This is a genomic window from Bifidobacterium pullorum DSM 20433 (assembly GCF_000771405.1).
GTDB classification, from domain to species: domain Bacteria; phylum Actinomycetota; class Actinomycetes; order Actinomycetales; family Bifidobacteriaceae; genus Bifidobacterium; species Bifidobacterium pullorum.
The window spans coordinates 230686-329202 of the sequence record NZ_JDUI01000001.1 but is presented as its reverse complement, the minus strand read 5'-3'; the positions used below and the strand labels follow the sequence as shown (position 1 = coordinate 329202).

Below are 98517 nucleotides of genomic sequence, written 5' to 3'. Positions count from 1 at the left end.
AGGATGTGGGAGAGTAGCACGCCGCCGCATTACACTTACAGAACGGGGATCCCCACCGGGGGTCCCCGTTTTTCATACCCGGCAAACCTCCGTCCTACGTATGGACGCAACCGGAACAACATGGATATCAACCCAGGTCCTGCCAGACACTCTCGTCGGAGGCGTCGAGCTGAATCCGGTTGTTTGCCGCGTAGCAGGCCTGGACCTGAGGCTGCGATTCATCGAACGAATACTCCTCCGACGATGATTCGTGCTGGAACTGGCTCGCGGTGTAGTCCTTCGGCACCAATCCATGCCGCTGCAGACAATCCACGATTCCGACGTTCGGACTGGAATACAGGTTCGGATTATCTATCTGGGCGGCGTAGATGGTCTGCAGCGCCAGCACCTCGCTGTACTCGCATTCATCGGTGGCCTGCAGGAACGCATCCCGTTGCTCCTGCGTGCCTCCGCTGACCCCCGCTTTGGTATATAAGCCATTGGCATAATGAATCAGCTTCGGCTGGGGTTGCCCCCTGTCCACCACACATCGCCGATAGTTCGACCATGCCTTCTCATAGTTCGACAATGAAACGGAACCTTCCGACTGAGCCTGTTCCAATAAGGCAATGAGCTCTTTCGACGGTGCATAGGGGCCACCGGTCTCCAAATCCTTGCGTTTCTGTTCGAGCAGAGTATCGATGAGGCTCTGCAAGGAATCCGCCAGACGGGTGTTATCAGTTGGTTCAGCAGTCGTCTCGCCGCCGGACCGCCCCTCCGCGGATTGCGGCCCGGCGTCAACGGACGAACACCCGGAGAACGACAACGCTGTCGCACATAACAGCGCGAGCAATGGCGTCAGGTAACACCGTAATCCCGATGATCTGCTGTTCACAATTGCCTGCTTTCACTATGGGTGGCTGTCGGATACGACATCATTCAACCGTGTCCCAATCTGTCTATTCGTCGAGTATCTGGTGCTCATCGCGTGCGGTATCAAGGATGATACGCCCGTTGGCGGCATTGCATGACCTCACCTCGGGTTTGATCGTGTTCCTGTCGAATGCCCCGGTTCCCGCGCCACGTTCCTCCAGTAACTGGTCGATCGTGTATGACATGGGAACGGCCCCTGCCTTCTTCATACAGTCCACAATCGCCACATTCGTATCCGCATACAGTTCCGTGTTCCCTAATTGCACGCGATACGCCTGGTTCACAAAGGTGACATGGCGCGTTTCGCATTCCGTCTGCGCCGAGAAAAACTCATTCATGGCCTTATCTGATCCCTTCACCAGGGCCTGTACATATATGCCGTTTTCGTAGCGGGTTAGTATCGGTTCCGGTTGTCCTTTGGAAATCATGCATTGCTTGTAGTCCGACCAGGATTGTTCGTAATCGGACATTGGAATCGTTCCCGCATCCACCCCGCGTTGCAGGATATCGATTTGTTGCGGCGACACGGCATCCCCAGCCTCCGTCGCGTTATCGAGTTGTTGCTGGAAGTAGGACTGCATCGAATCCGCCAGACGGGCTTGAGACGTATCCGTATCGTTGCCCTGTTCCGGCGGATTCGATGCGCTAACGGAGGAGGAACCACCGGCACAGGCGGCGAGAGAACAAGCCAACGTGATCGTGAACACCGCTGAAAGCACCCTTTTCATCATCGTACCTATGCACAAGATGTCCCTCCTCGCAAGCGTCGGTGCTTCGATGGTCTTCATCATAGAAACCAGCGCAGGAATGCGCATCTCGGACGATGCGCGTTTTGTGTATATTCTCCGCTGCGGAGATGTCGCGCCTGCTGAGCGTCTTCATCCGTGACGTTATTGCGCGGGGCTGTCGGGAACGGGGATCATGGCATAGAAGGTCCAATCCCCGTTCTCCGGACGTGTGATGAGCCTGCCACCCGCATGTTCGATACGTTTGCGCAGACCGGCCAACCCATGTCCCGAGTGTGGCATGCCGTTGCCCGCATCCTGTCCTGACAGCGGATTGAACTGGGTGATCTGCACGGCATCCGAGTCCAATAGCACTGATAATTCATAGCCGGACCCGCTCGAAACATCACGGAGGATATTCGCGTACACCTCATGGAGCACATCGAGGATGAGCTGCTGGTGTTGTGGCGAGGGCCGGCAGTCGCCGATGACATGGACGACCGCCTGGCCGTGGATGTTCACGGCGTGTGTGGACTGGTCTCCTCGCTGGAGGGTCAATCGTATGCGGTTGACGAAATCGTCATGCGCGGGTTCTTGACGGTTCCGTTGTTCGGTTCGATCCAGTGTGTCGATGACCTGTTTGACCTGTTGCAGCGCCTTGCGGGCCGAATCATTCACCTGGCGCCATTCGGCCGTATCGGAGGAACGGAGCTGCTGCTGCGCCAGCCTGGCAATGAATGACAGCTCTCCCGTCACCGAATCATGGATGCGCTGCGCCAAACGGGCATTGCGCTGCAGCAGGATATTGTGCTGGCGGATACGCTGTTCCCCCAATCGTAAGGCGAACAGTTCCTCACGCCACCTCAGCGAGCAACCGAGCAGCGTGCTCAAGGCGTACATCGCGATGAACGAGGGCATATTGCGCAATAGCGATCCGTGAAGCGCTGGCAGCACGGCGGTGAGAAGCTGTACCGCGATGGATCCCGACAGCACGCCGATGGCGGTACGTGTGCTGTACCTGTACGCGATCAGTCCCAAGGCGAACAAGAGGGAAAAGTGCGTGGAAGGCAGTCCCTCGAATATGGGCGGGCATAAGGCGGAGGCGATGCTGAGCACTTGAAAGGACAACCAGGCCAAGCGTGGCAGGAAGGCGGTGGCGATGACCGGCATCAGCACAATGACGGTTGCCGCAACGGTGATGGTGTCGGAGGGCCTGATGATCGCGGCTTCCCAGAGATAGAGCATCACGGTGAGCACGTCAATGGCCAGTGCGATGGGATGCTTGACGACAGTGCGTATGCCTCGGACCGCCGTGAATGCTCGCATCAGATGCCGCCGCTGGTCAGCCATAGCGAAATCGCCTGCCGGGTGTTTTTGACATTGAGTTTTTCTATGACGTGCTGCAGATGCTTGCGCACAGTGGCTTCGGAGATATGGAGCCGCTCCGCGATCTCCCCGTTGAGCATGCCCTCGTAGGCGCAGAGGTTGATGATTTCCACTTCCCGGTCGGTCAAGGCGTCGAATCGTTGCACGGTTCGACTGATTCGCACATATGCGAGGCGCGGGGTATCAAACCCTTCGAGCGCCTGTCCGGAACGGACGAGGCGCATGGCGTGGAGTAGGGCGGCGTCGTCGCTTTTATCGACCAGGCCTTGCGCCCCGGCCTCGATCGCCGCGTGCAGGTAGTGATTAAGGGAATAGCAGGTCATCGCCAGAATGGGCGTGCTGGCATCGGTTCTGCGAATGCGGCGGCAGACATCGGCCCCTTGCGGTCCCTCCAGATGCATATCGATAAGGAACAGTCCAGGGACATTCGCCGGATTCTCGCATTGACGTAATGCCGAAACCCCGCTGGTGGCGGTCCAGAGCACGGTGAACCCGTCGGGTGAATAGGCGAACAAATCCACAAGCGAACGTATGACGCGCTCATCATTGTCGATGATGGCGACGCTGTTGTCTGATTCCCGCGAATCGTTTGGGTGTTTTGCACGCAACGCGAGAATCTGCAGGGATTCCATATCTGATCTGATTCGTCAGAGATACCGGCCGATCACAAACGGTCGCAGAGCCATTGAATGATGACCGGGCATTCGATGTAGCGTGCACTGGCCGGTGACGGCTGTACGTCGTCCCCGGTTACGGTGACAGCCGCCGTGGGCGCGCATACCATGACCAGTACGGCAATTGCTGCGACAAGATGCTTCATGATGGGGCTCCCTCCTCTTCACGTCTTCTCCATTGTAGAACGGGAACGGTGAGATACAGCAATCCTGGATACACAAAACGCGTACACCTGCATGGGGCCGTTGATGTCTGTGCCGAGCCGTCATACGCAGACTGATGATGCAACGCAGCGGCGGACACAGCCGTCATGCTGCCTATGGCATCATGAGAACGGATGCTCGACGGGAGTGTTCGGATCTGAGACGTCGAAGCGGATCCGCTTGTTGGCCACCTCGCAGGACCGGATGCCCGGATTGTTGATGTCGATGGAATATTGCTGGTCGGAGCGTTCCTGCCGATACCGTTCAACCGTGTAGTCCTTCGGCACGAGATCCGATCGGTGGAAGCAGTCGACAATGGCGACGTCCTGATCGGCGTACAGGTTCGGATTGCCCTGCTGCAGCCCGAACACCGTGTCGATGACGGACACGTACTCGGCGGCGCACTGCTGCATGTCCAGATTGTATTGTTGAATTTGGGATTCGGTTCCTCCCTCGATGGGGGCTTCCACGTACATGCCATTGGAGAATTTCACAAGATTGATTTCGGAATAACCGTGCGCATACATGCAGTTCCGATATTCGTCCCACGCCCGTTCATAGTCGGACACCGCGATATGTCCGGACTCGGCCGATGATTCCAATATGGTTCGCTGATACTCCGACAGCGATGAATCAGCGATGCGTGCATTCATGTATTCGGTGAGATTGGATGCGAGACGGGAACCGGCTGCCGGCTCGCCTCCGGCATGCTCCGTTTCCGATGAGCATGACGCCAGCACGATGCACGCCATAATGCCCATACATGCGGCAAAGCGCCGCGCGACCGCCACGGCGCCCTGCTGTGCATTACCGGTGCGCTGGGTCATGGTTATTCGTCCTCCGTCCCATGGCACATCCTCGTCGCTGTGCTGTATGCGGCGTCAAAACAGTGAGCGAATCGACACCCAGCACGGCATTTGGTGCCTTCTATTTTGGAATAGTGTTGTCGGCAGGGATGACAACACGCGCTTTGCAGATGCACAAAATGCGTAGTGTGTCGGCGGGGATCGGTCGCCGGTTGCCGACGGTAAGATACAGCTAACATCCCACATTGTCGACAGACAGAATACACAGTGCGGAAGTACCGGGCTTGGGGCGGTGATTATGGCGAAGATGACACGGAAACCGAGGATGGGGCGTAGCCAGACACGACGGCACGACCGCCGCCGCGTATCGGTCACCTGGCTGCTGCTGGCCGTGGTGACGGTGGCGGCGCTCGCGGTGGGGGCGTGCGCGCTGTTCCTGCCGGACAGGCCTCCGGAATTGCTGTCACCGGCCAAACAGGTGACCGGCGCTCCGGTCAACACGCAGGAGTACACCGGCTCGCAGCAGGTCACCGTCGTACCGATCGTCTCGGCCTCGCGCCAGCTGCTCGGCAACGCCACCGGCACGGTGACCGCCGACTGGTCCGGAACCGGGTTGGTTTCCGGTCGCGCCGCCTATCAGGTCAACGGTCGTGCGGTGGTGGCGTTGAACACCGCCATCCCGCTGTACCGCGACATCAGGCCGGGCGATGTGGGGCAGGATGCGCTCGCCGTCAACAACGAACTCAACCGGTTGGGCTACTCGTCCTCCCCGGATTCCACCACGTTCACCTGGTACACCCAACTGGGCTGGCAGCAGCTGATGATCGACCATGGCAACGACTCGGATGGCACGCTGCTGCTCGCGGATACGCTGTGGATCCCGTCCCCATCGGTCACTGCGGCAAACTGGTCGGGCACCGTCGGCACGATGGTCGCGGCCGGTTCCCCGATCGGCGAGATCCCGGGAACCATCACCAGGCTCGACATCAAGAACGGCCAGCCCTCCGCCCAGGACCGCACGCTGACCATGTACGGGCAGAGCATCACGCTGCCGGCCAACGCCACCGGCGTGGACGACGCCGCATTCTGCGCGCAGATTACCGCCACACCCGAATTCCAGCAGATGCTGCAGGGCAGCGCCAACGGCACCATCGACCTGTCCGCGGGATTGGACGCGTCGCTGACGCTGGTCACCCCGATCACCGCGCTGCGTGTACCGGCCGCGGCCGTCGTCGGCGCCGATGACGGCGTCAACGGGTGCATCGTCGCGGAGGATGGGCGGATCGTCCCCGTCGCCATCGTGGGGGCGGAATTGGGCGCCAGCCTTGTTCAGCCGAGCGACGGCACCGACGCCGCGTCGATCGATACGGTGAGGATCGGGCCGGCGATCGCGGGGGCGTCATGTTCGTGAGCGCGCACGGTCTGGCGCATCGGTTCCCCGGCACCGACACCCTGTTCGAACACCTCGACTTCACGATCGAACCGGGGCATACGGTTGCGATCTGCGGACCATCCGGCTGCGGCAAATCCACGTTGTTGTCCATCCTGGCCGGATGGGAGCGGCCGGCCGAAGGCAGCGTGGAACGCGACGGCATCAACCGGATTGGCTGGGTGTTCCAGAACCCGTACGGCGTGCCGGAACGCAGCGCCCTCGATCATGTGGTCTTCCCGTTGCTGGCCAAAAGGGAGCGGCGGCGCGACGCAGAACCGGAGGCGATGGCCGCCATGGAATTGTTCGACCTGGGATATGCGGCCGAACGCCGGTTCTCGGACCTGTCCGGAGGGGAGGCGCAGCGGCTGATGCTGGCCCGTGCCGTCTGCTCGAAACCCGACCTGCTGCTCGTCGACGAGCCGACCGCCCAGCTGGACACCCGCACCGCCCACTCGGTCAGCCATGTGCTCGGCAATCTGGCGGGGCAGGGCATGATCGTGGTCGTCGCCACCCATGATCCGGATACCCGCGACGCCTGCGAACGCGTCATCGATCTGGCCGACTACGCGCCGGAGGACAAGCGCCCGCCATCATCCGACGTTGCTGCCGGTGCCGCATCCGGCGACGGCTCAGCGGCGAGTGTTGCGGCCAAAATCGATATGGCTGCGGCGGAAACCCCGGAACGGGAGGGAACGCGATGAGGTTGGGGTCGGTGTTGTCGGAGGCGATGCGCAACATCGCCGCGGGCACGTCTCGTGCGTTCCTGCTGTTTCTGGTCGTGCTGCTGGCAGGCGGGCTGCTGGCCGGGTATGAGGCGATGACCGTCATGGCGTTGGAGCAGGAGGCCGCGGCTCGCATCCATGCGGACGCCGATGTGAAAAGCGTGGTCGGCGGCCAGGTGGACGGGGCGACCTGCGACCGTCTGACGGAGGTGGACGGCGGTCCCTCCGCATCCGGTGCCATGCGCATCGGACCGCAGATCGTGCCGAAATCCACACCCGGACGTGATATCGCCTCCTACGAGGTGACGTCGGGCATGCTGGCGCTGGTCATCGCGGGGGAGGACGACCCTGCGCTTGCCGCGGACGCGAACGGCGTATGGGTGTCCAACGTGGTGGCCGATGATTTCGGCCTGACCGTCGGCAGCCGGTTCGAGACCGACCACGGCGCCACCACGGTGGCCGGTGTGTTCGACTGGCCGAACGACGGGCGCGATACGCGCTTCGCCTACGCGGTGCTCACCCCGGTCTCCGCCGACGACGGGCGCGCGTTCGAGGAATGCTGGGCCAAGCAGTGGCCTGCCAGCGACGAGACCGATGGCCTGTTGTACTCCACCGTCATCGTCACCGAGCGGGGCGCGCAATCCACCAGCGTGGGGGTGACCCAGGTCAACAAGGGCTTCGATTCCCGGTATGACGCGACCAGCGGGTACCTGACGCGTATGACCCGGTGGATGCCGTTGATCGCGCTGGCGGTCGGACTGCTGCTGGGGGCGATGTCGGTGCGCCGGCGGCGGTTGGAATACGCGGGCGCGTTGCACAGCGGCCAAAGCAAAGGCGCGCAGTTGTTCGGCATCGCGGTGGAGACCACGGTGTGGGCGGGACTGGCCACGGCCGCATCCTGCAGTCTGCTGGCCGCGGCATGTGTGCGCCTGGCCGCGTCGGATCCACTGACGGTGCTGGGCGCGGCCATCCGCACGCCGCTGGCGTTGCTCGCGGGTACGGTATGCGCCGCGCTGGTGTCGGGGCTGCTGATTCGAGAATCGCAGCTGTTCCGATACTTCAAGAACCGCTGACACGGTCATGGCCGGGCCATGCGCACGGAACCCTTGGCTGTCCGCCCCCGACACCCCCGGACTGTGCGGACTCTGATGCATCGTGACTCTGATGCATCTCAAGAATCGTTGCAATATCAAGGTTGTGAACTTGCATCACGGTCACAAAAGTGTCAGAGTCCGTACAAGCCGGGCGTGTTGAATCGCTGCCATGGGCAGGGCTCCCTGTTCGGCTATGCTGGGTACGGAACATTCGTGACGAACAAGGAGCAACGATGAGCGAATCGCGTACGGCATGGGGCTGGGGTCTGGCCAGCGTGGACGAGGCCGGCAACACCCTGGATGTCTGGTATCCGAAGCTGACCATCGGCGAGGCGCCGGCCGAGGGGAGCCGTCCGAACCATAACTTCGACATGATGGTGCATATGGAGGCCGACGCCCGCGGCGTGCGCCGCCTGCCCGTGTTCACCGTCAGCCAGCTGGACGAGCCGATCGCGGATGCGGCCGACGCCTACCTGCGTCTGCATCTGATGAGCATGCGCCTGGCCAAGCCGAACACACTGAACCTGGATGGCATCTTCGCCAAGCTCGCCACCGTGGTGTGGACCAACTACGGTCCGTTCGCCGCCGAGACCTTCGCGCTGCGCAAGATGGATGTGGAGGCCGAACGCATGCGTACCACGCCGGGCATGCCGCATGCCGGCGTGACCGTGATCTCGCTGGACAAGATCCCGCGCATGCTGGATTATGTGATCCCCTCCGGCGTGCGTGTGGCCGACGGCGGCCGCGCTCGCCTGGGCGCCTACCTGAGCGAAGGCACCACCGTCATGCACGCCGGCTTCGTGAACTTCAACGCGGGCACCCTCGGCACCTCGATGGTCGAAGGCCGCATCTCGCAGGGCGTGGTGGTCGGCAATGGCTCCGACATCGGCGGTGGCGCCTCGATCATGGGCACGCTGTCCGGCGGCGGCAAGCACCGCGTCTCGATCGGCGAGCACAGCCTGCTGGGCGCGAACGCCGGCATCGGCATCTCGCTGGGCGACAACTGCGTGGTGGAGGCCGGCCTGTATGTGACGGCCGGCACCAAGATCACCGTGGTCGACAAGGCCAAGCAGGCCGCCGGCGAACCGCTGGATGTGGTCAAGGGCGCCGAGCTGAGCGGCAAGGACAACATCCTGTTCATCCGCAATTCGCTGACCGGTGCCATCGAGGCCCGGTATCGCAAGACCGGCATCGAGCTGAACAGCGAGCTGCACCAGCACAACTGAGCGTCATCCGCTGCACGTCGGCCCTTTCCAGGATTCGGAAAGGGCCGTTTTGCGCTGTGGGCGCACATCCGCAGGACAAGGGGTCGGAGTACCATGGCGGGGACATCCCGAAGGTCGGCGGGCATCGGTTTCCAAGGATTTTCACAATTAGAACTGTATGGTGGTTAACGATGGCAGAATTTGATTTTTCACAGGCGATCGGCGAGGCGCGAGCCAAATACGAGTCGATCGCGAAGGCATTGGACGTGGATCGTCTCAAGACGCAGATCCAGGACCTTGAGGTCCAGGCATCAGCGCCGGGTCTGTGGGACGACCCGGAGAACGCGCAGAAGGTGACCAGCCGTCTGTCCGCGGCGCAGTCGCAGCTCAAGCGTCTGGACTCCGCCAGCCAGCGCATCGACGATGTGGAGACGCTGGTCGAACTCGGTCGTGAGGAGGACGACGCGGACACGCTCGCCGAGGCGCAGTCCGAGATCGGCAACATCCGTCAGGATCTGGACGACATGGAGATCCAGACGCTGCTGGACGGCGAGTACGACGAGCGTTCCGCCGTGGTGACGATCCGTTCCGGCGCCGGCGGCGTGGACGCGGCCGACTTCGCCCAGATGCTGCTGCGCATGTACCTGCGCTGGGCCGAGCGTAACGGGTTCAAGGCCAAGATGATGGACACCTCGTACGCCGAGGAGGCGGGCATCAAGTCCGCCACGTTCCAGGTGGACGCCCCGTATGCCTACGGACGCCTGTCCGTGGAGGGCGGCACGCACCGTCTGGTCCGCATCTCGCCGTTCGACAACCAGGGCCGACGCCAGACCAGCTTCGCCGCTGTGGAAGTGGTCCCGCTCGTCGAGGCGACCGACCACATCGACATCCCGGACACCGATATCCGCGTCGACACATACTGCTCGTCCGGTCCCGGCGGTCAGGGCGTGAACACCACGTACTCGGCCGTGCGCATCACCCACCTGCCCACCGGCATCGTGGTCACGATGCAGGACGAACGTTCGCAAATCCAGAACCGCGCCGCCGCCATGGCCGTGCTCCAGTCCCGACTGCTCGTGCTGCGCCATGAGGAGGAGGCCAAGAAGAAGAAGGAGCTCGCCGGCGACATCAAGGCCAGCTGGGGCGACCAGATGCGTTCCTACGTGCTGCACCCGTACCAGATGGTCAAGGACCTGCGCACGGGCTACGAGACCTCGCAGACCCAGGCCGTGTTCGACGGCGACATCAACGCGTTTATCGAGGCGGGTATCCGCTGGCGCCACGAGCAGCGCCGCGCCGCCGCGGAGGAATCCGAAGCGTAACCCCCAAGAACAGTAAGGATTGGATATGGCGCTTATCTCGCTGGACCACGTCAGCAAGGTCTATCCGAAGGGCACCCGTCCCGCGTTGGACGACATCACCTTGCATGTCGAGCGCGGCGACTTCGTGTTCCTGGTCGGTGCGTCCGGCTCCGGAAAAACCACGCTGCTGAGCCTGCTGCTGCGTGAGGAGGAGGCGACCGAAGGCGAGATCCGCGTGGCCGGCAACGACCTGCGGCGGCTGACGAACCGTCAGGTGCCGCAGTACCGTCGTTCCATCGGCTTTGTGTTCCAGGACTACAAGCTGCTCAACAACAAGACGGTTTGGCAGAACGTGGCGTTCGCGTTGGAGGTGATCGGCACGAGCCGTGCCACCATCCGCTCCCTGGTGCCGAAGGTGCTGGAGACGGTCGGCCTGACCGGCAAGGAGCGCAACTATCCGCACGAGCTGTCCGGCGGCGAGCAGCAGCGCGTGGCGATCGCCCGCGCCTACGTGAACCATCCGCAGATCCTGCTGGCCGACGAGCCCACGGGCAATCTGGACCCGACCACGTCGCTGGGCATCATGGAGGTGCTGGACGCCATCAACCGCACCGGCACCACAATCGTGATGGCGACTCACAACGAGGAGATCGTCAACTCGATGCGCAAGCGCGTCGTCGAGCTGCACAACGGCAAGATCGTGCGTGACGAGGCGCAGGGATCCTACGATTCCGCCCTGTATTTCCCCGACGCCGAAGTGGAATCCAAGGCGCAGCTGTCGATCGAGGCCGCCGACGCCGATGGCGATTCCGGTGCGGGTGATGCCTCTGCCGAGGATACGGTTCCGACGGCGTTGGACGATACCGCCGATCGTCGTGAACTCGCCGCCCAAGTGGTCGATGCCGTATCGCAGGCCGTGTCTTCGGGCACCGGGAACGAGGGCATCGCCCGTCTGGCGCAATCCGTGCATTCGGGCCGTACCGGACGGTACGGCGAGGCGTTCGCCCCGGTGGAGGATACGCTGACCTGGGGGCGGGGCCTGAATCTTGAGGAGTACGCCCAGGCCGAACGGGAGCGGTCGTCCGACGATGCGGAGGATGGCGAGAACGCCGAGCCCGAGACGGTCCCGGAACCGCCGGCCGATCCCACCGTGGAGCAGCCGTCGGCAGAACCGGCCGAGCCCCCGGCGCCTCCGGCACCGCCCGCGCCACCCGCGCCTCCGGCACCGCCGGCGGCGGATGAAGGCGGCCATGACACCGTTCAGACCGGGGAGGAGTCCTGATGCGAGTACGGTTCATCCTGTCGGAAACGTGGACCAGCCTGCGCCGCAATGTCTCGATGATTCTGTCGGTGATGCTGGTCACGTTCATCTCGTTCCTGTTCATCGGCGCCTCGGTGCTGCTGCAGGCTCAGATCTCCCGTGCGAAGGGCGACTGGTACAACCAGGTGGAGGTGGTGGTGTGGCTGTGTCCGGATGGCACCAGCCAGGCGGCCTCCTGCGCGGCGGGCGTGGCGCCGACCGACACTGAGATCGTGGATCTGCAGGACCTGATCCGGCGCGAGCTGGGCGACGACGTATCGCAGATCACCTATGTGAGCCGCGAGGATTTCTATAACGACACGTTCCTGAAGCAGTATCCCGACGGCATGTATCAGGGGCGCACGCTGACCGCCGCCGACATGCAGGATTCGCTGCGGCTGAAGCTGACGGACCCGACGAAGTACCAGATGGTCTCCGAGGTGCTGTCCGGCAGGGAGGGCGTTGAGGATGTGGTGGATCAGCGGCAGATCTTCGACCCAATCTTCGCGGTGTTGAACCGGGCCACGGTGGTCACCGTGGTGTTGGCCGCGGTTATGGTGGTCGTCGCCATCCTGCTGACCGGAACCACCATTAGGCTGAGCGCCGCCTCACGACGCAACGAGACGGAGATCATGCGTCTGGTCGGCGCCTCGAACTGGACGATTCGGTTGCCGTTCGTGCTGGAGGGCGTCGTCGCCTCGTTCCTGGGTTCCATGCTGGCCTGCGGTGCGTTGAGCGTGCTGGTGAAGGTGTTCATCACCGACTGGCTGGCGCAGAACGTGCAGTGGATGCCGTTCATCACGCAACGGACGGTCTGGCTGTCGGCCCCGTTGCTGGTGCTGGGCGCGATGCTGCTTTCGGTGGTGGCTTCGACGATTTCGCTGCGGCGGTATCTGAAGACCTGATCGCCTGGCGTTTTCAGTTTGATTCATTACAATGGCTGCACTATGGACGTGACGGCACGGAAAGGGGCTTCGATGAAAGCGGTGAAGCGGACCAAGGCCATGCTGGGGGTGGCGTCATGCGCGGCGATGCTGGTATCGCTTGGCGTGGCGAACCTGGCGGCGGTGCCGGAGGCCGAGGCCGTGCCGAGCATGAACGAATACCGTCAGGCCGTGGCGGACCATGCGGACCTGAAGGCGCAGCTGGCTGGGGTGAACGAGGACCTGGCCAATACGATCCTGGAACTTGACGATCTGACCGAGAACCAGATTCCCGTCGCCGTGGCCGCCGCCGAAGAGGCCCAGCAGACGTCCGAACAGGCCCAGAGCCTGGCGGACGCCACCGCCGAACGTCTGGAGGCCGCCCGTCAGGACAGGGAGGATCTCGAGCGGAAGATCGAACAGACCGGCGCGGACTATGACGACGCCAAGGACGCGGTGGCGCAGCTGGCCAGGGAGAGCTTCCACGGCTCCACGGCATCGGACCTGATGAGCGTGGTGACGAATTCGACCACCACGGATGAATTCGTGGACCGGATGCAGTCGCAGGCGGCCGTGGCCCGTTCCGAGGCGAACGCCGCTTCCGACGCGGCGGGGGAGCTGGGCGTCTCGATGAACCGCAAGGAACGCCTGGCCGCCATCGAGGACGAGGTGGCGCAGCTCAAGACGCAGGCGGACCAGCAGGCGGCCTCCGCGGCGAAGGCCGCGCAGGAGGCGCAATCCAAGCAGGAGGATCTGCAGGCCCTGCGCGAACGGAGCGAGGCCGCGCGTCAGAAACTCGAGGAGCAGTCCGATCAGCTGACCACGCAGGAGGCGCAGGAGGCCGCGGAGATTGTGTCGATGAAATCGGAGATCGACTCGTGGGCCGCCCAGCAGGAGCAGATACAGGCCGCGAAACCGGATCCGAGCACCGGAGGCCAGCAACAGGTCGGCGGCAACACGGGTGGCGGCTCCAATAGCGGCGGCAATAGCGGCTCGTCCGGCGGTGCCAGCTCAGGGGGCTCGTCCGGCGGCTCCAGCTCCGGTGGTTCCGGCTCCGGCGGCAGTTCCGGGGGATCCTCCGGAGGCTCATCGGGAGGCAGCACCGGTGGCGGCGGCACCGGTGGCTCGTCCGGCGGGAACACCGGCGGCGGCACCGCGAACGGCATGAACTACTCCGTTCCCGGCAGCTGCCCCTCGGGATCGGGATATTGTTATGGACATTCCACCGGCAATACGGTGGGCGGCTCGGCATACCCGGCGCGTCAGTGCACCCTGTGGGCGTATCTGCGTCGCTCCGAACTGGGGCTGCCCGTGGGCTCGTTCATGGGCAACGGCGAGCAGTGGGACAACACCGCCCGCAGCTTGGGCTACCTGGTGAACAACACGCCGCATTACGGCGCGGTCATGGTGTTCGAGCGAGGCCAGTACGTCAACGGCTGGTACGCCGACCCCTACTACGGCCATGTGGCGGTCGTGGAGCGCGTGAACGCCGACGGTTCCGTGCTCATCTCCGAAGGCGGCACCGGCTTCGCCACGTTCCCCGCCTGGGAGACCGTCTACAACGCCTACAACTACACGTACATCCATTACTGATCGAAAGGAATCCGTCCCAGTGTCCAAGCAACAGCAAGGGACATCGCTGATCGTGCAGAACCGCAGGGCACGGCACGACTACACCATCGAAGACCGATACGAGGCCGGCATCGCACTGTCCGGCACCGAAGTCAAATCGTTGCGGGAGGGGCGCGCATCCCTGGCCGAATCGTTCGTGTCGATCGACCGGCGCGGCGAGATCTGGCTGGAGGGGGCGAACATCCCCGAATACCTGAACGGCACCTGGAACAACCATGCGCCCAAACGCAAGCGCAAGCTGCTGCTGCACGCCGCGGAAATCGCCAAGCTCAGCCGCGGCATCGAAGCCAAGGGCTACACGATCGTGCCGCTGAGCCTGTACTTCAAGGATGGCCGGGTCAAGGCGGAGATCGCGCTGGCCCGGGGCAAGAAGGAATACGACAAGCGCCAGGCGCTGCGTGAGGAGCAGGACAAGCGCGAGGCGCTGCGCATCATGCGGTACGCCAATATGCGCAACCGCTGACGGGCAGGGCGTGCGACGGCATCCCACCCACGCGGGTATCGTCCGGCGCATGCGGCCGATGGAGTTACACATCGCACGGTAAAGTGAGGAACTATGTGTGGAATCGTTGGATATGTCGGTTCGTCGACCGCCTGCGGCAAGCCGTTGGAGGTGTGTCTGCAGGGACTGAAGCGTTTGGAATACCGCGGCTATGACTCGGCCGGCGTGGCGCTTGCCGCCCCGGGCATGGATCATGTGGCCGTGCGCAAGAAGGCGGGGCGTCTCGCCAATCTGGAGGCCGATCTCGCCAAGCGTGCGCTTCCGGACGCCACGGTGGGCATCGGCCACACCCGTTGGGCCACCAACGGCGCGCCGAGCGACAACAATGCCCACCCGCATCTGAGCGCGGACGGCAACCTCGCCATCATCCACAACGGCATCATCGAGAACGCCAACGCGCTGAAGGGCGAGCTGCTGGCGGAGGGCTACTCCTTCGCCTCCAGCACCGACAGCGAGGTGGCCGCCAAACTGCTGGGCAAGGAGGCCGAGCAAGTCATCGCGGAGACGGGGCATCCCGACCTGTTCGAGGCGTTGCGCCGCGTGGCGCGCCAGCTGACCGGCGCGTTCACGATTCTGGCGGTCGACCGTCGCCAGCCGGATATCGTGGTCGGCGCCCGTCATGATTCCCCGCTGGTCGTCGGTCTCGGCCAGGGCGAGAACTTCCTCGGCTCCGACGTGGCCGCGTTCGTGGCCTACACCAAGGAGGCGATGGAGCTCGGCCAGGACGAGGCCGTGTGCATCACCGCAGATTCGGTGACCGTCACCGATTTCGACGGCAACGTGGTGGATGCGCCGAACCGGTTCACCGTGAATTGGGACGCCTCCGCCGCCGAGAAGGGCGGCTGGCCGTCGTTCATGGACAAGGAGATCCATGAGGATCCCGACGCCGTGGCGAACACGCTGCTGGGCAGGTTCGACGACAAGGGCGACATCGTGCTCGATGAGGTGCGCATCGAACCCGACGTGTTCCGGTCCATCGACAAGATCATCGTGGTGGCATGCGGCACCGCGTCCTATGCGGGCCTGGTCGCCAAGTACGCGATCGAACATTGGGTGCGCATCCCGGTCGAGGTCGAGCTGGCGCATGAGTTCCGCTACCGCGACCCGATTCTGACCTCCCGCACGCTGGTCGTGGCCATCTCCCAGTCGGGCGAGACGATGGATACGCTGATGGCGCTGCGCCACGCGCGCGAACAGGGATCGCGCGTGCTGGCCATCTGCAATACGCAGGGAGCCACCATCCCACGCGAATCCGACGCCGTGCTCTACACCCATGCCGGCCCGGAGATCGCCGTGGCCTCCACCAAGGCGTTCGTGGCGCAGGTCACCGCCGCCTACCTGCTCGGCCTGTACCTGGCGCAGGTCAAGGGCACGATGTTCCGTGACGAGATTCGCCAGATCCTCGACAACCTCAAGGAGATGCCGGGCAAGATCCAGTGGGTGCTGGACACCCAGCAGGCCGCCATCGAGCGTGCCGCCGAACGTATGGTGAACGCGCACTCGTTCCTGTTCCTCGGCCGCCACGTCGGTTATCCGGTGGCCATGGAAGGCGCGCTGAAGCTCAAGGAGATTGCCTATACGTTCACCGAAGGCTTCGCCGCCGGCGAGCTCAAGCACGGCCCGATTGCGCTGGTGGACGAGGGCGAGCCCGTCGTGGTGATCGTGCCGTCCGCCCGCGGACGCGATACGCTGCACAACAAGGTGATCTCCGGCATCGAGGAGGTCAAGGCTCGCGGCGCGTACACGATCGCGGTGGCCGAGGAGGGCGACCCCGACGCCGAACGGTACGCCGACATCGTGTTCTGGCGCCCGCCGTGCCCGACGTTGCTCAGCCCGCTGGTGGATGTGATCCCGCTGCAGCTGTTCGCCATGGACATGGCCAATCTCAAGGGCTACGACGTGGACAAGCCGCGCAATCTGGCCAAGTCGGTGACCGTCGAGTAGATGAAGCCGCACCGCTGGGTGTATGACGAGCCGGAGATCCCGTTCGAGCTGGACGTGCTGTACGAGGACTCCGGCATCATCGTCGTCGACAAACCGCATTTCCTGGCGACCATGCCCCGTGGCATGTGGTATCGGCAGACCGCGTTGATCCGTCTGCGGGAACGGTACGGGGAACCCGACATCACGCCGGCGCACCGGTTGGACCGGATGACCGCCGGCGTGCTGGTGTTCGTCCGCGATCCCGAGTTGCGCCGCGCGTACCAGATGCTGTTCCAGAACCGGCAAGCCAGCAAGGTTTATGAATGCCTGGCGCCCTGCGTTCCGGTGATCCGGCCGAGGACCGGAACGTTGACGCGGCTGGAGCCGCCACGGCCGTTCCCGTTGCTGCGGCGTTCGCATATCGTCAAGGACCGCGGACGATTGCAGGCCTATGAAATCCCGGGTGTGGCGAACGCCCAGACCTTCATCGAACGCCATGCCTGGTCCTCGGCGGATGCGTCGGGACGGCGGCGCCTCGCGCGATACGTGCTGCGGCCGCATACCGGCAAAACCCATCAGCTGCGCGTGCACATGGCATCATTGGGCATGCCGATCGTCGGAGACGACCTGTATCCAGCGATCACGACGCGGACCTACGATGATTTCAGCCGGCCGCTGGAACTGGTGGCGCGCAGTCTGGAATTCGACGATCCCGTCACGGGCGAGCATCGAGAATTCGTTTCCCGGATGCCGCTGGGATGCCGATCCCGGACGGAGCCCGACGTCAGTCGTTGATCTCGCGTACCGAACCGCGTTCGATCAGCTCGGTGGGGATGACGGTTTTGACGCCGACCGGCACATGCTCGCCGTCGCATATCCTGCGGACCATCAGATACGCCTCGCGGCCCAGCTGTTCGAATTTCATGCGCATCGTGGTCAGGTTCAGCCGCGGCACCGTCTCGGCCAGCGAATCGTCCACGCCGATGATGCTGACGTCCTCGGGTACACGCTTGCCTGCCGCCTGCAGTCCCAGAATCGCGCCGTACGCCATCTGGTCGTTGGCCGCGTACACCGCGGTGCACCCCGGTTCGTGGGCCAGCGCCAAACCCGCCTGATACCCGCTGTCCGCGCCCCAGTCGCCGACATAGGTCGGGGGGATGGGCACTCCGAACTGCTCCAGCGCCTCGCGCCAGCCTCGGGCGCGGCTGCACGCGGCCAGCGAGGTCGAGGGGCCTGCGATGTGGTATACGGTGCGGTGTCCTTTGCTGAGCAGGTAATCCACGGCGGCGGTGGAACAGCCGTACTGGTCGGCGTCGATGGTAGGGCAGTGGTTGGCCGCGCTCTCGTTGATGAGCACGAAAGGCAGTTCCTTGGGCGGTACGAAATCGTCGAAATCGGCGATGCGGTCCTGCATGGCGATGATGACGCCGTCCACCGGCAGCTGTTTCATCCGTTCGGCGATGGCCTGCAACGTCTTGACGTGGCCGTGACCGATGGTGACCAGCGTGGTAGCGTAACCATCGTCTTCGGCGGCTTCGACGATGCCGTTCAGGATGCGGGCGTTGCCGAAGGTGGTCATGTTGAACAGCACGACGCCGATGTTCTTGAACTGGCCGTGCTTCAGCGCGCGTGCCGCGTAGTTGGGGCGGTATCCGAGCTTTTCCATGGCGGCCTCGACGCGTTGCCTGGTTTCGGGGCGTACCGCATTGCTGCCGTTGGCCACGCGGGAGACGGTCTGGGGCGATACCCCTGCCTCTCTGGCCACGTCCTGCATGGACGCCGATGAACGTTCCATGATGCCCCCATTGTGTGAGAACTACATTGTTTTCGTCACCATTGTACCGCATGTTCCCGCAGGGGAGGGGCGACACGAAGTGGACAATGGCGCGGATGGTGGTATTATGATAACGCAAACATTTTTCAGGCCGAGGAGGTTTCCGGGAAGAACCGGAGTCGTCCGCGGCATTTCCTTCGAAGGAGAGGGTGAGGATATGACAGCGGCAAGCCCATCCGCATCGTCCGGCACGGTGCGGGTGAATAAGCATAAGCCTGATTGGCGTGGTTGGAAGTTCATGTGGCCGTTCGCGGTGGTGTTCGTTCTGGTGTTCATCATCCCGATCTTCTATGCGATCTATATCTCGTTCTATGAGAAGCGTATGGTGGGCGGCACGGTGTTCGTCGGGATCGACAACTACCTGCGTTTGTTCGGGGATGATCAGTTCTGGGCGTCGTGCGGCCGGGTGGCGTTGTTCACGATCGTGCAGGTGCCGATCATGTTGTTCTTCTCGGCGGTGATGGCTTTGTGCATCGACAGCATGAAGCTGCATGGGGCGAAGTTCTTCCGGATCTCGACGTTCCTGCCGTATGGCGTGCCGGCGGTGGTCTCGACGATGATCTGGGGGTTCATGTACGGGTCGAAGTACGGTCTGGTCGGGTCGCTGAACGACCTTTTGGGCACGAACATCGACGTGCTGAGCCCGGACGTGCTGCTGGCGAGCATCGGGAACATCGTGACGTGGGAGTTCGTGGGCTACAACATGCTGATCTTCTATTCGAGCCTGTCGACGATCCCGCACAGCCTGTACGAGGCGGCGTCGATCGACGGGGCGTCGGAGTGGCAGATCGTCAAGAGCATCAAGCTGCCGGAGCTTCGGGGTTCGTTGGCGATCACGGTGATCTTCTCGATCATCGGTTCGTTCCAGTTGTTCAACGAGCCGAACATCCTGCAGAACATGGTGCCGGGCAACGCGATCACGACGTATTACACGCCGAACATGTACGCGTACAACCTGAGCTTCAGCGGTAACCAGAGCAACTACGCGGCGGCGATGGCGATCGTGATGGCGGTGATCACGATGGCGATCGCGTACGCGGTGCAGCTCAACAGCATGAAGGAGCAGATGAAATGACGAACGCGACGAGTGATGCGATGGACCGCCGCGCGACGGCGCGCGCGCTCCGCGAGCAGGAGAGGGCCGCCAGGAAGGCGGAGAGGGAAAGGCAGAGGCGGGTCGCGCGCGACGAGGCCGCGGAACGCAAGAGGGCCGCCAGGTCCGGGTTCGCGAACGTGGCCAACCCGCGCCGTTCGACCCTGATGACCGTGTTGTGCTCGTTGTTCGCGATCTACTGCCTGTTCCCGTTCGTGTACCTGGTGATCAACGCGACGAAGTCGCAGGCGGATTTCACCAGCACGTTCGGCCTGTGGTTCGGCGGCGAGTTCAGCCTGTGGGACAACATCAGGACGGTGTTCACCTACCAGGACGGGATCTTCGCCCGCTGGTTCCTGAACACGATCCTGTACGTGGTCGTGGGCGCGGGCGGGGCGACCCTGCTGGCGATCATGGGCGGCTACGCGCTGGCGAAGTTCCGCTTCCCGGGCCGCAAGGCCGTGTTCGCCGTGATCATCGGCTCGATCAGCGTGCCGGGCACGGCGTTGGCGGTCCCGCAGTTCCTCCTGTTCGCCCAGCTGGGGTTGACGAACACGCCGTGGGCGATGATCATCCCGAGCCTGATCTCGCCGTTCGGTTTGTACCTGATGTGGATCTTCAGCGAGCAGGCCGTGCCGACCGAGCTGCTGGAGGCCGCCCGGGTGGATGGTGCGGGCGAGTTCCGCACGTTCTTCCAGGTCAGCCTGCCCCTGCTGGCGCCGGGCATCGTGACCACGAGCCTGTTCACGATCGTGGCGACGTGGAACAACTACTTCCTGCCGTTGATCATGCTCAAGGACGCGGACTGGTACCCGTTGACGATCGGTCTGAACCAGTGGAAAGACCAGGCCAACACCGCGGGCGGCACCGCGATCCAGAACCTCGTGATCACCGGTTCGCTGATCACGATCATCCCCCTGGTCATCGCGTTCCTGCTCCTGCAGAAGTACTGGCAATCCGGCCTCGCCGCCGGCGCCGTCAAGGAGTAGGCCCGACGACATAGCCAATCACACAGGGCGCGGGCGAATGGTCCGCGCCCATTGTGTACCGTATGGCCGTAGCAGAGAAAGGAGGCCCATGCAACCATTCCGACTGCTGCTCATCATCCAGGCGCCGCCGGATGCCGCGCATGCTTCCGCAACGCAGTACAAGACAACGACCATATGAATACCGGGAGAACACGTTTATCATGATGAAGAACACACATCGAGCATTCCGCTGGCCGCAGCCCCTGGAGGGGCAGCAGGCCCGCATCTGGTACGGCGGCGACTACAACCCCGACCAGTGGCCCGAGGAGGTCTGGGACGAGGACATCCGCCTGATGACCAAGGCCGGCGTCAACGTCGTGTCCGTCGCCATCTTCTCGTGGGCCAAGATCGAGCCGCAGGAGGGCGTATACGACTTCGACTGGCTGGACCGCGTCATCGACAAGCTCGGCAAGGCCGGCATCGCCGTCGACCTGGCCTCCGCCACCGCGTCGCCGCCGATGTGGCTCACCCAGAAGTACCCGGAGGTGCTCTGGCGCGACGAATACGGCCACGTATGCTGGCCGGGCGCGCGCGAGCACTGGCGTCCCACCAGCCCGATCTTCCGCGAGTACGCGCTCAACCTGTGCCGCAAGATGGCCGAACACTACAAGGACAACCCCTATGTGATCGCCTGGCATGTGAGCAACGAATACGGCTGCCACAACCGCTTCGACTACTCCGACGACGCGATGCACGCGTTCCAGCGCTGGTGCGAGGAGCGCTACGGCACGATCGACGCGGTGAACGAGGCCTGGGGCACCGCATTCTGGGCGCAGCGCATGAATGATTTCTCGGAGATCATCCCGCCGCGCTTCATCGGCGAGGGCAACTTCATGAACCCGGGCAAGCTGCTGGACTTCAAGCGGTTCAGCTCGGACGCGCTCAAGGCCTTCTACGTGGACGAGCGCGACGTGCTCGCCGAGATCACCCCGGATCGTCCGTTGACCACCAATTTCATGGTGTCCGCGGGCGGCACCGGTCTGGACTATGACGACTGGGGCTACGAGGTCGACTTCGTGTCCAACGACCACTACTTCACGCCCGGCGAATCCCACTTCGACGAGCTGGCCTACTCGGCGTCGCTGGTCGACGGCATCGCCCGCAAGAACCCGTGGTGGCTGATGGAGCACTCCACCGGCGCCGTGAACTGGCGTCCGATCAACTACCGCAAGGAGCCGGGCCAGCTGGTGCGCGACTCGCTCGCCCACCTGGCGATGGGCGCGGACGCGATCTGCTACTTCCAGTGGCGGCAGTCCAAGGCCGGCGCCGAGAAGTACCACACCGCGATGGTGCCGCACGCCGGCGAGGACAGCCAGGACTTCCGCGACGTGTGCGAGCTGGGCGCCGACCTGGCGCTGCTCGGCGAGCAGGGACTGCTCGGCACGCGTCTGGCGCAGTCCCGCGTGGCGGTCGTGTTCGACTATGAGAGCCAGTGGGCCACCGAGCACACGGCGACCCCGACGCAGCAGGTCCGCCACTGGACCGAGCCGCTCGCCTGGTTCCGCGCCTTCGCCGACAACGGCGTGACCGCCGACGTGGTGCCGATCCGCGGTGACTGGGACTCGTACGAGGCTGCGGTGCTGCCCAGCGTGTATCTGCTGGACGAGGCCAACTCGCAGCGCGTCCGCGACTACGTGGCCAAGGGCGGCAAGCTGTTCGCCACGTACTACACGGGCATCTCGGATGAGCGCGACCACATCTGGCTGGGCGGATATCCCGGATCCATCCGTGACGTGGTCGGCGTGCGCATCGAGGAGTTCGCTCCGATGGGCGACGACTTCCCGGGTGCGCTGGACCACCTCGACCTCGACAACGGCACCGTGGCCCATGACTTCGCCGACGTCATCACCTCCACGGCGGACAGCGCGACCGTGCTGTCCCGCTTCAAGGCCGAGCCGTGGACCGGCATGGACGGCGCCCCCGCCATCGTGGCGAACCGCTACGGAGAGGGTGCGACCGTATACGTCGGATGCCGTCTGGGCCGCGACGGCCTGGCCTCGGCTCTGCCGGCGATGTGCGGGTCGATTGGATTCGACCTGCCGCAGGGCGACGGCCGGATCATGCGCATCGAGCGCGTGTCCGACGATGCCGGCTTCGAGTTCCTGTTCAACCGTTCTCGCGAGCGGGTGACGGTCGAGGTGGACGGTGAGCCGCTGGTCGCGTCGCTGGGGCGCGTCGAGGACGGCCGTGCCGTGCTCGACCCGAACGGCGTCGTCGTCATCAAGCGCTGACGTAGCCGAAGCGTCGAAACCATAGTGGGGAGGTCTCCCGAACGGGAAACCTCCCCACTGCCGTATCCGGGGCTCGCCGTGTTGGGGGAGCCCCGTGCCGATTACGCGGTGAACCGCACCGCGGCCCAGCTGATCGCCGGCATCGCGAACGACAGCCGTCCATCGTCGGCGGTGACGTCGAACGGCTGCGGCACGACCGCATCCGGCTGCTCGGCCGTGTTCTGGCGATGCGGGTCGTCGTCGTGCAGCATCATCGTATGGGTGACGGCCGGCGCGTCCGCCCCGGCTCCGGGCAGCGTGGACAGGTCGACGTGCAGCGTGTGCGCGGACGCGATGTCACGGTTGACCACCAGCAGCAGTCCCTCGCGCGTCTCCTCGTCCCAGGTCACGACCGCCTCGACGGCGTCCACGTCGCCGTAGGCCTCGGTGTGCACGGCGGGCGCGTCGACCTCGGGCGCGAAGACGGCGCCCTTGGCGTGGTGCGCGGCCTCGGCGAACGGATAGAACACGGTCTGCCGCCATGCCGGGCCGTGCTCCTCGGCCATGATCGGCGCGATCACGTTGACCAGCTGGGCGCGGGAGGCGGAACGGACACGGTCGCAGTGCTTGAGCAGCGTGATCATCAGCGACCCCTCGACCACGGCGTCCGCGGCCGAGTAGATATCCTCCAGCAGGTGCGGGGCCTTCGGCCACGGCTCCGGGTGCAGCCCCTCGCTGGCGGCGGCCTTCCACTCGGCCTCCTGCTGGTTCCACACGTCCGAATACCACACGCCCCACTCATCGAAGCTCAGGGCGATGTCATGGTCGCCGTTGTGGGCGGCCTTGGCCTCGTCGGCGCAGGCGGCCACCGTGGCGATGAATCCGGCCATGTCCTCGGAGGAGGCCAGATAATCCTGCAGGCTCTTCGCGCCGCGCTCATAGTAGTAGGCGTGGCAGGAGACGAAGTCCAGATTGTCGTAGGCCTTGGTGAGCACCGTGCGCTCCCATTCGCCGAAGGTCGGCATGTGCGCGCTCGACGATCCGCAGGCCACGAGTTCCAGACCGGATTCGGCGAGCTTCATGGCATGCGCCACCTTGTCGACCGCCAGCGCATATTCCTCGGGGGTCATGTGGCCGACCTGCCAGGGGCCGTCCATCTCGTTGCCGATGCACCACATGCGCACGCCCATCGGTTCGGGGATGCCGTTGGCCACGCGGCGGTCCGCCCAGGCGGTGCCGGGGGCGCCGTTGACGTATTCGAGCTCGTCGAGCGCGGCCTTGAGTCCTCGGGTGCCCATGTTGACGGCGAGCATGATCTCGGTGCCGGCGCGCTGGCTCCACCGGTAGAAGTCATCGATGCCCATCTCGTTGGTTTCGGTGCAGTGCCAGGCCAGGTCGCGGCGGACCGGACGCTGGTCGCGCGGGCCGGTGCCATCCTCCCAGTTGTAGTTCGAGACGAAGTTGCCGCCGGGGTAGCGCACGCAGGTCACGCCGAGCTCGCGGACCAGATCGAGCACGTCCGAGCGGAAGCCCTGGTCGTCCGCGGTGGGGTGGTCCGGCTCGTAGATGCCGCCGTAGACGCAGCGGCCGAGATGCTCGACGAAGGATCCGAACATGCGGGCCGGCACGTCGGCCACCGCGCGGGCGCCGCCCAAGGTGACGGACACGTCGGCATGAGTGGTTGCGGTCATAGGGAAACTCCTTTGTTTGCGTTGCCTAAATAGGGTGACGCCTTTCATTATAACCGGATTGCGGTAATCGTTGTTTTGTTGAATTCACTAGGGTTTGTGAGGTGTGTCGCGCGTTGTGTTTGCGTAAACATTTTTGATGTGGTATCGTCATACGTGACGACAGGGCCCAGCTGTTCGGGCCCGCGGTCGATACCTCTAAAGGAAGGAAGAACGATGAAGTTCAATAAGCGCATCATCGCCCTGCTCGGCGCCGCGGCCATGGTCCTCCCGTTCGCGGCCTGCGGCGGCAACGACACCGCCGGCGGCAACGAGGGCGGCGACACCAGTGGCAGCGACGAGCAGATCGAGCTGACCGTCTGGTCGTGGGACTCCACGCTGCCTCGCACCGTCGAAGGATTCGAGGCCGAGAACCCGAACATCAAGGTCACCATCACCAACGCCGGCACCAACACCACCGAGTACCAGGCGCTGAACAACGCGATGGAGGCCGGCTCCGGCGCCCCGGACATCGCCCAGATCGAGTACTACGCGCTGCCGGAGTACGTGATCCGCGGCTATGTGCAGGATATGTCCGAGTACGGCGCCGACGAGTTCTCCGACTTCTTCACCCCGGGCACCTGGGCCTCCGTGGCCATCCAGGGCGGCGTCTACGCCCTGCCGATGGATTCCGGCCCGATGGCCTGGTTCTACAACAAGGACGTCATGGACGAGGCCGGCGTGAACCCGGACGAGGTCCGCACCTGGGACGACTTCTATGAGGCCGCCAAGAAGGTCCGCGCCACCGGCTCCTACATCACCTCCGACTCCGGCGACGCCGGCTTCTTCGACTCGATGACCTGGCTGGCCGGCGCCACCCCGTTCGAGACCGGCGAGGACGGCACCTCCGTCAAGATCAACCTGACTGGCGATGAGAACGTCCAGGCCTTCATCGACTTCTGGCAGAAGCTCATCGACGAGGACCTCATCGACACCAAGACCGCCGGCTGGACCGACGAGTGGAACCGCGGCCTGAACGACGGCTCCATCGCCTCCCTGCTGACCGGCGCCTGGATGCCGTACAACCTGCTCTCCGGCGCCCCGGACGGCGACGGCAAGTGGCGCATCGCCCAGATGCCGACGCTCGACGGCTCCGAGACCAACGCCGAGAACGGCGGTTCCTCGCTCGCCATCCTGGCCACCGATGACACGGCCAAGGCCGAGGCCGCGTACAAGTTCGTCGAGTACGCCTGCCACAACTCCGACGGCGTCGCCGTGCGCGTCGAAGGTGGTGCCTTCCCGGCCGACAACGAGACCCTCGCCTCCGAGGACTTCCTCAACATGACCGCCCTGACCGACTCCGACGGCAACGAGCACGAGTACTTCGGCGGCCAGAAGTTCAACGAGGCCCTGGCCACCGCGGCGGCCAACGTCTCCACCGGCTACAAGTTCCTGCCGTTCGAGGTGAACGCCCGCAACGTCTACGCCGACCACGCCGGCGGCGCCTTCACCGACAAGTCCATCACGCTCGAGGAGGGCATCGCCTCCTGGGAGACTGCGCTCAAGGAGTACGGCGAGCAGCAGGGCTACACGGTCGAGTGAACCGGCCAAGCCGGTAACGGGACACCATAACTGAACATCGGAAGCGGTCCGCGGCATGCGTTGCCCCGGGCCGCTTCGTCGTATTCCCCCTCGCCGCCGGCTTCTTCGACGGTTCAGGGCCGTGATCCTCCCACGCCACTGCGGGGGTGGTCGAACGACGGCGGGCCGGGAGCGCGGCGACCCGCACTCAGACGGATGCCGTACACTGTCCGTACACGACATGATGGAACGGGTCCACACACGGCGGAAGGAGCGGCCATGGCACAAGGCGGCGGAATCCGGAAAACGGCGCGCCGAATCGCGGCGTGGGCCGCCGGCACCGCGTTGCTGGCGTGCGCATCCGGCTGCGGGTCGGCCGTCGACACGCGCACCGCCATCACCGTGTGGTCGTGGGAACCCAGCATGCAGGCGGTCGTCAGCGATTTCGAGGCCGCGAACCCGGATATCCGCGTCGAGGTGGATACCATCAGCGGATACGACAATCTCAACCACGCCATCCAGGATGGCTACAATCTGCCCGACGTGGTCCAGCTCGAGTACTTCGCGCTCGGCCAGTACGCGGTTAGCGGGCAGCTGCTCGACATCACCGAGCGCGTCTCGTCATACGCCGAGCAGTACACGCCCGGCACATGGTCCTCGGTGCAGATGAACGGCACCATCTATGCCCTGCCGATGGATTCCGGGCCGATGGCGTTCTTCTACAACGAGGATGTGTTCCGGCAGGCCGGGGTCGACGCCGCATCCATCCGCACGTGGGAAGACTATTACGAGGCGGCCAAGAAGCTCAAGGAGATCGGCGTATACATCACCGCCGACGCGGGCGACGCGAGCTTCTTCAACGCCATGGTCTGGCTCGCCGGAGGCAGACCCTTCCTCACGTCGGACGACGGCAAGACCGTGACGGTCTGTCTGAACACGGACGACGGCGTCTCGCGGTTCGCCGCGTTCTGGCAGCGCATGATCGACGAAGGACTGGTCGACACCCGGCTGACGACATGGTCGGACGAATGGAAGGCGGCGCTCGGCTCGGGGCAGGTGGCCTCGCTGTTCTCCGGCGCCTGGATGCCGTCGCTGCTGCTGGCGGACGTGCCGGGAGGGTCGGGGTTGTGGCGGGTGGCCACCATGCCGACCGAGGACGGGAGCGCGACCAACGCGGAGAACGGCGGGTCGGCGATGGGCGTGCTGCGCTCCAGCCGCAAGCCGGAGGCGGCGTTCCGGTTCGTCGACTACGTCTGCCACGACGCCGAAGGCATCGCCACGCGTGTGGCCGGCGGCGCATTCCCGGCGGACAACGACACCCTCAGCGATGAGGCGTTCCTGAACAAGACCACCATCACCGATTCCCGTGGCATCGACATCCCCTATTTCGGCGGGCAGCAGTTCAACAAGGTGCTCGCCCAGGCCGCGCGGGAGGTTTCGGTCGGATACCAGTACCTGCCGTTCGAGGTGTACGCCCGCGACGATTTCCGCGACACGGTCGGCACCGCATACCAGTGGTCCACCACGGCGCTGGAGTACGCCCTCGCCGAGGAGCGCAGCGAGGAGAGTGGGCGGCAATCCGACGGAGACGAACCGCCCGAGGAACCCGGTACGCGCGTCAGCATCATGGACGGCATCGCCCTGTGGCAGCGCGATCTGCTGGAATACGGCACCAATCAGGGCTTCACGATGGGCAGCGCCTCGTAGCCGGGCTCCGTTCAGACGTTGCGGGCGTGGATCTTCGCCATGCCCTTGAAAATCAGGTCGGGGTCGTAGATATCGATGAGGTCGGTGTCGTCCATGAACACGCGGCCCAGACCGCCGGTGGCGACCACCTGGAAATCCTCCCGGATCTCCGCGCGGAACTGCTCGATCGTGCGCTCGATGCCGCCCAGGAAGTTGTAGTACAACCCCGCCTGCATCGCGGTTTTCGTTCCGGTGGCCAGAATCGAATCCGGGCGGGTGATCTCCACCTCGGGCAGTTGCGCGGTGCCGGTCCACAACGCGGCGGCCGCCGTGCGCAGGCCGGGCGAGATCAACCCGCAGGTGATCGTGCCGCGCGCGTCGACGTAGTTGAACGTGGTCGCCGTGCCGAAATCGGCCACCAGCACCGGGCCGCCGTACACGTAGTAGGCGCCGGCGCAGTCGGCCAGGCAGTCGGCGCCCAGCGACCTCGGATCATCGATGCGGATGTTCATGCCCGACTTGACCCCCGGGCCCACCACCATCGGATCGATGCCCAGGAACTTGACGATGCTGGCGCGGAACGAATGCATGACCTTCGGCACCACGGAGGCCACGATCACATCGTCCACATCCTGCGGCGCGTATCCGCTCATCCGCAGAAACTCGGTGATCATCAGACCGTACTCGTCGGAGGTGTGGTCGGCCTTCGTCGTCATCCGGTACGTGCCCACAATCCGTTCCCCCTCGAGGAAGCCGAGCACGATATTCGTATTGCCAATATCCACTGCAACTAGCATGACTCCATCATACGGCCCATCCCGATTCCTCCCGTGGCCTCGCCCGTGCTCCATTTCGTGACTCTGATGCATCGTGACTCTGATCCATTCCTGCAAAAGCCCGGAATTCCAACGAAACGTGAAATGGCCAGTGGACGGGAATGTGTCACGGTCCGGCACTCGCGTCGGACAGGGGCGGGTCTACAATGGTGCACGGTGGACGACCCGGACGGGCGGCCAACCATACAACCTCAACAATCGCATCATCAAGCACCACGATTAAGGATCGTCATGGCTGAAAACCCAGGTGCGCACGGCCAGGCCGGCGCAACCACACCGATATCCGCATCCCCCTCCGAAACGGCGAGCACCGACGACTCGCTCAACGCCCGCGTCAAAACGCCGCGGAAGCGTCCGTGGACATGGATCGTCATCGCCGCCATCGCGGCGGCGGCCATCATCATCGGCATCGTCGCAATCGTCAACTGGCCCGCATCGCAGCCCGCGGGACAACGCGACAGCATCACCATCGGACTGAAACTGGCCCCCACCAACCTCGACATCCGCAACCAGTCGGGGTCGGCGCTCGACCAGATCCTCATCGGCAACGTGTACGAGGGACTCGTCGCACGCGACGAGAACAACCAGGTCGTCCCCGCGCTGGCAGCCAGCTGGAAGGAAAGCGCGGACGGACTGACCTACACGTTCCACCTCAACGAAGGCATGACCTTCTCCAACGGGGACGAGCTCAACGCCGACGACGTGGTCTGGTCCATCCAGGAACTGGTGGACAAGCAATACCATGATGCCGATTCGCTGGCCAACTTCGAGTCGATCACGGCCGTTGACCCGCATACCGTGGAACTGCGGCTGACCAAGCCGAACTCCAACCTGCTGTGGACGCTCGCCGGACGCTGCGGACTGGTCTTCGACAAGGACGCCGAATACGACGCGAAAACCGAGGCCATCGGCTCCGGACCGTATCTGGTGACCGATTTCCGCGCCAACGATTCGATCACCCTCAAAGCCAACCCCGACTACTGGGGCGACCATGCGGCGAAGACCCAGACGGTCGTCATCCGGTATTTCACCGACGACAACGCGGCCGTCAACGCCCTGGCGTCCGGGGACGTGCAGGTGCTCGCGCCGGTCAGCGAGAACCTGGCCGGGCAATTCGCCGACGACACCGAACACTACACGGTCCAGGCCGGCGACGGCACCGACAAGTACGTGCTCGCCTTCAACGGGGCGGGGGAGCACACCTCGGATTCCCGCATCCGGCAGGCGATCCGATATGCCATCGACCACGAGGAGCTCATCGCCTCGCGCGGCGGGGCCGACGCGCCCCTCGGCGGGCCGATCCCTTCGCTCGACCCCGGATACGAGGACCTGACCGACCTGTACCCGCACGATGTGGACAAGGCGCTCGCGCTGATGGAGGAAGCCGGCTACGGGCCGGACAACCCGCTGACGCTGCGGCTGGAATACGCGAACACCTACGGCACCGACCTGGGCGACCAGCTGCGTTCGCAACTGGCGGAAATCGGCATCGACCTGAAAGTGGAGGTGGTGGAATTCTCCACCTGGCTGCAGGACGTGTACACGAACAAGGACTACGACCTGTCGCTCGTGGACCACAACGAGAGCCACGACTTCTACCAGTGGGCCGACCCCGAGTACTACTACAACTACGACAACCCCGAGGTGCAGGACCTGTACGCGCAGGCGCTCGCCGCCACGGATGACGCGGATCGGGACGAACTGCTGCGGCGGGCGGCGCGCATCGTGTCCGAGGACGCGCCGGCCGACTGGCTGTTCAACTACCGCATCACCACAGCGTGGGCGAACGGCGTGGAAGGCTTCCCCGTGAACCTCAACCAGACCCAGCTGCCCCTGTGGAACCTGTCCTATGAGGGGTAAGCGGCTGTGATCGAGTGAGGATACGACGTCAGGAAGAGGCATCGAGAGGCATCATGAGGTTCGTACTCCGACGACTGCTGCTGTTTGTGGTGGCGTTGCTGGCCATTTCGGTGGCGGTGTTCGCCATGTTGCGCATTTTGCCGGGCGATGTGGCCGCCGTGATGGCCGGCGTGAATTCGCCGCCCGAACGCGTGGCGCAGCTGCGCGCCGAACTGGGGCTGGACCGGCCGCTGCCCGTGCAGTATCTGGACTGGTGCGGTGCGCTGGTCCGCGGTGATTTCGGCACGTCCATGCTCACCGGCCGCTCCATCACCACGCAGGTGGGGGCGCGTGCGGCGGTCACGTTCCCGCTGATCATACTGGGGCTGGTGATCGCCATGCTGATCGGCATCCCGCTGGGATGCGCGGCGGCGTTGGCCCGCGGGCGTCGCTCCCGTGCCATCTACCGGCTGGTTTCCATCATCGGTGGCGCCATTCCGGCGTTGTGGGGCGGCATGCTGCTGATTCTGCTGTTCGGCCGCGGCGTGGGACTGTTGGGCGTGCTGCCCTCGCAGGGGTTCCCGACCTCGGGCTGGGGCACGCCCGGGGCGGCGTTGGCCTCGTTGGCGTTGCCGGCCCTGAGCGTGGGCGTTATCGTAGGGGCGAGCCTGATGCGGTATACGCGGTCGGCGTTGGGGGAGTTCGTCGCCTCCGGGTATATCGAGATGGCGATGTCCTGCGGCATGACCCGCACCCAGGCCGTGCTGCATGTCGGGCTGCGGCTGGCCATGCCGCAGATGGTGTCGGTGGTGGGGCTGACCTTCGCCGAGATGATCACCGGCGTGATGGTCATCGAGAACCTGTTCGCGCTTCCCGGATTGGGCACGGGGCTGGTCACCGACGTGGGCAACCGCGACCTGATCGCCGTGCAGGGCGAGCTGTTCATGCTCGCCGCGTTCTTCCTGCTCATCGGTTTGGTCGTCGATCTGGCGCATCGGGCCCTGGATCCGCGGCTCAAGGCGTCCGCTGACGGAAACGAGGTGTCCGCATGAATGATGCGAACGGTTACGCGGCCGTGGTGCTGCGTTCGATGTGGCGGCGCGCCAGCGGCAGGTTCCCGCTGATGGTGATCGGCCTGTGGGTGCTGGTGTCGGTGGTTTCGCTGTTCTGGACGCCTCGGCCGCTGATGCAGACCGATGGCTACCACACCTGGCAGGCCCCGTCCGCGGAGCATTGGCTGGGCACGGACGGCACCGGGGCCGATGTCTTCAGCTGGCTGATGGCCGGTTCCCGGACGAATCTGATCATCGTGATCCTGACGGTGCTGGTCGCCGCCGCGCTCGGTCTGCTGTTCGTGGCCGCCATGGTCTCGCGGCATACGGTGTTGGCCGGCGCTTCGGTGGTGGTGGTCGACGCGTTGATCTCGATCCCCACCGTGCTGATCGCCCTGGTGCTGGCGGTGCCGCTGGGGGCGTCGGTGGCGGTCATCGTCATCGCCTGCGGATTCGGATACGGGTTGAACCTGGCCCGCGTGGCGCGGCCGCAAGCCCTGCTGGTCGCACGGTCCGCCTACGTGGAATCCGCGATGGCGGACGGGGCTTCGGGCGCATATGTGCTGTTCCGACATATCGTGCCGAATATCCTGCCGGTCATGCTGGTGCAGCTGTCCCTGTCGGCCGGCACCGCGGTGCTTGCCGAATCGGGGTTGACCTATCTTGGGGTGGGCGTGCCGTCGGGCACACCCAGCTGGGGGCATTCCCTGGCCACCACCGTGCGGTTCATCAGCGTGTACCCGTTGACCGTGCTGTGGCCGGGTTTGGTGGTGACCGTGGTGGTTGTGGCATTGAACCTGTTCGGCGACGCCCTGCGCGATGCGATCGACCCGGTGACGAATCCCGCATTGCGCCAGGGGACGGGCGTATCTGGCAAGGAGGACGGGCATGGGCGTTGACATCCGCGGGTTGCGCATCGCCATCGGTGGGCAGGAGATCGTCCACGGGGTCGACCTGACGGTTGGCGACGGGGAGCGTGTGGGCCTTATCGGTTCCTCCGGGTCGGGCAAGTCGATGATCGCCCGCGCCATGCTGGGGCTGTTGCCGCCGGACGTCGCCGTATCCGGGTCGATTTCGCTTGGCGGCACCGAGGTCGTTGGCGCCTCGGACCGGACGCTCGCCGGTCTGCGCGGCCGGTATACGGGCATGGTCTTCCAGAATCCGGGCGCATCGCTGAACCCCGTGCTGAGCGTGGGCAAACAGATCGAACTGCCGCTGAGGCTGCATTACGATCTGGCCCGCGCCGAACGCGTCGACCGCGTGCGCGCCATGCTGGACAAGGTCGGGCTGCCGCCAGACGTGGAGGGCAAACATCCGCACGAGCTTTCCGGCGGGCAGCTCCAACGTGTCGGCATCGCCACCGCGCTGATCACCTCGCCGCGGCTGATTGTGGCCGACGAACCGACCACGGCGCTCGACTCGATCACCCAGCGTCAGATCGTGGACCTGCTGGTATCGCTGGTCGACGGCGCAGGCGCTTCGATGCTGTTCATCACCCATGACTTCTCGGTGTTGGCCCGCGCCACCACACGCTGCGTGGTGTTGGACGAGGGGTCGGTCGTGGAGACCGGCGAGACGGCCGCGTTGCTTGCCGGTCCTCAGGACGAGCGGACCGAACGGCTGGTGCGCGCAGCCCGCGCGCTGACCTTGCACACGGCATGGCCGGATGCCACGCGGGATGCCTCCGCTGCGGCATCCGCACAGGTTTCGGCCCGGGAATGCGATGAAGCGGAGGTGCGGGCATGACGAACAGTGCGGTATCGCCGCAGGCGACGCGGACGGATGGGCTTGCGGACGAGCGGGACGTGGACGTGGCACATGACGTGGTGCTGCGTGGGTGCCACATCGACAAATGGTTCGGCAGCCGTTCGGAACGCCGGCAGGTGCTGTTCGACGTATCGGTTGACATTCGGGCCGGGGAATGCCTGGCCGTGATCGGTGGATCCGGGTCGGGCAAATCCACGCTGACCCGCATCCTGTTGGGCCTGGAAGCCGCCGACGCCGGCACGGTGGCCTATGCCGGACGGGACGTGGCGTCGCAGGACGGCCGCCAGGCGTTGCGCAGCGAATCGGGGCTGGTGTACCAGGACCCGTTCTCTTCGCTGAATCCACGGTGGACGGTGGCCAGGTCGGTGGGGGAGCCGTTGCGGTTGCGATACCGCGGCATGTCCTCCGCCGAGGTGGTGGCCCGGTGCGGGGCGGCGTTGGAGACGGTCGGGCTTGAGCCGGCGGCGTTCCTGAACCGGTATCCGGTGGAATTGTCCGGCGGTCAGGCGCAACGCGTGGCCATCGCGCGTGCCATCGTCAACCATCCCAAGGTGCTGTTGGCCGATGAGCCGATGAGTGCCATTGACGTGGCCGCCCGCATCCAGATCCTTGAGGCGTTCGCCGCCATCCGCGAGCGAACGCCGGACATGGCGCTGATCGTGGTCTCCCATGATTTGGGCGTGGTGCAGCATCTGGCCGATCGGATCGTGGTCCTGCACGACGGGCGTATCGAGGAGGAAGGCGCTACGAATCGGATGCTCGCCGCTCCGCGGAGCACCTATACCCGGGCGCTTATCGAGGCCGCGTCATAGAGGTTCGCACTACTTCGGCTTTGAGGAAACGGATTGGCGGAATTCCGCCAATCCGTTTCCTGAACATTGAGGTAGTGCGAACCTGCCTTCAGAGCAGGACCACCGTGTCGCACCATTCGGCGGCCAACTCCTCGTCATGGGTCACCACGAGCACGGCCTTGCCCCGGTCCGCCAGGTCGCGCAGCAACGCGCCGACCTGGCGCATATGGCACAGGTCCAGGCCGCTGGTCGGCTCGTCCAGCACAATCAGCTCCTTATCACACATCAACGCGGAGGCAATGGCCGTGCGCTGCTTCTGCCCGCCGGACAGACTCATCGGATGCCTGTCCGCCAGCCCCGCCAGATCCAGATCGGCCAGGATGCGGTCGGCGGTCTGCAGGATATCCTCAGGCGCGTCGAACTCGTTGCGGTACGGCGTGGACAGCAGCAGCTCACCGCGCACCGAATCGGCGAACAGCTGATAGTTCACATCCTGCATGACCAGGAACCCGTGTCGTGTCAGTTCGGCGGACGATGCCGTCTCGCCGTGCCTGAGCACGTTGCCGGCCAACGGTTTGGCCAAGCCGACCAGGGTGCGCACCAATGTGGTTTTGCCGACACCGTTATGCCCCATCAGCCCCACGATCCGACCGGCATACAGCGACAGATCGGGAATCGTCCGACTGAAACGCTCGTGTCCGGGATTGGGGCGGCGCAGCCGGCCGAACGGGCGGGCATCACGGTAGCCGACGGTCAGTCCGCGGGTGGCGATGACCGGAGACGTTGCGTCCGGCCGAAGCTGGGGGCCGATGGTCGTCGCCGCGGCCGTGATGCCGTTGCGCGGCTGCGGCGCGGCCGTGACGCGTTGCCGCACAGCAGCGTGAGACGCGGACAGGTCCAAGGCGCGCAACCCCCATTGCTCGCGCTGATGCTCCGGCATGCTCCGGAACCGGTCGGAGGGGCAGTCGAGCATGATATGGCCGGATTCGAAGAGCACGTAGCGGTCGGCCAGGTCGGCGCACCAGGCCAGCCGGTGTTCGGCCACCACAATCGTGACGTTGGAAGCTTTGATATGGGAGAGCATGGCATTGAGGTCCGCCATGGCTTGCCGGTCCAGATTGCTGGTCGGCTCGTCGAGCACCAGCAACCGCGGGCGCAGCATGCAGGCGGCGGCCACGGCGATGCGTTGCTTCTGACCGCCGGAGAGCTGGAAGATGCTCCGATCCAGCAGATGCGCGATGCCGAACGATTCCGCAACCTCCCGCACGCGCTCGCGGATCGCGGACGGCTCCCATCCGGCGTTCTCGCAGGGGAAGGCCAGCTCGTCAGCCACGAGCGCGTTGAAATACTGCGTCTTCGGATTCTGGAAGACACTGCCCACCACGGCGGCGTATTCCTCGATGGCGGCCTGGCCGGATCGCAGTCCGTACACCGTGCACGAGCCGGTCAGGTCGCCGGTGTGGAATGCGGGCGTCAGACCGTTGAGCAGCCGGGTGAACGTGGTCTTGCCGCAGCCGCTCTGGCCGCACAGCACCACGAATTCGCCGTTGCGGACAGTGAGCGTGACGTCGTCCAGCGCGGCGGGCACGTTGGCCGATGCGCCGGACGACGCGTTGGCCAACGTGCCCGTAGCGGGGGACGCGGCGGTGGCGGCGCGACCGGTCGTTTCCGTTTCGGCCGATGGTCCGGTGCGGTAGCGGAATCCGATATGCTGCGCGTCGATGATGATACGGCCCGTGCCGTTTCGTGAATCCGGGGCGTTGCTCATAGCGACCCCGCCAGGAAAAGGATCAGCGGCAGCGCGCACAGCGCCATGACGGCCCAGTCGAGCAAACCGATGCGGATATCGGTCATGCTGGTATGGCGGCCCGGATTGCCCAGCCCCTTGGTCAGCGCCGCCACGGACAGATCCTGCGCCACGGTGGTGGCGTTCATCAGCAACGGCACGATGATGTACTCCAAGGATTGCGCCGGATGGCGCAGCAGTGACCTGCCGCCGGAGGGGATGCCGCGCAGGGCCATGGCATTGCGGATATGCCGGTAGTCCTCGCGCAGCGTGGGGAAGAAGCGGATGACCACAATGCAGGGGATGATCACCGCTTCGGGGATGCGCATGCGCCGGAGTGCGGCGGTGAACTCACCGGGAGTGGTGGTGGTGAACGCGAATGCGCCGGTGATCAGGCAGGGCAGCAGCATGCGGATGCCGACGGCCAGCATCGGGAAGATGGCCAGCCATGCGCCGGTGCCGTGCGTCGGCGGTTCGATGAGGCTCAGCGCCAGCAGCACGGCGTAGATCAGTGCGAACCGCACACCCGCGCGGATTCTGCCGGACAGGAACAGCAACAGTAGGAAGAACCCGGTCAGCAGCGCCTCGGTCCGCGTGTCCACATGGCAGAACAGCAGCAGATTCGCTTCCAGCAGCAGGAACAGTTTGGTGCGCGGGTCCAGCCGGAGCCGGCGTGCGCGTGCACCCGCCGTTCCTGCGGTTGTGGCGGTCTCGATGGTTCCGACGGCTGCGACGCCTCCGGAGGATGCGGCGCCGCCGGTTGCGGTGGTTGCGGGCGTGCCGGCGGTGCCTCGTGTGGTGATGATGCCGGTCACGGCGGCTCCTGCGTGCGGTGCCGTCTCTATCGTGCCGGTCAAATGATGCCCGCCTTGGCGAAATGCTTGGCGCACATCCGCTGACCGAACCAGCCGCCGATCAGCGCGCACACGAGGATGGCCGCCATGGCCAGCCAGAACGATCCGGCGTTCACCTGCGCGAATACGCCGTCGATATAGGAGGCGTCCTTGCCTTTGGCTTCCAACGCCGCCACATAGGCGTCCTTCATGAACCACAACGGCAGGATCGGGCCCGTCAGGCCGTAGGAGAACACCACGTAGCTGGCCAGAATGCCGGCTTTGCTGCGGTATTTGCCCGCGGCGGCGATGAGGTCGGCGGCCAGCGCGCACACGATGTTCGCCAGGAACGCCAGGATGAAATGCCCGGAGACCAGGAAGAACAGCCCCATCACCAGTCCCATGACGGTGATGCCGCCGAATCTGCCCAATCGGGCGACCAGCAGCATGTACACGCAGCCGGCAGCCAGCGCGCACAGGGCCGGCAGCAGGATGGAGCCGAATCCGGCGAAGACGATGGCCGAGGCGAACGTGCAGACGGCCACAAGCACGAAGTAGATGGCGGTGAACACGCCGATGGTGACCAGGTCGGGGACGCTGAGCGCCTTGAATCCGCGGGGGAGCGTCCGGGCGGCGTCGGGCGTTGCGACGGGGGCGGTGCCATGGTGCGCTGTGGCGAACTCGGCGGTGCCGGCAGCGGCGTCGGGTGTCGTGATGCCGGACGTGGAGGTGAATGGTGCGGCGTCGATGGGGGATTCGGGCGTTGCGTGCTCGGTCATGGTGCGTCCTTTGTGTTGTGCCGGGCTGCGGCTTGGATGCCGCGGTGGATGCCGGGTGGCGATGCTGGTTTCAACCTATCGGGCGAAATGGCGGAAAACAAGACTTTTCTTTTGCGTGCGAATGTGGGATAATGCCGCGCCTGCTTTGCGCGCAGTCGCCATATGGGATTTGACGGGCGTTGAGGTAGACGTTGTACCAAAGAGCTCCTATTATGTAAGATGACAAAACTAAAGCGGAGGAGGCGTCGCTGCCTGCTCCGTACCGGCAATGAAGCGAATGGGGAAACCAGCCATGCGAATCTACGTGGACATCAATGCGGAACGCGACGGCGACGGCAGCGAATCGCGTCCGTTCCGGCACATCGACGACGCGGCTCGCGTCGCCATGCCCGGCGACGAGGTGCTCGTCGCCCCCGGCATCTACCGCGAATACGTGAACCCCCGCCACGCGGGCACCGAGGACGCGCGCATCACCTACCGCAGCGTCGAACCGCTGGGCGCGGTGATCACCGGTGCTGAACAGGTGCGCGACTGGGAACCGTATCAGGGTGACGTGTGGGTCGCCCGCATTGACAACACGGTGTTCGGCACCTACAACCCGTACACCACCTACGTGTACGGCGACTGGTACTTCGCCGGACGCAGCAAGCACACGGGCGCGGTCTACCTCAACGACAAGATGATGTACGAGGCCGCGAGCGTGGAGGATTGCCTCAAGGCCGAACCCTCCGAAACCTCATGGGAGCCGGAGGCCTCCGTTTACCAGTGGTACGCGGAGCAGGACGGCGACCGGACCGTGATCTACGCGAACTTCCAGGGGCGCAACCCCAACGAGGAGAACGTCGAGATCAACGTGCGCCGCGAATGCTTCATGCCGTCGGAAACCGGCGTCGGCTACATCACGGTCAGCGGATTCGTCGTCACCAAGGCCGCGACCACCTGGGCGCCACCGGCCGCCTACCAGGACGGCATGATCGGCCCGCACTGGTCCAAGGGATGGATCATCGAGGACTGCGAGATCAGCAACAGCAAGTGCGCCGGCATCTCGCTGGGCAAGTACTACGATCCGGACAACGATCACTACTTCACCACCCGGCACGTCAAGAGCCCGACCCAGATGGAGCGTGACGCCGTCTGCCGCGGCCAATACCACGGCTGGCTCAAGGAGAAGGTCGGCGGCCATATCATCCGCCGCTGCAACATCCACGACTGCCAGCAGGGCGGCATCATCGGACGCATGGGCGGCGTGTTCTCGCTGATCGAGGACAACCACATCCATCACATCAACAACATGATGGAGCTGGGCGGCGCCGAAATCGCCGGCATCAAGATGCACGCGGCCATCGACGTGACGATGCGCCGCAACTGGATCCACCACTGCACGATGGGCATCTGGTGCGACTGGGAGGCGCAAGGCACGCGCATCAGCCAGAACCTGCTGCACGACAACCAGCGTCCGGCGTTCGCCAAGCAGCTCAAGGGCGGCATGTGCAGCCAGGACCTGTTCGTGGAGGTCAGTCACGGCCCCACGCTCATCGACAACAACATCCTGCTGTCCGATGCCGCACTGCGATTCGCCACCCAAGGCGTGGCCATGGTCCACAACCTCATCTGCGGTGCGCTGACCTGTGTGGGCGGCGGCACGACCTGGCGCTACACTCCGTACCATATGCCGCACCGCACCGAGGTCATGGGCTTCATGACGATCCTGCATGGCGATGACCGGTTCTACAACAACATCTTCGTACAGAAGTGGCCGGCCGAGCCGTTCGTCACCCTGCATGACAATGATGACGGTTTCGACGAGGAGAACCGCGAGGTCGGCACGCATGTGATGGACGAGTATCCGACCTACGACGAGTGGATCGCGATGTTCGACATGGACACCGACACCCCCGACATGGGCAAGCTCGAGCCCGGACATTTCCACAGCCTGCCGGTCTGGTGCCGCGGCAATGCGTACCTGAACGGCGCGAAGGCGTGGAAGCATGAGACCGACTGTCTGGTCGACGCCGAGCATCCGGTGAGCGTGGATGTGGTGGTCGGCGAGGACGGTCGACCGCGCCTGAGGACCAACCTGTATGACGTGCTGGGCGAGTTCCGCGCCGGCATGGTCGACAGCGACGTGCTGGGGTGCGCATTCGAACCGGAGCAGCGCTTCGAGAATCCGGATGGCACGGCCATCGTCTTCGACCGCGACTATTTCGGCGGCCACCGCGGTGTGGCCGTGGTGCCGGGGCCGCTGGCGCAGTCCGACGGGGCCGAGCAGCCGTTGTGGTGAACACGGGGTTCGCACTACTTCAAGGTTTCCCATCCGGACTCGCCATTTTCCGCCGGTCCGGATGGGAAAACCCGAAGTAGTGCGAACCTCAGTTCGCGGCCCCGGGCACGCGGGCCGTCTTCTCCGGTGTGATCGTCATGCTTTGGAAGCGGTGCTGCATGTATGCGTTGTCGAAATGCTTGGCGTAGAACACCTCGACCGGCGAGTTCGGCTGCAGTCCGGACTCGCGGTCATACCAGCACTCCAGCGACTGCAGGGTCATCACGCCGTTGACCAGCATGAGCAGCGCGCACACCGTGGTGACCGCGTACCGCCATTGCCAGGGGATGCGGTTGATCAGCCGCAGCAACCATGGCAGGCAGAATTTGATCCACACGAACCCGAGCGCGCCCCACATGCACATGAACAGCGTGCTGGTGCGTCCGCCGGTCAGCTCGGCGATCGGGTCGGGGAACAGGCCGAAGATCGTGAACCCGGAATAATCCCAAGCCACCGCGCCGAACGACACCTCCATGAACCAGCTGGTCGCCGCCTCGAACGCGCCGCCGATCACGGCCGACACCAGGAAGATGATGAGCGGATTGGCTTTGTAGAACCGGTTGAGTGCGATGGTCATCAACGTGGCGCCAAATCCGTAGATCGGCGAGAACGGGCCGAACAGCATGCCCGCGCGGTCCTGATAGTGGCCGGGATCGACGATCACCATGTGGTAGATCGTCTCGATGATCAGGCCGATCACGCAACAGACCGTGAACACCCAGAACAGGTTGAAGAAGTTCAACTCGATGAACCCGCGGCCGTCCTTGGCGCGCCCGAGCGTGCCGGCGGCGGCCTCCTGCGCGAGCTCCTTGTCGCGCCGTTGGCGTGCCAGCTCGCGCTCGCGGTTGAGCGACGGATCCACGGTGGCGGCGATGACCAGAAGGATCGCGATGCGGATCAGCGGATCGGCCACATGGCCTTTGAAGCCCAACAACATGATGGTGATGAGACCGATCACGATGTTCAGCAGCACCAGCAGATAGGCGTAGAGCGCCGCATGCCGGCGCCGGTTGCGCAGCAGCGAGATGCCGAACGCTATGGCGGAGATGCAGTGGACGAACACCAGCACGAGTTGGATGACGGTCAACGTCACCGTCAGCGTGACGTGGTATGAGTGCCCGACGGCATCGGCGCCGCCGTTGGCCAGCGACCAGATGATCAGCGCACCGCCCACCAGCACGGTCGCGCCGCTGACCAGCGAGATGACGCCGTAGATCTTCATCAGCAGCGGAATCTTGCTGTTCGCCCGGGCGGACGGCTCCGCGGACGCCGGGGCGGATGGTGTGGCGGAAGGTATGGATGCGGCAGCCGACATGGGAACTCCTTCATAATCAGACACGCGACACGGCGCTGGGCGTGACATTTCCATCGTAGCCGTGGCGGCTGCGGGCCGCCCCCTCTACGGGGGTGGGCGACACGCCGATGCGTGGCAAACCTACCCCTGAAGTTTGCCGACTTTCGCGGAAAACCAACAATCCCGGCAAACTTCCGGGGTAGGTTTGCCACCACTTCCGCGTGTCGCCCCGCGGCTACGATGAGAGGGAAGGCGAAAGGAGCGCGTGATGCCGAAGGCGATCAAGGTTACGGGGGTCCGGGTCAACAACCTCAGGAACATCGACGTGAGCATCCCCCTGGATGCGTTGGTGGGCATCGCCGGCGTCTCCGGTTCGGGCAAGTCGTCGCTGGCGCTCGACGTGCTGTACGCCGAGGGCTCGCGCCGGTATCTGGATGCGCTGTCCACCTACACGCGCCGGCGCATGACCCAGGCCCGGCGTCCGCAGGTCGACGAGATAAGCTATCTGCCGCCGGCGCTGGCCCTGCGGCAGCGTCCGGGTGCGGGCGGCATGCGCTCGACCTTCGGCACGATGACCGAACTGCTCAACGTCCTGCGGCTCATGTTCTCCCGTCTGGCCAGCCACCGTTGCCCGAACGGGCATTACGCGCCGCCTTCGCTGGACGTGGCCACCGGGGCCGACACCGTATGCCCCGAGTGCGGCGTGTCCTTCATGGGGCCGGGCGCCGAGGACCTGGCGTTCAATTCGACCGGCGCCTGCCTGCGTTGCCAAGGCACCGGCATCGTGCGCGAGGTGGACGACGCCACGCTGGTTCCCGACGAGTCGCTGACGATCGACGAGGGGGCGGTGGTGCCTTGGCGCACGTTCGGGTTCAACGTGCAACCGGATATCGTCCGTGAATTCGGCGTGCGCACGAACGTGCCGTTCCGCAGTCTGACCGACGCCGAGCGCGAGATCGTGTTCAACGGTCCCGAGGAGAAGAAGCATATCGTCGTCACGTCGATGAAGGGCGTACATGATCTGGACTTCACCTTCCGCAACGCGCGACTGACCGTGCTGAAGGAGCTGGAACGCGCCACCGATGAGAAGCGGTTCGCCAAGGTGGCCAAGTTCCTGGTGGAACGCACCTGCCCGGATTGCGGCGGCACGCGTCTGAGTGAGGCGGCGCGCGCCCCGCGAATCGGCGGATACGGATTGGCCGAGGTGACGGCGATGCCGCTGCGTGACGTGCTGGCATGGGCGAAGGGCGTGCCGGATGGACTGCCCGCCGAGATGCGGGACATGGCGGCAACGCTGGTCGCCACGCTGCGGGAGATGGGCGGCCGTCTGATGCAGTTGGGCTTGGGGTACCTGACGCTGGACCGTTCGTCGGCGTCGCTGTCGACCGGCGAACGCCAGCGTGCGCAACTGTCGCGCGCGGTGCGCAACGAGACCACGGGCGTACTGTACGTGCTGGATGAGCCGAGCACAGGCCTGCATCCGGCGAACATCGAGGGGTTGATCGGCGTGATGCATGACCTGCTCGACGCCGGCAATTCGGTGGTGTTCGTCGACCATGACGTGCGTGTGCTGCGCGCCGCCGACCATTTCATCGAGATGGGGCCCGGCGCCGGACGGGAAGGCGGGCGGATTCTCGCGCAGGGCACGCCTGAACAGATTGCCGTGAACCCCGAATCCCGCATCGCCGGATTCCTGACCGGCCGGGAGCCGTCGGTCATTCGTGAGCGAGCGGCAATTCCGTCGTTGCCGGCGGATTGGACGGGCCCGTTGCCGACTGATTGGGCAGGGCAGTCGCCCGCTATCTCCGGCGCGTCCGCGGCGGGAGTTGCGTCGTTCCGGGATATCGAGGAGGAAGACGTGGCGGTGGCGGAGTCTGACGTGGATGCGGAGCAGTCTGCGGTTAGTTGCGAATCCGCAACTAACCGCAGATGGCTGCGCATGGCCACCGCGCCGGTCCACACCGTGCGCGCTTTGGATGTCGCAATCCCGCGCGGGCGGCTCACCGCGGTCACCGGCGTTTCCGGTTCCGGCAAGACCACGATGATTCTGGAATCGCTGGTGCCGGCAATCGAAGCGTGTGCGGAGGACCGTCTGCTGCCGGCGCACGTTACGTCGATCGATCCGGCGGGCATCGACCGTGTCCGCATCGTCGACTCGACGCCGATCGGCATCAACGTGCGCTCCACGCTCGCCACCTATTCGGGCGTGATGGACATGCTGCGGCGCGCCTTCGCCGGCACGGACGCGGCCAGGGGGAAGGGCTACAAGGTCGCCGATTTCTCCTACAACACCGGTTCGCTGCGTTGCCCGCAGTGCGACGGCACCGGGCGGGTGGACCTGGACATCCAGTTCCTGCCTGACGTGACGATTCCCTGCCCGAGCTGCGAAGGCCGACGGTTCCGCGCCGAGGCTGATACGGTGCGTCTGGCGACGCCGACCCGCCCGCAAGGACTGACGATGCCGGAGGTGCTGGCGCTGAGCGTGGATGAGGCCTTGTCGGTGTTCGACCCGAAGAGGGCGGTGAAATGCGAGGCGCGCGATGCCGGACCGGCTGCGTCGAACGGGTCGGTTGCCGGGGGCGACAACGCCGTGCGGGCCGCCGACGCCGTGCGGGCCGGCGATGCCTCGCAGGTCGGTGCGGGTGACCGTATTGCCCCGACGCTGTGCCGGCGCATCCATACGGCGTTGGAGACGCTGTCGTCGTTGGGATTGGGGTATCTGACGCTCGGCGAGGACACGCCGTCGCTGTCCGGCGGCGAGGCGCAACGGCTGAAGCTGTCGAATGAGCTGGGCAAGAAGCAGCACACGTCGATGTTCGTGCTCGACGAGCCGACCACCGGCCTGCACCCGCTGGACGTGCGCACGCTGATCGCCGTATTGCAGCGCCTGCTCGACGGTGGTGCCACGATCGTCGTGATCGAACACGATCTGGACATGATCGCCAACGCCGACTTCGTCATCGACATGGGCCCCGGCGGCGGCGAGGATGGCGGCCGCATCGTGGCGGTCGGCACGCCCGAGGATATCGCCGCGAACCCCGACTCAGTCACCGGGCGGTACCTCAAGTCCGTGTTGTAGGACCGGCTTTTCGAACAGATTCGGTGACGGACTGTGCGCGCTGCTGGTCCGGCGTCGCGAGATTCCCCGACTGCAGATGCTGCCGGTGCTGTGGTAGGACGCGTCTGCATGGTGGACATGGGGTGCCGGTTCCATATCCGGCTTGCTATGCTCGCAGCATGATCATTCGCTGCTGTTGTTGTCGCTGAATCGGGCCGCACCCGCGGTCGCATCGTCCGTTCCTCCGACTTCGATTCCGCAACCGTCAACAACTCGCAGAAGGCAGCATCATGACCATCCATACCCGTATCACCGATCTGATCGGCAACACCCCGCTCATCCGTCTCAACAGTGTCGCCACCGGCGTGCGCGCCACCATCGCGGTCAAGGTCGAGTATCTCAATCCCGGCGGTTCGTCCAAGGACCGCATCGCCGAACGCATCATCGACGCGGCGGAACGCTCCGGCGAGTTGAAGCCCGGCGGCGTGATCGTCGAACCGACCAGCGGCAACACCGGTGTCGGTCTGGCCCTGCTCGCCCAGCAGCGCGGCTACCGGATGATCGCCGTCATGCAGGACAAGGTCTCGCAGGACAAGCGCGACGTGCTCCGGGCCTACGGCGCCGAGGTCGTCGTGACCCCGAGCGGTCTGGAACCGGATGATCCGGGCTCGTATTATTCGGTTGCGCGACGGTTGGCGTCAACGATTCCCGGCGGCTACATGCCGAACCAATATGCGAACCCGAACGGTCCGGACAGCCACTACCGGACCACCGGCCCGGAGATCTGGCGGGATACCGATGGACTGGTCACCCATTTTGTCGCCGGCATCGGTACCGGCGGCACCATCACTGGCGCCGGGCGGTATCTCAAGGAGATCTCCGGCGGTGCGATCACCGTCATCGGCGCGGATCCGGACGGTTCGGTGTTCTCATCCGGGGAGGGGCGTACCCACCCGTTCCTGGTGGAGGGTGCCGGCAAGGAGGAGGTGCCCGAGGTCTACGATCCGTCCGTCATCGACGGGATCGTGCCGGTGCCGGACGCCGACTCGTTCGAGATGACGCGGCGGCTCGCCCGCGAGGAGGGACTGCTGGTCGGCGGGTCGTCCGGCATGGCCGTGGCTGCGGCGATCCGGTACGCGCGTGAGCATGATCTGGACGAGAACCAGCTGATGGTGGTGCTGCTGCCGGATTCCGGCCGTGGCTACATGTCGAAGATCTTCAACGATGACTGGATGCGCGCCCACGGTTTTGCCGACGTGGTCGAACGCACGTCCGCTCCCGCGCTGGTCGAACGGTATCTGTAGATATCTACCGTCATCCATGGCGCTCGGCTAGACTTGGACGGTATGGTTGGCGATGCGGATATGACGGATATCACAGGAGACGCGGGTCTCCCGAGCGGCTCGGATAACGCGGATGCCGTGGATGGCGTCGCGGCGCGGGCGCTGGCCGCGCTCAAACGGTACTTCGGCTACGATTCGTTCCGGCCCGGACAGGAGGGGCTGGTCGAAACGATCATGGCCGGCAGGGATGTGCTCGGCGTCATGCCGACCGGTGCCGGCAAATCCGTGTGCTATCAGATCCCCGCCGCATTGTTGCCGGGCGTCACCATCGTCGTCTCGCCGCTGATCTCGCTGATGCGTGACCAGGTGGATGGGTTGAATGACGCGGGTCTGAACGCCGCGTACATCAACACCACGCAGGATCCGGACGAACAGGGCATGGTGCTGGCCCAGGCCGCCGCAGGACAGGTCAGGCTGCTGTACGTGGCCCCCGAACGGCTGGAAACCGAACGGTTCCAACGGTTCGCGGCACAGGTGCCGATCGCGCTCGTCGCCGTTGACGAGGCGCATTGCGTATCCCAGTGGGGTCAGGATTTCCGCTCCGCATATCTCGGCATCGGCGAGTTCATTGCCTCGCTGCCGCAGCGGCCCACCGTCGCCGCGTTCACCGCCACCGCCACCGAACGCGTGAGGCGCGACATCGTCACGCTGCTGGGCCTGCGCGACCCGCTGGTGACCGTCACCGGATTCGACCGGCCGAACCTGTACTTCGACGTCATCCGCCTGGAGACCAAGCACAAGGCCGCATGGGTGGCGCAGTACATCGCCGCGCACCCGCAGGATTCGGGCATCGTGTACTGCTCCACGCGCAAGGAGACCGAGGCACTCGCCGAAACGATCAACCAGATCGTGCCGCAGCTGCGAGCGGCGGCCGGAACGGCGTCTGGATCGGCCGCCGGTGCCGGAGTCTTCGGCGCAGGTGACGGCGGGCGCGGCGTCGTCGTCGATACAGCCGAAAACGGCGGCGCTGCGGGGCCCTCCGCGGCGGGCGCGGAGACTTTCGGCGGCGATGGGGGAGCGTCGATTGCGGTCGCCTACCACGGCGGCATGCTGGCCGACCAACGTGGGCGGGCGCAACGCGACTTCGTCACCGACCGGGTGCCAGTGGTCGTGGCCACCAACGCCTTCGGCATGGGCATCGACAAATCGAATGTGCGGTTCGTCATCCACCACAACATGCCCGAAAGCATCGAGGCCTACTATCAGGAGGCGGGGCGCGCCGGGCGCGACGGCGAACCCAGCCGGTGCACGCTGCTGTGGAACGAGGGCGACATCGTGACCCGCCGGCGGCTGCTCGACACCGACAACGAGAACGAACGGCTGACCCCCGAGGAGCGCGAGATCGTGCGTATGAGCCGGCGTCGGCTGCTGGACGGCATGATCGGCTACTGCCGGACCACCGACTGCCTGCACCGGTACATGACCCGCTACTTCGGCGAGTCGGATGACGGACGTGACGCGCATTGCGGCAACTGCTCGAACTGTGAGAGCACGTTCGAGACCATCGACGTGACCGACATCGCGCGGGCGATCAGCCGATGCGTGCATGACGTGAACCAGTCGTTCGGCTCCGGCAAGATCGTGGCCGTGCTGCGCGGCTCGCAGGCGCAGGACGTGGTCTCCCGAGGACTGGACCGATGCCCCAGCTACGGTGTGCTGCGCGATGTGCCCGAAGCGCGGGTGCGGGATGTGCTCAGTCAGATGGCCACCGACGGGTTCCTGTTCATCTCCGAGGGGCGGCTGCCGATCGTGCGTTTCGGCCCGCGGGCGGCGGAAACCGTGACCCCCGAGTTCCGGTATGCGATCAAACGTGTGGAACGCAGGGAGGGTGCCGCCTCGGGGCGGGGCGCCGCGCCCCGGCATGTGGGCGGAACATACGGCACCGGGGGCTCCCCGGCCGTGGCCGCGCAGGATGCCGCCGAACTCACCGACGCCGACGAGATGCTGTTCGAGCGGCTGCGGGCGTTGCGCCGGGATATCGCGCAGGAGATCGGCAAGCCGCCGTACATCGTGTTCTCGGACAAGACCCTGCGCGACATGTGCGCCAAACGGCCGCGTACGCCCGCGGAATTCCTGGAGGTCCACGGCGTGGGCGAGAACAAGCTGAATCTGTACGGCGAACGGTTCCTCGCCACCATCGCCGAGTCCGCCTAGGCCGCACCTCCTCCAGCGCCACATGGCGGCGTGCCGTGCCGGCTCATATGCACGAATCCCCCGATTCTTGCGTTGGCAACGCAACTATGCGACCCATTCCGAACGAATCCCCCGATTCGGACAGATCGCGGGACGTCCATATGCGTGGCGTGTAACCCGGCAGGCGGATAATGGACGGTACCTGACTGCAACCGACACCATAAGGAGACAGGGATGAGCGAAGACAGCAAGCCGGTGGTGGAAAGCTTCCAACTCGACCACACCAAGGTCAAGGCGCCGTATGTGCGCTACATCGACACGCAGACCGGACCGAACGGCGACGTGATCTCCAACTACGACCTGCGGCTGGTCCAACCCAACGAGAACGCCATCCCGACCGGCGGCCTGCACACCATCGAACACACGATCGCGGTCCTGCTGCGCGAACGCATCCCCGGATACATCGACTGCTCGCCGTTCGGCTGCCGCACCGGATTCCATCTGCTGACCTGGGGCGAGCATTCCACCGAGGACGTGGCCCGCGCCCTCAAGGAATCCCTGGAGTTCATCGCGGAAGAGGCCACCTGGGAGGACGTGCCCGCCACCACCATCGAAAGCTGCGGCAACTACCGCGACCACAGCCTGTTCACGGCCAAGCAGTGGTGCCGCGACATCCTGGCCCAGGGCATCAGCTCCGACCCGTTCGAGCGCAGGGTGGTCTGAGAGTCCGTCGTGCGGCCGGCGCAACGGTGCCGCCCGGCCGCGGCCGTGATGGCGCGGGACTTCACCACGTGGACGTGCGCACGCGTAAGACGATACGCCGTGCTAGCTTTATCGGTCAGTTGACGATGAGGAAGATGAGGACCAATTGACCGACACCATGCCCGCGCGGCGGTTCCGTCACGCCACAATGCGGGATTTCCCGCAGATGCAGAAAATCTACGCGCACGCCCGCGAACTCATGGCGCGCAGCGGCAACCCCACGCAATGGGGCACCACATTCCCCAAGGAGGAGGTCGTCCTCGACGACATCGCCAACCATCGCACGATGCTGCTCGTGGACCGCGTGGACGGCAGGGAACGCATCCTGGCCCAGTTCGCGCTCTGCCCCGGGGAGGATCCGACCTACAGACATATCGACGGCGCCTGGCTCGACAACGACGCCTACGTGACCATCCACCGCATCGCCTCGGCGGGACTGGTCCGCCACGCCGCGCGCGACTGCATCACCTGGGCGCTCAAGCACTACGGCAACGTGCGCGCCGACACCCATCCGAACAACAAGGCCATGCAGCATGTGCTCGAAACCTGCGGGTTCGCCCGCTGCGGCCTGATCCAGCTGCTCGACCGACCCACCGACACCACCCGCATCGCCTACCAGCGCCACGAATGGTGACAGGCATGTCACACGCCGGTGCCGAAAATGCCGGGATGAGAAGCGCCGCACGCACAGATGGCCTGGCATACGCCGAAAAGTGACAAAACACTGAAAAAGTAACGGAAGACCACCGTATTCGTCACCGCAAGGGGACACAATGGAGACCATGACATTGAGTGCAGCACCGCAATGGCGGTTTTCCAGCGAGCAGGGTAAGGCGAACTACGAACGGGCGCTCCGGGAATACCCGGCGCAGGCGATTGTGGACCTCGCCGCATTGCGCGACAACATGCGGCATCTGGTCGAGGTGTGCGGCGGACCCGAATCCGGCACTGCCGTCATGGGCGTGGTCAAGGCCGACGCCTACGGGCATGGGCTGATCCCGTCCGCGCTCGCCGCGCTCGCCGGCGGCGCCACCTGGCTGGGCACCGCGCAGGCCCGTGAGGCGCTGCTGCTGCGCAAGGCCGGCATCGGACTGGACCGTTGCCGAATCCTGACCTGGATGTACAGCGGCCCCACCGCGCCGCTGGACGAGCTGATCGCCAACGACATCGACGTGTCGGTCGGCTCCCTCGACGGCATCGAGCTGGTCGCCGACGCGGCGCGCGCCACCGGCCGCACCGCGTTCATCCATGTCAAGGTCGATTCCGGATTCGGCCGCAACGGCTTCACCGAGATGAACTTCCCCGACGCGGTGGCGCGGCTCGCGCCGTTGGCCAAGGAGGGACTGGTGCGCGTGGTGGGCCAGTGGAGCCACCTGGCCGTGGCCGATGCCCCCGATGTACCGGAGTTCGTGGCCGCCACCGACCAGCAGATCGAGAACTTCAACGCGTTCACCGAGCTGATGAAACAGGCCGGCATCGCGCCGCAGATCCGGCATCTGGCCAACACCGCCGCCACGCTCGACCGCCCGGAGATCCGCTTCGAGCTGACCCGCCCCGGTATCGGCCTGTACGGCTACGAGCCTGACCCGGCCATGGGCACGCCGGCCAAGTACCGGCTCAAACCGGCCATGACCCTGCAGGCGCAGCTTGGCACGGTCAAGGACGTCCAGGCCGGGCACGGCATCTCCTACGGACGCACCTACCTGACCGGCGAACGCACCAGCACCGCGATCGTGCCGATCGGGTACGCGGACGGCATCCACCGCTCCGCCTCCGGCTTCGACGTGGAGGGCGCGCAGCACGTGGACAAGCCCGGCGGCCCGGTGCGCGTGATGACCGTGGAAGGGCCGCGCGTGCTGCACGTCTCCGGACGCGTGTGCATGGACCAGTTCGTACTCGATCTGTGCGGCTCGGCCTCCGAATTGGGCGTGCACGAGGGAGACACGGTCATGCTGTTCGGCCCGGGGCGCGGCGAGGCCTACGGCGAGCCGACCGCCGACGATTGGGCGCGCGCCGCCGGTACGATCAGCTATGAGGTGTTCACCTGCCTGCGCGGGCGCATCCCGCGCCTGTACCTGAACGCGCGCGAGGTGCTGTCCGAGGACGACCTCAGGCTGCTCGACCCCGCCAGCATCCTGTAGGACCGGCAGGGAGACGATGATGGAGCCGATGGTCGGTTCGGGGGAGCGGTTGCCCGACAGCGAGGGCTACACCGCGTTCGACGAGGAGCGTTGGGCGGCGGAGCCTCCGAAATCACGCAACCGCACCTCCTTCGAACGCGACCGCGCCCGGCTCATCCATTCCTCCGCGTTGCGTCGGCTCGGTGCGAAAAGCCAGGTGCTGGTCGCCGGCACCGACGATTTCGCGCGCACCCGGCTGACGCACACGTTGGAGGTCGCCCAGATCGGACGGCAGATCGCCGCGATGCTCGGCTGCGACCCCGACGTGGTCGACTGCGCCTGCCTGGCGCACGATCTGGGTCATCCGCCGTTCGGACACAACGGCGAGAAGGCGTTGGCGACCATCGCCACCGGCATCGGCGGGTTCGAGGGCAACGCGCAGACGCTGCGCCTGCTGACCCGGCTGGAACCCAAGATATTCCATGACGACGGCCGCTCGGCCGGCGTGAACCTGACCCGCGCCTCGCTGGACGCGGCGGTCAAATACCCGTGGACCTACGCCGAGGCCGTGGCGCGCGGCGGCAATGGCCGCAGCGTGAAATTCTGCGTGTACCCGGATGACGTGGACGTGTTCCGCTGGCTCAAGCAGGGCGCGCCGGCCGGCGCCAAGCCGATGGAGTGCCAGGTGATGGACCTGTCCGACGACATCGCCTACTCGGTGCATGACGTGGAGGACGCCATCGCCACCGGGGCGTTCAATCCGATCGTCCTGGCCGACTCCCGCATCGTGGACCGCATCGTGGAGATCACGCGCGAGTGGTACGGCGAGCGGTGGGACCCCGACCTGCTGGTCACCGCCCTGGAGCGGCTGAGGCACGAGCATATGTTCCCGGCGCATTTCAACGGCTCCAGGCAGGCGCTGGCGCAGCTGAAGAACATCACCAGCACACTGATCGGCCGATTCGCCTGGTCGGTGGAGCGCGAGACCCGCGCCACCTACGGCGGCGGCCCGCTGACCCGATACTCGGCCAACCTGGCGATCCCCGAACAGACCAGCTATGAGATCCTGGCGCTCAAGGGCATCGCCGTGTACTTCGTCATGGCGCCGCGCGAACGCGAGCCGTTCCATCAGGAGGAGCTCGGCATCGTGGAGGATCTGGTGGACGTGCTCATGGCCGACTCGCCGCGCCCGAGCGACGCGCTCGAATCGGTGTTCCTGCAGGACTGGAACGAGGCCACCAACGACGACGAACGGCTGCGCGTGGTCATCGACCAGGTGGCCAGCCTGACCGACAACTCCGCGCTCGCCCTGCATTCCATCCTGTGCTGACCCGGTCGGCGCATCCCGCGTGTCCGTAGGGACCGCGGCGTAATCCGTTCCCACGCGGTACTCTGGAAGCTATGCCCGGAATGATCAAGAAGGAAGACGTTGAGAAGGTGCGTGCCGCCGCGGACCTGTACGACATCGTGTCCGCCTCCGTCACCCTGAAGCCTTCCGGCACCGGCACCTACGTCGGCCTCTGCCCGTTCCACGACGAGAAGACCCCCAGTTTCTCGGTCCGTCCCGCGCTCGGCGTCTGGCACTGTTTCGGCTGCGGCCTGGGCGGCGACGTGTTCGGCTACGTCGAACAGCAGGAGAACATCGACTTCCGTGAGGCGGTGGAGCTGCTGGCCGACCGCTACCACATCGAACTGCATTACGAATCCGGTTCCGGCCGCAACGAACATGTCGGGTCGAAGCGCACGCGCCTGCTGGAGGCCAACGAGGAGGCGCAACGGTTCTTCGTCTCCCAGATCATGAGCAAGGAGGCGCTCGCCGCCCGCAAGTTGCTGGGCGGGCGCAACTTCAGCCAGGCCGACTGCGAGCGGTTCGGATGCGGATACGCGCCGCAAGGATGGGACAACCTGGTCCGTCACCTGGCGGGCAAGGGATTCACCCAGCAGGAGATGCTCGACGCCGGTCTGGCCCGACGCGGGCAGCGCGGCGTCTACGACTACTTCCGCGGCCGTGTGACCTGGCCGATTCGCGACTCGACCGGGCGCACGCTCGGATTCGGTGCGCGCAAGCTGTATGACGACGATGCGATCGCCGCCAAATACATCAACACCCCGGACACGCAGCTGTATCGCAAGAACCAGGTGCTGTACGGCATCGACCTGGCCAAGGCCGCCATCGTCAAGAAGCGTCAGGTGGTCATCGTGGAGGGCTACACCGACGTGATGGCCTGCCACCTGGCCGGCGTGGATACGGCCATCGCCACCTGCGGCACGGCATTCGGGGCGGAGCACGCCAAAATCGTCCGTCGGCTCATCGCCGACGACTCCCTGGGCGCCATCCAGCTCATCGGGCCGCTGAAGGTCGAGGGGCAGGCGCTGAGTTCGCGCATCGTGTTCACCTTCGACGGCGACGCGGCCGGGCAGAAGGCCGCGCTGCACGCCTTCGGCCTGGACGCGGCGTTCCTGAGCCAGACCTTCGTGGCCGTGGCCGACGACAACCTCGACCCCTGCGACCTGCGCATCGAACGCGGCAACGAGGCGGTGCGCTCGCTGATCGAGCGGGCCAAACCGCTGTACGACTTCGTCATCGACGCGGCGATCGGACGGTTCGACACCACCTTCACCACCGGCCAGATGGGCGCGGTCAAAGCCGTGGCGCCACTAATCGCGCAGATCCGCGACCGGTCGCTGCACGACCTGTACACCCGCAAGGCCGCACGGCGCGTCGGCGTGGACTTGGACGTCCTGCAACGCGAGGTCGCGAACGAACGACGGCGACTCAACGTGCGCGACGAGGACGCCTACGCGCCGAAACGGCGGTATGGCGCGGGCGGCGCCGCACCCCGCGAATCACGTATGGAACCGGGGCAGAACCCGTATGCGAACCCGGCCGTGCGCAAGGCGTTGGAACGGCGCGATGCGAACGAACAGACGTATTACCGGATCGACGACGCCGTGTTCATCTGCGAGCAGCAGTTCATGGCCACGCTGATCCAGGTGCCGCGTGCCATCGATCGTGGCGCGTTCGGACAGCTGACGCTTTCGAATTTCATGACGCCGGTGTTCCGCTCCCTGTTCCAGGCCATCGCCGCGGCCGGTGGCTTGCCAAGCGACGATACGCCTCAAGGGCTGTGGATGCACAACCTGACCAAGGCGGGCGGGACGCTGCTGGAGCCGGTGATCAACGAACTGGCGGTTATGCCGCTGCCGTTGCCCGCGTCGGAACACGGCGCCGATGACGCGGAGGGCCCCTCGTCGATGGGTGGCGGCGTTGGCGGGGCTGCCGCCGTGCAGCTGCGTCCACCCACCCCGGCGGAGCGGCAGTATGCCTCCGAGCTGCTGGCTCGTCTGCTGGACATGGGATTCATGCGGCGTATCGGCGCGGCCAAGCGCAAGATGGCCATGCTGCCGGATGGCGAGGAGAAGATCGCCTTGCTGGGGCAGATCACGCAGATGGAGACCGCCCGCAAGGAACTGCAAGCACAGGTCTACGGCAACAACGTCGGCTGACCGCCGCCGTCGCCGGACTCCCGCTTCACGGTCGCGATGTATCAGAGTCCGGAAACAGAAACTTGGATGCCGAGGGGTGGGGATGGGTGGAGACGGTAGTGAGTCATCCCAAGGGAGAGACAGTGTATATGTCGCAAAACGATATATATTTATCGACAAACATTAATTTTAGGGATATTATGGAGATGTAGGACATGACAATGGGTGCAGCAAGGAGGTTGCATCATGAAACAGGCAATTGGTGCAAGGTGGGGCGGGGTCAACGGCGTCGCATCGGTGATTGCCAGAATCATAGAGATCGTGCTCTGGCTGGGTGTGGCATGGCTGGTCGTGGGGGCCGTGCTGTTGTACATGAACCGTTCGGCAATCGTGGTGGATGCCGATGCAAATCGCGTGTATGCGGACTCGATCTCGGTGTCCGGCTCGTTCCTGGACGTGGACGTGTATCTAGGGCGTGGGCGCATGCGTGACGAGGTGTATTATCCGCTGGTAGCGTTGGTGCTGGTGGCCCAACTCGCCATACTGGTATGCATGGCGTTGGTCTTTCACGAAATCGCCGATGTATGTCTGCGGCTGAAGGAGTGGGAGCATTCCCGTGGCGGATTGGAAGGGCCGTTCGGCGAACGTATGGTGCGGTCGTTCCGTTTCGTGGGATCCTGTCTGATCGCGCTGCCGGTCGTCTCCTGGGTGATGGCGGCGGTATGCGGCCTGCTGGGGGCTTCGGTCTCCGTGGGGCTGGGTTCGGTGGTGTTCGTCATGCTCGGGTTGCTCTGCTGGTCGTTGGCGCACGTCTTCGAGAGCGGTGCGGCCATGCAGCATGAGATGGATGGACTGGTGTAGCGGTCTTGAATGGCAGCGATAAATGGAGGTGATGCGGCGTGGGCCGGATCGTCCTGCGATTGGACCGGATGATGGTCGAACGCGGTCGGAGTCTGAACTGGCTGGCCGACCGCGTCGGCATCACCAACGTGAATCTGTCGAAGATTAAGAACAACCACGTCACCGCGATCCGTTTCTCCACCCTCGCCGCGATCTGCGAGGCCTTGGACTGCCAACCCGGCGATATCCTCGACTACGTGGAAGACGACACTCCCGAGTGCTCCGGACTCTGATGCAACGTGACTCTGAACTAACTTCAAAACCGTTGGAATTTCAACGGTTTGCGACATGTATCACGGTCACGATGCATCAGAGTCCGGAGAGGCCGGGAGTGTCGGGTGGAATGGGTCTTGTGGTCAGGCCTCGTGGATGGGCCTTGTGGGTGACCGAAGGATGTCGCCGAATCCACCGGTGTGGCCCTGTTCAGATGCGGTAATCGCGCAGGTCCTCCGGAATGGCCTCGTCGGGGAGGTCCCGCACGGCGTCCTCGGTGCCGGCTGCGGCTGCGGTGTCGTAGTACCAGCACTTGTAGCGCAGCATGTTGCGGGTGCGTTCGAGCTCGGCGATCTGTGACTCGACCTCGGCGAGCCTGCGGTGGAACATCGCGCGGCGTTTGCCGATGGATGAATCACCCTCCTGGCACCAACCGAGGAACTCCTTGATGTCTCTGATCGACATGCCCGAGGATTTCAGGCATTCGATGACCTTGAGCGTGGCCAGCTCCGTGTCGGAGAACACGCGGATGCCGCCGGAGGAACGTTCCATCGCGGGGAACATGCCCTCGCGGTCGTAATAGCGGAGCGTGGACGCCGCAATGCCGGTGACGTCCGATACCTCGCCGATCGAATAGTGCATGGTGTCCTCCTTCGCGGCGACACGCCACGATGCTTGACCTTAAGTTAACTTCAACTTCTACGATCATACTGCGATCCGAGACGAGCCGGAACAGCGGTTTCCCACAGTCCGGAAGAGGTCGGACGGATTCGGTCGCGACGATCATCGCAAGGAAAGGACAACGAATCATGGCGGATACCACAACCCTGACCCTCACCGAGGAATGGGACAAGACATTCCCGAAAAGCGAGCAGGTGAACCATCGCAAGGTCACCTTCCGCAACCGGTACGGCATTACGTTGGCGGCCGACCTGTACGAGCCGAAGAACGCCGCCGGACGCCTGGCCGCAATCGCGGTGTGCGGTCCGTTCGGCGCGGTCAAGGAGCAGGCCGCGGGCCTGTACGCGCAGACGATGGCGGAACGCGGATTCCTGACCATCGCCTTCGACCCCTCCTTCACCGGCGAAAGCGGCGGCGAACCCCGCTACATGGCCTCACCGGACATCAACACCGAGGACTTCCAGGCAGCCGTCGACTTCCTGTCCGTGCAGGAGAACGTGGATTCTGAACGCATCGGCACCATCGGCATCTGCGGTTGGGGCGGCATGGCGCTGAACGCGGCCGCACTGGACACCCGCATCAAGGCGACCGTGGCATCCACGATGTACGACATGACCCGCGTCAATGCCAAGGGTTACTTCGACGCGGAGGATTCCGCCGACGCCCGTTACGAGAAGAAGCGGGCGCTGAACGCGCAGCGGACCGCGGACTACCGCAGCGGCGCATACGCGCTGGCCGGCGGCGTGGTCGATCCGCTCCCGGACGACGCCCCGTTCTTCGTCAAGGACTACTACGACTACTACAAGACCCCGCGCGGCTACCATCCCCGTTCCCTGAACTCCAACGGCGGATGGAGCGTCATCGGCTGCATGTCCTTCCTGAACCAGCCGATCCTGCAGTACGTCAATGAGATCCGCAGCGCGGTGCTGGTGATGCACGGTGAGAAGGCCCATTCCTGCTATTTCAGCCGCGACGCCTACGCCGCCATGGTCAAGGACAACCCGTACGCGGACAACAAGGAACTGCTGATCATCCCGGATGCCGTGCACACCGACCTGTATGACGGCGGCGGCAAGGACGCGATCCCCTTCGGCAAACTGGAGACGTTCTTCAACGAACACCTGCGCTGATCCGGCGGAGGATACGCAAATGCCGTGTTGTCGCACGGACGCGACAACACGGCATGCTGGTCTCGTCTTCGGGCGCGTGTTGTCGCACGGATGCGACAACACGGCGCTGTGCATGCGGGTTGGAAGGCGTGTTGTCGCGTGGAGATGACAACACGCACCCGAAGACGGTTCTCACGAGCTGTGGCTTGGAACAGCAGGCTGAGGCTGAGATCGTACGCCTTGAGAACCGTGCCTCTGCGGCATATGCCGGGGTGATGGATGCGTTCAGCCCAGCAGCAGGGCGGGCAGCTCGGCCATCGTGTCGATGACCGCGTCGGCACCGGCGGCCAGGAACGCCTCGCGCGCCATCAGGCGCTCGCGGTCCCGCTCGGCGGGGGAGAGGACCTCGAACTCGGCCTGCGTGAGGCCCATCTGCGAGCTGCCCTCGGTCACACCGATGGTGAATGTGCCGGCGTTCTTGCCTTCCTTGATGTCGGAGACCGTGTCGCCGACCTTGGCCACGCGTCGCACATCCATTAGCTGCATCACCTGCATGTTGTGGAAGATCATGTACGGGTAGGGGCGGCCGAAGCCCTGCGTGCCGTCGGCGCTGACCCAATGGTCGGGGGCGTAGCCGAGCTCGGCGGCCTTCGGCACGACGATCTCCATCATCGCGTCGGTGTAGCCGGTGGTCGAGCCGATCTTCAATCCGGCCTCGCGCAGCGCGGCCACGGCGTCGATCACCCCCGGCTTCGGGTCGGCGAACCGGTCGAGGATGCTCAGCAGCTTGGGCTCGAAGTGGCTGTAGACGGCGTCCACATCCGCATCGGTGGGGGCGGCGCCATGCGCGTCCTCCCATGCGCGGGCGATGCGGTCCATGCCCATCATCGTCCTGATGTGGTCATGCTTGAGCATGCCCATCGGCTGACGGGTCTCATCCATCGTCGGCTCCACGCCGAACTCGCGGAACGCCTCCACGAACGCCTGCACGGGGGCGAAGCAGCCATAGTCCACGGTGGTGCCGGCCCAGTCGAAGATCACGGCGTCGAAACGGTTGGTCATCAGATACATCCTTTGCTATGCGGTTATCGGGTTGTCACAGAGCGGCCGACGCCTCGTCCATCGCCTCGATGGCGGCGGCGATGTCGGCGGTGCCGGCGCAGGCCTCGAGCAGGCCGCGCTCGGCCATGTACATGGCGAACAGTTCGGTCACGCGGCGGATGTCGTCGGGGTAGATCTCGCCGATGTTGCCCAGACGGAACGTCTCCTCGTCGGTCAGTTTGCCCGGGTAGATCGCGTAGCCGCGCTCCTTGATGAACGCGTACATGTCCGCGAAGTCGAAGCCCGCGCCCTCCGGGTAGGTGAAGGTGGTGATGATCGGGCCCTGATGGTCCTCGAGGAACGTGCCGAACCCGAGCGCCTTCATCCGGGCGATCAGCATGCGGTTGTTGGTGGCGTAGCGGGCCGAACGCGCGGGGATGCCGCCCTCGGCCTTCATCTCGTCGAGCGCCCTGTTGAACGCGAGCACCACGTGGGTGGGGGAGGTGTAGCGCCACTTGCCGCCGTCCTTCTCCAGCGTGTTCCACTGGTCCCACAGGTCCAGCGACAGGCTGCGCGCCTTGCCGCGCGACGCCTTCAGCCGGGCCGTGTTGCAGATGATGAAGCTGAAGCCGGGCACGCCCTGGATGCATTTGTTGGCGGAGCTGACCAGGAAGTCGATGCCCCAGTCGGACACCGGAATGTCCACGCCGCCGAACGAGCTCATCGCGTCCACGATGAACGTGCAGCCGTGCGCCTTGGCCACGCGGGCCACCGACTCGATGTCGTTGAGCAAGCCGGAGGTGGTCTCCGAGTGGATCATCGAGACGTGGGTGATCGACGGGTCGATGTCGAGGATCTCGGCCACACGCGCGGCGTCCGGGATCCGGTCGTACGGCTCGGCGTACTGCACGTAGTCGATGCCGGCGTGCTCGCAGATCTTGACCTGACGGTCGCCGTACGCGCCGTTGGTGCACAGCAGCACCTTCTCGTCGGCGCCGATGACGCTGGTCAGCACGCTCTCCACACCGAAGGTGCCGGAGCCCTGCATCAGCACGGTGGTGTACTCGGCGGGGTTGCAGTGGGCGAGTTCAAGCAGGTCGGCGCGGATCTTCTGGGTGATGGCCTTGTAGTCGTCGTCCCAGGTGCAGTGGTCGAAGAGCATCTCCTCCTTGACCGTGCGGGTGGTGGTCAGCGGGCCGGGGGTCAGCAGCTTGTAGTCGCGGTTCATGATGGTGCGTGTGCCTTTCTGTATGGTTCTGTGGTTGCGGTGTGCAGATGTGAGGTGGTCTGCATGCACGAATCGGAGGATTCTTGCGGAATCGGCCATATGGTTGCGATGCCAACGTAAGAATCGGCCGATTCGCGCAAAAGGGGAGGGCGTGCACCCCGGGCGCGCCCCCGGGGCTGAGCTACTTGCCCTGCGCCTCGCGCTTGCAGGCTTCGGAGAAGTCCTGGTGCTCCTGCAGCAGGTCCACGGTCAGCGCCTCGGGGAAGACCTGCGGGTTCGCTGAACCGTTGTCCGGCGCCTGTTCGCCCACGTACAGCGGGTTCGGATATGTCCGGAGCAGTTCGGGGCGGCCCTCGTCGATGATGACGGCGGCCATCCGCTGGGCCAACGGGTTCGTCCGGTCGCCCTTGTCGAGCACGGCCACCGACTCGGTCAGCGAGTAGTTGCCCTCTTCGGGGTCCACGTAGTCGATCGGCAGTCCCTCGTTCTTGTCGGCCACGGCCTGGTGGCGCAGGCCGAAGCCGATCGCCACCTCGCCCGAACGCACCGAGTTGAGCGGTCCGGAGCCGGACATCTGCAGGTGCGGGCCGGCGTTGCGGTAGATGCCGGTCAGGATCTCGCGGCCTTCCTCGCCGGTGCCGTAGGCGTCGGCGATGGCCTGGACCATGAGCCAGCCGGTGGAGGAGCCCTCCATGTCGGTCACCGAGATCTGGCCCGCGTAGATCGGGTCGGCCAGGTCGGCCAGCGACTGCGGCACGGGCAGCCCCTCGTCGCGCAGCACGGTGGTGTTGTAGAAGATCGCACCCTCCTGCACGGTGGTCGGCCGGCGGTACGCCGGGGCGGTGGAGTTGCCGCTGTCCTGGAGCAGCTGGGACTTCACTTCGGTCAGGTCGGCGAACATGTGGTTGCGTTCCTGCGCCGAATCCACGTAGTACGAGCTCATCGTGATCAGGTCGGCCTCCAGCGCCTTGCCTTCGGCGAGCAGCTTGCCGCCGAGCTCGGAGGTGCCGAAGCTCTGGATGACGTACTGGTTCTCGAACCCGTTGGCGTTGAGCGCGTTCTGGAATGCGGTGACGGCCTCGTCGTCGGCGTTCGTGTAGATGACGACCTGGCCGTCGGCCGCGGCGGTTCCGGAGAACGCGCCGAATCCGAAGGCGACGAGCAGCACCGTCAGGATGCCGGAGAGGGTGCCGGTGAAGATGGTGCGGCCGCGACGGTTGCCGGTGGTAGGCAGCGGGAAGTCGGGCGATCCGGAGCGGGAGGCCTGCTCGGCGGCCACGAGCCGGGAGTCGCGGCGGACCGTCATTGCCGCGGTGGCGACCTGCACGACCCGTTCGCGAACCGTGGCCTTGCCGCGTTCGCGGGTGGCCAATGCCACCACGCCCTTGACGATCAGGTTGGTGGCCAAGATCAGGATCGACAGCGCGAAGATCTGGTCGAACTCGGCCAGATGCTGCAGTGCGGAGATTTCGGTGGTGATGACCTGCGTGCGGGCGCCGGTCAGGAACACGACCGCGGAGATCGTGACCATCGCGTTGACGAAGTAGTAGCCGAACACCTGCAGGATCGTCGGCCACGCGTTCGGCGTGACCACGCGCATGATCGTCTTGAACCAGTTGTCGCCCATGAGCTTGGCCGTGGTCTCCCACGAGCCGTTCATCTTGGACAGCGAATCCTTGATCATCTGGTACGGCGTGGCGAAGTAGTGCACGATGTTCGCGATGATGAGGATCCAGAACGTGTTCTGCAACGAGCTGCCGGAGAACGCGAACAGGAACGCGATGCCGAGCACCATGCCGGGCACGGTGTTGATGACCGAGCTCATCGCGTCCACCGCGCGCTTGGCCCAGTTGGGCAGCTTGGAGCGCGAGGTCACCAGGCCCGCGGCGTAGGCGAACAGGCAGCCGATAAGGGCGGTCATCACGGCCACGTACAGCGAGTTCGTGTACACCGAACTCAGTTCGGATTCGGTGAACAGCGCGGTGATGTGCGCGAGGGTGAACGAGGTGTCGAACGGCCATTCGTTCACGAACGGGATGACCAGGATCACCGCGAACAGCGAGAGCACGCACACCAGCGTGAACACCGAGCCGATGCCGCACAGCCAGTCGCGCACCGGACCCTTGGGCAGCTCGACCTGCGAGACCTTGGAGTAGCGGATCGAATAGCGTTCCAGAACCGTCATCAGGATGATCGACAGGATCGAGGGGATCAGCATGAACACGGCGATCACGGCACCGCGGTTGAAGTTCGGGATCGAACCGAGCATCTGGTTGTACAGGGTCATGGCCAGCACGTCATAGGTGCCGCCGACCGAGGTCGGGATGCCGTAGTCGGTGAACGCCAGGAAGAACGCCTGGATGAACGCCACGGCCAACGTGCCGACCAGCGGGCGCAGCACGGTGTTGAGGAATGTGGTCCACGGCTTGTCGCCCATGATGTGGGAGACGATGATGAACTTCTTGTCCACGAACTGGAAGCTGTTGTTGATCAGCAGGAAGCAGGTGGGCAGCGTGTAGATCACGTAGCCGATCATCAGTCCAGTGAAGCCGTAGATGTCGAACAGCTGGGTGCCGAACAGGCGGGTGATCAGGCCCTGGTTGCCGAAACTGTAGATGATCGCGAAGCCGTAGGTGATGGTCGGCAGCAGCATCGGCACCTGGGTGAGCAGGGAGACGGCCTTCTTGAGCCCGACCGGGACGTTCGTGCAGTTGACCGTGTAGGCCAGCAGGAACGCGAGCAGCACCGAGACCAGCGCGGAGGCGCCCGCCACCTTGAGCGAGTTGAGCACCGAGGTCAGGAACTCCGGCTGGGCGATGATCGCGCCGTAGTTGCTCAGCGTGGCCGCGCCGTCGCCGGTCTGGAACGATTTGATGACGACCAGCGCCATCGGCACGATCAGGAACGCGCAGAACGCGACCGCCACAACCGCCAGCAGCACCCACAGCTCGGTCTGCTTCGGCTTGGAGGGGCGGCGCTCATGGTTGAGGATCTCCGGGGCGATGTTGGGCAGCTGCTTGCCCGCTTGGATGGATTCGACGGACATCGTGGATCACTCCTCTCCAATGCCGGCGAGCGCCGGTTCGCGGCGATTGCCGGCGGCATGGTCCTCGGAGAACAGCGAATAGATGTTGTTGCGCTTGACCTCCAGCTGGTGCAGGATGAAATCGCGCACGAAGTCGCTGGCCGGGTGCTCGATGATGTTCTCCGGGGTGTCGTACTGCGCGATCCTGCCCTGGTTGAGGATCAGCACGCGGTCGGACATCGTGCAGGCCTCCTCCGGGTCGTGGGTGACCATGATGGTGGTCAGATGGTACTGGTCCACGATCTGCTTGATCTTGGCCTTGATGGACTCCTTGATCACGCCGTCGAGCGCGGACAGCGGCTCGTCGAGCAGCAGGAGCTTCGGCTTCATGACCAGCGTGCGGGCCAGCGCCACGCGCTGCTTCTGTCCGCCGGACAGTTCGTCGATCGATTTGGTCAGGTGTTCCTCGAGGCCGAGCAGCGAAATCATCTCCCGGATCTCCTGTTCGCTGGAGACCCCGGGGTTGTTGCGCAGGCCGTAGGTGATGTTCTCGAAGGCGTTGAGGTTCGGGAACAGGGCGTAGTCCTGGAACACGATGTTGAAGCCGCGCTTCTCCATCGGCACCCGGGTCAGGTCCTCCCCGTCGAAGAGGATCTGACCGCCGGTGGCGTCGGTGATGCCCAGGATGATGTTCAGCAGCGTGGTCTTGCCGCCGCCGGAGGGGCCGAGGATCGACATGATCTGCCCCTTGTCGAGGGTCAGGCTGATGCCGTTGAGCACGTGGGCATCGCCGAACGACTTGGTGATGTTCTTCAGTTCAAGCATGGTGCATTGTTGCCTTTCGCGGACGGGGAGCGGTTGTGGCCGTCCGCCTGTGGTGCCGGCCCGGTCGCCGGCTGGGTTCGATGTTCGGTTATGTCTGCGGTCTGGTTCGCCCGCATTTCCATCGTCGGTCCCGGGCGGGCGCGTATGGGCCATGGCGGGAGAAAGGTGGTGGAAAGAAATGCGAACTCCGCGTAAAACTACAACGGTTTGACGTAGTTGTGTAGGTCGAGGTTGTCCGTGCGGGCCGGCCGCGATGCGCATCGGGATGCGTGCATGGACGCGTTTCGGAAGCGGGGTGGCGGCGTGCGCGGTTCAGACGGCGGCGCCACGGTCCTGGATGTAGCGTCCCGAGCGGTCGAGTTCGGTGGAGAACCGTCCGTAGTCGCTGAGGATGACGCTCATGTACAGGATGTCGACCATGGCGATATGCGCGGTGCGGGAGAAGATGGCGTTGCCGTAGATCGTTCGCTCGCCGCGTCCGGCCAGCAGCCTGACGTCGGCCCAGTTGCCGATGGGTGCGTCGGGGGAGTCGGTGACGACGATAGTGCGTACGCCGCGGGACTTGGCCAGACGCAGCGCCTTGATGGTGTCGATGGACCTGCCGGAATGGGAGAAGGCCACCGCCACGTCGTTCTCGCTCAGATGCCCCGCGCCGATCTGCTGCATGTAGGCGTCGGTGTTGAGCCGGCAGTTGAGCCCCAGATAGCTGAGTTTGGTGAACAGGTCGGTGGCGGGCACCAGGGAGTTCTCCACGCCGACGATGTCGATGAGCCGCGCGTTGGCGATCAGCGAAACGGCCTTGTGCAGCTCCTTGCGGTCGAGCGAGGCAAGCAGGTCGTCCAGCAGGCTCTTGGTGGCGTTCACGGCCTTGCCGGGGACATCGTCGAGCTTGTCCCACGGGTTGAGGTCGAAACCCTCCAGCGGGTCGAACGTGGTCCGGCGCTCCGCCTGCGGATGCCGGAGCACGTAGCGGAGTTCACGGTAGCCGCCGAACCCGAGCTTGCGGGAGAACCTGATCACGGTAGGCTCGCTGACGTGGGCGACCTCGGCCAGCTGGCCGACGGTCAGCTCGGACGCCTCGGCGAGATGATCGCGTACATACTGCGCGACGGCACGCTCCGCCGGACGCAACGAGGGGTACACATGGTCGATGCGTTCCCTGATTCCCGTGGAAGTCTGCACGTCGTTCTCCTATGGATGCAAGCCGTCGCGTTCGGCGGACGGGGCCAGAGTACCGTTGCGGAATGAGCCGTCGGGGTCTCGTGGATAACGCGGAGATGAACAGCCGATGAATTGTACGAAAGGGTATGGCGCGGCCGGCCCGTCCGCGCCTTTCGGTGGTGTCCCCGAGGGGCGTGGCGGATAATGAAACCATGGTGACGGTAACGGTGGGCATGCCGACGCATCAGGTAAGCGATCGGCTGTACGGGGTGTTCTTCGAGGACATCAACCTGGGAGCCGACGGCGGGCTGAACGCCAACATGGTGAACAACTACAGCTTCGACGGCGTGTACCTGGACCATCATGGCCTGCGCGTGCGCGGCTCGCAGCGTTGGCGGGCCCAGTCCGACCCGCTGCGATTCTGGAGCTTCGAGGGGTTGTCGGCGGTGAGCTGCGGCATGGAACGCCGCGACGGGCACGGCCGGCCCACGCCCACGGATTGTCCCGAACCTCCGGTTCATCCGCACAGCCGGTATGCGCGGCTCTCGGTGCATGACGGGCACGGCGTGGATTCGGCGCCGGCGCGGCTGGAGAACCTGGGATACAACGGTGGCGGTGCGAACGTCCATGCCTGCGCGATGTCGGTGGCCGTCGGACATGAGTATGAGTTTTCGGCATACCTGCGGCCGGTGGCGGGTGCCTGCGAGATGCGGGTGTCGGTGGTGGACCGGTATGGGCTGCCGCTGACCGACGCCGTATCGTTCCGTTGCGCCGCGCGGCCGGAGGACGATGCGGTGACGCCCGGGGAGGCGGACGGCCGGGTTCGCCGGGAGTCGGACGGCTGGTTTGCGCTCGCCGCGGTGCTGCAGGGGCGTGGCAATGAGTACGGCAAGCTGCGCATCGATCTGATTCGCCGTGATGCCGGACCCATCGTGTGCGATCTGGACTGTGTGACGTTGATGGATGCCGACCATTGGGGCAAAGGCGACCCCAAATGGCGGTTCGGCAAGCTGCGCCGCGACCTGGTCGAGACGATCGCCGCGCTGCGTCCCGCCTTCATCCGGTTCCCGGGCGGCTGCATCGTGGAAGGGGTGACGCCGGGCAACGAATATCAGTGGAAGGACACGATCGGCACCCTGCCGGCGCGGCGACAGCAGTACAGCATGTGGGGGTTCCGCACGCCGGACGGGTCAAGCTATTCGCAAAGCTACCAGATCGGCTTCTACGAGTATTTCTGCCTGTGCGAGGACCTCAACGCCAAACCGCTGCCGACGCTGTTCGCCGGCATCACCTGCCAGTCGCCGTATCGTGACCCCAAGCACATCGGCATCGACTCGCCGTATTTCCAGGACGTCGTCGTGCAGGACTGTCTCGACCTCATCGACTTCGCCAACGGTGACCCCGAGACCAACGAATGGGCGCGGATCCGCGCCGAGATGGGGCACCCCGAACCGTTCGGGCTGGATATGATCGGCATCGGCAATGAGAACTACGGTGCCGACTACGTGGCCAAATACGACGCGATCGCGCGCGCCGTCCACGCCAAGGACCCCTCCATCCTGTGCGTGATGAGCGCGGGCCTGTTCCCGTTCGCGCTGCCGATGCGCCGGACCTGGGAGCATGCCCGCAGCGTGGCCCGCGTCGCCTCCGCCATCGGCGGGTCGCGGAGCGGGAGCGCCGGCGATGCCGCACCCGCCGCGGACGGGGACGGCGGCGCACTCGGGGACAAGCCGGAAACCATCGTCGCGGCAGTCGGGTCGGCCACCGGCGACGCCATCATCGTGGACGAGCACTCCTACCATTCGCCCGACTGGTTCATCGCGCAGGCCCATCGCTTCGACGACTACCCGCGTTGCGGGGCGGGCGTCTACTTCGGCGAATACTCGGCCAACGGCTACTTCGCCGGACAGCCGCAACGCTACGACACGGCCTGCCGATGGCGGTCCGCGCTCGCCGAAGCCGCGTTCCTGACCGGTTGCGAACGCAACAGCGACGTGGTGCGTATGACCTCGTACGCGCCGCTGCTCGCCCATATCCCCGGCAAGGGCTGGGAGCAGAACCTCATCGAATTCAATCCGGCGCACGTCAACCCGACCGTGAACTATGAGGTGCAGCGGTTGTTCGCGACCAACGTCGGTTCGATGGCCTATGAGTGTTCGGTCAGTCCGGAAGCGCCCCGGCAGCTGTTCGTCTCGGCCACGGGGGACGAGGGTTCGCGGCGGTATGTGAAACTGGTGAACGTCGGTGGGTCATCGGTGCAGGTCGCGCTGGACGTATCGCTGGGCTTGCGGGCGTTGGGCGCCGCGGACGGCAAGCCGCCGGTGATGCGCATCGAAACGCTTCATGGTCGTCCGGAGGACAAGCGGTCGTTGGCGTATACGGGAACCGCGCAGGGCGGTATCCGTCACGAGACCAGCGAATACCGGTTGTCGTCGTCGGCGGCGCACGTGGCCTTGGCCGTCAAGCCGTACAGCGTCACCGTGGTCACCATGGGGTGAGGCGCAGTCCGCTCCGGCGGGTGCGCCGCGGTCGGATCGTGCGGCCGGGATGACGGGATCGGCGCGGTCGGGCGCGTGGTCCGGCGGAATCGTGCGGTGACGTCAGGCGAGACGATAGCGGGTGGCGCGCGACCGCCCCTGGCGGATGACCTTGCCCTGGTGTTCCAGGTTGCGCAGGATGCGGGTGCTGCGGTTCTTGTCCAGTTGCAGCGTGGTTTCGATCTCGGTGCGGGACAACGGCATTCCCGTGGCTGCCAGCAGCTGCAGCGTCATGGCCTCCATCGAGGCGGCGGGCAGTGCGCGGGGCGGCATGGCGGCGCCCAGTCGGACAATGCTCGGCCCGGCCGCGTCCAGGGGCGCATTCGCGCCGTCCGCGAACGGTATGGCGGGGAACGTGTACCGTTTGGCGGTGGTCTGGGATGCGTCGTCATCATCGTCGCCGGACAGTGTGGAGCGCAGCGGGTCCATCGGCGCGGGCAGGACGATGGCGACCGAGCCTGGACCGATGCGCAGCTGCGGGCAGACGGGCTCCTCGGCGTAGGCGTCCATGATGCGCTGGATGCCGGTGCCGCAGTTCTCGCTCCACCCCAGTCGGGAGATGATGTCGGCGAGCACGGGGTTGCGCGGCTGGCAGACGCCGTTGAGCAGATCGTCGTTGCCGAGTCCCGTGACCAGGCCGCCGAGCGAGATGATTTCGGCGCGCGAGGCGAACCGGTTGATGATCGTCGGGCCGTAATGGTCGTAATCCCGGTGGGTCAGCGCGTTCGTCACCGCCTCCCGGACCACGGCGTGCGTCAGCGCCCCGTCCTGGGTCAGGAACGTTTCGGCCTCGCGGATCTGGCGGAGCAGGGAACCGCGGATGGTGGTCTTGCTGATAATCGTGTTCTTCGTGTTGTCCTCGAAGCGGATGCAGCGGGTGATGAACGGGCACTGGTCGGACAGGAGCAGGGCGGCGTTCGTATACGCGCCTTCGTCGGTGTGCAGGCCGAGGTCCCACAGGTTCTCGTCGTTCAGCGGGATTCCGGCGTCCTCGAACAGTGGACGGCACTCGGTAAACGTCAGATTCGATTCGCTGCAGGGGCGTCGGTCGAACGTGAGCGGAGCGTGGCATTCGCGGCTGTTCGGCATCCGGTCATCGTTTTCGGCCCCCTGCGGCCATGATCCCTGCATTGTCCCCATGCGTGCAGTCTACCGTTGCGATGCGACACCTCGCATCGCATCGCAACGCCTCGCAAGCGGTGGCCGCACATGCCGGCATGCATGCGATATCGTGGTATATGAAACGCTGTACGGGGAGGTGACAGCATTGAATCGCCCATTGGTCAGAAGCTCGATAGTCGCCGTCACAACTGAGGATAGGCCGAATCAGTACCTCCTCTATCATGACGACGGATGGGATTGCGACTTCTTCCCCAACCGTAGAAGCAGCGACGATTATGAGACCGATACAACAAATATGGCGGAATACCTGAAACGCGAGTACATGGTACCGGTGAAGCCGTCCGGTCTTAGGCTCGTGGGCACCTCTACGAACAGCAAACTGTCCCACGGAACATAACGAGGTGCGAGACTATGAGTACCGGTTGTACCTGCTTCGTCTCCACGAGACTCCTGAGACGTGGGCTGGGGAGCGGTTCCGTATCCTTGATAAGGATTGCTGCATGATGAGTATCGGAGACATGCTGTCGGACAGCCGGATGAACAGCGTGAATCATGATGTGATCGCCATGGTGAGGGACATGGCGTAAAGGGGCGGCAACGGTCGAAAGGTCCGCCATCCACGATTGCACCGTTTCCCGTTTTCTCGTGTCCGAGGAACGGGAAACGGTGCAATGGGGGCGGACCTTTCGTCGTTTCCACGTGTTTGCACGAATCCGGAAGGCGACCGCCGATGTGGCCGGTCGATTATGCGCGGGTTATCGTTCGGCGCGACGCTTCGGGAAATCCTCGCGGCGCCGCTCGATCAGTCCCTTATGCTCAAGCTGACGCAGCAGATTCGGCGCACGCCTCGGGCGCGCCTGAGGAACGGCTATCATCCACGTGACCCCGGGGAGGCTCGAACTCCCGACCTTGAGATTAGAAGTCACATGCTCTATCCAACTGAGCTACGGGGCCAAAACAACCACCAACTATACCACGTCGCGACCGCGCCTTGATATACCCGTGAAACTGTCTCGTCGTATAGTCGCGACAGCACTGCGGTTTGTCTGTGCTGTTCTGCGGGCAGGGACGGGCGCAGGGACGTTCAGCGCGACGACATGGCGGTGCGGATGCGCTCCACGATGCGCCAGGGGCTCAGATCGTACCGACCGCGCAGCTGCAGCACGGGGACCCGGTCGGTGAACTCCTTGTCCGCGCCGAAGTTGAGCACATGCTGCGGCGCGACGGTCGCGCGGTAGCGGGTCTGCCGGTCCCGGGGCAGCGACGGCAGCGAGGCGTAGTACGCGGTGATCTTCTCACCCCAGCCGCCGTCCAGCTGGCCGTCCTCGATGGTGGCGACGATGCGGTGTCCGGCGGCGATCGCGTCCAACGTCCGGTAGTCCAGCGCGTCGTACCGTCGCGGGTCGATGACCGTGGCGTCGATCGGATCCTCCGGGTCCCGGGTCAGCTCGACGGCGACCTGTTCGGCGATCGGGTAGGCGTCGCCGAGGCCGATCAGGGCGACCTCTGAGCCTAGACGGCTGATCCGGTACCGGTTCCACGGGCAATCAGGCGCCGGCGGCGTGGGCAGGTCGCTGCGTTGCCCGGTGAGGTTGAACGATTCGGGGCCTTCGTCGGCGGTATATGCCGGATAGTGGCCTTTGCGCTCCCCGTCCAGGATCATGTCGCCCGGCACGCGGATGACGACCGGATCGTGGTTCTTCCCGCTGGTCGACCAGGCGAGCATCCGCAGGAACTCCTCGCCGGTGGTGGGTGCCAGGCACACCAGGTTCGGGATGTTGGCCATCATCGCGATGTCGAACGCGCCCGAATGCGTGTTGTCGGCGTCGGAGATGCCGGAGCCGAACACGAGCAGCGTGGCCGGCGTGCGGTTCAACGCCAGCTCCTGCTGCAGCTGGTCGTAGGTGCGCTGGAAGAATGTGGCCGACGTGGCCAGCACCGGGCGCCCGCCGGCCTTGGCGATACCGGAGGCGAAGGCGACCGCGTGCTCCTCCGCGATGCCGGTGTCCACGTAGTGCGCGCCGGCGCGCTCGCGGAACGCCCGGGTGATGCCGTTCGACCCGGGGGTGGCGGGGGAGATGACGACCAGTCCCGGCTCCGTGGCGAAGCGCGCCTCCAGCGCCTGCATCGCCATCTCTCCGTAGTACTTGCGCGCCCCGGGCAGTTTGCCGGCGGCGGACAACGGATCCTGCCAGTGATTCGCCTCGCAACGGCCTTCCGTCAGCCCGGCGGCCGCGTCCTCGGCGTCCAGGCCCAGTCCTTTGCGCGTGTGCACGTGCAGGACGATCGGATGGTCGATGTCCCTGACCTGTTCGAACGCCTCGACGAGCGCGGCCACATCGTTGCCGTCCCCGACATAGCGGTAGTCCAGGCCGAAGGCGTGGAAGATGTTGGGTTCCGCCGTGCCGTCCGATTCGCGCAGGCGGGCCAGCGGGCCGTACATGCCGCCGAAATCCTCGGCGATCGACATCTCGTTGTCGTTGACGATGACGATCAGGTTGCCGCCCTGTTCGGCGGCGTTGTTCAGTCCCTCGAACGCGATGGCCGAACTGAGCGAGCCGTCGCCGATGACGGCGATCACGTTGCCGATGCCGCTGCCGCCGGAAAGGCCGCCCATCATATCGCGGGTCTTGGCCAGGCCGCAGGCCAGCGAGATCGAGGTGCCGGTGTGGCCGAGCACGAACTGGTCGTGCGCGCTCTCCTCGGGGTTCGTGAAGCCGGTCACCTCGTCGTACCGTGCGGGATCCAGGTATGCCTGGGCGCGGCCGGTGAGCATCTTGTGCACATAGCTTTGGTGCGAGACGTCGAAGACGATGCGGTCGCGGGGTGAGTCGAAGACGCGGTGGAGCGCCACGGTGAGCTCGACAACCCCCAGATTGGACCCGATATGCCCCCCATGGGCCTTGCCGTAGGCGACGAGCGTGGAACGGATGTCGGCGCACAGCTGCGGCAGTTCGGCGGAATCCAACGCCTTGACGTCGGCCGGGGATTCGATCCGTCCCAACAGTTCGCCGTTCATGCGTGCGCTCCTTCCTCCGGTGAGTACCGGCGAAATTGTAGACGACGGTGAGGGAACAAACGTGTCGCACCCGGAAATGTCCCCGAGTTCTCCGTATCAGAGACAGGTGGCGTGTCGCGTCGCATGGGCGTGCCCCGTGCCCGCACGGCCCGGCGGTCCCGTCGTCCGCGCACAATGGCAGGTGGAACCGTTCGCCGTCGCAAGGAGCGCCAATGAAGGCCGTAATCGCCGCAGGAATCAACCATGATAATCCGTTGTCCGTGCTGGAGGTGCGCGACATGCCGGAGCCGGCGCCGCGCCCGTACTGGTCCACGGTGTCCGTGAAGGCGGCGACCGTCAACCACCACGACCTGTGGAGTCTGCAAGGGGTGGGGCTGGCGGAGTCCCAGACGCCGATGATCCTCGGCACCGACGCCGCCGGCGTCCTCGATGAGGACATCCCGGGCAGGCATGGGCTCAAGGCCGGCAGTGAGGTCGTGCTGTACACGTTCGTGGGCAATGACGGCTACGGGGTCATGCCGGGGGAGCGCCGCACGATCCTGTCCGAATACTATCCGGGCACAATGGCCGAAAAGACCGCGGTGCCCAGCGCGAACGTGTTCGCCAAGCCCGCGAACCTGACGATGGAGGAGTCCGCCGCGCTCGGCACGAGCTGGCTGACCGCCTACTCGCTGGTGTTCACGGCCGCGAACGTCAAGCCCGGCGACACGATCCTCATCCAAGGCGCGGGCGGCGGCGTGTCCACCGCGGCGATCCAGCTCGCCCATGCGGCCGGCCTGGAGGTGTTCGTCACCTCGCGTTCCGAGGCCAAGCGCGCCCGGGCGATGGAGCTCGGCGCCGATATGGCGGTCGAGCCGGGGGCGCGTCTGCCGCGCAAGGTCGATGCGGTCATCGAATCGGTGGGCGCGGCCACCTGGAGCCATTCGGTCAAATCGGTGCGCCCCGGCGGCACGATTGCGACCTGCGGCGCCACCACCGGCGACCAGCCCGGTGCCGAACTGACCCGCGTCTTCTTCCAGGACATCCGCGTGCAGGGCAATACGATGGGCAGCCGCGAGGACTTCGCGCGTCTGCTGCGCTTCGTCGAGCATGCGGACCTGCATCCGCTGATCGACGCCGTCTACCCGCTCGCCGAGGCGCCCGCCGCCTTCGCCCGCATGGCCGCCGGCGACGTGTTCGGCAAACTCGCGTTGCATGTCTGACCGGTTGACACACCCGGCTTCCACGGACTCTGACACTTTGTGACCGTGCGAGGAATCTCCGAACGGCATTATTCCGCCGTTTTGGAACTTGTGTCACGGTCACGATAGATCGGAGTCCGTGGAAGCCGGGCGTGTCGGGGTCTGGCGGTCGGGAAGACGGACTTGACCCCGCCCGCCGCTAGAGTGGGTCGTATTCTTTGCCACTGATTTCGGGAGGTTGATATGGCAGACGTGACGCCGCAGGTCGCGGTCATCATGGGTTCATCGAGCGACTGGGAGACCATGAGGCACGCGTGCGACATGCTCGACCAGTTCGGCGTGCCGTACATGAAGCAGGTGATCTCCGCGCACCGTACGCCCGAACTCATGGGCGAGTTCGCGCACGAGGCCCGTGCCAACGGTCTGAAGGTCATCATCGCCGGCGCCGGCGGCGCGGCCCACCTGCCCGGCATGGTCGCCGCCCAGACCACGCTGCCCGTCATCGGCGTGCCGGTCCAGTCCCACGCCCTGTCCGGATGGGACTCCCTGCTGTCCATCGTCCAGATGCCCGGAGGCATCCCGGTGGCCACCACGGCCATCGGCAAGTCCGGCGCCACCAACGCCGGCCTGCTCGCCGTGAGCATCCTGTCGACCACCGATCAGGCTTTGGCCGACAAACTGCAGGCATACCGTGACGGACTCAAGCAGAAGGTGGCCGAATCCAATGCCCAGCTTGTCTGATGAGACCCGCGGCGCGGTCGCGCGCCTGATGCCCGGCGCCACGATCGGCATCGTCGGCGGCGGCCAGCTCGGCCGCATGATGGCCCTGTCCGCCAAATACATGGGCTTCCGCGTCGGCGTGCTCGACCCGACCCCGGACTGCCCGACCGCGCAGGTCGGCGACTTCCAGATCGTCGCCGCGTACGACGACAAGGCCGCCATCCGGGAACTCGCCGCGAAAAGCGATGTGCTCACCTATGAATTCGAGAACGTGGACGCCGATGCGCTCGACGAGGTGCGCGGCAGCGGCGAAGGCCAATGCGCCGTACCCCAAGGCACCGATCTGCTGCGTGTGACCCAGAACCGCATCGCCGAGAAGAGCTTCATCAACCGGCACGGCATCGAGACCGCCCCCTGGCGCGCGGTGAACTCCCGTGCCGATCTGGACGCGGCGCTCGCCGAACTCGGCTATCCGGCGGTCCTCAAGACCTGCGAGGGCGGCTACGACGGCCACGGGCAGATCGTGCTGCGCTCCGACGGTGACTTGGATAAGGTCTGGCCGGACGACGGCTTCCCCCAGGCGATTCTCGAAGGCTTCGTCGATTTCGCGTTCGAGGCCTCGATCCTCGTCTCCGGTGACGGTGAACGGTATGTCACCTTCCCGATCGTGCGCAACGTACACCGCAACAACATCCTGCATATGACCATCGCGCCGGCTGAAGTGCCCGCCGAGGTCGCCGACAGGGCGCACGAATTGGCCCTCACGCTCGCCGAAGGCTTCAAGCTGGCCGGCACGCTGGCCATCGAACTGTTCGTCATGGCCGATGGGCGTGTGCTGGTCAACGAACTGGCGCCGCGTCCGCACAACTCCGGCCATTACACCATCGAGGCCTGCTCGATCGACCAGTTCGACGCGCACATCCGCGGTATCGCCGGATGGCCCCTGGCGCAGCCCAGGCTGCTCAGCCCCGCCGTCATGGTCAACGTGCTCGGGCAGCATGTGGCGCCGACCCGTGCCCTGATCGGCGAGCATCCCGAGTGGAACATGCATGACTACGGCAAGGCGCAGGTCAAGCACGACCGCAAGATGGGGCACATCACCGTGCTGACCGATGACACGGCGGCCACCGTGGAGGCTTTGGAATCCACCGGCTGCTGGGACGATCTGAGGTAGACGGTCATGGCGCAGCGGCAAACCCGGCAGAAGGACGCCATCCGCGAGGCCCTGCGCGAGAATGATGAATTCATCTCCGCGCAGGACCTTCACCGCTGGCTGGAGGAGCGTGGCATGCACATCGGCCTGGCCACGGTGTACCGGCAGCTCAACGCGCTCGCCGACGCCGGGCTCGCCGATACGATCAGGCTGGACGGCCAGCAGCTGTTCCGGTTGTGCGGGGACGACGGGCACCATCATCATCTGGTGTGCGTTAAATGCGGCAGGACCGTGGAGATCGAGCCGCCCAGCGAATCGTGGTTGCGCGGCATCGCCAGCGCCCACGGGTTCACGGTCGAATCGCACACGCTTGAGGTGTTCGGCCTATGCCCCGACTGCCGGTGACATCCCCTACGGGGTGACCGTTTCGTCGGGAATCCACCGTTCATAGGTGGGAATCGTGCATCACGCGACGGCTCCTGCGGCGTCGTGCGCACTATTATTGAAAATGATTATCAATATATGGTAGAGTGTGGGGACCGAGACCGGAAAGGAACCATCATGACCTCAATGTCCCATCCCTGCGTTCGCGTACGTTACCTGGGCGTGCTACTGACCGCCGCGATGTCCGTCGCATCGCTTGCCGCCTGCACGCCGGCCGCACCGGCGGCCGATGACGGGAAGCTGGACGTCGTCGCTTCAATCAGCCAATGGGGCACGATGGCCCAGGCGCTTGGCGGCGACCATGTCACGGTGACGTCGGCGATTGCCAACGCCGCCGCCGACCCCCACGATTACGAACCGACCACCGCCGACATCGCCGGCATCTCCGCGGCTGACATCGCCGTCGTCAACGGCGCGGGATACGACGCATGGGCCTGCACCGCGGCCGAGACCGCGGACGTCGAGGTCGTCGACGCCGGCGCGCTGGCAGGGGTCGCGGAAGGCGACAATCCGCACCTGTGGTTCTCCTCGCGGGTCAGGACGGCCGTCGCCGACGCGATCACCGCCGCCTACGCCGCCGCCGACCCCGACCACGCGGACGACTACGCGCGGTTGAACGCCCAATGGGAGGAGCGCGAACGGCGTCTGGACGACGGCATCGCCGACATCCGCGAATATGCGGCATCCATGCCGTACGCGGCCACCGAGTCGGTAGCCGCCTACCTGTTCGAGGATCTGGGCATGGAGGACGTCACCCCGCAGGGATATCTGCAGGCGGTATCGAATGAGGGCGAACCCGGTCCGGCCGACCTCAGGCGGTTCATCGATCTGCTGGAGGCGGGGGAGGCCCGACTGCTCGTGGCCAACAGCCAGCATGGCGATGCCGCAGGCGGACGCTTGACGGATGCGGCGCACGCCGCGAACGTGCCCGTGATGCAGGTGGGGGAGCAGATGCCCGAAGGCTGCGACGACGTGATCGCATGGATGGAGACGTTGCTCGGAGAGATCCGGGACCTGCTGGGCTGAGCGCGATGACGTGGCTCGGGCGGCCGCGACGAGCTGGCCGCCCCCCGTACGGTCGGGGAAGAATCAGGGAATCTTCAGGGTGAACCCAGGCCGATGACCGCGGTGGCGACTACTATCGTATGCTTTGGAAACAATCGTAAAGAAACCGTCCGTTCGCTTGGAAGCCACGCATACCTTGGCCAACAATGGTGGCTGTATGCGTCAAGGAAGGAGCGGACACGGACCCATGGTGCAGGAAATGAGTGAGGCTACGGGCATGACCGACATCGAAGAACTGGACATCAAACGCGCCGACCCGCAGGCCAAGCGTCGGCGCAAGCCATTCCCCAATTGGCTGTACGCGGTGCTGTTCCTCGTGTTCGACTTCGCCGCGGTGGCCATCCTGCAGTGGGGCGTGACGATGTCCAGCACGCGTGTGGAACTGTCGAGCCCGCTGGTCGGACTGGGCGATCTCATCGCGAAGATGTTCACCAGCGCCAACTTCGTGCTGATACTCAACATGATCCTGGTCGGCATGATCTACGTGGTCCTGCTCATGATCACCAATCGGTTCTGGATCGCCACTCCGGTGCTGCTGGCCGTGGCGATCGTCATCTCGGTGATCGAACACTTCAAGGTGCAGATCCGCTACGAGGCGATTCTGCCGTCGGACCTGGGATTCCTCGGGTCGAACACCGGCAACCTCATGAGCTTCGTGCCGGCCGGATGGCAGTGGATGGTGCTGGGGGCCGCGGCGGTGTTCGCCGTCCTCGTGGCGCTGTGCGTCTGGCTCAACCATATCGACGCCCGCCATGGCAGGATGATCCGTGGCGCCAATCCGGGCCTGAACGCGGTCGTGCGTCTGCTGCTGGTCCTGTGCCCGGCGCTGTTCTTCGGCCTGTATGCGGTGCATGTGGGCACGGTCGGTTCATGGGCGAACACGCTTTCCTCGGTGCTGGGAGACAAGCCGTCGATGTGGGATTCCGTGTATGACGCCCAGCGCAACGGCCCCGTCGTGGCCTTCGTGCGCCAGCTCAACCCGAAGGTCATGGACAGGCCGGAGGGATACGACGAGGAGACGATGCGCGAGCTCGCCGCCCGGTATTCCGACGCCGCGGATGAGATCAACGGGGAGCGTGCCGAATACCTGAACGAGAGCACGGTGATCTTCGTGCTGAACGAATCGTTCTCCGACCCCTCCCGCGTGCCGGGCATCGAGCTGAACAAGGAGGCGATCCCCGAGGTCGATGCGATTCGAAAGCAGACGACCGGTGGCCTGATGCTCTCCTCCGGCTACGGCGGCGGCACCGCCAATCTGGAGTATATGAGCCTGACCGGCATGAGCATCGCCAACTTCAACTCGTCGTTGACCAGCCCGTACCAGCAGCTGGTGCCCACCCAGCAGTGGACCCCGAGCGTCAACCAGATGTGGGGCGACGCGGAGAACTCGCTGGGATTCCACCCGTACGAGCCCTCGATGTACTCCCGCTCCACCAACTACAAGAAGTTCGGATTCTCCCACTTCTACACGCTCGAGGAGCCGGACGTCATCGCCCACCAGGACACGATCGACAAGTCGCCGTACGTGTGCGACGAGGCGACGTACCGGAGCGTGCTGGATGAGGTCGGATCGACCGATGCGAACCAGTTCATCTCCGTCGTCACGATGCAGAACCACATGCCGTACAACGACTGGTACTCCGACAACGAGTTCGAAGTCACCAACACGAAGGGTTCCGAACCGCTGTCCGAGGACGAGACCGAGGAGATCGAAACGTACGCCAAGGGCGTGTCGCTCTCCGACAAGGCCACGGCCGAATTCCTGGACGAGCTTGACGCCATCGACAAGCCGATCACCGTGGTGTTCTACGGCGACCATCTGCCCGGCATCTATTCGACCGCGGGGGATGACCAGAACAACTCGCTGGCGCTGCATTTGACCGACTACTTCATCTGGTCCAACAAGGCCTCGGGCACCCAGGGCATGAAGAACGAGAACAGCGAGTACACCTCGCCGAACTATTTCATCGCGCAGGCCGCGGAGCATATGGATGCCAAGGTCTCGCCGTTCCTGGCGTTCCTGACGCAGATGCACGAACACGTCAGCGCCATGGAACCGCCCGTGGTCAACAACATCCAGGGATGGGACCGCATCCCCGAAGGTCAGCCGATCTATCTGGACGCCGACGGCAACCCGATGGTCGAGGATGAGATGGACGCCGAAACCCGGCAGCTGCTGGAGGACTACAAGCTCATCCAGTACGACATCACCGCCGGTGACGGCTACCTCAAGGACCTCGGATTCATGGACGCGCCCGAACGTTAGGCGCTGTACCGGGTCGTGACGAGTTACGATACATACTAAGGATGATGCCGACCGGCTGTTCCGGTCGGCATCTTGCATAGTTCCGGCAGTGTTGCAAAGGAGGAGCGGTCATGAAAGCCAACCAGTATTACGCGGGCGCGTGCGTGGTGATCACCGGCGCGGGCTCGGGCATCGGGCGTCTGATGGCATTGCGCATCGTCGAGGAGGGCGGCCGCGTGGCCATCTGGGACATCAACGGTGAGGCGGCGCAGACCACCGCCGACATGGCCAACGCCCAGGTGGGCGCCGACCCGGCCGACCCCAAGGCCATCGCGTTCACCGTGGACGTGACCGACAACGCCGCCGTGCAGCAGGCCGCCGCCGAAACCATCGAGGCGTTGGGCCGCGTCAACGTGCTGATCAACAACGCGGGCGTCGTCTCCGGCGCGCCGTTCGAGGACCTGACCGAAGCGCAGATCCGCCGCACCTTCGCCGTGAACGTGCTGAGCCTGTTCTGGACCACCAAGGCGTTCATGCCGGCGTTGAAGAAGCAGCAGCGCGCGGCCATCGTCACCGTGGCCTCCGCCGCCGGCATTGTGGCCGTGGCTCGGCAGACCGACTATGCGGCCAGCAAGTTCGCGGCCGTGGGCTTCACGAACTCGCTGCGCAGCGAGCTGAAGAAGGCCGGATCGCATATCCGCACGCTCACCGTCTGCCCGTACTACATCGATACCGGCATGTTCGAGGGCGTGACCACCAAGTTCCCGCTGCTGCTGCCGATCCTCAAGGAGCAGGCCGTGGCCGACAGGATCGTGGAGGCCGTGGCCAAGGGACGCGAACGCCTGATCATGCCGCCGTTCGCCGCCGTGGCCGGATTCGTGGCCGCCCTGCCGCCGAAGATCGCCGACCCGATCTACGGCATCTTCGGCCTGAACGAAGGCATGGACCATTTCACCGGACGCAAGTGACGGGCCGGCAAGGAGGACGACACCGATGACCCATGAAGTCTTCAACCGGCTGCGTGACGCCTACACGGCCGGCATGACCAAGCCCATGACGTGGCGGCGCGAGCAGCTGCATGCGCTGCGCCGGATGATCATGGAGAACAAGCAGGCCATCATCGACGCCGTCGCCGCGGATCTGGGCAAGCCCGCCTCGGAGACGCTGCTGATGGAGATCGACCTGGTGCTGAGCGAGGCGAATTTTGTCCGCAGGAGGATGCGCTGGTGGTCGGCACGCCACCCCAAGCCGATGCATTGGCTGCTGCAGCCCGCGGTCGGATGGACCATCAACGAGCCCAAGGGCGTGGTGCTGATCATCTCGCCATGGAACTACCCGGTGCTGCTGTCGCTCGAACCGATGGTCGACGCCATCGCCGCGGGGAATGCGGTGTGTCTCAAACCGTCCGAATTGTCTCCCCATATCTCGCATCTGACCGCCGAACTGATCGAACGGTACATGGACACCAGTGCCATCGCCGTCGTCGAAGGCGGGCCGGACGAGACCACCGACCTGTTGGCCGAGCCGTTCGACCATATTTTCTATACGGGCGGCGGGCGCGTCGGGCGCATCGTCATGAAGGCCGCGTCCGAGCACCTTACGCCAGTCACCCTTGAACTGGGCGGCAAATCGCCGTGTTTCGTGGACGGCACCGTGAACCTCGCCACCGCGGCGCGGCGCATCACCTGGGGCAAGTTCACCAACGCGGGCCAGACCTGCGTGGCGCCGGATTACGTGCTGGCCACACCGGATGTGGCGCAGGTCCTGGCGGAGCGGATCGCACTGGCCGTCACCGAGTTCTACGGCGAGGATCCGCAGGCCTCGCACAGCTTCGCGCGCATCATCAACGAGCGACACTTCGACCGGCTGTCGCGTCTGCTGCCGCAGAGCGGCGACGCGCATGACCCCGCCGGACAAATCGTCTGCGGCGGCCAGACCGACCGCGCCGACCGGTATATCGCGCCGACCGTGCTGTTCGGCACCTCGCCGGACGCTCCGGTGATGGGCGAGGAGATCTTCGGCCCGATCCTGCCGGTGATCGTGGTACAGGACGCCCGGGAGGCCATCGAGTTCATCAACGCCCGCAGCAGGCCGTTGGCCGCCTACGTGTTCTCGCGCAATCTGAAGACGCGTGGCGTGTTCGAGCGCGACGTGAACGCCGGCGCGATCGGCTACTCGCTGCCGTTGGGACACCTGATCTCCAGCCGCCTGCCGTTCGGCGGCACCGGCGAATCGGGCATGGGCGCCTACCACGGCAAGGAGGGCTTCCGCATCTTCAGCCACAAGAAGACCGTGATCTCCAAGCCACTGTTCCCCGACACACTCCAGTTCATCTACCCGCCGTTCAACGATCTGCGTCAGAAGCTGATCGCGATCATCGGCAAACTGGTGTAGCGAGGCTACGGCAGCCGCCATACGGTCGGACCCCTGGCGGGCAACCCGGTCTCGGGATGCCCGCCAGGGGTCCGTGGCGTTAGGACGGTACCGCGGCTCAGGCGTTCAGCGCCTTGGCACCGATGTCGTGGCGGTAGAACATGCCGGAGGTGTCGAGCTTGTCGATGATGGCATACACCTTGTCCTGCGCGGCCTTGATGTCGTCGGCGGTGGTCTCGACGAGCAGCACGCGGCCGGAGGAGGCCATCAGGCCGCCATGCTCGGTGGAGGCCACGCCGGCGTAGTACACGTGGCTGGACTCGTCCACCGGGATCTCAGGGATCGCCGCACCCTTGATCACGTTGTTCGGGTAGCCGTCGGCGGCGAGCACGACGCCCAGGGTGGCGTGCTCCTCATCCCAGGCGAACTCCGGAGCGCCGCCGTTGAGGATCGCGTCGATGCCGGCGCCCAGGTCGCTGGTCAGCTTCGGCAGCACGACCTCGGTCTCCGGGTCGCCGAAACGGGCGTTGAACTCGATGACCTTCGGGCCATCGGCGGTGGCGATCAGGCCGGCGTACAGGATGCCGGTGAACGGCGTGCCCTCGGCGGCCATGGCCTCCACGGTCGGGCGCACGATCGTCTCGATGGCGGCATCGACCACGTCCTGCCCGATCTGCGGCACAGGGCTGTAGGCACCCATGCCACCGGTGTTCGGACCCTCGTCATTGTCATAGGCGCGCTTGTGGTCCTGCGAGATCGGCATCGGCCAGAAATCGGTGCCGTGCACGAAGCTCATCAGTGAGAACTCCTGACCCTCCAGGAAGTCCTCGATGACCACCTTGGCGCCGGCGGAACCGAAGCGGTGGTCGACGAAGATGTCCTCCAGCGCGTGCAGCGCGGTATCCTCGTCCATCGCCACGGTCACGCCCTTGCCGGCGGCCAGGCCGTCCGCCTTGATCACGATCGGGGCACCGTGTTCGCGCACATAGTCCTCGGCCGGCTCGAGCTCGTCGAAGGTGCGGTACTGGGCGGTGGGGATGCTGTGCCGGGCCATCAGACGCTTGGCGAAATCCTTCGACCCCTCGATCTGCGCGGCGGCCTTGTTGGGGCCGAACGCCTTGATGCCGGCCTCCTCGAAGTCGTCGACGATGCCCTCGATCAGCGGCACCTCGGGGCCGACGAACACCCAGTCGTAACCGTTGTCCTTGACGAAATCGATCATGGCCGCATGATTCGACGGATTGATTCGTTGGGTGCGGATGCCGTCGAGCTCCATACCGGGATTGCCGGGGGCCACCGTGACCTCGTCGACGCTGCCGCCACGCAGCAGCGCATGGGCGATGGCATGCTCGCGGGCACCGGAACCGATAACCAGAACCTTCATGTTTGCTACCTCCTCAAAAAACTTAGGCGAATTCCACGTCGTCAACGGTCTTGCGCACCACGGCGCCGATGCGGTAGGCGGCCTCGCCGTGGTCGGCGAGCAGCGCCATCGCCTCGTCGGCACGGTCGGCCGCCACGGCCAGCACCATGCCCACGCCCATGTTGAAGATGTTGAACATCTCCATGTGGTCCACCGCTCCGGCATGCTCGATCACGTCGAAGATCGGCAGCACGGGCCACGATCCCAGCTCGATGCGGGTGGCCAGGCCATCGGGAATCATGCGCGGGATGTTCTCGATGAACCCGCCTCCGGTGATATGCGCCACGCCCTTGACCACACCGGCCTGGAACAACGGCTTCAGAGCCTTGACATAGATGCGGGTCGGCTCCAGCAGCACCTCGCCGAGCGTCTTGCCGTCCAGCTCGTCCAGCGTGGCGTCGACGGTGTATCCGGCCTGTTCGAACAGGGCCTTGCGCACCAGCGAGAAGCCGTTGGAATGCACGCCGGAGGAGGGCAGGCCAATCAGCACGTCGCCCTCGGTGATGCCGGAACCGTCCACGATGGCGGAACGCTCGGCCACGCCGACCGCGAAACCGGCCAGATCGTACTCGTCCTCGGCATACATGCCGGGCATCTCGGCGGTCTCGCCGCCGATCAGGCCGGCACCGGCCTGCACGCAGCCGTCGGCCACGCCGGAGACGACCTGCTCCAGCAGGGCCGGGTCGTTCTTGCCGCAGGCGATGTAGTCCAGGAAGAACAACGGTTCGGCGCCCTGGGCGGCGATATCGTTGACGCACATGGCCACGCAGTCGATGCCGATGGTGTCGTGCTTGTCGGCCATCTTGGCCACGACGAGCTTGGTGCCCACGCCGTCGGTGCCGGAGATCAGCACCGGTTCACGGTATCCGAGCGAGGCGAGGTCGAACAGGCCGCCGAACCCGCCGATGCCGCCGACCACGCCGGGGCGTTCGGTGCGGGCCACATGGGACTTGATGCGCTTGACGACCTCATAGCCGGCCTCGACGCTGACTCCAGCGTTCTCATACGCTTTGGGCATGATCTCCCTTTCTTGGTGCAGCTGGCGCTGCGATGGTTGCTTGGGTTGATGGGTGAAGGATGGGTGCCGTCACTGCTTGGGCGGCCATTCGCCGGGCTTGAGGCCCTTCTGGCAGGAGAACTCGTTGCCCTGGTAGTCGCTGTCGTCCAAGGCGAACTTGGGGATGCGCACACGGTCCTCCGGGGTCAGCGAGGCCAGGAAATCCTGCTCGTAGTCGTCCAGGGCGGTCGGGTAGTCGCCGTTGAAGTACGCCACGCACAGGCCACCGTACGGGGCATCGGCGTTCAAGCCGATCGATTCGATCAGGCCGTCGAGGCTGAGGAAGGCCAACGTGTCGGCGCCGATGAACTCGCGGATCTCCTCGACCGACTTCTTGGCGGCGATCAGCTCCTTGGTGGTGGAGATGTCAATGCCGTAGAAGCAGGGGTACTTCAGCGGCGGCGAGGAGATGCGCATATGCACCTCGGAGGCGCCGGCCTCGCGCAGCAGCTGGACCAGGCGCTTGGAGGTGGTGCCGCGCACGATCGAATCGTCGACGACGACCACGCGCTTGCCGCTGACCACGCCGCGCACGGCGGCGAGCTTCATGCGCACGCCCTGCTCGCGCAGCTCCTGCGTCGGCTGGATGAAGGTGCGGGCCACGTACTGGTTCTTGATCAGACCCATCTCGTTGGGCAGATGCGCCTGTTCGGAATAGCCGGAGGCAGCGGACAGCGACGAGTTCGGCACGGCGATGACCATATCGGCGTCCACCGGCGACTCCTGCGCCAGACGGGCGCCCATGCGCTTGCGGGCCGAATGCACGTTCACGCCGTAGATGTTGGAATCGGGGCGGGCGAAGTAGATGAACTCCATCGAGCAGATCGCCAGCTGCGTGCGGTCGGTGTAGGTGTCGATGCGGTAGCCGTCATCGTCGACCACCACGATCTCGCCGGGGCGGATGTCGCGCACGAGCTCGGCGCCGACGATATCCAGCGCGCAGGTCTCGGAGGCGAGCACGTAGGCGCCGTTGGTCATGCGTCCCAGGGAGAGCGGGCGGAAGCCGTTCGGATCGAGCGCGCCGATCATGGCGTTCTCGGTCATCAGCAGGTAGGCGAACCCACCGTGGACGGTGTTGAGCGCCTCCTTGAGCTTGTCCATGAAGGTGGGCTGCTCGGAGCGGCGGATCAGGTGCATGAGCACCTCGGTATCCGAGTTCGAACGGAAGATCGCGCCCTGGGATTCGAGCTCGCGTCGCAGCGTGGGGCAGTTGGTCAGGTTGCCGTTGTGGGCCAGCGCCATGTCGCCATCGGAGAAGCGGAAGATGAACGGCTGGATGTTGTCCGTCGAGCCGGAGCCGGCGGTCGCATAGCGCACATGGCCGATGGCGCGGTCGCCCTTGAGCCGCTGAATCTCGCGTTCGTCGGAGAACACCTGCGTGAGCAGACCCAGTCCGCGGTGTCCGATCAGATGGCCGTGGTCGTTCGAGACGATGCCGGCGCCCTCCTGCCCGCGGTGCTGCAGCGCGTGCAGGCCGAAGTAGGTCAGTCGGGCCGCGTCCGGGTGCCCCCAGACGCCGAAGATGCCGCATTCCTCGTGGATGTCTTCAAGTTCGGCGGACAAGCCAGATGCCTCCTTGTTAAGGCGTGGAGCATTACAGCACAACGATAGCAATCAAGGGCTACATCCCGGGTGTTGCCCGCGCGGGCGGTACCGACGGCATTCAACTGCGGTTCACCGAATCGAGCGGGGGCGTTCACATTGTTCTGCCGCGTCGTTCAAATTGTGTGTTTACCGTGAAAGGCTGTGTGGCACACCGCCCGCACCATCTGTACAGGAAGAGTAAAAGCATATGAATCACTTGGTTATGCGTCTGAGGCGTCCAATCGTTGTGGCGGCAGCCGCGGCAACGATGCTCGCCATCGTCCCCTCCACCGATGCGCAGGCGGCCGGCGTCCCCGGTTTCGAATCCGGGGAAGCCTACCTGACCAGTCTGCTCGGCGAATACGGCACATACTGGACCGCTCCCGGCGAGCCATATGACGGTACCGGTGTTGGCGGCGCCGTGACCGAGACCGGCGAGGCCGTGCTGCGGCGAAACGACGAGACCATCGTCGCCATCAACAACAAGGCCGCGGCCGATGCCGACCAGACCGCCCGTGCGCTCGCCGACCGCGATGCCGACAAGAACGTCGCCTTCGCCTTCAAGGACGGCTTTGGCCCCATCATCGGAAAGTACTTCGAGGAAGGCTACAACGACGGCAGCCTCGAGCTGGTGGCCAACGTGATGAACGGCAATGGCTGGAGCGCCAATCCCGCCAAGGAGGTCTACCAGTATCCGCGTCCGTATACCGAACGCACCACCTGGCTGCCGAACGCCGACTACAGCACGGACGGCACCAACGACATGGGCACGCTGTCCGACGTGCTGACGATATCCAAGGTCGCGGATGGGCTGGGCAACGACGGCGCCACCCACAGCGCCGACTACCCGAAGAACTACACCGAGGGCTCCTTCCCCTCCGGTCACACCAACAAGGCCTATTCCCGCGCCGTGACGCTGGCCACCATGGTCCCCGAGCTTGCGCCGGAAATCCTGGCCCGCGCCTCCGAAGCGGGCAACAACCGCATCGCGCTCGGCGTGCACTATCCGCTGGACGTGATGGCAGGCCGCATCGGCGGCGCGGCTTCGAACGCGGCATACTTCGAGGCCAACGGCGACACCGTCGACGCGGCCCGCACCCAGCTGCGCGACTACCTGACCCGGCGCTGCCAGCAGGACGGACACGGCGACACGCTCGCCGAATGCATCGTCAACACCGGTGCCGACGACGAGAACGGCTACCGGAACACGTTCACCGATGTCGTTTCCACCGAGCCGGTGACCGATCGCGCCTCCGCCATCGCCGCCTACACGGCCCGCATGACCTACGGCTTTGAACAGGTCAACGCCGCAGGCCAGCCGTTCGTGGCCCCCGATGGTGCCACCGAGCTGCTGCGGTACGCCTACCCGGATCTCAATGATGCGCAGCGCGAGGCCGTGCTCGCCGCCACCGCCATCGATTCCGGCTATCCGCTGGACTCCAGCTCCGAAGGCTGGCAGCGCATCAATCTGGCCCGTGCGCTGAGCTCCAAGGTCACGCTTGACGGGAACGGCACCGTAACCAAGGTGGAGGACGCGGACGCGCCGGAGGTCGTGACGGCTTCGGACACCACCGTCACCGTGTTCGGCATCACCGACTTCCACGGACACATCGAAAATGGCCCGTATTTGGCGACCGCTCTGAACGAGGTCCGTGAGCAGAACCCGAACACCGTGTTCGTCGGCGCGGGCGATCTGGTCGGCGCCTCCGCCTACGCCTCGTCGCTGCAGAACGATGAGCCGGCCATGGAACAGCTTAAGGCCATGGGCCTGGCCGTCTCCACCACGGGCAACCACGAGTTCGACAAGGGCGCCTCCGACCTGGTCGACCGGATCATGCCCGGCGTCTCTCCCGCGCAATACGTGGTTTCCAACGTGACGGGCGGCGCGCTGGACGGCGCGGTTCAGCCGTACGCGATCGTCGAGGTCGGCGGCAAGCGGGTCGCCTTCATCGGAGGCGTCTACGATGACCTGCTCGGCTCGGTCAGTCCCGCAGGCATGCAGGGCGTGACCGTCTCCGATCCGATCGAGGCGATCAACCGCTACGCCGATCAGCTTTCCGACGGTGATACGTCGAACGGCGAAGCGGATGCCGTGGTGGCGCTCGCCCACACCGACGCGAACTCGCTGACCGCTCTGAACGCGAACGTGGACGCGGTGTTCGCCGGACACACGCATCTGGACCAGGCCGCCAGCACCGCGTCCGGTGCCCCGATTCTGCAGGCCGCCAACTACGGCACCGCGTTCGCCACCGTGGATCTGACCATCGGCACCGATGACGCGGTGACCGCGGGCGACTTCGGTGTGCACAGCGTGTTCGCGGAGGACGGCGAGACTCCGCTGTATGATCCCGAGCCGGAGACCCAGGGCATCTATGATGCCGCGAACGCGCAGGCCCAGGAAATCGGCAAGCGGCAACTCGGCACCGTCGCCGAAGGTTCCGTGTTCAACCGCGGTTCCGACAAGCCCGGCGACGTGACCGGTAACGGCAACAACCGCGGTGTGGAATCCACGCTCGGCCATCTGCAGGGTGACGTGACGTTGTGGGCCGCCAACTATTCGATGGGGGAGGGTGCCGCCGACATCGGCGTGATCAACCCCGGCGGCCTGCGCGCCGACCTCGACCCGAATGGCGACGGCATCGTCACCTATCAGGAGGCGCACGACGTGCTGCCGTTCGGCAACACCAACGCGGTCGTGACACTGACCGGCGCGCAGCTGAAGACCATGTTCGAGCAGCAGTGGCAGCCGGCGGGCGAGGATCGCCCGGTGCTGTGGCTGGGGGTGTCCAGCAACGTGACCTACAAGTACGAGACCGCCACTGAAACCGTGGACGGCGTGGACGTCCCGCGCGGACACGTCTTCGACCTGCGTGTCAACGGCAAAGAGGTCAAGGACGATGACACCTTCAAGGTGGCCGGCAACTCCTTCCTGCTGGCCGGCGGCGACAACTTCACCGTCTTCCAGGAGGGGGCCGACTATGTGGACACCGGGTTCGTGGACCTCGACGGTTTCGTCGAGTATCTGAAGGCGAACCCGAATATCGTCGCGCCCAAGACCCGCCTGTCGGCCGGTTTCTCGAACATCAAGCTGGACGGTGACACGCTGTCCTTCGATGTGACCGGTCTGGCTTACACGGCCGGCGAGGCCGCGCCTAAGGCCATCGACCTGCATGTCAACGGCGTGGATTTCGGTGTGGTCGAAGGCGTGGATGCCGGCAACTATCAGGATGTGTCCAATGGTCCGGGCGCCGGTTGGGTGCACGTGACCAAGACCCTGACCTCCGACGAGTTGGCGCAACTGGTCGACCCTGCGACCGGCGCGGTCGACCTGCGCAACGCCGAGGTCATCTCCCTGTTCACTGATACTGAGATTCAGGCCGCCAAGGATTCCCGTAACCCGGCCGGTGGCGAAGGTTCCGAGGTTGTGCCCGGCGATGCGCCCGGTGACGAGACCGGTGACGGCGGCCAGCCGGGTGCCGACCAGCCGGATAAGAAGCCGCAGGACGGGGCCCAGCAGTCTGGCGATAAGACGTCCGGCAAGCTGTCGCAGACCGGTTCCGCGGTGGCGCTGGTCGCAGTCGGCGCCGTGTTGGCTGCGGCCGGTGCCACGGTTATCGTCGTGCGCCGCCAGCGTCAGTGTTGAGACGGTGGTCGTCGTCGGATGACGATTGCCCGTGATTCGACGGACTGATACGAGGGCCGCCGGCATTCGATTCCGGAATCGGGTCGAGTGCCAGCGGTCTTGTCGTATCCGGGGCTGTGCGATGGGCCTTGTGCCTGATCCCATGTCCGGTCTTGTATTTTCCGGGACGTGTTCCGCGACCGGACCGTGATGTATCCCGTCCGGATTGCGCGACATCGCTCGGTCCGGATCGTATGACACGTCGCGGTTCGTACAAATGTTCGAATGATTTGCTATGCTGGTGGCATTGTTCTCGGTACGGCAGGCAACGGAGGGGGGCGTGATGCGTGAACGGGTGTATCTTGCCATCGACCTCAAGTCGTTCTATGCCTCCGTGGAATGCCGGGAACGGGGACTCGACCCGCTGTCCACGCATCTGGTGGTGGCGGATGAATCCCGTACGGACAAAACCATCTGCCTGGCGGTCTCGCCGTCGTTGAAGGCATACGGGCTGCCGGGGCGGTGCCGGTTGTTCGAGGTGCGGGAACGGCTGCGGGCGATCAATGAGGAGCGTCGTCTGCGGGCGCCGGGCCGGCGGCTGGCGGGGGAGTCGTTCGATGCGGCCGAGCTGGCCGATTACCCGGAGCGTGCAGCCGGACTGATCATCGCCAAGCCGCGTATGTCGCACTATCTGCGGTGCAGCGGTGATGTCTACCGTGTGTATCTGCGGTATGCGGCCGCCGAGGACATCCATGTGTATTCGATCGATGAGGTGTTCATCGACGCCACGCGGTATCTACGCGCGCGTGGCATGACCCCGCGGCAGATGGCCGCCGCGATTGTGCGCGACGTCGCGGCCGCCACCGGCATCACGGCCACAGCCGGCATCGGCACCAACCTGTATCTGGCCAAGGTGGCCATGGACATCGTGGCCAAGCACATCCCCGCCGACGCCGACGGCGTGCGTGTGGCCGAGTTGGATGAGATGTCCTATCGGCGGCTGTTGTGGGATCACCGCCCGTTGACCGATTTCTGGCGGATCGGACACGGGTATGCCAGGAAGCTGGAGGCGCAGGGGCTGCTGACCATGGGGGATATCGCCCGTTGCTCGCTCGGCTCCGCCTCCGACTATTACAACGAGGACCTGCTCTATCGGATGTTTGGGGTCAACGCCGAACTGCTCATCGACCACGCCTGGGGGTGGGAGCCGTGCACGATCGCCGACATCAAGGCGTACCGGCCGGAAGGCCACAGCATCAGCTCCGGCCAGGTGCTGCAGGGGCCGGTCGATTTCGCCACGGCACGGCTGATCGCCAAGGAGATGGCCGACTCGGTGGCGTTGGATTTGACCGCGCAAGGATTGTTGGCTGGCCGTGTGGGATTGGCCGTCGGCTATGACATCGGCAACGTGGACCCGTCCAAGCTGGAATGCGCGCCGCTGGGCAACGGCGGGGGAACGCGTGCATACGCCGGGCCGGTGAAGGAGGACCGGTACGGACGTACTGTCCCCAAACCCGCGAACGGCTCCATACCGTTGGGCAAGCGGACGGATTCGGCGACCCGGTTGCGTGAGGTGATGACGGAACTGTTCAACCGATTGGTCGATCCCTCGCTGATGGTGCGTCGCATCACCGTGGTCGCCGACGACCTGCATCCGGCAGAGGCATCGAAGACGGAAGATGTTGGGTACGAGCAGCCCGACCTGTTCTCCGCGCTGGCTGCGGATGGGGGACCGCGAGACGCCATTGACGCGGGCCGGACCGGCGATCGCCGGAACGGCGGGGCACGGCGGGGCGTGGACGCTTCCGATGAACAGCCTGTTGATGCGGGGGAATCGGCGGCGTCACGTGAACGCGACATCCAACAGACGCTGCTGGATGTCAAGCACAAATTCGGCAGGAACGCCGTCATCAAGGCGATGAACATGGAACCCGGTGCCACCGGACAACAGCGCAACCGGCAGATCGGAGGGCACGCCGCATGAACGGAGGACGCCATGGCGCTTGAAACCACACACCGGTATGACGACATCATCAACCTGCCGCATCACGTCTCGCGGCGGCATCCGCCGATGTCGCGGCATAACCGCGCCGCCCAGTTCATGCCGTTCGCTGCGGTGGCCGGATATGACGCCATCATCGCCGAAACCGCTGCCCGCAACGAGAAGCGGGTGGCGGCCGAGAACGCGCCCGTCGACGGTGTGGACGAAGGCTGGATTCCCGCCTGACGCCGGCGATCGGCGCCTTCGGGTTGTCGGCGCATCGAGCGTCAGGGCAGGGGATCGTCGTTAAACGGTTGAGCTCCGGGTGATGCCGGAGCTCAACCGATTGACGTGGCGGATATCTCGGGTATGTTATGGATTCACAGGCCCAGTTCCTTGACCCACTGGGACAGCGCGGCCTCGCCGTCGCGCGTGGTCAGGCGCTTGCCGGTCTTCCAGTTCGTCTCTGTCGAGCAGCATCCGTGCAGATGCGCGCCGTCAGCGCCACGGGTGCTCGTCGAGGACGTGGCGAACGTCACGACGGTCTTGCCGGAGAAATCCTGTCCTTCGAGGAACGTGCGGATGATGTTCGGCGCCTGCTCCCACCACAGCGGGTAGCCGACGAACACCGTGTCATAGGCGGAGATGTCCGGCATGTCGGCGATCTCCGGACGGATCGACGGATTCTCATGCTCGCGCACGCAACGGCTCGCATGATCGGTCCAGTTCAGATCGGATGCGGTATAGGGCAGGGCCGGAATCAGCTCGACGATGTCGGCGTTGATGGCCTTGGCCAAATGTTCGGCAACGGTACGTGTCGTACCGGAAGCGGAAAAATAGGTAACCAGCTTGATGCTCATGCAGTAGTCCTTTTCTGATGAAAATGGTTCATCGGCTGTTGATGGTGCCGATGTAATTGATTCACAGCGCGCCGATGGAGATCATCGACTTGATGGCACGGCGTTCGTCCATGGCCTCGTATGCATCCTGCACATGATCAAGGTCGAAATCGGCGGTGAAGATCATGCCCGGATTGATGTCGCCATTGAGGATTTTCGCCACCAGCCCGTTCTTGCCGTTCGCGTACGGTGTAACGGAGGCAGGCCCGCCGCTGAGTGTGACGTTGCGCCAGAACAGGTTGTTGACATCGATGTTGGTGGTATGGGGCACGCCGACGCGGCCGATGAACCCGCCTGGGCGGGCCACGGCCAGCGCGGATAGGGTCGATTGTTCGGTGCCAACGCATTCAAGTACACTGTCGGCACCTATGCCATCGGTCAGTTCCATAACACGGGAGACGGCCTCGTCGCCACGTTCCGGGACAATGTCGGTCGCGCCGAATGCGCGGGCGACTTGCTGACGGTCTTCATAGCGACTCATCGCGATGATGCGTTCGGCACCTTGCAGCTTGGCGGACAGCACGCCGCACAGTCCCACACCGCCGTCCCCGAATACCACCGCTGTACCGCCGGGCTGAACTCTTGCACATGTTGCCGCGTGATAGCCGGTGCACATCACGTCGGCGACGGTCAGCAGTGAGGCAATGGTCTCATCGGATAGTTCATGGGGATCCGCCGGGACCTTGACCAGTGAGGTGTCGGCCGAATAGACGCGCATATATTCAGCTTGGTATCCGGCATTGCCACCCGGCTCGGCGTTGAAACAGTTGGACTCGAACCCCGCCTTGCATGCTGCGCATTCGCCGCAGCAGTGGGTGAACGGCACGATGACGAAATCGCCTTCTTGTAGGGTGTGTACATCGTCGCCGATTCGTTCAACAACACCCAGCGCTTCATGACCGGTGAGCGATCCGTGCTGGCGTTGACCGATGCCGCGGAACCACCATAGATCGGAACCGCAGACGCAGGCCTTGATAACGCGAACGATCACATCGCCTGGTTTCCTGATTTCGGGCATCGGCACCTCGTGGACTTCCATACGGTGCGGCTCGACGAATACTGCTGCTTTCATGGATTCACCTTTCCACATGCGCATTTGGTATGAGTCATGCGTGACTGAACGGCAATGTAGGTTGTTGTCGATTCGTTGGCTGTGCAGTTATATTCTAGCGTTGCATCGACGGCGTTAAACAATGACGACTTGCCATAACCATATGCATAATATGCATGAATAATTCCGGCATGTTCGATATGGGGCGTTTGCGTGTGCAACATACGATTGTGCCCGGTTCCATGCGGTGGAAACCGCGTAGAACCGGGCACAACGAATGGTTGCATATGCTGAGATTGTCGCTGACGGACTGTGATGCGGCAATATGACACAGTCCATCAGCATCCGCTATTACCGAATGTGTTACGACAATGCGGCCGTCAGGCGGCGAAGTACTCGACGCCGGCCTCGAAGATCGGCTGGTACTTGTTGCCCGGCACGTTGACGTACAGGCCGTTGCCGGAACGCTCCGAATGGCCCATCTTGCCGAACACGCGGCCGTCCGGGCTGGTGATGCCCTCGATGGCCAGCAGCGAGCCGTTCGGGTTCACGCTCAGGTCCATCGACGGCACGCCGGCCTCGTCCACGTACTGCGTGGCGATCTGGCCGTTGGCCTTGAGCTGCGCCAGCACCTCGTCCGAGGCCACGAAACGGCCCTCGCCATGGGAGATGGCCACCGTGTGCACGTCGCCGACCGAGGTCTTGGACAGCCACGGCGAGAGGTTCGACGCCACACGGGTGCGCACCAGACGGCTCTGGTGGCGGCCGATCGTGTTGAACGTCAGCGTCGGGCATTCGGCGGTCATCGGCACGATGTCGCCGAACGGCACCAGACCCAGCTTGATGAGCGCCTGGAAGCCATTGCAGATGCCCAGCATCAGGCCATCGCGGTTCTTGAGCAGGTCACGCACTGCGTCGGTGACCGCGGGGGCGCGGAAGAACGCGGTGATGAACTTCGCGGAGCCATCCGGCTCGTCGCCGCCCGAGAATCCGCCGGGGATCATCACGATCTGGCTCCTGCGGATCTCGTCGACCAACGCTTGCGTCGACTCGGCGACGGCTGACGGGGTCAGGTTGTTGATGACCAGCGTGGTCACGTCGGCGCCCGCACGCTCGAACGCGGCGGCGGAATCGTACTCGCAGTTGTTGCCGGGGAAGACCGGGATGATGACATGCGGCTTGGCCACCGCGGAGCCCGTATACACGGTCTTCTTCGGTGCTTCGAACGACACGGTCTCGACCGGTGCCTCGGCGGCCTTGCCCTCGCTGCGGTACGGGAACACGGATTCGATGCCGCCCTCCCACTTGTCCTGCAGGTCGTTGAGATCCAGCGTCTCGCCGCAGGCCTCGAACACGTAGTCCTCGCAGGTCACGCCGATCTGGCCGACCTCCACCAGGTTCGTGACCTTGGGCAGTTCGGCGTAGTCGTCGAGTTCGACGAGGAACGAACCGTAGGCCGGGGTGAACAGGTCGTCGAGGGCGATGGACGGGTCGAGCTTGACGCCGATGCCGTTGCCGACCGTCATCTTGAACAGTGCCTCGGCCGTCGCGCCATAGCCCGGCGTGGAGACGGCGACCGCGTCATGGAAGTCGACGAGGTATTCGACCATCGTCATTGCGGCCAGCAGACCGTCCTTGTCCGGGGTCAACCCGTCGGCCAGATAGCGCGGGGCGATGCGCACCACGCGGTGACCGGCCTTCTTGAATTCGGGGGAGGTGGTGTGACGCATGTCGCCCACCGCCACGGCGAAGGAGATCAGCGTCGGCGGCACGTCGAGGTCCTCGAAGCTGCCGCTCATCGAATCCTTGCCGCCGATCGCGCCGACTCCGAAATCGGCCTGCGCCATCAGCGCGCCGAGCACCGAGGCGACGGGCTTGCCCCAGCGGGTCGGATCGTCCTTGAGCTTGCCGAAATACTCCTGGAAGCTCAGATAGGCCTTCTCATGCTCGAAACCGGCGGCCACCAGCTTGGACAGCGATTCGACGACCGCCAGATACGCGCCGGTGAACTGGTTCTTCTCGGAGATATACGGGTTGAAGCCCCACGCCATCGCGGAGGCGGTGGTGGTCTCGCCGAACACCGGGAACTTGGCGACCATGGCCATGTTCGGGGTCAGCTGTTTGCGGCCGCCGAACGGCATGAGCACGGTGCCCGCGCCGATCGTGGAATCGAATCGCTCCGACAGGCCCTTGTTCGAGGCCACGTTGATATCGGTGACGAGCTTGTCCATGCGTTCGGACAGCGTGCCGGACATCCACGGGGTGGCGTAGCCGGCACCGGACTCCACATGCACGTCCATATGCTTGGGGGCGCCGTTCGAATTGAGGAATTCGCGGGACAGGCTGACGATCACGTCGCCGTTCCAGGTCATCTTAAGGGTCTTCTCCTCGGTGACGGTGGCGATGACCGTGGCCTCCAGATTCTCCTCGCGCGCATAGCCCAGGAACTCATCCACGTCCTCGGCCGCGATGGCCACGGCCATGCGCTCCTGGGATTCGGAGATCGCCAGCTCGGTGCCGTCCAGGCCCTCGTACTTCTTCGGCACGGTGTTCAGATCGATGTCCAGGCCGTCGGCGATCTCGCCGGTGGCCACGGATACGCCGCCCGCGCCGAAGTCGTTGCAGCGCTTGATCAGACGGCAGGCGTCGCCGCGGCGGAACAGGCGCTGCAGCTTGCGTTCGATCGGCGCGTTGCCCTTCTGCACCTCGGCGCCGCAATCCTCCAGGCTCTCCACATTCTGCGACTTGGAGGCGCCGGTGGCGCCGCCGATGCCGTCACGGCCGGTGCGGCCGCCGAGCAGGATGATCTTGTCGCCGGGGGCGGGCTCCTCGCGGCGGACATGATCGGCCGGGGTGGCGCCCACCACGGCGCCGACCTCCATGCGCTTGGCCACATAGCCGGGGTGGTAGAGCTCATCGACCTGGCCGGTGGCCAGACCGATCTGGTTGCCGTACGACGAGTAGCCGGCAGCGGCCGTGGTGACGAGCTTGCGCTGGGGGAGCTTGCCCTCGAGCGTCTGCGAGACCGGGACGGTCGGATCGGCCGCGCCGGTCACACGCATCGCCTGATACACGTAGGAGCGGCCCGACAGCGGGTCGCGGATGCAGCCGCCGATGCAGGTGGCCGCGCCGCCGAACGGTTCGATCTCGGTGGGATGGTTGTGCGTCTCGTTCTTGAACAGGAACAGCCAATCCTGCATCTCACCGTCCACATCGACCTGGACCTTCACCGTGCAGGCGTTGATCTCATCGGATTCGTCCAGATTCTTCAGGATGCCGTTGGTCTTGAGCCACTTGGCGCCGATCGTGCCCATGTCCATCAGCGTGACCGGACGCTCGTCGCGTCCCAGCTCGTGGCGCATGGCCATGTACCGGTCGAATGCGGCCCTGACCGTCGCGTCGTCGATCTCGATATGCTCCAGCTGCGTGCCGAAGGTCGTGTGACGGCAGTGATCCGACCAGTAGGTGTCGATGACCTTGATCTCGGTGATCGTCGGATCGCGGTGTTCGCCGCGGAAATACCGCTGGCAGAACCGGGCGTCCGCCAGATCCATCGCCAGGCCGCGTTCGTCGATGAACGCCTGCAGACCGGCATCATCCAGATCGTTGAATCCGGCGATGACCTCCACCTTGCCCGGCTGGGCGACCTCCATCTTCAGCGTGGTCCTGGTCTCCAGCGAGGCCTCGCGGGCCTCGACCGGGTTGATGACGTAATGCTTGACGGCCTCGATGTCGGCGTCGGACAACGCTCCGGACAGGGCATACACCTTGGCGGAGCGCACGGTCGGGCGTTCGCCCTGGCTGATGAGCTGGATGCATTCGCTGGCCGAATCGGCGCGCTGATCGAACTGACCGGGCAGGTACTCGACGGCGAACACGGCCGCATCGCCGAAATCCGGCAGGTCGGCACCGACGGTATCGACCTGCGGCTCGCTGAACACGGTCGGAGTGGCCTGCTCGAACAGCTCCTGGCTGATGCCCTCCACGTCATACCGGTTGACGATGCGCACGCCCTCCAACGCCTCGATGCCGAGGATGGTCCTCAGCTCGCCGGCGAGCTGCTGCGCCTCGACGTCGAAGCCGGGTTTCTTTTCCACGTATACGCGAAAAACCACGATTGATAACTCCTTCAATGGTCGAATAAGCCCACATCCTGTCAGGATGCGGGCTCGGATGTCACTCGGCGGAATCGACGCCCTCGGAGGCGGCCAGCGCCATCAGTCGGTCGTAGATCTCCTCGTAGGCGGGGATGATGTTGCCCAGGTCGCGGCGGAACAGGTCCTTGTCCAGGTGCTCGATCTTGCCGCTGTGATCCTTCTGGTCCCACAGGCGGCAGGTGTCGGGGGTGATCTCGTCGGCCAGCAGGATCGTGCCGTCCGAGGTCTTGCCCTCCTCGATCTTGAAATCGACGAGCTTGACGTCGATCTTGGCGAAGATGTCCAGCAGCGCGGCGTTCACGGCGCGTGCCTGGCGGGAGATCTCGGCGATCTCATCCTCATCGGCCAGGCCGAGGGCCACGATGCCGTCCTCGTTGATGAACGGGTCGCCCAGCGCATCGGACTTCAGGCAGAACTCCAGGATCGGCTTCCGCAGCTCGGTGCCCTCCTCCACGCCGTAGCGCTTGGCGAACGAGCCGGCGGCCGTGTTACGCATGATGATCTCCAGCGGGTACATGTCCATCTTCTTGACCAGCTGTTCGGTCTCGGAGATGCGGCGCACGAAATGGCTGTCCACGCCACGGGCCTTGAGCAGGTCGAAGATCACGGAGGTGATGCGGTTGTTCAGCGAGCCCTTGCCTTCGATCTGGGCCTTCTTCTCGCCGTTGCCGGCCGTGGCCTGGTTCATGTACTCGACCCAGAGCACATCCGGGTCGTCCGTTGCATACAGCTTCTTGGCCTTGCCCTCGTAGAGCTTCTCCAGCTTCTCCATGATCTGCCTTTCGCAAACCGCGTCAAACCGCGGGATATCAAGGGTGAATGGTACGAGGTACAGGCTACCAACCGCCGACTACAACCGACACGGGCCGAGTCATGCCATCATTCCGGATTCCCGCCATGGACCGCGAGGCATCCACGTCACGGATGCGTCACGGCCCGGAAGGCCGCCCCGGGGATTCACCGCACGTCGATACGGAGCGCATCGGCCACACGGCCGGCCTTCGCGCGCGCCTCGTCGGGCGTCGGCGCGATCGCCAGCGCCACGGCCATGCGCCGGTGCCCGTGTACCTCGGGCTTGGCGAAGATGCGCAGATCGGTATCCGGTTCGGCCAGTGCCGCCGGAACATTCGAGAACACGGCCTGACCGTCGCCTTCGACCACGATCGCATGGCTGGCCGCGGCCGTGCCCTGCGGAATCGACAGCGCCACATGGCCGTCGGTCACAGGCAGGCCCAGAATCGCGCGCGCATGCAGCGCGAACTCGCTCAGCCGCTGCGAGGCCATCGTCACCATGCCGGTGTCGTGCGGGCGGGGGGAGACCTCGTTGAACAGCACCGAGCCATCGGTCAGCACGAACAGCTCCACGCCGAACACACCCCAACCATGCTCGCCGGTCGCCCGCGCCTTGCCGACCAGTCCCTCGACGGCGGTCCGCGCGATGCGCCGCGCCTGCTCCAGCACCGCGGCGTCGGTGGCCGCCGGCTGCCAGGATTCCCGGTAATCGCCGCTTTCCTGACGCTGTCCGATCGGCGCGCAGGCCACAATGCCCGCGGACGAACTGACGGTCAGCACGGTGAGCTCATAATCCAGCGGTGCCAACGCCTCCACGATCACGCGCGACACATCCCCCTCGCCGGCCGCACGCCGTCCGGTCTGCGCCTCGATCCACGCCGCCTCGATCCCATCGGCCGAGCGCACGATCGACTGGCCATGGCCGGACGAACTCATCACCGGCTTGACCACACACGGATACCCCACAACCCCGGCACCGTCGCGCAGCTCCTCCAACGAGCCGGCGAACCGGTACGGCGTGGTCGGCAGACCCAATTCCTCGTGGGCGAGCACGCGCAGGCGTTCGCGGTCCATACAGATCGCGGCGATTTCGGCGCTCGGCACCACCTGCATGCCCGCGGCCGCGGCATCCGCCAGCTCGCTGGTGGCGATGGCCTCCACCTCCGGCACGATGATGTCGGGACGCACCTCGTCGAACAACGCGCGCAGCTGCGCGGCGTCGGCCATATCCAGCACGCGCGCCTCATGCGCCACCTGCTGCGCCGGGGCGCCGGCATACGAATCGGCGGCGCACACCCACGCGCCGAGCCGCATCAGCTCGATCACCACCTCCTTGCCGAGTTCACCGGCGCCCAGGAACAGCACGCGGGTGGCGCGGCTGCCCAACGGCGTGCCGAGCGGGCGGGCCGTCGCATGCCCGGCGTCGGGAACGGCAACGGTGGCGGTGGACTGATTGGCGGACTGATCGATCGTGTTCTGCGTCATACTCACATTCTGCCATCGTCCGGCGATGTCCGTGGCACGCATGCCGGCATATGCGGTGTGACCGCGGTTGCACAGACCGCTGGGCGCTGTCCGGTTTTCGGCGGATGTCGCGGCACCGCGGGAAACCGCCGGCGGAACCGCAGTAGGATGAGGGGATGAGCGAAAACGCGTATGGGGATAGAGGTCGGCCGCTGACCATCGCGATGGTGGTCGACACCTCCGGCAACCGCGGCAACGGCACGTCGAATTCGGCGCTGCAATGGGCGGACGAACTCAAGCGGCAGGGGCATCGCGTGCGTCTGGTGGGCATCGGCGCCCCCGACTTCCCCGCGCGGGTCAACCATGTGCCCCTGGTCAGTTGGGTGGCGGGAAAGCAGCAGATGCA

75 protein-coding genes and 1 tRNA gene (1 of these 76 only partly in view) are annotated in these 98517 nt (G+C 65.0%); 46 read left to right on the top strand and 30 right to left on the bottom strand.

Annotated features, from left to right (window positions below; all coding sequences use genetic code 11):
• Nucleotides 1-127: 127 nt before the first annotated feature.
• From OU11_RS09125 to OU11_RS08745, 6 genes are all read right to left on the bottom strand, one after another.
• Nucleotides 128-874, bottom strand: a complete 747-nt coding sequence (locus tag OU11_RS09125) for a hypothetical protein (RefSeq protein WP_152597016.1) — start codon at nt 872-874, stop codon at nt 128-130.
• A 64-nt stretch (nt 875-938) separates the two neighbouring features.
• On the bottom strand, nt 939-1703 hold the full coding sequence (locus OU11_RS01335) for a hypothetical protein (RefSeq protein ID WP_152597015.1): 765 nt from the start codon (nt 1701-1703) through the stop codon (nt 939-941).
• Between the two features lie 99 nt (nt 1704-1802).
• Entirely contained in the window at nt 1803-2987 is a 1185-nt protein-coding gene (locus OU11_RS01325) for a sensor histidine kinase (RefSeq protein WP_033514004.1), read from the bottom strand.
• A complete protein-coding gene (locus OU11_RS01320) occupies nt 2963-3655 on the bottom strand; it encodes a response regulator transcription factor (protein ID WP_052122525.1) in 693 nt (230 codons plus the stop codon). Before OU11_RS01320 ends, OU11_RS01325 begins: the two co-directional genes overlap by 25 nt.
• Before the next feature lie 32 nt (nt 3656-3687).
• Nucleotides 3688-3843 (bottom strand): hypothetical protein, encoded by a 156-nt coding sequence (locus OU11_RS09310; protein WP_161782749.1) that lies wholly within the window; start codon nt 3841-3843, stop codon nt 3688-3690.
• Between the two features lie 180 nt (nt 3844-4023).
• Nucleotides 4024-4728 carry a hypothetical protein gene (locus tag OU11_RS08745; RefSeq protein ID WP_052122524.1) on the bottom strand — a complete coding sequence of 235 codons (705 nt, stop codon included), beginning with the start codon at nt 4726-4728 and terminating at the stop codon, nt 4024-4026.
• Between the two features lie 304 nt (nt 4729-5032).
• Between OU11_RS08745 and OU11_RS01310 the strand changes: the two genes are divergently transcribed.
• From OU11_RS01310 to OU11_RS01260, 11 genes are all read left to right on the top strand, one after another.
• Nucleotides 5033-6118: a hypothetical protein gene (locus OU11_RS01310; RefSeq protein ID WP_152597014.1), complete on the top strand. Its 1086-nt coding sequence runs from the start codon at nt 5033-5035 to the stop codon at nt 6116-6118.
• On the top strand, nt 6109-6840 hold the full coding sequence (locus OU11_RS01305; protein WP_081963371.1) for an ATP-binding cassette domain-containing protein: 732 nt from the start codon (nt 6109-6111) through the stop codon (nt 6838-6840). The genes OU11_RS01310 and OU11_RS01305 overlap by 10 nt, the downstream gene beginning before the upstream one ends.
• Entirely contained in the window at nt 6837-7934 is a 1098-nt protein-coding gene (locus OU11_RS01300) for a hypothetical protein (protein ID WP_033514002.1), read from the top strand. The genes OU11_RS01305 and OU11_RS01300 overlap by 4 nt, the downstream gene beginning before the upstream one ends.
• 254 nt (nt 7935-8188) lie before the next feature.
• Nucleotides 8189-9181 (top strand): 2,3,4,5-tetrahydropyridine-2,6-dicarboxylate N-succinyltransferase, encoded by a 993-nt coding sequence (gene dapD, locus OU11_RS01295; protein ID WP_033514001.1) that lies wholly within the window; start codon nt 8189-8191, stop codon nt 9179-9181.
• Between the two features lie 170 nt (nt 9182-9351).
• Nucleotides 9352-10482, top strand: a complete 1131-nt coding sequence (gene prfB / locus OU11_RS01290; RefSeq protein WP_033514000.1) for a peptide chain release factor 2 — start codon at nt 9352-9354, stop codon at nt 10480-10482.
• Nucleotides 10483-10507: 25 nt separating this feature from the next.
• Nucleotides 10508-11743, top strand: a complete 1236-nt coding sequence (gene ftsE, locus OU11_RS01285) for a cell division ATP-binding protein FtsE (RefSeq protein WP_033513999.1) — start codon at nt 10508-10510, stop codon at nt 11741-11743.
• A complete protein-coding gene (gene ftsX, locus OU11_RS01280; RefSeq protein ID WP_033513998.1) occupies nt 11743-12666 on the top strand; it encodes a permease-like cell division protein FtsX in 924 nt (307 codons plus the stop codon). Before ftsE ends, ftsX begins: the two co-directional genes overlap by 1 nt.
• 72 nt (nt 12667-12738) lie before the next feature.
• On the top strand, nt 12739-14277 hold the full coding sequence (locus OU11_RS01275; RefSeq protein ID WP_052122523.1) for a CHAP domain-containing protein: 1539 nt from the start codon (nt 12739-12741) through the stop codon (nt 14275-14277).
• A 19-nt stretch (nt 14278-14296) separates the two neighbouring features.
• A complete protein-coding gene (gene smpB, locus OU11_RS01270; protein WP_033513997.1) occupies nt 14297-14779 on the top strand; it encodes an SsrA-binding protein SmpB in 483 nt (160 codons plus the stop codon).
• Between the two features lie 93 nt (nt 14780-14872).
• Complete coding sequence (glmS, locus tag OU11_RS01265) at nt 14873-16762, top strand: glutamine--fructose-6-phosphate transaminase (isomerizing) (protein ID WP_033513996.1); 1890 nt, start codon at nt 14873-14875, stop codon at nt 16760-16762.
• Nucleotides 16763-17536 carry a pseudouridine synthase gene (locus OU11_RS01260; RefSeq protein ID WP_052122522.1) on the top strand — a complete coding sequence of 258 codons (774 nt, stop codon included), beginning with the start codon at nt 16763-16765 and terminating at the stop codon, nt 17534-17536. It begins immediately after the preceding gene.
• Here OU11_RS01260 and OU11_RS01255 read toward each other — a convergent pair.
• Nucleotides 17526-18515 carry a LacI family DNA-binding transcriptional regulator gene (locus OU11_RS01255; protein ID WP_081963377.1) on the bottom strand — a complete coding sequence of 330 codons (990 nt, stop codon included), beginning with the start codon at nt 18513-18515 and terminating at the stop codon, nt 17526-17528. The two genes, OU11_RS01260 and OU11_RS01255, sit on opposite strands and share 11 nt — an antisense overlap.
• 217 nt (nt 18516-18732) lie before the next feature.
• Here OU11_RS01255 and OU11_RS01250 point away from each other — a divergent pair, with 217 nt between their 5' ends.
• From OU11_RS01250 to OU11_RS01240, 3 genes are all read left to right on the top strand, one after another.
• Nucleotides 18733-19650: a carbohydrate ABC transporter permease gene (locus tag OU11_RS01250; RefSeq protein ID WP_033513994.1), complete on the top strand. Its 918-nt coding sequence runs from the start codon at nt 18733-18735 to the stop codon at nt 19648-19650.
• Nucleotides 19647-20657, top strand: coding sequence for an ABC transporter permease subunit (locus OU11_RS01245; protein ID WP_033513993.1), 1011 nt, complete (start codon nt 19647-19649; stop codon nt 20655-20657). Before OU11_RS01250 ends, OU11_RS01245 begins: the two co-directional genes overlap by 4 nt.
• 203 nt (nt 20658-20860) lie before the next feature.
• Entirely contained in the window at nt 20861-22927 is a 2067-nt protein-coding gene (locus OU11_RS01240) for a beta-galactosidase (RefSeq protein ID WP_152597025.1), read from the top strand.
• A gap of 101 nt (nt 22928-23028) precedes the next feature.
• Here OU11_RS01240 and OU11_RS01235 read toward each other — a convergent pair whose 3' ends face one another.
• The gene (locus tag OU11_RS01235; RefSeq protein WP_033513991.1) at nt 23029-24597 is read right to left on the bottom strand and encodes an alpha-N-arabinofuranosidase; all 1569 of its coding nucleotides are present in this window, start codon (nt 24595-24597) and stop codon (nt 23029-23031) included.
• Between the two features lie 213 nt (nt 24598-24810).
• On the opposite strand from OU11_RS01235, the gene OU11_RS01230 reads away from it, so the two are divergent.
• On the top strand, nt 24811-26175 hold the full coding sequence (locus tag OU11_RS01230; protein WP_033513990.1) for an ABC transporter substrate-binding protein: 1365 nt from the start codon (nt 24811-24813) through the stop codon (nt 26173-26175).
• 258 nt (nt 26176-26433) lie between these two features.
• Complete coding sequence (locus tag OU11_RS01225) at nt 26434-27861, top strand: ABC transporter substrate-binding protein (RefSeq protein WP_033513989.1); 1428 nt, start codon at nt 26434-26436, stop codon at nt 27859-27861.
• Between the two features lie 11 nt (nt 27862-27872).
• Here OU11_RS01225 and OU11_RS01220 read toward each other — a convergent pair whose 3' ends face one another.
• Nucleotides 27873-28637 carry a type III pantothenate kinase gene (locus tag OU11_RS01220; RefSeq protein ID WP_033513988.1) on the bottom strand — a complete coding sequence of 255 codons (765 nt, stop codon included), beginning with the start codon at nt 28635-28637 and terminating at the stop codon, nt 27873-27875.
• A 270-nt stretch (nt 28638-28907) separates the two neighbouring features.
• Between OU11_RS01220 and OU11_RS01215 the strand changes: the two genes are divergently transcribed.
• From OU11_RS01215 to OU11_RS01195, 5 genes are read left to right on the top strand one after another with little or no spacing between them, the layout of a single operon-like run.
• On the top strand, nt 28908-30536 hold the full coding sequence (locus tag OU11_RS01215) for an ABC transporter substrate-binding protein (protein WP_033513987.1): 1629 nt from the start codon (nt 28908-28910) through the stop codon (nt 30534-30536).
• Nucleotides 30537-30589: 53 nt separating this feature from the next.
• Nucleotides 30590-31567 carry an ABC transporter permease gene (locus OU11_RS01210; RefSeq protein WP_033513986.1) on the top strand — a complete coding sequence of 326 codons (978 nt, stop codon included), beginning with the start codon at nt 30590-30592 and terminating at the stop codon, nt 31565-31567.
• Nucleotides 31564-32466, top strand: coding sequence for an ABC transporter permease (locus OU11_RS01205; RefSeq protein ID WP_033513985.1), 903 nt, complete (start codon nt 31564-31566; stop codon nt 32464-32466). Before OU11_RS01210 ends, OU11_RS01205 begins: the two co-directional genes overlap by 4 nt.
• On the top strand, nt 32456-33313 hold the full coding sequence (locus tag OU11_RS01200; protein ID WP_081963370.1) for an ABC transporter ATP-binding protein: 858 nt from the start codon (nt 32456-32458) through the stop codon (nt 33311-33313). The genes OU11_RS01205 and OU11_RS01200 overlap by 11 nt, the downstream gene beginning before the upstream one ends.
• Complete coding sequence (locus OU11_RS01195) at nt 33310-34146, top strand: ABC transporter ATP-binding protein (protein WP_081963369.1); 837 nt, start codon at nt 33310-33312, stop codon at nt 34144-34146. Before OU11_RS01200 ends, OU11_RS01195 begins: the two co-directional genes overlap by 4 nt.
• 88 nt (nt 34147-34234) lie before the next feature.
• On the opposite strand, the gene OU11_RS01190 is transcribed toward OU11_RS01195, so the two are convergent.
• The 3 genes from OU11_RS01190 to OU11_RS01180 are packed head-to-tail and all read right to left on the bottom strand — an operon-like array spanning nt 34235 to nt 37523.
• Nucleotides 34235-35893 carry an ABC transporter ATP-binding protein gene (locus tag OU11_RS01190; protein ID WP_081963368.1) on the bottom strand — a complete coding sequence of 553 codons (1659 nt, stop codon included), beginning with the start codon at nt 35891-35893 and terminating at the stop codon, nt 34235-34237.
• Nucleotides 35890-36726 (bottom strand): energy-coupling factor transporter transmembrane component T, encoded by an 837-nt coding sequence (locus OU11_RS01185; RefSeq protein ID WP_223224121.1) that lies wholly within the window; start codon nt 36724-36726, stop codon nt 35890-35892. The genes OU11_RS01190 and OU11_RS01185 overlap by 4 nt, the downstream gene beginning before the upstream one ends.
• 38 nt (nt 36727-36764) lie before the next feature.
• Nucleotides 36765-37523: an MptD family putative ECF transporter S component gene (locus OU11_RS01180; RefSeq protein ID WP_081963367.1), complete on the bottom strand. Its 759-nt coding sequence runs from the start codon at nt 37521-37523 to the stop codon at nt 36765-36767.
• A gap of 292 nt (nt 37524-37815) precedes the next feature.
• Here OU11_RS01180 and OU11_RS01175 point away from each other — a divergent pair, with 292 nt between their 5' ends.
• The gene (locus tag OU11_RS01175; protein ID WP_033513984.1) at nt 37816-39804 is read left to right on the top strand and encodes a right-handed parallel beta-helix repeat-containing protein; all 1989 of its coding nucleotides are present in this window, start codon (nt 37816-37818) and stop codon (nt 39802-39804) included.
• Nucleotides 39805-39892: 88 nt separating this feature from the next.
• Here OU11_RS01175 and OU11_RS01170 read toward each other — a convergent pair whose 3' ends face one another.
• Nucleotides 39893-41158: a putative ABC transporter permease gene (locus OU11_RS01170; RefSeq protein WP_033513983.1), complete on the bottom strand. Its 1266-nt coding sequence runs from the start codon at nt 41156-41158 to the stop codon at nt 39893-39895.
• Between the two features lie 247 nt (nt 41159-41405).
• On the opposite strand from OU11_RS01170, the gene OU11_RS09455 reads away from it, so the two are divergent.
• The 10 genes from OU11_RS09455 (at nt 41406) to OU11_RS01120 (ending at nt 55172) form a co-directional block, all read left to right on the top strand.
• Nucleotides 41406-44216, top strand: coding sequence for an excinuclease ABC subunit UvrA (locus OU11_RS09455; RefSeq protein ID WP_034887735.1), 2811 nt, complete (start codon nt 41406-41408; stop codon nt 44214-44216).
• Between the two features lie 269 nt (nt 44217-44485).
• Nucleotides 44486-45499, top strand: coding sequence for a pyridoxal-phosphate dependent enzyme (locus OU11_RS01160; RefSeq protein WP_033513981.1), 1014 nt, complete (start codon nt 44486-44488; stop codon nt 45497-45499).
• A gap of 60 nt (nt 45500-45559) precedes the next feature.
• The gene (locus tag OU11_RS01155) at nt 45560-47692 is read left to right on the top strand and encodes a RecQ family ATP-dependent DNA helicase (RefSeq protein WP_081963376.1); all 2133 of its coding nucleotides are present in this window, start codon (nt 45560-45562) and stop codon (nt 47690-47692) included.
• A gap of 213 nt (nt 47693-47905) precedes the next feature.
• Entirely contained in the window at nt 47906-48394 is a 489-nt protein-coding gene (locus OU11_RS01150; protein WP_033513980.1) for an S-ribosylhomocysteine lyase, read from the top strand.
• Nucleotides 48395-48551: 157 nt separating this feature from the next.
• A complete protein-coding gene (locus OU11_RS01145; RefSeq protein WP_033514058.1) occupies nt 48552-49067 on the top strand; it encodes a GNAT family N-acetyltransferase in 516 nt (171 codons plus the stop codon).
• 148 nt (nt 49068-49215) lie between these two features.
• Entirely contained in the window at nt 49216-50574 is a 1359-nt protein-coding gene (gene alr, locus OU11_RS01140; RefSeq protein WP_033514057.1) for an alanine racemase, read from the top strand.
• A gap of 16 nt (nt 50575-50590) precedes the next feature.
• Nucleotides 50591-51883 carry a deoxyguanosinetriphosphate triphosphohydrolase gene (locus tag OU11_RS01135; protein WP_223224122.1) on the top strand — a complete coding sequence of 431 codons (1293 nt, stop codon included), beginning with the start codon at nt 50591-50593 and terminating at the stop codon, nt 51881-51883.
• 71 nt (nt 51884-51954) lie between these two features.
• Nucleotides 51955-54060, top strand: coding sequence for a DNA primase (gene dnaG, locus OU11_RS01130; protein WP_033513979.1), 2106 nt, complete (start codon nt 51955-51957; stop codon nt 54058-54060).
• 225 nt (nt 54061-54285) lie between these two features.
• Nucleotides 54286-54900 carry a DUF2975 domain-containing protein gene (locus tag OU11_RS01125; RefSeq protein ID WP_033513978.1) on the top strand — a complete coding sequence of 205 codons (615 nt, stop codon included), beginning with the start codon at nt 54286-54288 and terminating at the stop codon, nt 54898-54900.
• 68 nt (nt 54901-54968) lie between these two features.
• On the top strand, nt 54969-55172 hold the full coding sequence (locus tag OU11_RS01120; protein WP_033514055.1) for a helix-turn-helix domain-containing protein: 204 nt from the start codon (nt 54969-54971) through the stop codon (nt 55170-55172).
• A 190-nt stretch (nt 55173-55362) separates the two neighbouring features.
• On the opposite strand, the gene OU11_RS01115 is transcribed toward OU11_RS01120, so the two are convergent.
• Nucleotides 55363-55794, bottom strand: a complete 432-nt coding sequence (locus OU11_RS01115; protein WP_033513977.1) for a MerR family transcriptional regulator — start codon at nt 55792-55794, stop codon at nt 55363-55365.
• A 167-nt stretch (nt 55795-55961) separates the two neighbouring features.
• Here OU11_RS01115 and OU11_RS01110 point away from each other — a divergent pair, with 167 nt between their 5' ends.
• Nucleotides 55962-56963 carry an alpha/beta hydrolase gene (locus OU11_RS01110; protein WP_033513976.1) on the top strand — a complete coding sequence of 334 codons (1002 nt, stop codon included), beginning with the start codon at nt 55962-55964 and terminating at the stop codon, nt 56961-56963.
• Between the two features lie 264 nt (nt 56964-57227).
• Here the strand turns inward: OU11_RS01110 and phnX are convergent, their stop codons facing one another.
• The 5 genes from phnX to OU11_RS01085 form a co-directional block, all read right to left on the bottom strand.
• Nucleotides 57228-58004 (bottom strand): phosphonoacetaldehyde hydrolase, encoded by a 777-nt coding sequence (gene phnX, locus OU11_RS01105; protein ID WP_033513974.1) that lies wholly within the window; start codon nt 58002-58004, stop codon nt 57228-57230.
• Between the two features lie 34 nt (nt 58005-58038).
• On the bottom strand, nt 58039-59211 hold the full coding sequence (gene phnW, locus OU11_RS01100) for a 2-aminoethylphosphonate--pyruvate transaminase (protein ID WP_081963366.1): 1173 nt from the start codon (nt 59209-59211) through the stop codon (nt 58039-58041).
• Between the two features lie 181 nt (nt 59212-59392).
• Nucleotides 59393-62257, bottom strand: coding sequence for an extracellular solute-binding protein (locus tag OU11_RS01095; RefSeq protein WP_206538212.1), 2865 nt, complete (start codon nt 62255-62257; stop codon nt 59393-59395).
• Between the two features lie 6 nt (nt 62258-62263).
• On the bottom strand, nt 62264-63061 hold the full coding sequence (locus tag OU11_RS01090) for an ABC transporter ATP-binding protein (protein ID WP_052122521.1): 798 nt from the start codon (nt 63059-63061) through the stop codon (nt 62264-62266).
• Nucleotides 63062-63373: 312 nt separating this feature from the next.
• Nucleotides 63374-64243 (bottom strand): MurR/RpiR family transcriptional regulator, encoded by an 870-nt coding sequence (locus tag OU11_RS01085; RefSeq protein ID WP_033513973.1) that lies wholly within the window; start codon nt 64241-64243, stop codon nt 63374-63376.
• 191 nt (nt 64244-64434) lie between these two features.
• Between OU11_RS01085 and OU11_RS01080 the strand changes: the two genes are divergently transcribed.
• A complete protein-coding gene (locus OU11_RS01080; RefSeq protein WP_152597012.1) occupies nt 64435-66720 on the top strand; it encodes an alpha-L-arabinofuranosidase C-terminal domain-containing protein in 2286 nt (761 codons plus the stop codon).
• A gap of 102 nt (nt 66721-66822) precedes the next feature.
• On the opposite strand, the gene OU11_RS01075 is transcribed toward OU11_RS01080, so the two are convergent.
• The 3 genes from OU11_RS01075 to OU11_RS01060 form a co-directional block, all read right to left on the bottom strand.
• Nucleotides 66823-67899 (bottom strand): ATP-binding protein, encoded by a 1077-nt coding sequence (locus tag OU11_RS01075; protein ID WP_081963365.1) that lies wholly within the window; start codon nt 67897-67899, stop codon nt 66823-66825.
• 862 nt (nt 67900-68761) lie between these two features.
• Nucleotides 68762-68835, bottom strand: a tRNA-Arg gene (locus OU11_RS01065).
• A 130-nt stretch (nt 68836-68965) separates the two neighbouring features.
• On the bottom strand, nt 68966-70900 hold the full coding sequence (locus OU11_RS01060; RefSeq protein WP_033513972.1) for a 1-deoxy-D-xylulose-5-phosphate synthase: 1935 nt from the start codon (nt 70898-70900) through the stop codon (nt 68966-68968).
• Between the two features lie 212 nt (nt 70901-71112).
• Between OU11_RS01060 and OU11_RS01055 the strand changes: the two genes are divergently transcribed.
• From OU11_RS01055 to OU11_RS01020, 8 genes are all read left to right on the top strand, one after another.
• Nucleotides 71113-72102 carry a zinc-binding dehydrogenase gene (locus OU11_RS01055; RefSeq protein WP_033513971.1) on the top strand — a complete coding sequence of 330 codons (990 nt, stop codon included), beginning with the start codon at nt 71113-71115 and terminating at the stop codon, nt 72100-72102.
• 222 nt (nt 72103-72324) lie between these two features.
• Entirely contained in the window at nt 72325-72822 is a 498-nt protein-coding gene (gene purE / locus OU11_RS01050; protein ID WP_033513970.1) for a 5-(carboxyamino)imidazole ribonucleotide mutase, read from the top strand.
• The gene (purK, locus tag OU11_RS01045; RefSeq protein WP_033513969.1) at nt 72806-73975 is read left to right on the top strand and encodes a 5-(carboxyamino)imidazole ribonucleotide synthase; all 1170 of its coding nucleotides are present in this window, start codon (nt 72806-72808) and stop codon (nt 73973-73975) included. The genes purE and purK overlap by 17 nt, the downstream gene beginning before the upstream one ends.
• Nucleotides 73976-73981: 6 nt before the next feature.
• Nucleotides 73982-74359 carry a Fur family transcriptional regulator gene (locus tag OU11_RS01040; RefSeq protein ID WP_033513967.1) on the top strand — a complete coding sequence of 126 codons (378 nt, stop codon included), beginning with the start codon at nt 73982-73984 and terminating at the stop codon, nt 74357-74359.
• A gap of 156 nt (nt 74360-74515) precedes the next feature.
• Nucleotides 74516-75424 carry a metal ABC transporter solute-binding protein, Zn/Mn family gene (locus tag OU11_RS01035; RefSeq protein WP_033513966.1) on the top strand — a complete coding sequence of 303 codons (909 nt, stop codon included), beginning with the start codon at nt 74516-74518 and terminating at the stop codon, nt 75422-75424.
• Nucleotides 75425-75662: 238 nt separating this feature from the next.
• Nucleotides 75663-77729, top strand: a complete 2067-nt coding sequence (locus tag OU11_RS01030; RefSeq protein WP_033514049.1) for an LTA synthase family protein — start codon at nt 75663-75665, stop codon at nt 77727-77729.
• Nucleotides 77730-77839: 110 nt separating this feature from the next.
• Nucleotides 77840-78676, top strand: coding sequence for an SDR family oxidoreductase (locus OU11_RS01025; protein WP_033513965.1), 837 nt, complete (start codon nt 77840-77842; stop codon nt 78674-78676).
• Between the two features lie 25 nt (nt 78677-78701).
• Nucleotides 78702-80102, top strand: coding sequence for an aldehyde dehydrogenase family protein (locus tag OU11_RS01020; RefSeq protein WP_033513963.1), 1401 nt, complete (start codon nt 78702-78704; stop codon nt 80100-80102).
• Nucleotides 80103-80199: 97 nt separating this feature from the next.
• Here OU11_RS01020 and purD read toward each other — a convergent pair whose 3' ends face one another.
• The 3 genes from purD to purF all read right to left on the bottom strand — a co-directional run bounded on the left by purD (nt 80200) and on the right by purF (nt 84124).
• Nucleotides 80200-81465, bottom strand: coding sequence for a phosphoribosylamine--glycine ligase (gene purD, locus OU11_RS01015; protein WP_033513962.1), 1266 nt, complete (start codon nt 81463-81465; stop codon nt 80200-80202).
• 22 nt (nt 81466-81487) lie between these two features.
• Entirely contained in the window at nt 81488-82522 is a 1035-nt protein-coding gene (purM, locus tag OU11_RS01010) for a phosphoribosylformylglycinamidine cyclo-ligase (RefSeq protein WP_033513961.1), read from the bottom strand.
• Between the two features lie 69 nt (nt 82523-82591).
• Nucleotides 82592-84124 (bottom strand): amidophosphoribosyltransferase, encoded by a 1533-nt coding sequence (gene purF, locus OU11_RS01005; RefSeq protein ID WP_033513960.1) that lies wholly within the window; start codon nt 84122-84124, stop codon nt 82592-82594.
• A 268-nt stretch (nt 84125-84392) separates the two neighbouring features.
• On the opposite strand from purF, the gene OU11_RS08730 reads away from it, so the two are divergent.
• The 3 genes from OU11_RS08730 to OU11_RS00990 all read left to right on the top strand — a co-directional run bounded on the left by OU11_RS08730 (nt 84393) and on the right by OU11_RS00990 (nt 89994).
• Nucleotides 84393-87788: a 5'-nucleotidase C-terminal domain-containing protein gene (locus tag OU11_RS08730; protein WP_161782748.1), complete on the top strand. Its 3396-nt coding sequence runs from the start codon at nt 84393-84395 to the stop codon at nt 87786-87788.
• A 322-nt stretch (nt 87789-88110) separates the two neighbouring features.
• Entirely contained in the window at nt 88111-89751 is a 1641-nt protein-coding gene (locus tag OU11_RS00995) for a Y-family DNA polymerase (RefSeq protein ID WP_033514047.1), read from the top strand.
• Between the two features lie 12 nt (nt 89752-89763).
• Nucleotides 89764-89994, top strand: a complete 231-nt coding sequence (locus tag OU11_RS00990) for a hypothetical protein (RefSeq protein WP_033513959.1) — start codon at nt 89764-89766, stop codon at nt 89992-89994.
• A gap of 134 nt (nt 89995-90128) precedes the next feature.
• On the opposite strand, the gene OU11_RS00985 is transcribed toward OU11_RS00990, so the two are convergent.
• The 5 genes from OU11_RS00985 to purT all read right to left on the bottom strand — a co-directional run bounded on the left by OU11_RS00985 (nt 90129) and on the right by purT (nt 98132).
• Entirely contained in the window at nt 90129-90608 is a 480-nt protein-coding gene (locus OU11_RS00985) for a flavodoxin (RefSeq protein WP_033513958.1), read from the bottom strand.
• Nucleotides 90609-90669: 61 nt separating this feature from the next.
• Nucleotides 90670-91719 carry a zinc-dependent alcohol dehydrogenase family protein gene (locus OU11_RS00980; RefSeq protein WP_033513957.1) on the bottom strand — a complete coding sequence of 350 codons (1050 nt, stop codon included), beginning with the start codon at nt 91717-91719 and terminating at the stop codon, nt 90670-90672.
• Nucleotides 91720-92078: 359 nt separating this feature from the next.
• On the bottom strand, nt 92079-95813 hold the full coding sequence (locus tag OU11_RS00975; RefSeq protein WP_033513956.1) for a phosphoribosylformylglycinamidine synthase: 3735 nt from the start codon (nt 95811-95813) through the stop codon (nt 92079-92081).
• A gap of 61 nt (nt 95814-95874) precedes the next feature.
• Nucleotides 95875-96627, bottom strand: a complete 753-nt coding sequence (purC, locus tag OU11_RS00970) for a phosphoribosylaminoimidazolesuccinocarboxamide synthase (protein ID WP_033513955.1) — start codon at nt 96625-96627, stop codon at nt 95875-95877.
• A 185-nt stretch (nt 96628-96812) separates the two neighbouring features.
• Entirely contained in the window at nt 96813-98132 is a 1320-nt protein-coding gene (purT, locus tag OU11_RS00965) for a formate-dependent phosphoribosylglycinamide formyltransferase (RefSeq protein WP_033513954.1), read from the bottom strand.
• Nucleotides 98133-98287: 155 nt separating this feature from the next.
• Between purT and OU11_RS00960 the strand changes: the two genes are divergently transcribed.
• On the top strand, nt 98288-98517 hold the start of the coding sequence (locus OU11_RS00960) for a glycosyltransferase (protein ID WP_033513953.1). Its footprint extends 949 nt past the window's final position; only the first 230 of its 1179 coding nucleotides appear in the window; the start codon lies at nt 98288-98290; the stop codon falls past the right edge of the window.

Bases quoted from the DNA above. Each gene is read 5' to 3' on its own strand.
- OU11_RS01125 (WP_033513978.1), top strand. From the start codon at position 54,286: ATGAAACAGGCAATTGGTGCAAGGTGGGGCGGGGTCAACGGCGTCGCA.
- OU11_RS01220 (WP_033513988.1), bottom strand. From the start codon at position 28,637: ATGCTAGTTGCAGTGGATATTGGCAATACGAATATCGTGCTCGGCTTC.
- OU11_RS01250 (WP_033513994.1), top strand. From the start codon at position 18,733: ATGACAGCGGCAAGCCCATCCGCATCGTCCGGCACGGTGCGGGTGAAT.
- OU11_RS01240 (WP_152597025.1), top strand. From the start codon at position 20,861: ATGAAGAACACACATCGAGCATTCCGCTGGCCGCAGCCCCTGGAGGGG.
- OU11_RS01260 (WP_052122522.1), top strand. From the start codon at position 16,763: ATGAAGCCGCACCGCTGGGTGTATGACGAGCCGGAGATCCCGTTCGAG.
- purC (WP_033513955.1), bottom strand. From the start codon at position 96,627: ATGGAGAAGCTGGAGAAGCTCTACGAGGGCAAGGCCAAGAAGCTGTAT.
- purT (WP_033513954.1), bottom strand. From the start codon at position 98,132: ATGACGCAGAACACGATCGATCAGTCCGCCAATCAGTCCACCGCCACC.
- OU11_RS01225 (WP_033513989.1), top strand. From the start codon at position 26,434: ATGGCACAAGGCGGCGGAATCCGGAAAACGGCGCGCCGAATCGCGGCG.
- OU11_RS01180 (WP_081963367.1), bottom strand. From the start codon at position 37,523: ATGACCGAGCACGCAACGCCCGAATCCCCCATCGACGCCGCACCATTC.
- OU11_RS01135 (WP_223224122.1), top strand. From the start codon at position 50,591: ATGATGGAGCCGATGGTCGGTTCGGGGGAGCGGTTGCCCGACAGCGAG.
- purM (WP_033513961.1), bottom strand. From the start codon at position 82,522: ATGCCCAAAGCGTATGAGAACGCTGGAGTCAGCGTCGAGGCCGGCTAT.
- OU11_RS01170 (WP_033513983.1), bottom strand. From the start codon at position 41,158: ATGTCGGCTGCCGCATCCATACCTTCCGCCACACCATCCGCCCCGGCG.
- OU11_RS01245 (WP_033513993.1), top strand. From the start codon at position 19,647: ATGACGAACGCGACGAGTGATGCGATGGACCGCCGCGCGACGGCGCGC.
- OU11_RS01080 (WP_152597012.1), top strand. From the start codon at position 64,435: ATGGTGACGGTAACGGTGGGCATGCCGACGCATCAGGTAAGCGATCGG.
- purE (WP_033513970.1), top strand. From the start codon at position 72,325: ATGGCAGACGTGACGCCGCAGGTCGCGGTCATCATGGGTTCATCGAGC.
- alr (WP_033514057.1), top strand. From the start codon at position 49,216: ATGACATTGAGTGCAGCACCGCAATGGCGGTTTTCCAGCGAGCAGGGT.
- OU11_RS09310 (WP_161782749.1), bottom strand. From the start codon at position 3,843: ATGAAGCATCTTGTCGCAGCAATTGCCGTACTGGTCATGGTATGCGCG.
- OU11_RS01305 (WP_081963371.1), top strand. From the start codon at position 6,109: ATGTTCGTGAGCGCGCACGGTCTGGCGCATCGGTTCCCCGGCACCGAC.
- OU11_RS01190 (WP_081963368.1), bottom strand. From the start codon at position 35,893: ATGAGCAACGCCCCGGATTCACGAAACGGCACGGGCCGTATCATCATC.
- OU11_RS01110 (WP_033513976.1), top strand. From the start codon at position 55,962: ATGGCGGATACCACAACCCTGACCCTCACCGAGGAATGGGACAAGACA.
- prfB (WP_033514000.1), top strand. From the start codon at position 9,352: ATGGCAGAATTTGATTTTTCACAGGCGATCGGCGAGGCGCGAGCCAAA.
- OU11_RS00995 (WP_033514047.1), top strand. From the start codon at position 88,111: ATGCGTGAACGGGTGTATCTTGCCATCGACCTCAAGTCGTTCTATGCC.
- phnW (WP_081963366.1), bottom strand. From the start codon at position 59,211: ATGAACCGCGACTACAAGCTGCTGACCCCCGGCCCGCTGACCACCACC.
- OU11_RS01115 (WP_033513977.1), bottom strand. From the start codon at position 55,794: ATGCACTATTCGATCGGCGAGGTATCGGACGTCACCGGCATTGCGGCG.
- ftsE (WP_033513999.1), top strand. From the start codon at position 10,508: ATGGCGCTTATCTCGCTGGACCACGTCAGCAAGGTCTATCCGAAGGGC.
- OU11_RS01025 (WP_033513965.1), top strand. From the start codon at position 77,840: ATGAAAGCCAACCAGTATTACGCGGGCGCGTGCGTGGTGATCACCGGC.
- OU11_RS01040 (WP_033513967.1), top strand. From the start codon at position 73,982: ATGGCGCAGCGGCAAACCCGGCAGAAGGACGCCATCCGCGAGGCCCTG.
- purK (WP_033513969.1), top strand. From the start codon at position 72,806: ATGCCCAGCTTGTCTGATGAGACCCGCGGCGCGGTCGCGCGCCTGATG.
- OU11_RS01215 (WP_033513987.1), top strand. From the start codon at position 28,908: ATGGCTGAAAACCCAGGTGCGCACGGCCAGGCCGGCGCAACCACACCG.
- OU11_RS09455 (WP_034887735.1), top strand. From the start codon at position 41,406: ATGCCGAAGGCGATCAAGGTTACGGGGGTCCGGGTCAACAACCTCAGG.
- OU11_RS01055 (WP_033513971.1), top strand. From the start codon at position 71,113: ATGAAGGCCGTAATCGCCGCAGGAATCAACCATGATAATCCGTTGTCC.
- OU11_RS01155 (WP_081963376.1), top strand. From the start codon at position 45,560: ATGACGGATATCACAGGAGACGCGGGTCTCCCGAGCGGCTCGGATAAC.
- OU11_RS01235 (WP_033513991.1), bottom strand. From the start codon at position 24,597: ATGACCGCAACCACTCATGCCGACGTGTCCGTCACCTTGGGCGGCGCC.
- OU11_RS01035 (WP_033513966.1), top strand. From the start codon at position 74,516: ATGACCTCAATGTCCCATCCCTGCGTTCGCGTACGTTACCTGGGCGTG.
- dapD (WP_033514001.1), top strand. From the start codon at position 8,189: ATGAGCGAATCGCGTACGGCATGGGGCTGGGGTCTGGCCAGCGTGGAC.
- glmS (WP_033513996.1), top strand. From the start codon at position 14,873: ATGTGTGGAATCGTTGGATATGTCGGTTCGTCGACCGCCTGCGGCAAG.
- OU11_RS01020 (WP_033513963.1), top strand. From the start codon at position 78,702: ATGACCCATGAAGTCTTCAACCGGCTGCGTGACGCCTACACGGCCGGC.
- phnX (WP_033513974.1), bottom strand. From the start codon at position 58,004: ATGACCAACCGTTTCGACGCCGTGATCTTCGACTGGGCCGGCACCACC.
- OU11_RS01060 (WP_033513972.1), bottom strand. From the start codon at position 70,900: ATGAACGGCGAACTGTTGGGACGGATCGAATCCCCGGCCGACGTCAAG.
- OU11_RS00980 (WP_033513957.1), bottom strand. From the start codon at position 91,719: ATGAAAGCAGCAGTATTCGTCGAGCCGCACCGTATGGAAGTCCACGAG.
- OU11_RS01205 (WP_033513985.1), top strand. From the start codon at position 31,564: ATGAATGATGCGAACGGTTACGCGGCCGTGGTGCTGCGTTCGATGTGG.
- OU11_RS01075 (WP_081963365.1), bottom strand. From the start codon at position 67,899: ATGGGGACAATGCAGGGATCATGGCCGCAGGGGGCCGAAAACGATGAC.
- OU11_RS08745 (WP_052122524.1), bottom strand. From the start codon at position 4,728: ATGACCCAGCGCACCGGTAATGCACAGCAGGGCGCCGTGGCGGTCGCG.
- OU11_RS01275 (WP_052122523.1), top strand. From the start codon at position 12,739: ATGAAAGCGGTGAAGCGGACCAAGGCCATGCTGGGGGTGGCGTCATGC.
- OU11_RS01230 (WP_033513990.1), top strand. From the start codon at position 24,811: ATGAAGTTCAATAAGCGCATCATCGCCCTGCTCGGCGCCGCGGCCATG.
- OU11_RS01030 (WP_033514049.1), top strand. From the start codon at position 75,663: ATGAGTGAGGCTACGGGCATGACCGACATCGAAGAACTGGACATCAAA.
- OU11_RS01310 (WP_152597014.1), top strand. From the start codon at position 5,033: ATGGGGCGTAGCCAGACACGACGGCACGACCGCCGCCGCGTATCGGTC.
- OU11_RS01150 (WP_033513980.1), top strand. From the start codon at position 47,906: ATGAGCGAAGACAGCAAGCCGGTGGTGGAAAGCTTCCAACTCGACCAC.
- OU11_RS01200 (WP_081963370.1), top strand. From the start codon at position 32,456: ATGGGCGTTGACATCCGCGGGTTGCGCATCGCCATCGGTGGGCAGGAG.
- OU11_RS01320 (WP_052122525.1), bottom strand. From the start codon at position 3,655: ATGGAATCCCTGCAGATTCTCGCGTTGCGTGCAAAACACCCAAACGAT.
- ftsX (WP_033513998.1), top strand. From the start codon at position 11,743: ATGCGAGTACGGTTCATCCTGTCGGAAACGTGGACCAGCCTGCGCCGC.
- OU11_RS01145 (WP_033514058.1), top strand. From the start codon at position 48,552: ATGCCCGCGCGGCGGTTCCGTCACGCCACAATGCGGGATTTCCCGCAG.
- OU11_RS01255 (WP_081963377.1), bottom strand. From the start codon at position 18,515: ATGCAGGACGTGGCCAGAGAGGCAGGGGTATCGCCCCAGACCGTCTCC.
- purD (WP_033513962.1), bottom strand. From the start codon at position 81,465: ATGAAGGTTCTGGTTATCGGTTCCGGTGCCCGCGAGCATGCCATCGCC.
- OU11_RS01175 (WP_033513984.1), top strand. From the start codon at position 37,816: ATGCGAATCTACGTGGACATCAATGCGGAACGCGACGGCGACGGCAGC.
- OU11_RS01300 (WP_033514002.1), top strand. From the start codon at position 6,837: ATGAGGTTGGGGTCGGTGTTGTCGGAGGCGATGCGCAACATCGCCGCG.
- OU11_RS00985 (WP_033513958.1), bottom strand. From the start codon at position 90,608: ATGAGCATCAAGCTGGTTACCTATTTTTCCGCTTCCGGTACGACACGT.
- OU11_RS01090 (WP_052122521.1), bottom strand. From the start codon at position 63,061: ATGCTTGAACTGAAGAACATCACCAAGTCGTTCGGCGATGCCCACGTG.
- OU11_RS00990 (WP_033513959.1), top strand. From the start codon at position 89,764: ATGGCGCTTGAAACCACACACCGGTATGACGACATCATCAACCTGCCG.
- OU11_RS01160 (WP_033513981.1), top strand. From the start codon at position 44,486: ATGACCATCCATACCCGTATCACCGATCTGATCGGCAACACCCCGCTC.
- OU11_RS01095 (WP_206538212.1), bottom strand. From the start codon at position 62,257: ATGTCCGTCGAATCCATCCAAGCGGGCAAGCAGCTGCCCAACATCGCC.
- dnaG (WP_033513979.1), top strand. From the start codon at position 51,955: ATGCCCGGAATGATCAAGAAGGAAGACGTTGAGAAGGTGCGTGCCGCC.
- OU11_RS01325 (WP_033514004.1), bottom strand. From the start codon at position 2,987: ATGGCTGACCAGCGGCGGCATCTGATGCGAGCATTCACGGCGGTCCGA.
- OU11_RS01210 (WP_033513986.1), top strand. From the start codon at position 30,590: ATGAGGTTCGTACTCCGACGACTGCTGCTGTTTGTGGTGGCGTTGCTG.
- OU11_RS01195 (WP_081963369.1), top strand. From the start codon at position 33,310: ATGACGAACAGTGCGGTATCGCCGCAGGCGACGCGGACGGATGGGCTT.
- OU11_RS01120 (WP_033514055.1), top strand. From the start codon at position 54,969: ATGATGGTCGAACGCGGTCGGAGTCTGAACTGGCTGGCCGACCGCGTC.
- OU11_RS01335 (WP_152597015.1), bottom strand. From the start codon at position 1,703: ATGATGAAGACCATCGAAGCACCGACGCTTGCGAGGAGGGACATCTTG.